This is a genomic window from Mycolicibacterium agri (genome assembly GCF_002553505.1).
In the GTDB taxonomy this organism is placed as follows: Bacteria; Actinomycetota; Actinomycetes; order Mycobacteriales; family Mycobacteriaceae; genus Mycobacterium; species Mycobacterium agri.
Genome location: NZ_PDCP01000001.1, coordinates 1 through 114,199 on the forward strand (window position 1 = coordinate 1; position 114,199 = coordinate 114,199).

Genomic DNA, 114,199 nt, shown 5'->3' on the forward strand with positions numbered 1-114,199 from the left:
ACAACCGCACCGGCGAGTCGGGCGGACGGGGCCAAAACAGACCGTCCTACCGGGGCCAAATCAACCTGTCACAGCCACGAGTATCTACGCCGCAACACCACCGAAGGCTGGATCATCGACGTCTCGCCCGAAGGGCAACGCCCCGAGGTGGCTACGCGTATTTTCCCGGGCGTCCAACAACCCCTGGCGATTGCCATCTTCACCCGAACCCCGCACTGTGACCCGCAGACCCCCGCCCAAATTCACTACACCGCCGTGCACGGTCACCGTGCAGAGAAGTGCAACGCCCTGGCCAAGCTGAACCTCCAAGACACACAGTGGCAGCCGGCGCGCACTACCTGGCAGGCCCCGTTCACGCCTGCGGCCCAGTCCCAGTGGGACGACTACCCCGCGTTGAATGATCTGCTGCCCTGGAGCAGCACCGGGATCACGGCTAACCGCAACTGGCCCAGTGCCCCTGTCGTCGCGGTCCTCAAAGAGCGCCTCAAACGGCTTGTCGCAGAGCCTGATAACACCCGCAAGGCCGTATTATTCAAGCAAACCGACACATCGTCATTGACCGCGCGCAAAGAGCCCTTCGCCGCTTCGGATACCGAACCGCACACCGACCGCGCGTTCAACAACGAAACAGCTAGCTATGTCAACACCGCACGTATTGTCCGATACGGCTACCGCTCATTCGATCGCCAATGGATAATCGCCGACCGACGACTGCTGGACCGCTCACGCCCGGAACTGTGGGCAGCACGGCTCCCCGGCCAGATGTTCGTAATCGAGCAACATTCCCAACCAGTCAGCGACGGGCCGGGCATCATGGTCTCGGCCCTCATCCCCGACGCCCACCACTTCAACAACCGAGGCGGCCGCGCACTACCGATGCTGCACCCCGGCGGCCGACCCAACGTCGCCAAAGGCCTCCTCGGAGCTCTCTCGACAATCAGTGGCCGCGAACTCACCGCCGAAGACCTGATCGCATACATCGCAGGCGTCACCGCCCATCCCGGATTCACCGAAAAGTTCACCGAAGAACTGGACACCCCTGGAATCCGTGTACCGATCACCACCGACCTCGAACTGCTCCAACAAGCCATCGACCTCGGCCGGCACGCGATCTGGCTACACACCTACGCCGAACGGTTCACCGATATCCACGGCAGCGACGTCCGATACCCCGCGGGTGACCCGCACCGCATCACAAACCTGACCGCAGTCAACACGATGCCGACCGCAATGACCTACGACCCCGGTACCGCCACCATCCACATCGGCGGAGGCTCATTCGGCCCCGTCCCGCAGGCAGTTTGGAGTTACACCGTCGGGGCCGAGAAGTCGTCAAATCTTGGTTCAACTATCGCAAGAGCAACCCGAGCGGCCGCCGCACCAGCCCTCTGGACGACATCAACGCAACGACCTGGCCGACGGAATGGAACGGCGAACTCATCGACCTGCTGTCGGTGCTCAGTCGCCTCGTAGAGCTGGAGCCCGCGCAGGCCGACTTGCTCAACGCCATACTCGCCAAACCTGTGGCGAGCTACACCGACCTCGCCTCCGCCGGAGTGACTTGGCCTGGCCCCCACGCCAATGACGTACAGCGCATCCCCAACTACGCAGAGGCGGATCAAGGCGATCAGAGCGAGGGCTTGGACGGACAGCTCGGCTTCACATTCGGCGGCACCTGAGGCCCTCGATGCCCCGAGGGGCCGCGCAACTGCCGTTCGGTGACTTCGCCCCGAACACATGCTCGCGAGACAGGACGCTTCGTCGGGAACTCCCCCTCGTCCGGGCCGAGCCGCAACTCAAGAGGCTCGTTGCTGTTGCAGAATCAGTGGCTTTTTCACATCTGCGCTCCTTAAACCGCTGGCGAAGCAGGGGGACGTTCCGGTCAGCGATGGCGGTTGTGTGGGGTTGGCAGCTCAGGTCCACCCGGCACGCCGCACGGGTAGCTGAGCGGCGACGACGCGAAATAGGCGCGCGCCATGACCGCCGGTAATCTGCTGTGGCCGACTTGTTCACTCGGCACTGATCTGGCGCGAATCGACACGTTCATTGACGACTGTCGAGCTCTTCCCACTCGGCGGTTTCGGCCCGGTACTCATCCATCGTCGTAGCATCGGCCGCGTTCATCGCTGATGCCATGGCCTGCAGGCGTTGTTGCCGGTCGTACTCGCCCATGATGGCGGCACGCTTGGGATGGCGTGGCGGAGGTACCTCTCTTTTTCGACGCCCTTCGGGCCGGAGGGGGTGAAGCTCGGCAACGGGTTTACCGTGCCGAGTGATGACGAGATGTTCTCCCGCTGCAATGCGAGAAAGAATCTCGTCCAGATTGATCCGGATGTCCAGCAAAGTGATCGAGTTCGACTTCACAAGTGACCGATGCTAACTGTTTTGGAATGGCGGCCCGAATGGCTCGGCGTCCAGCTACCGTTTTAAGCATGACGAATCAGATCAGCACTCGATGGGTGCACCGCCGATGCAATACCCAGGTCGGTGCATGGGTCCATCGGGCGTAGGGAGACTAACCATGACCGCCCAAGATCGTGGCAGCGCACGCCTGGCCAAACTATTGGCCGATCCGCAACGTGCAGCTCGCGTGGCTGCCATCCGCGAGCAGATGAACCAGCCCAGCGCCGATTCGCCCGGACTCCACGACCGGGCAACAGCACCACGCAGCATGACCGTCGACGATCTGCACCGCGCCGCCGACGCCGCCAATGACGTGAACAATTCCGAGGTTATGGACGCCGCGTGGCGGCGGCGCTCAATCTAACGCCCCGCGCTGATGCACTAACTAAATCGGCAGTGCCGCAAAGGCTGTCGATATACGACGTAGCAGTCACCGTTGATCGGCGGTCAGCTGTGAGAGTACGATGTTCCCGCCGTAAGTGCGGTGACGTTTCGTTCACGTTCGTGCTTGACGTTCGCTCGAGCAGAGGCAAGGGATCGCCGGAGTTTGGCGTTCTCTTCTTCTCCGGCGCGGAGCTTTTCATGCAGAGTCCGCATGAGACGACGCAGTTCGGCATTCTGCTCTGCCAGGTGGTTTCCCTGGGGATCGAACAGCTGGCCGATGAGATCACTGATCCGGTCATCGCGGTCCCGCAGGGTGTTTCGGAGGGATTTTGCGAGCGCCTCGGCGTTGATTGCGCGCTCCCGCCAGGAGGCGGTCGCAGCGCCGAGTTCCTCGGTTGCAGGTTCGGTGGGTGTATTTTGCGACGTGTCTCTGGCGAGGATGACGGCTTGCGTCAACAGTGGACGACGTTTGTCGTAGATGAAGGTTTTGCTCACCCCGGCGAGGTCGCAGACGTCTTCAACGGTGAATGGGACGCCCTTCTTGGTCAGTCGGGCCAATGCGTTTCGGACCCGCCGTTCACATTCGATACTGCGCTGAGTGCGGGATTCGATTGCTTCCACCGGTCGCCGACGCGGCTTTGCATCACTGCCCATCTTCTCCTGCTCCCTGTTCCACGGCTTGTATGTGGCTCGCTTCACCCGTGTGCAAGTCAGTTACTTGCCACCCCGTCGCGAAAATTGGATTGAAGTAGTCATGTAGTGGCGTTCGCAAGTCCAGCTTCTCGGCCTCCTCAAGAAGGCCGAGTTCGTTAAGTGCTTCGCGGAGGTTATTAAGGACGGATTCCCAAGGCTCCCACTGATTCAGGATGTAGTCGCGGGCGTCGCTGTTGGGTGCACCTTCGGCGAAATGGTAGGCCGCGTCGCGCTTGCGTTCCCAGTAGGTCAGGTCGGCTCCAGTTAGCACGAAGTGTTCGCACGGACCATCTGGTGCTGTAGTGCAGTGCTTAGCTTTAGGGCATTGGGATCCGCCTACGACGGGCCCGTAACGGCACAGTCCGTGCTCGACCGGTATTACCGTCAAGTCAATCCGATCAGCAGCCGCCCTGGGGTTGCATCCGTTAAGTTCTGCGGGTCGCAGCAAGATGGTTCCCGGTTTGTCCATACCTGGCCCGGCCGCCCAGACCTGCTGAAGGTGGCGCGTCATCGACTCGTTGTTGTAGCTGGCATAGTGCACCAGCGCTTCGGGCGAAAAATGTCCGAGCATCTGGCGAACCAGGGCCGGCGGCGCACCGTTGTTGAGCAACGAGGTCGCCAGGGTCGCCCGAGTTTGGTGGGTCTTGAGATTGCGCACTCCCAGCGATTTCAGCCAGAGACCCCATGAACGCCGGAACGCATCCTGTGAGAGTTCGAAGACCAGGTCCGGATTGCGCACCGAGCGAGGGAACAGTGGCATCGTCTGCTCCCAACCGTCTTCGACCCGCTGCCTTTCCCGCGGGCTGAGAGTGGACAATTTTCCGCCATATCGCCTACGCAACTTCGATCGGGTCTTCTCCTGTCGCGCGAGCAATCGTTCGTAAACCGGCAAGTGACAGGGGACGCCATGGTCGACAATTCGATTCTTGGTGATGTCGCGCCAAATATAGGGTTGAGCGTTTCCCACCAGACCAATACAGCCAAGCCGTAATCCGAGAGTCTCGCCGATTCGGCCGCCCTGGAAGGCCTGCACCAGCCAGATGTCGGCTAACCCCACGTCAGCGCGATCTGCCGCCTCGAGTCGGAGAATATTCGCCGGAGCAACAAGGGTCTGAAACTCACCGAAGGCCATCGGTCGAGGTCTGGGAGCGTTGGGTTGTCGTGAGATCATCGGCAATGCAAGGGTGAACGAGTCCAATTCCGGGCAGGTGCGGCGTCGATCACGGCTGTGCTGCAACAGGATCCGTATTGACTTCATGTAAACCATCCGGGTGAGCGTTGTCAGCACAGGCGCTTGCCGAAGAGGAGTATTGGTCAGTCGAGCTATAGGGATCTTCTCTCGAAACCATATGTCCCACACCTCTTTGAGCAAGCTCGCGTCGTCTGGGCCTAGCTTTTCTGGGTCTACACCCCCGTCGTCTCGATGTTGACGCAGAAACCCTGATAGGCAAACGGCTCCGCACATCCGCTGGTGGACCGTCGCTGCGGACGGCCGCTTACCCTCGGGCAGCAAGGCCATATCGCGGCAAAACTCCCAAGCTAGGTCGCGAAGCCAGCGCTGCGAGATTTCCGTCAAGACCCATGGCTTGCGTCGCGTACGGGTTTGTGTGTCCGGAAACGGCGCAGCGCCGACGACGACTGGATCGAACCAGCCCTCTTCCTTTGCGGATGTGTCTGTGGCAGTGAGGCTTCGAGCAGCGAACGCGAGCGCCGTAAGTCCCCGACGGACCAAAGCGTTCTGACAGGAGGTCAGGACCGTCTGCATCTGGTCGTTCTCAGCCAGTGATTGAATGTTATGGCGCGCCAAGGCATCGACACCGGCCCGAATTGTGGCGGGGGTTATTCTCACGCGGTGTTTTAACTGACAATGCCGGTGCAACGCGAAACGGATCTCTGCCTGCAGACGAGATGGCAGGGCGCTGAGACTAGCCTTCCCTCGGCTCTGCACGTCACCGAGCGAGTCTCGTAGTAATGACGAGGTTAGGTAATCGCTCCACGCGGCCAGATCTGCTGAGCCCCCCACGGTGCGTAACCAGTGTCGCCACTGACTGTGGTGGGATCGGCAGATGCGTCCACCATCGGGCGTGAGAAGAGCGCCATCGTGCGCGCAACCGGTCAACGAGCACCTCTGTAACGCCGATAACCGGCTGACGACGCCCCGGCGCCAGGCTATCTCGCTTCCTCCACGCTTTATTTCCTTCGCAAGCGAGTTTGCGTGCGCAGTGCACAGGCCGCGTCCGCTCGCCTCGCGACTGCAGTGTTCCACTGTGCACTCGGGGAACCGCTTAAGCGCGAAACCGATTCGTGACCGATCGATCGGTTCAGCGCTGGAAATGAAGTCTTCGACGTCGGCGGTGGGGTTGCTCAGCGAATATTGCTTGGCGTGCTTATCGCAGAGGTAGGTCGTGTGAGTTGGCGCAACTGCTCCTTCGCACTCGGAAACGCGACACGCCCACCCATAGGTCGGATGCTGCGGAGGGAATTGAATCGGTTCCATCACAAGCCAATCGGCGAACTGTTCGCTGACGATTTCGTACCGCCGTTCGAAACTCAACCCTGGTGATCGGCTTGCATCGACGACTGGGATGGCGGCGGTATCGAATTCAGCTATGGCGGTCACCATTCGTCCCTACTTTCCTTGAGATGCGCGTCGACTGGAGGACGTGCTGTCGCCTCCCAGGCCTGCTTGAGGAAGGTGATGGCGTGACGGTTGGCGGACTTGCCGTAGAGATCGGTCACCATTTCTGGACTAGCCCAACCAAATTCCTGTGCGACCATGTCAGCGTTGAAGTCCGAGGCGACGTAGAACGCGGCGGCCGCCTTATGCCGAAAACTGTGGGGCGTGACGCGAACATCAATCGCTGCCCGACCGCATGCGCGTCGCAGCATTTTGCGGATGCCAGCGGTAGTCAGTGCAGCGCCCACCGTTGTGCCCTGCGTATGGATCAGCACCTGCTCATGGGTCACCGCGTATTGGACCGGATGGTATTCATCAAGTAAGTAGGCATAGAAAGTGCTGACCATGTCCGGGCTCACGGCTCGGATAACCCCATCGACCACGTGGCCGTCTGCGCTGAGCCTCGCGCCCGACACAAATCTGGACTTGGCGCGAGCTCCGTTTGGGTTGTCGTCGCGCGATACAAGGTGCACGTGCGGATCAGCACGCTGACCGCATGGATGGTGGCGTTTCAGATGAAGGTCCGAGAAGCGGAGGCCGCATAACCCGCCCACCCGAAAACCGCCGTCGTGAAGCCAAGTCACGATCATGACGTCACGAGCTGTAAGCAGTACACCCGGCTCATACAGTGCTGCGACAACTTGGTCAGACAAATAGCGGGGTCGGCGGGCCGGCTTCCTCGGCGAAAGCGGATTAGCGGCGGTACGCCTACCGCGCACGGTTGCAGAAGTGGCTCCGAGACCCTCGATCAACGTCGGATGAACCGCCTGGGGTGATTTCGCGGCGACGCACAGGTAGTACGCCTTCACGATGGTCGCAACGTTGTTAGCTGCGGACGGGCCCAACGGCAGTTGATCCGCCCGCCGCCAGGCGATGCCGTATACGTCTTCTGCTGCACCTGTGAGGCCATTCATGTAGCGCAACAAGTCGTCAAGGGTAACGCGATCGGGGGTCTTGCCATTTGCTGCCGCCCAGTTGAGATGGTCAGCCAAACCGTAGGCGTAGGTTGCCTGGGTCCCCGGGCCGTAGCGCTTAAGCACATCCAGCGAACGACGGTGGACCTCAGAATTCGCGTCAACGATCCAATGAGACACCCGGCCACCAGGGTGGCGGATCTTCCGTACCGAAAACCGGGCGAACTCTCCCACCAAGACTCCTTCCGGAGCGGTGATTGATACGAACGCAGTCTTATCACGCGTTCGCGACATGCCCGGTGAGGCTCGCCAAGAACGTCGCGAACGCCGTGCAAGCCGGGCGGTAAGACCGGCCACGACGGCGGCGCCGGCACCGTGCACGCGAACAACCCCGCCGAGGTGCCTGCACGGCTGGAGGCGCTGGCGGTGCTCGGCGGCCTCGACCGCATGGCCCTGCACAGTCAGCTCGCCGCGGCGGTCCAGGTGCTGCTGCACGTGGCGCGCGACCACGGTGGCAAGCGACGGCTCAACGAGATCGCGGTGCTGCGGCCGAACGGCGACGGCCTCGTCGGGGTGTCGACCGCCTGGCATGCTGAAGCCGGAAAGGGCAGCGGCGCAGACGATCTCACCGCTCTACTGACCGTGCGGGGCGCGCTGTGACGGCCGCGGCGCTGGCCATGGCGGCGGCCATCCTGATCGCGCCGGGACCGTCGCGACTCCGGATGTGGCAGTCGCACAGGCATCACCGCCGGTTCCCGCTCAAGGCCGTCTCGGCCGTCGTCGCTGCCGCGACGGCGATGGTTCTGCCGCTGCCAATGGTGGTCGCGTCGGTGATTCTGGCCGCCACGTTGCTTCTGCGGTGGCGGACTCGGATGGTGCACCGGGCACGGACGCGCGAAGCGCGTGCGTTGCAGAGCGCACTGGACGTTCTGGTCGGTGAACTGCGCGCCGGTGCCCACCCGGTCGCCGCGTTCGATGTGGCGGCCCGGGAGGTCACGGGCCCCGTGTCGGCGAACATGGGCGCCGTCGCGGCCAGGGCGCGGCTAGGGGCCGACGTGGCCGCCGGACTGCGTCAGGTCGCGCGGTCGTCGCGCCTGCCGGGGCACTGGGAGCGGCTCGCGCTGTTCTGGCGGTTGGCGCAGCGGCACGGCCTGGCGATTGCCACTCTGATGCGTGCGGCTCAGCGTGACGTCGTTGAACGGCAACAGTTTTCGGACCGTGTTGATGCCGGCATGGCCGGTGCGCGGACGACGGCGGCAGTGCTGGCGGGCTTGCCGGTGCTGGGCATCGGGCTGGGGGAGCTCATCGGCGCGGATCCGGTCGGGTTTCTGACGTCGGGCGGGGCGGGCGGATGGCTGCTTGTCGTCGGCGTGACGCTGGCTTGCTGCGGCCTGCTGTGGTCGGATCGCATCACCGGGGGTGCGCTGACATGAGCTGGGCGGCGGTGTTGTTGGCGGCGGCCCTGCTGCTCGGTGGAAGACCGACGCGGGCACACGTGCGCGCGGCAGACGATACGAGGGCGAAGGATTCAGCGCCGCGGGACGCGGATGCGTTGGCCGTCGCGTCGACCTTCGACGTGTTTGCCGCTTGCCTCAACTCGGGGATGGCGGTGTCGACTGCGGCAGCCGCGGCTGCGTCGTCGGCACCTGCGGCGCTCGCCGGTGTGCTCACACGGGCCGCAGACATGCTGGCCCTTGGCGCGGATCCCGCTGCGGCCTGGACCAATCCCGCGCTGCCGCTCGACAGCCAGGGTGAGGCCCTGCTGCGGCTGGCACGTCGATCGGCGGCCTCGGGCTCGGCGCTGGCGCAAGGCGTTGCCGACCTCGCCGACCAGTCCCGCAGTCAGGCGGCCGCGGCGGCCGAGTCGCGTGCCCAGCGCGCCTCGGTGCTGATCGCCGGGCCGCTCGGGGTGTGCTACCTGCCCGCGTTCGTCTGTCTGGGCATCGTGCCGATCGTCGCCGGGCTGGCAGGTGACGTGCTGCGATCGGGGCTGTCATGAACGTGAAACTACGTCACGAGGAACCAGAGGAACCAATGGAAGGGAAAAGCGATGGCGGCGAGTATGATTCGCGAAGCGAAGGCGAGACTGACACTGTTGCTCGTCGACGACGAGGGCATGTCTACCGTCGAATACGCTATCGGCACGATTGCCGCGGCGGCGTTCGGCGCAATCCTGTACACCGTCGTCACCGGCGACTCCATTGTGACGGCGTTGACGAACATCATCAACCGGGCGCTCAACACCAACGTTTGATCGGCGAGCGCGGCGCCACCACCGTCGAAGCGGCGTTCGCGATCGCAGCACTGATGGTGGTGCTGCTGTTGTGCGTTGCAGGCCTGACCGCGCTGTCGATGCAGGTGCGCTGTATCGACGCCGCGCGGGAGGCGGCCCGGTTGGCGGCTCGCGGCGACGACGGCGACGCAATGCAGGCAGCCCATGACATCGCCCCGTTCGGCGCGCGCCTGCAGATGCAGGAGGAAGGCGATTATGTGGTGGCTGCGGTGTCGGCGCACTCGCTTCTGTTGCCGGGCATCACGATTCGAGCGGAAGCGGTGGCGGCTCGCGAGCCGGGTGCGCGATGACCGCGGCGCGGCCACGCTGATCGCCGTGGCGATGATGGCGGTCCTGGTCGCGGTGACCGTTGGGGGCGTCCACATCGCCTCGGCGGTGATCGCGCGGCACCGCGCGCAAGCCGCGGCCGACCTGGCGGCGTTGGCCGCTGCCGCTGCACTCCCGGCAGGCGCAGGGGCGGCCTGCGGGAAGGCGTCGCTGATCGCAACCAGGATGGGGGTTGAGGTGACCGGCTGCACCGCCGACGCGCTCGACGTGGTGGTGACCGTCAGCGCCGGTCCGGCAAAGGCCGCCGCGCGGGCCGGACCGGTCTAGTCGACTTTGCCCTTCTTTTTCTTCTTGTCCTTCTTGCTCTTTCGCGCCTTCTTGCCCGATACGTCGTCAGAACCGCCGTCTTCGTCGAGGTTCACGATCTGCAGTTCCTCGTCGGTGGGCCTTCGGAACGCGACCACGGCTGCGAACGTATCGGGTTCCAACTCAACGCGATTGATCGTCAGGTGCACGGGAACCCAGCCGCCATCGTTGGCGGGCAGCCGCAACACCCCGGTGGTGGCGCCGTTGGCGAACTCCAGCGTCATGCGCGCCATGTGCATGGCGTCGGCGGGATTGACCGATTCCCTGCCGGCCTCGCGGGCCCGCCAGTCGAAGAACGGGGCGGGGTCATCGAGCCACTTCAACAGCGTCCAGTTCACCGGATCGACCAGCGCCCGGTGCACTCCGGGGCGCGCGGGCCCATCGACGACGTCCGGCTCGAGGTGGTCGGCAGGCAGCGCCGGGCCCACCGGTTCGGCACGCCAGTTCATCGCGCGACAGATCAGGTGCTCGCTGCCGTCCTCCTGCGCCTCCATGTTCGCGCGGGCCACGAAGCCGACCGATATCGTCTCGCCCTTGTAGTCGGTGACGGTCCAGGTGTCGCACATCGTCATGCCGGGCTCGGCTTTGAGCGCCATCGCCAGCACCTTGGCCTCAGTCGGCTTGGCCTCCCGCATCGGCTGGTCTTCGGCAAGGGTGCGGTGAAGGGTGTCCGCCGTCGACGGGTCCCTGCCGCTGTTGTAGATGGACTCCTTGGTGTCGGTGGCCACCCCGGCCGTCAGGTCCCAGATCAGGGGCCCTGGAACGGACCGCTCCGGCGGTTCCATGCCGATCGGGCCGATCCAAACGTGCACGCCATGGAGCCGCCCATCGGACATCACGACGGGTTCGGTACGAATCACGCGGTCATTTTTCGGCGTGATGGTGCTCATGGCTTCACCGGACTGAACTGTTTCGGAAACCGCCGTTTGAATCGCCATCAAATCCGGACTTCGTCGCAAAAATACGCTGATCGGGATGAGATTCTTGGTTACGCGACCGTCGGCGACCACAACCGGTTCGCCACCTAACGTCTCCACGAGCAGCCAGTCGTGGCTCATTGCCTGAATTTTACCGGGCTGCGGTTTGCGGACACGCAACGCGAGGCGACGACGAAATTCGTCGTTTCATGGTATAGACCATGAATTTGGCGCCGCCGTAAATCGAACGCCAAGTTGCTCGAAGGGCTGCTACGAGGTACTTTACCTGTGCGCCTGGCGTTTTGAGACGACAACGAATTGCGTTGTATGTCGATTCGTCTCAAGTGTTTGGGCGTTCGGCGTGCCCGATCCGGCACCGTCGATTGCTGGTCCACGGGGGCGGCCGTCGCCGTGTTCCATTTTCTTCTTATTGCCAGGCCACCATCTCGCGAAGCACAAGCCGCAGCACGCGCACGGCGCCGGCCTTGTCCAACGGGTCGTTCCCGTTCCCGCATTTCGGAGACTGCACACACGACGGGCAGCCGTTCGGGCATTCGCAGGCCTCGATCGCGTCGGCCGTCGCGCCCCACCAGGTGGCCAACTGGTGATAGCCGCGGTCGGCGAAGCCGGCGCCACCCGGGTAACCGTCGTAGACGAAGATCGTCGGCAACCCGTCGACCGGTCCCACCGCGGTGGACAGTCCGCCGATGTCGCCGCGGTCACAGCTGGCCACCAGCGGCAGCAGTCCGATCGCCGCGTGCTCGGCGGCGTGCAGCGCCCCGGGGAACTGCAACGGATCGATCCCGTTGTCCTGCAGCGCTTCCGGCGTGATAGTGCACATGACCGCTTTGGTTTCCAAGTCGCGCGTCGGCATCTCGAGCTCGACGAAGTCGATGACCTCGCCGCTCAACTCGCGACGCAGATAGCCGATCACCGTATTGCTCACGCACACCGGAACCAAGCCAATGGTGATCGCGCCGAAAGTCTTTCGCTCACCCGGGCCGGTGACCGTGATGTCGGTGAGTTCCCGCGCGAACGTCGTGTAGCCCGGATCGTCGGCATGCACGAACGCGACACCGTTTTCGAAGTCGAGCGAGTCGACCACATACGACTCGCCCTGATGTAGATAGACCGCGCCGGGATGCACGGTCGCGGGCGCGCGGCCCGCATCAGCGCTGCCGAGCAGTCGGCCCGTTTCGGTTTCCAGGATTGCGATCTGACCGCCGGAGGACCCGCGAATGTCCACGGCCGGATGCGGATCGAGGCCTGGGCTGGGGAAGTAACCGCTGGGCCGTCGACGCAACAGGCCGTCGTCGACAAGGGCGTCGGCGACCTCTTCGGCATTCCATGCCCGCACCTCGGCGTCGGTCAACGGCAGTTCGGTTGCAGCACACAGCAATTGCGGCCCGAGAACGAACGGGTTAGTCGGATCGATGACCACCCGTTCGATCGGCTTGTCCAACAGCGCGGCCGGGTGATGCACCAGGTAGGTGTCCAACGGATCGTCGCGCGCGATCAGCACGATCAGCGCGCCCTGCCCGCGGCGGCCGGAGCGGCCCGCCTGCTGCCAGAACGACGTGACCGTGCCCGGAAAACCGGCCAGCACCACGGCATCCAGGCCTGCGATGTCGACGCCGAGTTCCAGCGCGTTGGTGCTCGCCAACCCGCGCAGGTCGCCTTCGGCCAGCGCGCGTTCGAGTTCGCGGCGGTCTTCGGCGAGATACCCGGCGCGATAGGAGGCGACCCGTTCCGTCAACTCCGGGGCGATCTCCTCCAGTCGGGAGCGCGCACTCAACGCGGTCAGTTCGGCGCCGCGGCGGGACCGGACGAACGTCAGCGTGCGCGCGCCCTCGGCGATCAGATCGGCCATCACCCTGGCCGCTTCCGCCCCGGCGGAACGGCGTACGGGTGCACCGTTTTCCCCGACCAGATCGGTGAGCAGTGCCGGCTCCCACAGCGCGACGGTGCGCGCGCCCTGCGGTGAGCCGTCATCGGTGACCTCGTGGACCGTCTGCCCGATCAATTCCGACGCTGTGGCCGCGGGCGACGCGGTCGTCGCGCTGGCGAAGATCACCGTCGGCATCGAGTGATCGGGCGAATAGCGGGTGCACAACCGCAGCAGGCGGCGCAACACCATCGCCACGTTGGATCCGAAAACGCCGCGATAGTAGTGGCATTCGTCGACGACGATGTAGCGCAGGTTGCGCAGGAACACTGCCCACCTGGCGTGGTTGCGCAGCAGCGACAGGTGAATCATGTCGGGGTTGGAGAAGATCCAGCGCGATCGCTCGCACGCGAAACGCCGCACCTCGCTGGGGCTGTCGCCGTCGTACGCGCTCGGCGCCACCGACGCCAACTTCTCGACGGCATCGGTGAGGGCCTGCGCGGCCCGCAACTGGTCGTGCCCAAGGGCCTTCGTCGGCGACAGATACAGCGCGCGGGCACGGGGATCGGTGGCGAACGCCGTCAAGATCGGCAGTTGGTAGGCCAGCGACTTGCCCGACGCGGTGCCGGTGCTGAGCACCACATGACGACCGTCGTGAGCCAGGTTGGCCGCCTCCACCTGGTGCGACCACGGCTCGGTGATGCCGCGATCATGGAACGCCCGCAGCACATCCGGGTCCGCCCAGTGCGGCCACGAGCGTGGCCGGGCACGCCGCGGCGGCAGATCGGCGACGTGCCGCACCGGCTTCTCGTCCGGGCTGGTGCCCTCGACCGCGCACGCGAGCAGCTCGCGGCCGAAATCCGACATTGTTGACCCTCCTGTAAGCGAATTGTTCCTCAAGTGATGTGGCAAGACTGTCGCGGAGGCCCCGAACATGATTGACTATGGGCGGTCGCAGCTTCTGTGTTCGTGTATATATGCACCCGCAGGATCGACGTTGCGATCGCGGTTCCTGCGAGGGTTGTAGGTCGGGTCAAGTTCCGACGACTCCACGAAGGTATGGCGGTCGGAACGGGCCCGGTACGCCGGAAGTCGGTGGACCGCACCCGGTAAGAAGAGAAGGAAAGATCGAAAGATGCCACAGGGAACTGTGAAGTGGTTCAACGCGGAGAAGGGCTTCGGGTTCATCGCGCCCGAGGACGGCTCCGCCGACGTGTTTGTCCACTACACGGAGATTCAGGGAACCGGCTTCCGGACTCTGGAAGAGAACCAGAAGGTTGAGTTCGAGGTCGGTCAGAGCCCCAAGGGCCCGCAGGCAACCGGCGTTCGGTCCATCTGAGAGAAATCGAACCTGAACGATCACCCCCCGCATAGTCCAACCAGACCGGCGGGGGGTTTTCGTTTCTCTGTGCCCTGCGTGCGGCGCTCCATACGCGCGCCGCACGACCCGGCCCAGATTTTCGGTAGAACTTCCGGCGCGGCGGTGGCCGCGACGGCCCCCCGAGCGCGGTCGACTGGCCTACTGTCGTTGGCGTGAGCCAGCTGTCGTTCTTCTCGGCAGAGTCGGTACCGCCCGCGGTCGCCGACCTCACGGGGCTGCTTGCCGGGCCGGGCCAGGTGGTGGTCGTCGGCGGCGGCGCACGGCTGTCGGTGGTGGTCGACGATCTGTGGCGGGCGGTCGCGCTGGCCGAGATGATCGTCGAGGCCGACCTGGAGCCCGAGATCGCCCGCACCGACGAGAACACGCCGCTGGTGCGCACCGCGGTGGATTCGCGGCTGCTCGGCATCGCCGCCGAGTGGACCAGGGGCGCGGTCAAGACGGTGCCGCCGCAGTGGCTGCCCGGCCCGCGCGAGCTGCGGGCCTGGACGCTGGCGGCAGGCACCCCGGAGGCGGATCGCTACCTGCTGGGGCTGGACCCGCACGCGCCTGACACATATTCGCCACTGGCCTCGGCGCTGATGCGTGTCGGGATCGCGCCGACCCTGATCGGCACCCGCGGCTCGCGTCCGGCGCTGCGGATCAGCGGCCGTCGACGCCTATCGCGCCTGGTAGAGAACGTCGGGGAACCTCCTGCGGACGTGGAAGCGTTCTCGCATTGGCCTCGGTTGTAGGACGTCGAAAGGGGCTTGACAGGGGAGGGGCCAGTTTGCGTCGGCACGTCCGGGGTGCGAAATTGTCAGGTGCTAACGGGCGACGGATAGTGGAAAACGCATAGATCTGGCACCGGACGGCAAATATAGAAGTGGAGCGTAGGCACAGTTGGCTGAAGACCGCGGCGGCGGCCGCAACGGTAGCGTGCGGCGACTCGTCATTGTCGAGTCGCCTACCAAGGCACGCAAAATTGCCAGTTACCTGGGCTCCGACTACATCGTGGAGTCGTCCCGCGGCCACATCCGCGACCTGCCGCGCAACGCCGCCGACGTGCCCGCCAAGTACAAGTCGGAGCCGTGGGCCCGCCTCGGCGTCGACGTCGACCACAACTTCGAGCCGCTCTACATCATCAGCCCGGAGAAGAAGAGCACCGTCAGGGAGCTGAAAGACAAGCTCAAGAACGTCGACGAGCTCTATCTCGCGACGGACGGCGACCGCGAGGGCGAGGCCATCGCCTGGCATCTGCTCGAGACGCTCAAGCCGCGCGTCCCGGTCAAGCGGATGGTGTTCCATGAGATCACCGAGCCGGCGATCCGCAACGCCGCCGAGCATCCGCGCGACCTGGACAACGATCTGGTCGACGCGCAGGAGACCCGCCGCATCCTGGACCGGCTGTACGGCTACGAGGTCAGCCCGGTGCTGTGGAAGAAGGTCGCGCCGAAGCTGTCGGCCGGCCGCGTGCAGTCGGTGGCGACCCGCATCATCGTCCAGCGCGAACGCGAGCGGATGGCGTTCCGCAGCGCCGCCTACTGGGACGTCACCGCCGAACTGGACGCCAGCGTCTCCGATCCGCAGGCCACGCCGCCGACCTTTGCGGCCAAGCTGAACATCGTCGACGGCAAGCGGGTGGCCACCGGCCGCGACTTCGACTCGCTGGGTGAGCTGAAGAAGCCCGACGAGGTGCTGGTGCTCGACGAGGCCAGCGCGGGCGCGTTGGCCTCGGGGCTGCGTGGTGTGCAGCTGCAGGTCACCTCGGTCGAGCAGAAGCCCTACACGCGGCGGCCGTATGCGCCGTTCATGACGTCGACGCTGCAGCAGGAGGCGGGCCGCAAGCTGCGGTTCTCCTCGGAGCGCACGATGAGCATCGCGCAGCGGCTCTACGAGAACGGCTACATCACTTATATGCGTACCGACTCCACCACGCTGTCGGAGTCGGCCATCAACGCCGCGCGCAACCAGGCCCGCCAGCTCTACGGCGAGGAGTACGTGCATCCGACGCCGCGGCAGTACACCCGCAAGGTGAAGAACGCGCAGGAGGCGCACGAGGCGATCCGGCCCGCCGGCGACGTGTTCGCCACGCCGGGGCAGCTGCACAGCGAGCTGGACACCGACGAGTTCCGGCTCTACGAGCTGATCTGGCAGCGCACCGTGGCCTCCCAGATGGCCGATGCGCGCGGCACGACGCTGTCGCTGCGCATCTCCGGGCAGTCCCGCGACGGGCAGCAGGTGGTGTTCAACGCCAGCGGCCGGACCATCACGTTCGCCGGCTTCCTGAAGGCCTACGTCGAGAGCATCGACGAGCTGGCCGGCGGCGAGTCCGACGACGCCGAGAGCCGGCTGCCGAACCTGACCGAGGGCCAGCGGGTGGACGCCAAGCAGCTGACGCCCGACGGGCACACCACCACGCCGCCCCCGCGCTACACCGAGGCGTCGTTGATCAAGGCGCTGGAGGATCTGGGCATCGGTCGCCCGTCGACGTACTCGTCGATCATCAAGACCATCCAGGACCGCGGCTATGTGCACAAGAAGGGCAGCGCCCTGGTGCCGTCGTGGGTGGCGTTCGCCGTCACCGGCCTGCTCGAGCAGCACTTCAGCCGGCTGGTCGACTACGGCTTCACCGCCGCGATGGAAGACGAGCTCGACGAGATCGCCGCGGGCAACGAGCAGCGCACCACGTGGCTCAACAACTTCTACTTCGGCGGCGATCACGGGGTGCCCGAGTCGATCGCGCGCTCGGGCGGGCTGAAGAAGCTTGTCGGTGTCAACCTCGAAGGCATAGACGCGCGAGAAGTCAACTCCATCAAGCTTTTTGACGACGAAGAAGGGCGCCCGATCTACGTCCGCGTCGGCAAGAACGGCCCGTATCTGGAGCGCATGATCATCGGCGAGGACGGCGAGCCCAAGCCGCAGCGCGCGAACTTGAACGACTCGCTGACCCCGGATGAGCTCACCCTCGAGCTGGCCGAAAAGCTTTTCGCCACACCGCAAGAGGGGCGCGTGCTGGGCGTCGACCCGCAGACCGGCCACGAGATCGTCGCCAAGGATGGCCGGTACGGCCCGTACGTGACCGAGGTCCTGCCCGAACCCGAGGATCCGGAAGACGGTGTGACGGCGAAGAAGGGCAAGAAGCCGACGGGTCCCAAGCCGCGCACCGCGTCGCTGCTGCGGTCGATGAGCTTGGACACCGTCACACTCGAGGACGCGTTGAAGCTGCTGTCGCTGCCGCGTGTCGTCGGCGTCGACCCCAACACCGGTGAGGAGATCACCGCGCAGAACGGCCGCTACGGGCCGTATCTGAAGCGCGGCAACGACTCTCGCTCGTTGGCCAGCGAAGAGCAACTGTTCGACATCACGCTCGAAGAGGCCTTGAAGATCTACGCCGAGCCGAAACGCCGTGCGGGACAACGGGCTGCGGCTCCTCCGCTGCGGGAGCTGGGTGAGGACCCGGCGACCGGCAAGAAGATGGTGATCAAGGACGGCCGGTTCGGCCCGTACGTCACCGACGGCGAGACCAACGCCAGCCTGCGCAAGGGTGACGACGTGCTGTCGATCACCGACGAGCGCGCCGCCGAGTTGCTCGCCGACCGCCGTGCGCGCGGCCCGGTCAAGCGCACCGCGAAGAAGACCGCCAAAAAGGCGGCGAAGAAGGCGCCCGCCAAGAAGGCCGCCAAGGGCAGCTAGCTGCGCGCCTCGGCGTCTTCGGCCTGACGATCCTTGGGCCCGGCTTGTGAGGGTTGCGAGGCCGCGCCGTCGGTCTGTGCTTTCGCAGCGACTTCTCTGTCTTCGTCGGGCTGCTGTTCAGCGGCCTCGTCGGTCTGCTGGTTGGGGTCGACGAGGTTCAGCGGACGGGCCAGCTGGGTCGGGGCCGTGCGGCCGCGCAGTTCGACGATCTCGCCGACGTCCCAGCACAGCGCCTCGGCGTCCAGCGCGCCGCTGACCGCGATGGCCGACGCGAGCACATGACCCTCCTCCAGCTTGGCCAGCTCCGTGAGGCGGGCCGCCTCGTTGACCGGGTCGCCGATCACGGTGTACTCGAAACGCGCCTGAGCGCCGATGTGCCCGGCGATCGCGCGGCCCGCGGACACCCCGATGCCGAACTCGATATCGGAGCCCAGCACGTTGAGCAGTTCGTCGTGCAGTTCCCGGGAGGCGGCCAGCGCAGCGCCGGACGCGTCCGGGTGTTCGATCGGCGCGCCGAAGATCGCCAGCGCCGCATCGCCCTGGAACTTGTTGACGAAGCCGCCGTGGCGGTTCACGGTGTCGACGACGACGCGGAAGAAATCGTTGAGCAGGTTGACGACCTCGGCGGCGGGCCGGGTGGAGGCCAGCTGCGTCGAGCCGACCAGATCGACGAACAGCACGGCGACGTCGCGCTCCTGGCCGCCCAGTTCGGTGCCGCGCTCCAGGGCGCGGCGGGCCACGTCTTCGCCCACGTAACGGCCGAAGAGGTCACGCAGCCGCTGCCGTTCGGCGAGGTCGCGCACCATGTCGTTGAAGCCGGCCTGCAGCAGCCCCAGTTCGCTGGCGTCGTAGATCTGCATGTGGGCGTTGTAATTGCCGCGCTGCACTTCGCCGAGCGCCCAACGCAATTGGCGCAGCGGGTCGGCGATGGCCATGGCCACCAACACCGTGCCGGCCAGGCCGACGACCAGTGCGGCGATGGCCATGATGAGGATCGGCGTCGTCAGCCGGTCGGGGGAGGCCGTGAGGATCTGGAACTTGCTGGCCACCAACGCCAAGATGATGGCCAGGACCGGAACCCCGGTGGACAGCACCCACGTCAGCACCTGGCGCAGGATGACGCCCGCGGCGCGGTAGTTCTCGGGTACGCCGCCGCGCAGGGCGGCGACCGCGACCGGCCGCAGCACCCGCTCGGACTGCAGGTAACCGATGATCGCCGTCGCGGTGGCGCCCAGCGCGGTGGCGACCGCGACGACGGGCGCCGAGTGGCTGGCCACGGGCCAGCTGGCGACGATGAAGACGATCGACCCCAGGAACCAGTTCGTGACGCTGATCAGCGTGCGATAGAAGGGCATTCTCAGCGCCCTGGTGCGCGCCAGTTCGGTGGCGGCGGGGTCGGTGTCGGTGAGCATGCTGTCGCGGCGCTGCCACCGCATCACCGGGATCAGCAGCCGCAGGCTGACATAGGCTCCGATGGTGAACGACAGGAACAGGTAGCCCAGGAAGATCGCCAGGTTGAACGCGGGCAGATCCTGCAGCTGGATGCGGTCTTCAGGCGGCAGGCCGAACCGCAGAAAGCCAAGGACGAACAGCGCGCCGATGATGTCGGCCTGCAGCATGCCCAGCGTGAACACCGGCCATGGGGTGCGCGCGACCCAGCGGACGAATGCCTTGATTCGTCCGATCGGTTCTGGCGCGGTGGTCACCTGTCAACCGTATCGGGCCGTGGAGACCAGAAAAGGTGGTCTGGGACGGACGTGTCGGTTCGCAGCACTACTGTTACCTGCGATGGCGGGTGTTTTTTCACGTCTGGTCGGCCAGGGCGCTGTGGAGGCCGAACTTGTGGCCGCGGCGCAGGCTGCGCGCCGTGATCCTGCTCACAGCGCCGACGCTACAGGCACCATGACTCATGCCTGGCTGATCACGGGGCCACCGGGGTCGGGCCGCTCGGTGGCGGCGCTGTGCTTCGCGGCCGCGCTGCAGTGCACGTCCGACGGGGTGCCCGGGTGCGGGGAGTGCCGGGCGTGCACGACGACGATGGCCGGCACCCACGCCGACGTGCGGCGGATCATCCCCGAGGGGCTGTCGATCGGCGTGGACGAGATGCGCACCATCGTGCAGATCGCGTCGCGGCGGCCGGGCACGGGGCGCTGGCAGATCGTCGTGATCGAGGACGCCGACCGGCTGACTGAAGGCGCCGCGAATGCGCTGCTCAAGGTGGTCGAGGAACCACCGGCCTCGACGGTGTTCCTGCTGTGCGCGCCGTCGGTGGACCCGGAGGACATCGCGATCACGCTGCGCTCGCGCTGCCGCCACGTGGCGTTGGTGACGCCGCCGGTGGAGGCCATCGCGCAGGTGCTGATCGAGCGGGACGGGATTCCCGCCGAGGACGCCACATGGGCGGCGTCGGTCAGCGGCGGGCATGTCGGGCGGGCCCGTCGGCTCGCCACCGACGAGGAGGCCCGCCGCAGGCGTGAGCGGGCGCTGGGGCTGGCGCGGGACGCCGCCACGCCGTCGCGGGCGTTCGCCGCCGCCGAGGAGCTGGTGGCGGCCGCCGAGGCCGAGGCGATGGCGCTGACCGTCGACCGCAACGAGGCCGAGACCGAGGAGCTGCGCACCGCGCTCGGTGCGGGCGGCACGGGCAAGGGCACCGCGGGCGCTCTGCGGGGTGCGACGGGCGCGATCAGAGACCTTGAACGCAGGCAAAAGTCACGCCAGACGCGGGCCTCGCGCGACGCGCTGGATCGCGCGCTGATCGACCTGGCGACGTACTTCCGCGACGCCCTGCTGGTGTCGGCGCACGCGGAGACGGTGCAGCCCAACCACCCCGACATGGCCGACAAGGTCGCGGCGATGGCGGCGGCGGTGCCGCCGGACCGCCTGCTGCGCTGCATCGAGGCCGTGCTGGAGTGCCGCGAGGCGCTGGCGGTCAACGTGAAGCCGAAGTTCGCCGTCGACGCGATGGTCGCCACCGTCGGGCGGGCGCTGCGGAACTGACTTGGGCGCTCGCCGGGGCCTGCCGTAGACTCGTGCCGCCCGGCTCGCTCCGGGCGTGCCACCTTAGCTCAGTCGGCAGAGCGATTCACTCGTAATGAATAGGTCGGGGGTTCGATTCCCCCAGGTGGCTCTCACTTGTCGATTCGCGCGGCACCCCCTTTTTCGCGCGGCACCCCCTTTTTCGCGCGGCACCCCCTTTTTTCGCGCGAGAGTGCGTGTCTGCGGGCGACACGCCGTGTGAATTGCGAAGTTTGCGCACCCTCGCGGCCCGCTGTGTTGCTACTCGCCGAGCGTCTCCTGGGCAATCCTGTTCGCCGTCGAGGCGGCCGGGAAGCCCGCATAGCCGCTGGAGTGGTAGATGACCTCGGCGATCTCGTCGTCGGTCAGCCCGTTGGTGCGGGCGATCCGGAAATGGATGGCCAGCTCGTCGGTGGCGCGCAGCGCGATGAGCATGCCCAGAGTGACGAGGCTGCGTCCCCACAGCCGGCCGAAGACGTTGTCGACGGCGATCTCGAACAGCTCGTCGGCGAAACCGCCCTTCGGAAGGGTTGCGTCGTCGCCCAGGACGCCGGGCATCAGCTGACGGAAGACGTTGGTTCCTGTTTCGCGCACATCAGTCATGCGCTCACTGTCGCATCAGACCGGGGCGAGGTAACCCACGGGCCCGGATGCGACGCAGATGGACAGCGCGGCGGTGTTGGCGCGCACGTTGATGGCGTCGCCGGCGCCGGGCAGACGCACGAAGACCCGGTTGAGGCCAGGGTGTACCGGCACCTTGATGTCCTTGCCCTCGCTGAGCGACAGTGTCATGGAGCCTTCGCTGTTGGCAAGGTAATTGATTTCGGCGGTCCAGTCCGACGGCAGCAGCGGCCCGTCGAGTGGCATGCGGGCCGGGAAGTCGGGCTGGACGAGGTATCCGCACTTCGGGTCGGGTCCGGGGACAATGGTGCGGACCCAGGTGACCTTGGCGTCGACGAGGTTGCCGCGATTGTCGAGCATGCGCAGTTCGGTTGTGCTGTCGGCGAATTCGGGCCGGTCACGCAGTAGTGCGAACATGTGGCTCGCCAGGTTTTCGGGTGCGGCCACCCGTTGAAGGACGAACGGGTCGACTTCTTGGTCAAGCATCGGAGCGCTGGAGGTCTGGTGGGCTTTGGCCAGCCCGGCTCGGGCGTTCTGCAGGTACGGTTGTGCGGGATTGTCTTGCCAGATCGTCGTGAAGGTCGCGGTGGAGTACAGACTGCTGACGACGAAAGCTGCTGTGGCGGTGACGATTATCGCGGTGCGCGTGGGCGAGGCGTCGAGCCAACGGGAGCGTTCGCGGTTCGGGGCGCAGAGACCCACGGCCGCGAGCAGCGTGAGCACGATGACGAGGTCGGGGAAGTAGCGAAGGGTCTGCGCGAGCTCCAACGCGGTGAATTTCGATGAGCGCAGAAGATAAATCGGGATCTGGCAGGCGATGGCGTAGCCGACGGCGGTGAGCCACAGCAGGCCGATGCGTTGCTTGCGGAGGAATGACACGGTCACGACGGCGGCGAGCGCCAGCCAGCCGAGCGCCATGGCGGTGGCCGGTGGTGTCGCCCAGGGCGACGCCGGGGCCCAGCGTTGCCAGTCCCACGGCCCGCCGGCGAGCCCGGGAATGATGCCGTGAGTGATGGAGCGGATCAAGAGGTCTCGAGTCATGGGGAGGTCGCGGCTCCACCGTTCCTGGTCGACGATGATGACGTAGAGAACGATCCAGGCGGCGGTGAGTGTGAGTGAGCTGATCCAGAGGTGTTGTCCGCGTTGCCAAACGGTGCGCAGAGCCTTCGCGTCACCTGTGACATGCGCGAGAAGCGCTGCGACGGTGAATGCGACGAAGGGGATGACGGCGGCCTTTTCGAAGAAGAGCAGGCCACCGAGAAAGACGAGGAATCCGGTGACGGCGTAGCGCTTTTGGCCGGTGCGCACCAGCAGGATCGCGTCTGCCGTGACCCATGCCATCGCGGTGAGCATCGGCAGCGAGTTCAACGCGGCTGCCCACCAGGCGAATCCGGGGATGCCGAGAGGAGTGAACAGCGCGAACATCAGCGGGATCAACAGGACGGGCCGCCACCCAAGGATGACGTGGAGGGCTCGTAGGAGCGCGAGTGAGGCGAGGAGCTGTAGAACCACCAGGCTGATGGCCGGCCCGACCCAGTTCAGCGGTGCCAGGTGGGCGATCACGCCCGCGACGAGAAAGGCGGCGGGCATGACGTGGCCGTCGTGGTCGTCGAACAGGTAGGCGGGGGAGAAGAGGCTCTGGGTGCCGGCGCGGCCGATGAGGATGAGGTCGTCCCAGTAGAAGTAGCCCTTGAAGGCCAGGATCGCCCGGAGGACGAGTTGGACCGCGATCAGGGCGATGGCGGTCGATGCAACCCAGTTGGTGCGGGTCAGCCGGACTGCCATACGTCCTTTCTGCTGGTCGGCGGGACCCTTCGAGGGTACGGGTCGGACGGGTTGGCCAGCGATCCTGGCGGTGCTGCCAGCCAATCGGGGCCGGTCACGCGTTCACAACAGCTGCTGCGATGCGATTCGGGATGCCTTTACGCTGGAACAATGACTGGAAGCTCGCCCTATCCGCCTGGTTATGGCGCTCCTCCGCCAGGAAGCGGCCCTCCCCAGGCCGGGCCCGGTTATGCCCCGCACCCGTCGGCTCCCCGCCCGAGCCCCTCTCCGCGGACAGGCCGAACCGGTCTCTTAGCGTCCGGCGTAGTGCTAGCCGTGCTGCTGGGAGTTGCCGCACTGGTGGTGTCGATCGTCGCGGTCACGCGGGAACCTGCGTTACCGCCTCAGCCTGCCGTTCCTCAAGCCGCTCCGCAGCAACTGTTCGTAGATGACGCCGACAAGGCGCTCTGCGAGGCAATTGGCCCGCTCATGAGAGAAGCTAGTGATCGCACCAACGCTTTTCTGCGGACAGGAACTCCCGATTCGCCGGAGCGCTTGAATGCGATCGCAGGGTTCAAAGCCGAAACAGCAGATTGGGCTAATCGCATCCAGAAAATTTTGAATGAGCATGCGGACCCCCCGCGCTACCTCACTCGTACGCTCCAGCGCTATATCGATGGGTTGTTGCTCTACAGCGAAAATATGTATAAGGAACGCGGGCCTGATCCTTTTGACACCACCACTTATGATTCTGCAATTGTCGCTTACGGCGGGCCCCTCGGAACTTGCTACAAGGTCGGCGTTCGGTGGTAGCAGTCGGAGGCGCTGGCGAGGTCAAACCGAATCGCAAGTTCTCGCACTTGATCCTCGATGGGCTGTGGCCCGAAACTTCCCCTAGCCCATGGGCGGGAGTAGCGAGTGCACAACAAACTTTCGCGCAGGCCTCTCGGACCGCGGCAGGACAGGTAAGTTCGTCCGCTGCTTCGATCCTCTCGAGTAATGACGGAGCGATGATCGAGTCCATGCACGCGACCTATCAGAGCGACAGCAAGGCCGTTGAGTCGCAGTCGGATCTGTTCGCTGAAATGGCTGGTGCGATCAACAAATGTGCTGACATCGTCGAAGAGGCTCGGCTGCAGCTGGATGCGATCGATCGTGAGGCGCACGGAGCGATTCAGGAACTCATCGACAGCCAGAAGGGCGGGGTGTTCGGCGGTTGGGCTGTGCTGTCCATGATTTGGGCGATTCTCTCGCAAGCTCGAGCGGCTGCGATGGCGGCGTCCTCAGCTGCAGCGGCAAATATCGCTTCGCAGGGTTTCAGGGTTGAGTCGGCGTCCGCACCGACACCGGCCAGCGTGTCCGGCTTACCTACTCAAGCAGAGCCGTATAGTCCGCGTCCTCAACCACAATTTTTTATGGCAGGCAACGAGACGATCCCGCAAGACGTTCCTCCACAACCTCCCCAGCGTCCGGTGCGGGTGGATGGTCACGACTCTGTAGTGAAACCCGAGCCAGGCGCAACTCCGGAGCCAGCTCGCCCAGATGTTGACTCGGATCCAGTTCGAGTTGATGACTCGGTCTCCCAGAGTGCCGACGGTCACGTGGGCTCCACGCTCCCCGGGCATGAAGCACCTGTCCGTGTCGAGGGCCATGACTCTCAGCCTGCATCAATTCTCCCAGCAGCATCACAACCCCAGACCGGTGGCGGCGCGGTTATCCCGCCGATGGCCCCCGTCTCCGGACTGTCTGGCGCAGGCGGCGGTGGCGGGATAAAGCCGCCGTCGATGCCCTCCATGCCGAGCACTCCAAGCATGCCCAGCACGCCGAGCATGCCCTCGACACCGACGCCGACGACGCCTGCCAGCCTGCCGACGCCCGCTACGGCGGCCAACGATCTGTCGCAGGGCTTCGCCAAGGGGCTCGCCGCCGGCGGGGCTCCGCTGCCGCCGTCTGTGCCGACGACGCCGCAAACGCCTATGACACCCCCAGCGGCCACGGAGATCGCCCCGGCGTCGCACCCCGCGTCGGCGCCGCCGCCCGCCGCGGCCGCCGGGCCCGTCGTCGGTCAATCGGCTTCGCCCCCTCCCGCGGCATCATCCGGCACTCCGGCACCGATGATCGCCGCCGCCCCGCCGCCGGGGAACCTCGCCGCTTTCGGCTCCGACCTGCCCAAAGGAACCCCGACGCCCCCGGCGCCCACCGTCTCCGCGAGCGGCTCGGGCGGTGCGGCATCGATGCCCGCAGCCGCCGCGTCCGCCGGCGTCTCGTCAACCGGTGTGCCGCCGAGCGTGCTCGCCACATCGGGCATCGCCGCCACCGGCACCGGCGCGGCGATGGTCAGCTCGGAAACCAAGGATCAACACCTCGACGACGCCGTCGAACTCGCCTATGAGCTGTTGCACGCGTCGCGGATGTATCCCGGCCTGCACTGGTGCGTCGGCATCTTCAAGCTCGCCACCGGTACCGAGACCGTCATCGTCAGCAATGACGGAGCCAGCTACATTCCCCCCGGCGTGTACGTACCTCGTTCTGCCCGTGTGCTTTTCGTCGATCCGGAGCTCAGCGCCGGCTTCCATGCCAAGTGGTTCGGCTGGGTCAACCCGACCGCGATCATGGTCGCCTATGCCGCGGAACGCGCCGTCCTCGACCCGAACGTCGAACTCTACGCCGTCGCCGCCACCACCGACCCCGGCGGTTCGTCCGTTCTGCCCGCCCGCCGCGCTGGGGTGCCGCACTACCAGGACTGCGACTCCACGCGGTCGCCGATCGACCCGGCCACGCCCGCGCCCGAACTCGACGACTCCCGCGTACACCGGCTCGCGGTGATGTCCCCACAGCGCTACGAGGAGCTCACCGACGCCAATCTTGCTGCAAACGAACGTGGTTCGACCGCATGGGAAGCCACCGCCGGTGCCGTCGCGACCGCTCTCGCGGGCGCGGAGATTCTTCATATCGAAGTCGCGCCCGTCATCCGCGAAATCCTCGGCGCGCTCGCTGCGGGCACCCCCGTGTCCGACGACCAGTGGTCGGCACTCGCCGAGGTGCGGCTCTACGGCAAGTCGCTGTTCATGCGGCCTGGCTTCATCGAGGTCGAGCCGTCCGGCGATCCGAACACCACCGTCCTGTATCGCGCCCATCACAACCTCGACCGGGCCGTGGAAGCACTTTCGCTTTGGCGTGGTGATAACCCCGACTATGCCGATATCGTCTATGCCACTGAGCAAGTCAGCAAGGAGGGCCAGCTATGGCCAGCAAGAACATCAAGCTGAACCCCGACGAGACGCTCGGTCACGTCAACAAGATCGCCGCGACGATGGCCGAAGCCGCCGTGCCCGGCCCGGTGCCGCCTCCGTCGCCTCCGGCCAGCCCGATCGATGTGGCACTCAACGCCGTGGCCGCGGCTGCTGCCGAGAAAGCCGCGGCATCGGCCGAAGCCATCGCCAGCCGCGGTACTCAGCACTACGCCGCGTCCGTCCAAGCCATCGAAGCCATGCGGGCGCAGGAAGAACAAAACGTCGAAACGATCACCGAGGTCCAGACCGGGGTCCCCGAAGCGGGTATTACCGAAGTCTGACTTGCACAGCGCTCATCGGTATGGTGTAGCCGATGCGCACACTGGTGACGGGGGCGGCCGGGTTCATCGGCTCCACCCTGGTTGATCGTCTTCTTGCAGACGGACACACCGTCATTGGTCTTGACGATCTCAGCTCGGGCAACAGCGCCAACCTCGGCGTCGCCGATCGAAGCTCGGACTTCGACTTCGTCAAGGCCGACATCGTGGATGCCGATCTGATCGGCCTGCTCACCGATGTTCGTCCCGAGGTGATCTTTCACCTCGCCGCACAGATATCCGTGAGCCGTTCCGTCGCAGACCCACAACTTGACGCGTCGGTGAACGTCGTCGGCACCGTCCGTCTCGCCGAGGCCGCGCGGCGCGCCGAGGTTCGCAAGATCGTGCACACCTCGTCGGGAGGATCGGTATACGGAACACCGCCGAGCTTCCCGACGAGTGAGGACGCGCCCAACAACCCAGCTTCGCCATACGCGGCGAGCAAGGTCGCCGGCGAGATCTATCTCAACACGTTCCGCAACCTGTACGGCCTCGACTGCTCACACATCGCACCCGCGAATGTGTATGGGCCACGCCAAGATCCGCACGGCGAGGCCGGCGTCGTCGCCATCTTCTCGCGCGCTCTGCTCGCGGGCAAGCCGACGAAGATCTTCGGTGACGGCACCGACACTCGCGATTACGTTTTCGTCGACGACGTCGTCGACGCGTTTGTTCGCGCCGCCGGTGACCAGGGCGGCGGGCTGCGGTTCAACATCGGCACCGGCGTGGAAACGTCGACGCGCCAACTGCATTCGGCAATTGCCGCCGCGGCCGGTAAGCCTGACGAGCCGGAGTTTCATCCGCCAAGGCTCGGAGACCTCCGCCGGTCCTGCCTCGACATCACCCGCGCCAAGACAGTGCTGGGCTGGACACCGAAGGTCGACTTGGAAGAGGGCATCGCCAGAACGGTCGCGTTCTTCCGCGAAGAACAAGAGATCTGACTATCGCGGGTTTACTTCATGCGGAAGCGCGGCATGCAAGCTTGGCGCCGCCAGCTCGCCGCCGCGTATCGGCTCATAAAGCTGAGGGGACTTGTCGAAGCCGTCCCAATAGATCCAGAGATGACCGCTCACGGGACAACGGAACGCAATGGTTGCCGCTAGGTACAATTCTTCGACATCAACCCGACCGCTGTAATTGTCAAAGTCGGTGTCGGAGAGCAACTTCCACTCATTCTCGTTCGGGACATCACCGCTGGTCCGTATCGTCGTACCACACGCACACGAATTTCGCCATAACGCACCCCAATTGCATTGAGATTGCTGGTTTCTACGGCTCTTCAGAAATCCAGACGCCAACCTCTCCGCCGGGCGTGCCGGCGACTGTCCATCCCTTGGGCGCAGTCATCATCCACGCCTCGTAATGGTCGTCGGGCAGACATGTGATGACGGCTCCGTTGTCAAACGCGATTGTCAGTACACCTGAATCGTCCACGACGGATTCGGTGATCACCCGGCCGATCAGTTGCTCGATTGCTACCAAGCGCTCGGGCGGATCCGTCTGCGGCGAAAGATCCGTGGTCTCGCCATCGAGCATCAAGGTGAAGGGGCTATCAAGTCGGAGGAAATAGCCGCCGGAAAGCGACATCGTGAGCCCGTATTCGATGTGCTGAGACTGAATGCTCCTGCCGCGTAAGCCTAGATCCATGACGGCCACCAATTGACGACGGCACAACGTGCAGCGGCATCGCGAGATACATGCGTTTGCGCGCGGCTGTTATCCACCGGTCGCTCCCGCCCGCTCGCCACTCACCAAGCGTAGAGCCGAACTGGCGACCGAAGTGAACGGTTTTCAGGCATCGAGCGTGCGCAAACTCCCGAATTCTTACGGCGTGTCGGCCGCAGACACGCACGGTCGCGATGCCGAAATACGGTAGCGATGCCGAAATACGGTCGCGATGCCGAAATACGGTCACGGTGCCGAAATCCGGGCGAGCGCCAGCAGATGCACCGCGATTCCTACCAGCGGGCCGCACAGCAGCGCAATCACTGTGCGCGTCTGCAAATCCAGGGGGAGCAGCAGCAGCAACGTCGCCGCCACCGTCGCGATCACCCAACCCGCCGAATAGGACCGATGCAGCGCGAAAGCCACCGTCGCCGCCCCCGTCAGCGTCAGCAGCGCGATCGCGATCGCCGCCGCCGTCAGCCAGGCCAGCAACCCGCCGCCGGCCCGGTACTCCTCACCGAACGCCACCCGCAGCAGCCACGGCCCGAAGATGTCGGCGAGCACCACCCCGAGCGCGCCCAAACCGGCCACCACCGCCGCCGGAGCCACCAACGACCGCAACCGGTCGGCGCGCTGGTCGACGAAATGCGCGATCAGATTGCCCTGCATCGCCGTCAGCGGCACCAGCAGCGGGGCGCGGGTCAGCGTCACCGCCAGAATCACCACGCCACCCGTCGCCCCCAGATCACCCGACGTCGCCTTCAACAGCACCGGGAACCCCATCACCAGAATCGCGCTTGCCCCTGCCGCGGCGATCGAATGCGCCGCGCCCCGCAGGAAAGTCACCGTTCCGCCCGGTGTCAGCAGCCGCGCCGCCGCCCGCGTGGCAGGCGAGGCGATCAACAGCAGCAGCCAGGCCACCGCGCCCGCGACCGTCGCCCACAGGTAGCCGACCAACCCCCAACTGACGACGAATGTGGCCGCCGCGACCACCACCCGGATCGCCGCATCCGTCACCATCAGCGCGCCGTACTGCGTCCATCGCCCGACGCCGGCCAGCATGCCCAGCAGCGTCGCGTGCAGACAGAACCCGGCCAACCCCACACTGAGGAGCACGACGCTCAACCATCGCGACGCGACGAACACATGCCCCGACCACAGCGGCGACGTTCCCGCGATCACCGCCGCCGCGCCGACGCCGACCAGCGCCGCCACCCTCATCGGATGCGTGCGCGGCCCCGACACCGCCTCCGTGTAACCGGCCGAGCGGACTTCGCGCGTCGCCTCCTGCAGCAGCCCGAACGCCGCACCGGTGACCAATCCGAACGCGCCCCAGAACACGCCGAAGACGGAGAAGCCTGCCGGTTCCAGGTCGCGCGCAGCCAGATACAACACCGCATACCCGCACAGCGCGGTGATGGCCGTTGCGACGCCGACCCGCGCGACGCTGCCGCGTGTGATCGGGCCGGTAGGGGTGCCCGCGTCGGTCACAATGCCGGCACGTCCTTGGAATACAGCCACCCGTCCCACAGCGAGCGCAGCGAGACATCCGCGTAGTTGGCCGCAAGACCGGTGAAATCGTCGGTGACCGCGGTGGCATGCCGATACCTAGCAGCCCAATCCTGCAGCAGAGTAAAGAAATTCGCGTCACCGATGCACCGGCGCAGCGCGTGCAACGTCAGCGCCCCGCGCTTGTACACCCGGTCGTCGAACATGTCGCGCGGGCCGGGGTCGGACAGCAGCAGATCCTGCGGCGACTTGGTCAACCGCGCATGGTAGTGACGGGCCCACTCGTCGGCGCTTCGGCCGCCGGACTCCTCCGACCACAACCACTCCGCGTAGCAGGCGAAGCCCTCGTGCAACCAGATGTCGCGCCAGCGCCGCGCCGTCACCGAATTGCCGAACCACTGATGGGCCAGTTCGTGGGCGATCAACCGTTCCGACGAGCCCGTACCGTCGCAGTGGTTGGCGCCGAAGATCGAAATACCTTGCGCCTCAAGCGGAATTTCCAGATCGTCGTCGGTGACGACGACGGTGTAGCCGGTCGGCAGCGGATACGGACCGAAGCGCTTGGCGAACACCTTCATCATCTCAGGCTGCCGACCGAAGTCATGATCGAAGTTGCGCTTCAGCCGCGCCGGCAGCGCCGCTTGCATCAGCACCGGCGACTTCTGCAGCCGGTATATCTCGTACATGCCGATCTGCAGGGTGATCAGATACGTCGACGTCGGCTCGGCCAGTTCGTACGTCCACGTCGTCATCGCCGCGCGGGTGCGACGGGATATCAACTCGCCGTTGGCGATCACCCGATACGGATTCTCGGTGCTGATCTGGATACGGAAGCTGGCCTTCGCGCTGGGATGGTCGTCGCAGGGGAACCAGGACGCGGCACCGTTGGGCTGACCTGCCACCAGCGCGCCTTCGGTCAGCTCCTCGAAACCGACGTCACCCCAATGTGATCGGATCGGACGCGGTGCCCCGCCGTATCGCACAGAAACCGTCATCGCCGCGCCGGCGGGCAACGGTGACGGCAGCGCGATGTGCAGCTTGTCGTGCGAGCAGCCGAACGATGCGGGCTTGCGGCCGTTCACGGTCACCTTCGAAACGCTCAGGGCGTCGGACAGGTCGAGCGTGAAGGTCCGCAGCTGCGCCAGCGTCACCGCCGTGATCGTCGCCGAACCCGCCAGCCGGTTGATCGCCACCTTGTACTCGAGGTCGAGCTCATAGCGCGACACCCGGTAGCCGAAGTTGCCGTTGTGCGGCAGATACGGGTCGATGACCGGAATCTTGCGGGCCGCCTTCTTGGTACGCGTCACGCCGCGACTTCCTCGGCCACCTTGTCGGCGGCCCCGCTGCGCTTCTTGCGAACGATGTTCCACGGCGCGATCGGATTGCCCTGCCACCGCGTCGACGGCGGCACCTTGTCGCCACGCATCACCAGCGACGCCGGGCCGACGGTGGCGCCCTCCCCGAGGCGTGCGGCGGGCAGCGCGACGCAGTGCGGTCCCAGAGTCGCGCCCTCCTCGAGCACGACGGTGTCGAGTCGCATCACCCGGTCATGGAACAGATGCGTCTGCACGACACAACCGCGGTTGACCGTCGCGCCTCTGGAAAGCGTCACCAGATCGGCCTCGGGCAGCCAGTACGACTCGCACCACACGCCGCGGCCGATCTTCGCGCCCAACGCACGCAGCCACAGGTTCATCACCGGGGTGCCGGTGGCGGCGCGCGCGAACCACGGCGCCGCGACCGTCTCCACGAATGCGTCAGACACCTCGTTGCGCCACACGAACGGCGACCACAGCGGATGCTCGACGGCACGGATGCGGCCTACCAGAACCCACTTCGCGATCACCGCGATCACACCGGCGACCGCGCCGGCCGCCAACAACACGACGCCGCTGGCGAGCGCGGCCCACAGATAGCCGAACGACAGCGTCAGCGCCTGCAGCGCCAACAGGACCCCGACACCGATCCCAAACGTCACGATCAGCGGCACCAGCCGGCACATCTCGACGAACGCACGCATGACCTTCAACCGCATCGGTGGATGGAAGGTCCGCAGCACATCGGCCGCGGTCGGTTTGCGGCGCAACCGAATCGGCGGACTGCCCAACCACGAGGACCCGGCTTTGGCCTTCTGCGGCGCGGCCGAGAGCACCGCGACGAGCCCGTCGTCGGGCACCTTGCGGCCCGGCTGTGTGATGCCCGAATTTCCCAGGAACGCCCGCTTGCCGATCTTCGCCTTCGCGACATGCAGCCAGCCGCCGCCGAGTTCGTAAGACGCCACCATGGTGTCGTCGGCCAGGAACGCGCTGTCCTCGATTTCGGTGAACTTCGGCGTCAGCAGGGCCGTGGAGATCTCGGTGCCGCGGCCGACCTTCGCGCCGAGCACCCGCAGCCACACCGGCGTGAGAAGGCTGGCATACAGCGGGAACAGGTAGTGCCGTGCGGCGTCCATCAGCCGTTCGATCGCCCACACCTGCCAGCCGACGCGACTGCGCACCGGGTGATAGCCCTCGCGCAGCCACAGCGACAGCACCCGCACCCCGAGCACCGTCAACACCGCATACACGACAACGGCGACCAGTGCGGCCACCGGTGTCCACAACAGCGCGGGCACGACCGCGTCGGCTAGTGACGCCGAATCCCGGATCCCCCAACCGATCACCGCCAGCCCGCACCCCAACGCCAGCAGCGGCAACGCGCTCAACAGCAGTGACGTCACCCCGTAGATCAACACCCACAGCGGCGCCCGGCCCGGGCGATCTTCCGGCCACGGATGGCGGGCTTTACCGGACTTCGCCGCCGGCGATCCCTTCCAGTACTGCCCCTTCTTGACCCGACCGATCACGCCCGATCCCGCTGCGACGTAGGCGTTCTTGCCGACCGTCGTACCGGGCAGCAGCGTGGTGCGCGCCCCGACGGTGGCGTCGTTGCCGATCGTGATCGTGCCGACGTAAAATTGATCGCCGTCGATCCAGTGCCCCGACAGATCCACCTCGGGCTCGATCGCGCAGCGATGCCCGAGGGTCAGCATGCCCGTGACCGGTGGCGTCGAGTGCAGGTCGACGCCCTTGCCGACCTTATTGCCCAGCGCGCGTGCGTAATACACCATCCACGGCGCACCTGCGAGGTTCTCCGCGCCGCTGGCGTCGGCTATTCGTTCGGCCAGCCAGACCCGCATGTGCACCGTGCCGCCGCGCGGATAGGTGCCCGGCTTGAGGAAGCCGATCAACATGCGCGCGCACAGCGCGGCGATGCCCATCCGCCCGATCGGTGTGACGAACAGCAGGAAGCCCGCCAGGATCCACCACCAGTTCAGCGACGCCAGCCACGGCACCGGGGTCAGCGCGGCGGCCACGTTGTTCAGCAACGCCAGCCACACCACCCACTGCACACCCCGCAACGTCGCCAGCGGCAGCGACATCGCGACCTGAAAAGTCTGCGCCGCCAACGGTATCGGCCGCACCGTGCGCTTTTGTACCTGCGGCGGCGGATCCATCTCGTCGAGGAAACCGGCCAGCGACCCCAGCCGCGGATGGTCGTAGAGGTCGGCGACCGTCACCTGCGGGTAGCGCTGCCGCAGCCCGGCGACCAACTGCGCCGCCGACAACGAGCCGCCGCCGAGCGCGAAGAAGTCGGCCTCCGGACCGTCCACCGGCGCGGCCAGCACGTCGCGCCACAAGTGCGCCAACCACCCCATCGTGCCGCCGAGATCCGGTGTGGTGTCGACGTTTTCGTCGTCGACGGGCCACGGCAGCGCGTCGCGGTCCACCTTGCCGGACGTTCGCGTCGGCAGCTCGTCGACGAGCACGAGCCGCGGCACCAGCGCCGCAGGCAACGATTCGGACAATCTCTTGCGCGCCGCCGACAGATCGAAGTCGGTGCCAGGGGCGCAGACGTAGCCCACCAACAGGGGGGTGCCGCTGGCGGTTCTGCGCACCGCCGCAGCGCCGCCGCTCACCCCGGGCAGGTTCACCAGGGCCGCGTCCACTTCGCCGAGTTCGATGCGGCGTCCGCCGACCTTCACCTGGTCGTCGGCGCGCCCGCAGAAGATGAGGCCTTCGTGTTCGAGGCGGACGAGATCCCCGCTGCGGTACGCGCGGTTCCAGCCCAGCGTTGGCATCGGCGCATACTTCTCGGCGTCCTTGCCCGGGTCCAGGTAGCGGGCCAGCCCGACGCCGCCGATCACCAGCTCACCGATTTCGCCTGCCTGCACCGGAACGCCGTCGCGATCGACGACGGCGAGGTCCCAGCCAGGCAGCGGCAGCCCGATGCTGACCGGGCCGGTGCCGTCGAGCCTGGCCGCGCAGGCGACGACGGTGGTTTCGGTGGGGCCGTAGGTGTTCCACACCTCGCGCCCGTCGACGGCCAGCCGCTCGGCGAGCTCCGGCGGGCACGCCTCACCGCCGAAGATCACCAGCCGCACCGATTCGAGTGCTTCGGCCGGCCACAGCGCGGCCAGCGTCGGCACCGTCGAAACCACCGTGATGTCCTTCGACACCAGCCACGGCCCGAGGTCCATTCCGCTGCGCACCAGCGACCGTGGCGCGGGCACCAGGCAGGCGCCGTTTCGCCAGGCCAGCCACATCTCCTCGCAGGACGCGTCGAACGCGACAGACAACCCAGCCAGCACCCGATCACCGGGCCGAATCGGATTGTCCTGCAAGAATATCCGCGCTTCGGCGTCGACGAAGGCAGCGGCGCTGCGGTGGGTGACCGCCACGCCCTTGGGGGTTCCGGTCGAACCCGAGGTGAAGATGATCCACGCGTCGTCGCGGCCCAGCGGCGACGTCGCCCGCCAGCCGCGCGACTCGCCGACGCCGCGGATCAGGCCCCGCTCGGTGATCACCCCGACGACGTTGGCCTCGCTAAACACCAGCGCGGCCCGCTCGTCGGGATCGTCGGCGTCCACCGGCACATAGGCGGCGCCGGTGGCGAGCGTGGACAGGATCGCCACATACAACGCATAGCTGCCCGACGGCATCCGGATGCCGATGCGGTCGCCGCGGCCGATGCCGCGCGCCGCCAGCCACGCGACGCTGTCTTCGATGTCGGCGATCAACTCGCTGTAGGTCAACTGCACCGAGCCGTCGTCGATCGCGGGGGCGTCGGGGTAGCGCGCCGCCGTGTCGTAGAGGATGTCGATCAGCGTGCGCGGCTCGGGGGCGTACGGCGACAGGACGTATTGTGCAGGTACTTCCGGCATCGCCACGCCTACAACGTACTCAGCGCCTGTGCAGCCCCGGAGATGCCAGGCAAACGGGTTTCGGCCACAGTTGGATTCTCGCTGAGCGCAATCATTGTGGGGGTATGCAGACGCCCCTAGCGTGTCGGGGTGACCAGTGTGCACGGTGAAGACCGAAAGCTCCGACTGTTCGTGGCCGACGCGTCGGGCGACAACTGGACCGAGTTGACGTCGGGCACCACGGCCGCGGTGCGGCTGGCGGCGCCCGATCTGCAGCAGGCGCGACGGGCGCGCCGCAGGCTGGGCGGCGACGCCGCGGTCATCCTGGACGTCACGGTGGCGATCGGCCCCGACTTCCGCTCGGCGCGCGACTTCCTTCCGGGCGACGACGGTGATTCGCTGCAGTATGCGGGCACCATCAACGGGTTGGCAGGCCTTGTCGCCGACATCTTCGTCGCCGAGGTGGCCGACGGCGTGACCTTCATTCCCGCATCGCCGGGGCTGGACGTGCGGAAACTGGCCGACGCGGCGCGCGACCGCATCGCGCAGCGGCTGCCGCTCGCGGCCTGATCAAACCTCGATCTCAGGCCTCGATCTCGCCGGCGATCTTGCGCTCGATGCTGGCCCGTGTCGACGCGGGCAGCACCAGGATCCCGTCGAGTTCGGCCTGGGCCTTGGCATAGGCGTGCTGGCGTTCCTGCGGGGTCGCGCCCTCGTCTTCGGCGAGCCGCAGCAGGCTCTGCGCCCGTGCGATGCGCTGCTGGTCGACGTCGGAGAAGTCGCTGCGACGCTTGCGGATGGCTTCGGTTTCGGCGATCTCGAAGGCGGTGACGTAGTCGTGCACCGCGTCGCGGTATTCCAGTTGCGCGTCACGGTCACCGACGAGGTCGTCGGCCGTGCCGGGCCGCAGCAGATCGGCCCGCCGCCGCGCCTTGTGGAACTCCATCGTCAGCGGGTGCCGCATGTCGGTCATCATCGGGAAGTCGAGCAGCTTGGCGATGTCGAGCTCGTAGTCCAGCCAGCGGGCGTCGGTCTGCTCGTGCTGGGCGAGCACCTTCCGCATCTCGCGCCGCTGCGATTCGGTATTGGTCTGGGAGCGCTGAGCCGCCTCGGCGACAGCGATCTTGGTCTGCTGCTTTATCCGATACCGCTCGAGTCTGCGCTCGGCCCGTCGCTCATTGGCCGCCACGACGGCCCGCACCGCGCCGCCGATCATCCCGCCGAGCGGAAAGATCAGCCACCAGAAATGGCCGGCGAAATCGAGCATCGGTGCCACATCGCCAGGATGCCACCGTCGGGTGTTCCCGCTGCTAACCGGCTACGAAACGGCTCTCAAACGGCTACGAAACGGCGGCGCGTCCGGGGCGTCACCAGTTGTCGTAGCCGCCTTCGGGTCCCAGCATCCGCTCCAGCCGCGTGCGGTTGATCCGGGCCAGTTTGTTGCGGACCACTTTGCGTTCGGTGTCGACGTCGTTGAGCATCCGGTCGCTCATCGTGGCGAGCACGTCCTGAGCGCTCAGACCGTTGACGAACATCACGAAGCCGAAACCGAAATGCTCGAGGTAGCGCTGGGACGCGGCACCGAGTTCGGCCATCACCTCCGCGCGCTCGTCCCAGATCGCGCACTGTTCGGCCGCTGACTTCTCACTGCCGGGCCGGCGGCCGACGTCGGGGTAGGCCTGCAGGATCGAGTCGATGGACTCCTCCGACAACGCGAACAACAAGTCGTCGGCCTGTTGGAAGAGGGCCTCGTGGCTGTCGTAGGGACGCCCACGGGCCAGGTCGGCGGCCAGCGGCACGCTGTAGCAGCACTCGTAGACGGCGTGAACGGCCCGGCGCAGCGGCATTGCGTTGAACACGTCCAGCCCCAAGCCTTGATGCATCAACACACCGTCATGATGCGAGCAGCAAAGCACACCGGCGTTACGGCGTGTTACAGCCAGGAAAACTCAAATAACTCGAGCAACCCGGGGAAGTTCAGTGGCCCTGGCTCTTGAACCGCTCGATGGACGCCTGCAGCTCGGCCTCGGCCTCCGCGCGGCCCACCCAGTCGGCGGCCTTGACGTACTTGCCCGGCTCGAGGTCCTTGTAGTGCACGAAGAAGTGCTTGATCGCGTCGAGCTCGGACTGCGGCACGTCGCCGACGTCCTGGATATGATCCCAGCGGTGGTCGCCGGCGGGCACGCACAGCACCTTGTCGTCGCCGCCGGCCTCGTCGGTCATCTTGAACATCGCGACGGGGCGCGCTTCGACGATGCAGCCCGGGAACACCGACTCCGGCAGCAACACCAACGCGTCCAGCGGGTCGCCGTCCTCGCCGAGGGTGTTTTCGATGAATCCGTAGTCGGTCGGATACGCCATCGCGGTGTAGAGATAGCGGTCCAGCTTGACTCGACCCGACTCGTGATCGACCTCGTATTTGTTGCGCGAGCCCTTCGGGATCTCGATGACTACGTCGAACTCCACCGCCACGGCTCCTCGTATGCTCTGTCGGAAAGTGACGTCTCACCGACGTCAAACGGGCGAAGCCACCCTAATCGAGCAGACGGCATCGTCGGCAGCCACCACCCAGGAGGCCAGAGGCCAGATGGACCGGATCCGCCGCGGCTGGGCGCTGACCAAGCAAAGTTGGTCTGTGCTGCAAAGCGACCGGTCGCTGGTGATCTTTCCGATCCTTTCGTCGATCTTCGCCACACTGGCCGCCGCGGCGATCTGGGCGCCGACCGTGGTGATCAACGGGCTGCTGACCGGCAGCGGCGTCGACGAAGGTGATCCGGCGTACTACATCGCCACTGCCGCAACGATTTACGTGACGACGTTCGTCGCGATCTTCTTCAACGTCGCGCTCTCGGCGTGCGCGGTGCGGTCGATGCGCGGGGAGGACACCTCGGTCGGCGACGGTGTCAGCGCCGCGACGCGTCGCTTCGGCGCGATCCTCGGTTGGACGCTGGTGTCGGGCAGCGTCGGCGTGGTTCTGCGGTTGATCGAGGAGCGGGCGCCTCTGCTGGGCCGGATCGCCGGATGGATGACCGGCGCCGCATGGGCCGTCGCATCGTTTTTCGTCATCCCGATCATCGCGCTCGAAGGCGACGGCCCGATCCGCTCGCTCAAACGGTCCACCGCCGTCGTCAAGGAGCGGTGGGGTGAGGGCGCCACCGGCGCCGTCACGATATCGGTGGTGGCCGTACTGCTCGGGATCGTCATCGCGGTCGCCGGGACCATCGGTGTGATCACGCTGATGACGCTCGAGGCGTGGCCGTTCGCCATCGGCCTGATCGTCGCCACCGTCGTCGCGGTCATCCTCGTCTCGGTCGTGTCGAGCGCGCTGTCGCAGATCTTCCGGGTCGCGGTCTACCAGTACGCCGCGACGGGGCAGGCGGCGGGCACGTTCGACGCAGAATTGCTGGAGCGCGCATTCGACGGGCGCGTCCGCCGCGGCTGACCTCGTACTTCCGCCCAGCGGATACCCTGCTTGGGCAGGCAGGAGTCAGGAGAAGTATGCGTCCCACCCAGTGGCGACGATCCACCCACGTACTGATGGGGGTGGTCGTTGTGCTGGTGGTCGCCGCCGTCGTCGCGGTCGCGGCGCTGCTCAACGGCGGCCGGTCCAGCGACGCCAGCGCGATCCCGCCCGCCCCGCCTGCCGCGACGGCCAACCCGGCGATCAAGCCGGTGTCGGACGACGCGGACAAACCGGTCCCGGACAAGCTGGCCGCCACGCTGGCGTTGACGCTGGCCGACCCCAACCTCGGCGCCTTCACCGGCAAGATCAGCGACGCGATGACTGGCGAACAGCTGTGGGCCCAAGGCGCCGATGTGCCGATGCAACCGGCATCGGTGACCAAGGTGTTGACGACGGCGGCCGCGCTGCACGCGCTCGACCGCGACGCGCGTCTCACGACCAAGGTGCTGGCGTCCGACCGGCAGCCCGGGCTGGTCGTGCTGAAGGGTGGCGGCGATCCGACGCTGTCGGCCGCACCGAAAGGCAAGGACAGCTGGTACCGCAACGCGGCCCGCATCAGCGACCTGGCCGACCAGGTGCGTCGCAGCGGCGTGAAGGTGACGGCGGTGCAGGTCGACGTCAGCGCCTACAGTGGGCCGACGATGGCCCCCGGCTGGGATCCGCTCGACATCGACGGCGGTGACATCGCGCCGATGGAAGCGGTGATGCTCGACGGCGGCCGCACCCAGCCGGTCAGCGTCGACTCCGCCCGATCCAAGACGCCCGCGTTGGACGCGGGCCGCGCGCTGGCCGCCGCGCTGCGCGTCGACCCGGCCACCGTCACCGTGTCCACGTCGCCGGTCGACGGCCAGGAGATCGCGTCGGTACAGTCGCCGCCGTTGATGGAGCGCCTGCGCGAGATGATGAACCAGTCCGACAACGTGATGGCCGAGTCCATCGGTCGGGAAGTGGCTGCCGCGCAAGGCAAACCGCAAAGCTTCGAGGGCTCTGTGCGGGCGGTGCTCGAAGAGTTGAACAACGCAGGCATCGACACCGCCGGGTCGCGGCTGATGGACTGCAGTGGCCTGTCGATTGACGACCGGCTCAGCGCCGAGACACTCGACGACATCGTCACCGCCGCCGCCGGGCCCGACCAGCCGAAGCTGCGGCCCCTGGTGGACCTGCTGCCCATCGCGGGCGGCAGCGGCACGCTGTCCAACCGGTTCCTCGACACCGAGCCCGAGCGTGAGTCGGCCGGCTGGTTGCGCGCCAAGACCGGATCGCTGACAGGCACCAACTCGCTCGTCGGGATCGTCACCGACGCCAGCGGCCGGGTGCTGACGTTTGCGCTGCTTTCCAACAACGCCGGCCCGACCGGCCGCACCGCCATCGATGCGTTCGCCGCGACACTGCGGTCATGTGGGTGCAGCGGATGAGCAGGTCAACCAAGGTCACCGTCGGTCGCGCCGTCGACTGGAACTTCGCCGCCACGATCGGCGCGAAGCTGGCCAAACCCGGCCCGGCGGCCACCGACTACACCCGCAACCAGGTGATCGAGCAGTTGGCGAGCGCGTCGGTGCGCGCCGAGATACCGGTGCGGGAGGTGACCGGGCTGAACGAGGGCGCCGACGTGTCGCAGGCCCGCATCGTCGACCGGCCCGAATGGATCAGGGCGGCATCGCAATCCATGAAGGTGATGACCGGCGGGACCAACGGCGAGCGGCCCAACTTCATCATGGGCCGCGTCACCGGCGCGCAGACGGGTGCGGTGCTGGCGTTCATCTCCTCGGGCATACTCGGCCAGTACGATCCCTTCGGCGACAACGGCGGCGAGCTTCTTCTGGTGTATCCCAACGTGATTGCCGTCGAACGCCAGCTGCGAGTGGTGCCTGCCGACTTCCGGTTGTGGGTGTGCCTGCACGAGGTGACCCACCGGGTGCAGTTCCGCGCCAACCCGTGGCTGGCCGAGCACATGTCGAACGCGCTCGCGGTGCTGACAGAGGAAACCGGGGAAGATGTCACCGAAATGGTCGGCAGGCTGGCCAGCTTCGTCCGTGACCGCCGCGATGGCGTTGCGTCAGAACCGAATTCGACCGGTGTGCTGGGCGTGTTGCGGGCCGTACAGTCCGAGCCGCAGCGGCGCGCGCTGGACCAGTTGCTGGTGCTTGGCACGCTGCTGGAGGGCCACGCCGACCATGTGATGGACGCCGTCGGGCCCGCCGTGGTGCCGTCGGTGGGCACCATTCGGCGCCGCTTCGACGACCGGCGCAAGCGCAAGCAGCCGCCGCTGCAACGCCTGTTGCGGGCGCTGCTCGGCATCGACGCGAAGATGAGCCAGTACACGCGGGGCAAGGCGTTCGTCGACCACGTCGTACGACAGGTCGGCATGGCGCGGTTCAACACGATCTGGTCCGGACCCGAGACACTTCCTCTGCCAGACGAAATCGAGGACCCGCAGCGATGGATCGACAGGGTGCTGTAGCCGCGCTGCGCAGCGCGGTCGAGGAGTTCGGCCGCCGCTATCTCGACGCCGACGACTGGTGGTGCGTGGCGCTGTCGGGCGGACCGGACTCGCTGGCGCTGACCGCCGTCGCCGCCGAACTCAAGCCGACCACGGCACTGATCGTCGACCACCGGCTGCAGCCCGACTCCGACCGTGTCGCGACGACCGCGCGGCAGCAAGCCATCGAGCTGGGATGTGTTGACGCGCAGGTACTTTGCGTCAACGTCGGAACCCAGGGCGGTCCGGAGGCGGCGGCGCGCAGCGCACGCTATCGCGCGCTCGATGAGGCCCGCGACGGCGCCGCGGTCCTGCTCGGCCACACCCTCGACGACCAGGCCGAGACGGTGCTGCTCGGCCTGGGCCGCGGCTCGGGGGCACGGTCGATCGCGGGCATGCGGCCCTACGATCCGCCATGGTGTCGCCCGCTGTTGGGCGTCCGCCGCGCGGTCACTCACGCGGCGTGCGCAGAACTGGGCGTCGCACCCTGGCACGACCCGCACAACGCCGACCCGCGCTACACCCGCACCCGGCTGCGCACGGAGGTGCTGCCGCTTTTGGAGGACGTGCTCGGCGGCGGGGTGGCCGAAGCGCTGGCCCGCACCGCGACCGCGCTGCGTGAGGACAACGACACGCTCGACGAGTTGGCGGGCAAGGCGCTGGCGGAGGCTTCCGCGGGCGACGGGCTGGATACCGGCCGGCTGGCGGCGCTGCCCGCGGCGGTGCGGCGCCGGGTGATCCGCGGCTGGCTGCTGGCAGGCGGCGCAGCCAATCTGACCGACAAGCAGATCCGCGGCGTCGACGCGTTGGTCACCGACTGGCGGGGCCAGGGTGGTGTCGCGGTGGGCTCACCGCTGACAGAGGAGCGGCTGTTCGCGGGGCGTCGCGACGGCGTGCTGAGGTTGTATCGAGAACCGGTTCACAGAAGTTAGGGGCACACCTACGTTGGTCGAGCGCGGGAACACATGGCACGCTGTGGAGGTGGCATCCGAGGAGGTGTATCCGGGCGACATCAAATCGGTGTTGCTCTCCGAAGAGCAGATCCAGACCCGGATCGCGGAGCTGGGCGCTCAGGTGGGTGTCGACTACAAGGACGCCATCGAGGCGAGCAACCAGGATCTGTTGCTGGTGACCGTGCTCAAGGGCGCGGTGTTCTTCGTGACCGATCTGGCCCGCGCGATCCCGTTGCCGACCCAGCTGGAGTTCATGGCGGTCAGCTCGTACGGCTCGTCGACGTCGTCGTCGGGTGTGGTGCGCATCCTCAAGGACCTCGACCGCGACATCAACGACCGCGACGTTCTCATCGTCGAGGACATCGTCGACTCCGGGCTGACCCTGTCCTGGCTGCTGCGCAACCTCGCGACGCGGCACCCGCGCTCGCTGCGGGTGTGCACGCTGATGCGCAAACCCGACGCGGTCCGCGACGACGTCGACATCACCTACATCGGTTTCGACATCCCCAATGAGTTCGTCGTCGGCTACGGCCTCGACTACGCCGAGCGCTACCGCGACCTGCCCTACATCGGCACGCTCGACCCGAAGGTCTACCAAGAGTTCTGATGCGCGCTCCCCATGGCGCCCACCTGACGCCCAAACCAACGTATGGGCGTAGAAGTGCGAGAAGAATCCGCCATTTCGTCGGTCTCGGCGCAGGATGGCGCAGGATGAGGACATGACACGGACGGCTCTGCGCATCTGCCCGCTGTGCGAGGCCACCTGCGGCCTCACCCTGACCATCGACGACGGCCGAGTCACCGGCGCCCGCGGCGACCGCGACGACGTGTTCAGCGCCGGCTTCATCTGCCCGAAGGGCGCGAGCTTCGCCGAACTCGACAACGACCCCGACCGGTTGGCGCAGCCGCTGATCCGCCGCGACGGCGTGCTGGTCGAGACGACGTGGCGCGAGGCGTTCGATGTCGTCGCCGACCGGCTCGGCGCGGTCATCGGCACGCACGGCGGCGGGTCGGTAGGCGTGTACCTGGGCAACCCGAACGCCCACACCGTCGCGGGCAGCCTGTACCCGCCGCTGATCATCCGCGGGCTCGGCACCCGTCAGGTGTTCTCCGCGAGCACCCTGGACCAGATGCCCAAGCACGTCGCGCTCGGCTATATGTTCGGCAGCCCGGTCGCTTTCACCGTGCCCGACCTCGACCGCACCGACTATCTGGTGATCATCGGCGCGAATCCGCTTGTCTCCAACGGCAGTTTGGCCACCGCCGCCGATTTTCCCGGCAAGCTGCGCGCGCTGCGCGACCGCGGCGGCAAGCTCGTCGTGATCGACCCGGCCCGCACCCGCACCGCCGAACTGGCCGACCGCCATCTCGCCCCACGGCCCGGCACCGATGCGGCGCTGCTCTTCGCCGTCGTGGCCGTGCTGTTCGAAGAAGGCCTTGTCGCAACGGATCTCGGCGGTCTGGCCGAGCACGTCAACGGCGTCGACGACGTCCGCCGTCTCGCCGCGGACTTCCCGCCGGAGAGCGTCAGCGCGTACTGCGGAGTGCCGGCCGACGAGATCCGCGCACTCGCACGTGAGCTGGCGTCGGCGCCGACGGCGGCCGTGTACGGCAGAATCGGCACGTGCACAGTGGAATTCGGCACGCTCACCAGCTGGCTCGTCGACGTCATCAACGTGCTGACCGGCAATCTCGACCGGCCCGGCGGCGCGATGTTCCCGCTCGGGGCGACGGCGCCGGCACCACGCCCGCCCAAGCCCGGCAGCGGCTTCCGGACCGGACGGTGGCACAGCCGGGTGTCCGGCCATCCCGAAGTGTTGTCCGAAATGCCTTCCGCCGCACTGGCGGAAGAGATCGACACATCCGGCGACGGCCAGATCAAGGCAATGATCACGATCGCGGGCAACCCGGTGCTGTCCGCACCCGACGGCGACCGACTCGACCGCGCCCTCGACAGCCTCGAGTTCATGCTCTGCGTCGACCCGTACCTCAACGAGACCACCCGGCACGCCGACGTCATCCTGCCGCCGCCATCGCCATCGCGCAGCCCGCATTACGATTTCGCGCTGAACAACCTCGCGGTGCGCAACAACGTGCGCTACTCGCCGCCGGTGCTGCCGCTCGACGGTAGGCTCGACGAGGCCGAGATCCTGTCTCGAATCGCGTTGATTCTCTACGGTGTCGGCGTCGACGGCGACCCGGCGCTCGTCGACGAGCAGGTCATCGCGACGACACTGGCCAAGGAGACCGGCGACAAGGACTCACCGGTGGCGGGGCGGCCGGTCGACGAACTGACCGCGATGCTGCCGGAAGGCCCGGGTTACGAACGGCGACTGGACATGATGCTGCGGCTCGGCCCGTACGGCGACGCCTTCGGCGCTCGGCCCGACGGCTTGACACTGGCGCGGGTCAAGGCCGCACCGCACGGCATCGACCTCGGCCCGCTGCAGCCCAGGCTGCGCGAAGTGCTCCGAACGCCAAGCGGCAGAGTCGAACTCGCGCCCGAACCACTGCGGGCCGATGTGGCGAGACTAAACGCCGCGCTGGGCCGCGACGTGGACGGGTTCGTCCTGATCGGCCGTCGCCATCTGCGTTCGAACAACAGCTGGATGCACAACGTGCCGGCGCTGGCCCGCGGATCCAACCGATGCACGCTGCAGATGCATCCCGATGACGTCGCCGAACTCGGGCTTGCCGACACCGCCAAGGTCAAGGGGCCCGGCGGTGAAGTGCTGGCCCCGGTCGAACCGTCGCCGGGGATGCGCCGCGGCGTGGTGTCGCTGCCGCACGGTTGGGGTCATGACCGGACAGGCAGCCGTCAACAAGTCGCATCCGGGCAGCCAGGGGTCAACGTCAACCAACTCAACGACGGCCACAGCCTGGACCCGCTGTCGGGCACAGCCGTGCTCAACGGAATCCCGGTCGACATCGCGCCCGCCGACTGAGCCGCAGCCCGGTGGCGCCAAAGCCGTTGTGTGGCAATCTAGCTCAATCGCGCCGAGACCCGCCGGGCGACGTCCAGCAGCAGCGGGGCAATCCGCTCCGCGCGGGCTGTGGTGAGCCGGGATCGCGGTCCGCACACGCTGATCGCCGCGATGACCACGCCGCGGACGCCGAAGACCGGCGCGGCCACGGCGCCGGCGTCGGGATTGCGTTCACCGCTGGAGGTCACGTAGCCGCGCTCACGCGCATGCTCGAGGTCCTCGTTCAACGTCCTGATCGCCTCCTCGTCGAGGCCGTAGAGCTCCGACTCCAGCGCGATCGCACGATCGCGGAACTCCGGTTCGGCGTAGGCGAGCAGGATCTTCCCGCTCGCGCCGGCGTGCCACGGCCGAAACACGCCGAGCTCCACCGTCATTCGGACATGCTGCGGGCTTTCGAACTGCGCCACATGCACCCGTCCGCCGGCGACTGGTCGGGACAGCAGGGTCGTTTCCTGCGTTCGGTCGCGCAGTTCGCGCAGCAGCGGCGCCGCCTCGCGCTCCAGCTTCGACAGGCTCAGCGCCTTTGCGCCCATGGCGACCGCCGCCGGACCGAGCAGGTAACTGGTCGTGCCGGGGGCCTGCTCCACCAGGTTCCTGGAAGCCAGCGACCGCAGCACACGGTGGGCCACCGACTTGCTCATGCCCAATTCGGTGGCCAACTCCGTGACCCCGAGCGGTTCCGTCGCGTCCATCAACAGCAAAAGGACGTCGGCAACCCGGTCGGCGGCCTCCGTTCCACCAGCTGTTCCGCTTAGAGGAACAGTGTTGTGCAATGACACCAGCTCAATCCTCACTGTTGAGATAGGACCTTAACGCCCGCGCGCGGGTGTCACTAGCGTACCGACGTGTTGGGCATCACAGTGTGCATTCCGCTCAACGGAACAACTTTTCCCTGCGCTTAGGAGATCTTTGATGCTGCAATCGGCCAGGGTTCTCGACCTGACCTGGGTGTTGGGCGGGCCGTTCGGAGGCCAGCTCCTCGCTCAGCTCGGTGCTGAGGTGATCAAGGTCGAGCCGGCCGGCGGTGATCCCGCGAGGGAGATTCCGCCGCATTACGTGGGCGATCTGTCGTCGTTCTTCCTCTCAGTGAACCGGGGGAAGAAATCCGTCGCGCTCGACCTGAAATCCGAGGCCGGACTCACCGCCTTCTACGACCTGGTCCGCCAGTCCGACGCGGTGCTCTACGGGTTCGCCCCCGATGTCCCGCGACGGCTCGGCATCGATTACGAGCGGCTCCGCGAAATCAACCCGGCGATCGTCGTTGGTGAGCTCATCGGAATCCACGACGACGCCCCCTATCAGCGAGCGCCGGCCTACGACCTGGTGGTGCAGGCGCTCAGCGGAGTGATGACCATTACCGGAGCCCCGGACGGTGAACCCGCCAGGGTCGGCTATCAGATCGCCGACCTGGCCGGCGGACTCTACCTGGCGCTGGGCGTGGCCGGGGCGTTGTATTCGGCCGCCAAGACCGGACGCGGTGAAAAGGTCCAGGTCTCACTGCTCGACGCACAGTTGGGGCTGTTGACCTGGCAGGCGCAGAACTACTTCATCTCCGGTGACGAACCCCGCGCACTGGGCTCCCGCAGCCCGAACATCGCACCGAGTGAGGCATTTCGCTGCCGCGACGGTCGCTACCTCGCGGTGTCCCCGACAGGAACGAGCTATTGGCGGGCGTTCTGTTGCGCCATCGGTTCGCCGGAACTGGCCGACGACCCCCGGTTCGCCGACCGGTACAGCCGGCTGACGAACGTCGAACAGCTCGCCGAGATTCTCCGCCCGATCTTCTTGACCCGCGACGCCGCGGACTGGGCGAAACACTTTTTCGACCTGCGGATCCCAGCCGCTCAGGTGCTCACCGTCCCCGAGGCGCTCGACCAGGAGTCCGCACAACTGCGCGCCATGGTCGAACTGGCCGAGGACCCTGTGTCCGGAGAGCGGGTGCGCCTTCTCGGCAACCCGGTCAAGTACGCCGACGCGCAAGAACTGCGTTATCCACCGCGACACGGCGCCGACACCGCCGACGCGTTGGCGGACTTGTGCGGCTATTCCGCTGAACACATCGACGCCGTCCGTGCCGACTCGACAAGGTCCGACTCAAGTGCCGACTCGACAAGGGCCGACTCGGGGGCCGATTCGACCAGGGCTGACTCGACAGCCGATTCAACACAACGAGAGGGAACAGCATGACCAGGCCAACTGACGTCAAGCCCCGCGAAGGTGATCGCCCGGGAACCCGGTGGGACGAGTTCGAGGTCGGCGCGGAACTGCCGTCGTTCGACTTCACGATCAGCCCCGAGATCGTCGCGGAATATCACCGGGCCATCGAGCAGGAGCCGGCCGGCTATTCGCTCGACGGCAGGAAGGTCGCCATTCCGTCGGTGCTGTCGGTCTACCTGATGGCGGTGCTGTACCGCAGGTACCCACCAGCCCAAGGCGGGATCATGGCGGGCAACAAGTTCCGCTACTACGGGCCGATCAGCGCCGAAACCGATACGAAAATCGTTGCCTCCGGCGAAATCGTGGAGAAGTTTGAAAAACGCGGTCGGCGCTACGTTCGCTATGCGGCCCGTTTCGCCCACTCCGACGGGAGCTTGATCGCCGAGGCGGAGAACATCAGCACGTTTCCCAATTGAGACGAAAGGACTTGGTACGCAATGCAAATGAACACGATTAAGAAGGACTATCATCTCACCCAGGAGATGATCGACCGCTACGGCGAGATCAACGGGGACAACGACATCATCCACTACGACGTCGAGTACGCCCGCGATCGCGGATTCAAGGCGCCCATCGCCCACGGCCTGATGGTCCAGGGTTACGCGAGCGCGCTCGGTGCCGAGAAGTATGGGGCGGAATGGTTCACCCGCGGCGAGATCGAGGTCAAGTTCGTCGGACCGCTCTACCCGGACGAGACCATCACTGTCGAGATCGACGACGAGGGCCGGCTCAACGTCGCGGCCGGCGAGCGCACCTGCATCGTCGGGACCGCTCGGCTTCGTGATGCGGGGTGACCGACCGTTCGAGACCCGCATCGCCGACCACGATGCGGACGGCGTCACGATCCGCGGGCTGTCCCTGACCGATGACCTGATCGGCAAGGCGACTTACTCGGACCTGGTCACGTTGGGCACGCTCGGCGGGCTGCCCGACGTGAACCGGCGCACGGTTCCGTATCGCGGGCACGATCAGGAGGCGACGCCATGACACTGAACCGCAGAGCGTTCCTCTCACTTTCGGCAGTCACCCTTGCTTCGAGCGCGTGCGGGGTGATGATGGGCGGCACGAGAAACATGCAGCCCGCCAAACGCGAAGGCCCACTGTCGGATTCGGACTTCGAGTCCCTTGTGAAGGAAGCCAGAGCGGAAGGCAGCGTCACGCTCTACTGCGTGCCTGGCGAGGAGACCATGCGTGCGTGGGTGCGGGACTTCGAGGAGAAGTACGACATTCAGGTCGACATCTACCGGGCCACCGTGAGCGACATTTACCGCCGGTTCGGCGAGGAGAGCAACGCCGGCCGGCACCTCGCCGACGTGGTGTCGATGAGTGTGCCCTCCTACATCCAGGACTCCGTGGACCAGGGGTGGGCCGTTCAGTACCGCACCCGCACTTACGACGATCTGGACCCGAAACTGATCGCCGCCGAGGCAGGCTATCCGATGTACGCGGTGATCACCGCCATCGCCTGGAACGAGACGGCCGTCGGCCCCGCGCTACAGGAACGACTTATTCAGGGCGATTACACGGCGCTGGAGGACGCGGAGCTGACCGGTCGAGTCGGGATCGTCGGGCCGACGGCCGGTGGCACGCAGCTCGGCACGCATATAGCGATCGTCGACGACCCGCATCTGGGGTGGGATTACCTGGACAAGCTGAAGTCCTCGGGTGCCGCAGTCTTCGAGAGCGCGGTCCCGTTCGTCGCGAACGATCTGTCCGCCGGCGAGTACGCCGCAGGCATCGGAGTCCCCGATTCCGTTGCCATTCCGCGGATCTACGAGGGAGCGCCGGTCCGGATCGGTTACCCCGATCCGGCGCCCTCGTCGATGCACCAGTTTTTCGTCAGCGCCAACGCACCGCACGCCGCCGCGGGACGGCTGTTGCTGGAATGGGGCACGACGCTGGAGGCGCAGACCTCGCTCGCGGAGATCTCCGGCGGGCTCGTCGGCCACCGCCACTGGCGGGACCAGCGTCCCATCCGCGCAGAGGCCTGGTATCGCCCGCCGGCCAACGGCATCGACATCGCATGGCAAGACAAGCTCAGTCGAGACGACAGCGACACGTTCATCCAGGAATGGCTGGATCGGATCGGCTGAAACAGCAGCACACGCGCTGGTGAGCGGAGGAGAGCAGCGTGAACATGACAGTGCAGTCAAAAGCGGCTATCTCGGCGGGGTCATCGGCGGTCGACGCGGTCGCGCTGCAGGCCCAGGACGTGACGATCCGATACAGAGACGTGACGGCGGTCGACCGACTGTCCCTGACCGTCAACCGTGGTGAGTTCGTGGCGCTGCTCGGCCCGTCGGGGTGCGGCAAGACCACGTTCCTGCGCGCCATCGCCGGGCTCAACCCGTTGTCCGCGGGGAGCATCGCGATCGACGGGCGGCCGATGGCAGGCCACCGATTGCACGTGCCGCCGGAGCGGCGGCCGCTGAACATGGTCTTCCAGTCCTACGCCATCTGGCCGCACCTGACCGTGCGGGAGAACGTCGGCTACGGCGTACGCGGCCAAGGGATCCGCGGTCGTGAACTGGCCGACCGCGTCGAGGAAACCCTTGCGGCTGTTGGCCTGCTGCACTACGCCGACCGGTACGGCACCGAGCTGTCCGGCGGCCAGCAGCAACGGGTCGCGGTCGCGCGAGCGCTGGCGACCCGGCCGTTCTTGATGCTGTACGACGAGCCGCTCTCCAACCTCGACGCCGGACTCCGCGAACAGGTCCGTGAGCAGATCGTCGACCTGCACCACCGGTTCGACACGACGACGATCTACGTCACGCACGATCAGGCGGAGGCTCTGTCGATGGCCGACCGCGTGGTGCTGATGAACGCCGGGCGCATCGAACAGGAAGCCGAACCCAGGACGCTCTACCACCAGCCGTCCTCGGAGTTCGCGGCCCGCTTCGTCGGTCCGATCAACGCGATGCCTGCGACCGTGGCCGACGTCGGCGAGGGCTTCACGAACGTCGCGCTACTCGACCAGCCGGGGCGGACCCTGCGGTTGGGCGGCTCGGAGCGGCGGCCGCGCACCACCGGCGCGACCGGGCAGGCCGTCATCCGGCCCGAGTACTTCGAGCTGACCAGGCTTGGTGACACTTCGGGCGACGAGGCGGCCGAGGAGCGCAACGTCTTCGTCGGCGAGGTCACCCGCGCCGCCTTCGTCGGCTCCCGCATCCAGTGCGTCGTCGCCACCGGGGCCATGGACCTCGCGGTGGAAGTCAGTGGCGTCCGAGATATCAAGCGGGGCGACACCGTCTCGCTGCGCGTCGACCCCAGCAAGGTCATTTGGCTCGACGAGCCCGGCGGAGAGCAGTGATGACATCGACGATGTCGCCGTGGCGGATCCGGTCGGCACTGCTGGCGGTCGCGCTAGGACTCTTCGTCGGCGGACCGATCCTGGCCCTCTTCTACGGCGCGGTGCGCCCCTCGTCAATAGCCGCACCGCCGCTGGAGTTCTCCTTCGAGGCGCTCGCCGAGGTCTATCTGTCGAGCGAGGTTTGGCGTTCCCTGGTCGGCACGATGGTCATCGCGCTAGCGGTCGCACTGATCGCGACGCTGGTCGGCGGTATGTTCGCGTGGCTCACCGCGCGCACCGACGTGCCGGGCAAGGGCGTGATCGAACTGCTGGTGCTGGCCCCGCTGTTCACGTCCCCGTTCGTTGCGGCGATCGCCTGGTACGCGTTGGCGGCCCCGCGTTCCGGCCTGATCAACATTGCGCTGGCGAAGGTCTTCGGCGCGAACATGCCGGTCATCAACGTCACGTCCGCAATCGGAATCGTGTGGGTGCTCGCGCTGGTGTCGATGCCGTACGCGTACGTCTTCATCTCGAGTTCGTTGCGCAACATGGACCCCGCGCTGGAGGCCGCATCCTATGTGAACGGTGTCGGCACGCTGCGCACCATTCGCAGGGTGACGCTGCCGCTCGCCACCCCCGCGATCGGCTCGTCAATCATGTTCATCACGATCTTCGCCGCCGGAATCTTCTCCGTCCCAGGTGTTCTCGGCCGCCAGCTCGGCTTCGACCCGCTGCCGGTGCTGATTTACCGCGCCGTCACGCAATTCCACGCCGACTTCGCCAAGGCCGCCGCGCTCGCGTCGCTGCTGTTTCTGCTCAGCGCCGTGATGCTCTATGCCTACCGGCGGCTGACCCGCCTGGAACAACGGTTTGTCACGGTGTCCGGCAAGGGTTTTCAGCCGCGGCTACTGCCACTCGGTCGGCTGAAGCCGTGGGTCGTCGGCGGTGTCGCGGCTTACGCGGTGGTCTGCGTCGTGCTTCCCGTGTTCGCGCTCGTGATCGCCGCGCTGTCGCCGTTCGCCTCGCGGGACTTCACCAGCCTCGACCTGAGCACTGCCGACTTCGTCGCCGTCCTGACCGACCCCGCCGTGCACGCCGCCGCGCGAAACACCGTCATCGCGGTCGTCGGCGCGGCACTCGCCTGCGTGGTGATCTCCTTGATCAGCGTGTTCATCGCCCGCATCAGGGGGCGCGGCGCCACCTCGTCGCTGCTGGACTACGTGAACACCTTCCCGCTGGCGGTACCGGGAATCGTGCTCGCCGCCGGGCTGGTCTGGGTCTACATAGGAACGCCGATCTACGCGACGCTGGCGCTGATGATCATCGCGTACGTGATCTCACACCTGCCGCACTCCTACCGGTTGATCCACAACGGCGCGCTGCAGGTGTCACGCGAGTTGGAGGAGGCCTCGGCGGTGAACGGGTATGGCCGCGCCGCCACTGCGCTGCGGATCACGACGCCACTGCTGATGCCGTCGGTCTACGCGTCCGTCGTCTTGGTGACGATCTTCGTGATCCGCGAGGTCAACTCGGTGATTCTGCTCTATACCCCCGGCACCAGGGTGCTGTCGGTGCTCACCTGGGACTACATCGCCGACGGCAACCTCTCGCGGGCAGCGAGCCTCGGCCTGATCCAGTCCGTGTTCCTGATTGCCGTGCTGGTGGTCGCGCGACTTGCGTTCCGGCTCAACCTCACCAGCGCCTACAAGTGAGGCGATACGGCGAACCCGAAGCAGCAGCGGGGAACTCGCTTTCGTCGCAGGTCCGCTACACCAACTCCCAAACCACGGTCACCTCGAAGCTGACGCTCTGCTGACCCGGCTCCAGCGGCACCGCTTCCATCGCCGCGCGCGGCAACGGCGTCGGCGGATGCGGTGTGGTGCCCGTGGTCTCGGATATCGAAATCACCTCGCCGAGGGTCAATCCCGCCAGCTGTGCGTACTGCTCGGCGCGGTCCTTGGCGTCGTCGAACGCTCGGGTGCGCGCGTCCTTCACAAGCTGCGAATCGTCATCGATCGTGTAGCTGACCGAGTTGATGCGGGTGGCGTCGCCGCCGGTGGTGCCGATCAGGGCCAGCGTCTGCGATGCGGTGTCCAGGCGGCGGATCTTCACCGCGATGGAATTGTTGGCGCGGTAGCCGATCGGTGCGGGGTTGTCGCCGCCGCCGAACTGCGGTTGCAGCGTCACGTTCGTGGTGCTGATGTCGTTCTTGTCGATGCCCGAGCCCACCAGCGCGTCGATGACGGCCTGCTGCCGCCCGCTGGCCTGATTCATCGCCGACGTCGCGTCGGGCGCGGTGAACTCGATGGAGGCGTTGACGGTCAGCGTGTCCGGTCGGCCCTGCACCTCGCCGTTCCCGACGACGGTGACCTGGCGGGTGTCGGAGTTGGCCGTCGGGACGACCGACGGGCCCGACCGCGACGTCGCGTCGCATCCCGACACCAGCGCGACGACGATCCCCACCGCGGCGAGGACGATCGATCGGGTCGCAAGGTTCGCTCTCGCTGCGATCGGCATGCCTGGCAGCCTAGAACACCGCCGGCTCAGACCATGCCGAGGTGTTCCAGGTCGGAGCTGTACTTGCCGATCAGCGACTCGGTGATGTGCGGAATGTCCCCGTCGAGGCCGATCCCGGCGTCGCGCACCGCGGCGTGGAACACCTCGGCTGGCGCGAGGCCGCCCCGGATCGGGCGCTCGGGCTTGCGGTACGCGTCGAGCAGCGGAAGCACGCTGCGGCGGCGCTGCTCCTCCGGCAGCGCGGTCAGCGCGGTCTCGAACCGTTGCAGCCAGTCGTCGTAGTCGTCGATCCGGGCGATGTCGCGCCCTGCGGCGATGAGCCAGTCGACGAATGTGTCCAGCGAGACGCCGTCGTCGTGCGGGTTGTTGACGTCGAACGACCGGAAGCCGTCCGTCGAGGTCGCGGACAGCTTGACGATCGCTTCGGCGACGAAGTCCACGGGCAGCCCGTCGTAGTGTGCCCGCTGCGGCCGTCCGTCGGCGTCCCTCTCGTAGAACGACCCCGGCGCGAGCCCGGTGAGGATCAGGCTCTGCAGAAGTCGGGTGAAGGAGTCGGGCACGTTGAGTTGCCCGGTGTAGCGCGTGTGCGCCAGGATCTGGTCCGCGCGGAACACCGCCACCGGCAACCCGCACAGATCGTGCGCTTCCCGCAAGAGCACCTCGCCTGCCCACTTGCTGTTGGCGTAGCCATTGGCATACGAGCTGTCGACCGGACGCAACGGGCTGACCTCGCGGATGTCGCCGTCTTCGACGAAGTCCTGCGCGGCTACCGACATCGCGACCGCAACGGTGGACAGGTAGGTGACGGGTTTGATCTGCGCCGTGATCGCCAGCCGGATTATCTCGGCGGTGCCGACGACGTTCGGGCCGAAAAACTCGCTGTAGGGCAGCACGTGGTTGACCAGCGCGGCGGGGTGGATGATCTGATCGACGTTGTTGGCCAACCGATCCCACGTCGCCCGGTCCAGACCGAGGTTCTGCTCACCGATGTCGCCTGCGATGACCTCGAGGTGGTTTTCGGCGAGACCGTGGAACCGCTTGAGCAGCAACGGGTCTCCACTGTCGAACGCTGCCTCCAGGCGGGCGCGGGCGGCGGCCTCGTCACGTCCGCGGACCAGGGTGATGACCGTGCCGCCGGTCTGCGCGGCGCGCTGCAGCAGTTCCAGCGCGAGGAATCGGCCCAGCCAACCGTTGGCGCCGGTCAGCAGGACGGTCTTGGGTTCGCCGGTGACATAGGCGATCGACGGTGCTGTGGCCAGGGTTTCTGCGTCGATGAACTTGTCCAGCGTCAGGTCGCTGGCCCGCGCCGACGTGGCGTTTTCGCCGTGCACGCTAGCGAAAGTCGGCCGCTTCGAACCGGATTCACGCTCACTCTGGATGAACGTGGCGATCTGCCGCAGGTCGCTGGTCGGGCCGACGATCGATCCCACCGGCACGTCGACGCCGAAGATGTCGCGCAGCAGGTTGCCGAACGTCAACGCCGACAGCGAGTCGCCGCCCAGATCGGTGAAATGGTCGTCGGGACTGACCGCGATGTCGATCATGCCCAGTACGGCCTGCGCGGCATCGACGACGGTCTCGAGTACGGGACGGTTCGCCGCGTCGTGTCGCAGCGCGTGCAACTCGTCCACCCTGGCCGCCGCGAGCTCGGTGTACAGCTGCTCGAGCCGCTCGCCGTAGCGCTCTTTCAACCTGGGGCGCAGGTTCTTTCCGACTCCGGACAGCAGCCCGTTGGCGGCGGTGAACGGCTCGGTTTCGATGAAAAAATGCGTGGGCACCTCATAGCTCTGCAGCTGCGCGACGCGGGCTGTCTCACGCAACGAGTCGGCCAGCGCGGCCCTCAGCGCCCCGGTGTTGGCGCCGAACCGGTCAAGGGCTTCATGGGTCGGCACGATGACCGCGAGCAGGTTGGACCGCTCGCTGTTGCCGTAGACGTAGATCTGCCGGACCAGGGGCGCTCCGGCGAAGATGGCCTCGACATTCGACACCGCGACGAACTCGCCCTGCGACAACTTGAGCACGTTTTTGGTTCGGTCGACGTAAACCAGTGTGTCCGGTTCGATTTCGGCCATCACATCGCCGGTGCGGTAGTAGCCGTCCTCGTCGAACACCTCGGCGTTGACGTCGGGCCGCTTGTAGTAGCCGGGCATGACCATCGTGGTCTTCACGCGTAATTCGCCGCGCGGGTAGGGCTTGTCGGTGTGGAAGTAGCCGAGTTCGGGCACGTCGACGAGCTTGTAGTCGATGACCGGGGGTCGCGAGATCACGCCGTCGGCCATGACGCCGCCGACCTCGGTGGTGCCGTAGGCGTCGGTGATGTGCACCTGCAGAACGGAGTCGATGAACCTCTTCATCTCCGCGGCCAGGGGCGCGGTGCTGACGAATCCGCCGAGCACCCGCCCGCCGAGGACGTGCTCGCGCAACTCCGCGGCGGCGCTGGCTTCGGCTTTCGCCTCGGTGGCGCCCTCGGCGAGGATCCGGTCGACGGAGCTGCGGTAGCGCTGGAAGAGCATGTCGATCACGCGCGGCACCAATGCCATGTCGGTGGGCCGCACCAGCGCCCAGTCCTCGAACAGGGTCGAAAGGTCGGACTCCGCAACGAAATAGCTCGTGCCACCGGCCTTGAAGGCCGACGCGATCGGCAGCCGCCCACCCACATGGTTCAGCGGCATGAAGTTGACGTTGAACACCGCGTGACCGGTCCGCGGGATGAACTCCGAGGTGAAGAGCATCTTGACGGTTCGCTCGGTGAGCATCGCGCCCTTCGGCGTGCCGGTGCTGCCGGAGGTGTACAAGATCATCGCGAGCCGGTCGTCGCTTCCGGCGGTGAAGGGCGGTTCGGTCGGCTGGCCGGTGCCCTGTTCGACGACGCGGTCGAGGGTGTCGACGACGACGGGCTTGCCCGCGTCGCGGAACCGGATGCGGGCGCGTTCGATCGCGTCGCGATGGTCGTCGACATCGGGGTCGAAGTCGAAGACCAACAGATGCCGGAGTGACTTGCTGGGCAGCGCCGATTCGACCCCCAGTTCGAGGTACTCGGCGCTGACCGCGATGACCTTCGGGGCGGTTTCGTCGATGATGGGCCGCAGCTGGGAGACCGGCGCGTTGTGCTGGAGTGGCACCGAGACCAGGCCGAGATAGGCGCATGCGAGGTCGACGGTGAAGTAGTCGGGGCTGGCGAACCCGATGGTGGCGACGAAGTCGCCGGGGTTGACAGGGGCGTGAGCGTCGTTGCGCAGTGCGGTGGCCACCGCGGCGACACGCTCCCACAGCTCGCGGTAGCTGACCGTTTCGAAGTGGGGCAGCAACCGTGCCGAGGTCCGGCCGGTCTGCGGGTCGGTGACGAGTTCTCGGGCGCGCTGGCCGAGGGCGGGGCGATCGGCATACCCCTCGACGAGCGTCTGGAGCGCCTCCGTCAGGCGAAGTCCGGGCTGGCTCGCCGCTTCGAGGACGGCGGGATCCGGTCGCGCCGCCGCGAACTGCGGATCGTTTGCATAGAGGCCGGCGATTCGGTCTTCGATATTCACGGGCCACCCCTTTCACAAGATCATGCACAAGGGAGCGCCGGACACTGTGGCCCAATTCCGCTGCGCCCCTGTGAGGCTGGGCACACAGCGGAATGACAGCAACTCTCAGGGAGTTACCAGGACTTTGTAGTGCGACTCGGGGCGACTCGGGGTTGGCGATCTGCGAGAAGTCGGCGGCCACAATGTGTTCGACGCCGCGGCGGCAGAGCGGCGACTATTGCCAGACCGATTGGGCCGGTTCGGCGACGTCGTCGCGCACCACCATCCGCCCGTCGTGTAACAGCGCCGCGCACACTATTGCCGCACTTTCTCGAGGAATGCCAACAGGATTCGGTTCACCTCGTCGGGGCGCTCCTGCTGAATCCAGTGCCCGGCGCCATCGATCCACTCTTCGGTGTAGGGGCCGACAACGACCTCGCGGGCGTTCGCGGGATTCATCGTGGGAGCGATCGGGTCGGCCGTGCCGCCGACGAACAAGGCCGGCACTTTCGTGGTGGCGCCGGCGAGCTGCGGCGTGGTCTCCCAGTTGCGGTCGTAGTTGCGATACCAGTTGAGCGCACCGGTGAACCCGGTCCGGCGGAACTCGGCGACGTAGTACTCGAACTCGTCGGGGCTGATCCAGTCCGGCAGTGTCGCGCGTCCTACGGACAGCCCCGCGAACATTCCGCTCATGGTGGCGCGGACGTCGGCGGCCAGCTCCGCGTCGGCGACGCCGGGCTCCTGGAAGCGCAGCATGTAGAAGTCCTCGCCGAACTTCTCCCGCCAGCGTTGCGTGGGTCGCGAGCGGGCGCGCGGGATCGGCGGCACCGACAGGCCCGCCGCGGCGCGCACGCGCGTCGGGTGCAGCAGCGCGGCGTGCCAGACGACCATGGCGCCCCAGTCGTGGCCGATGAACACGGCCTGCTCGGTGCCCGCGTGGCCCGCGTGATCGAGAAGGGCGACGAGGTCGCCGGTCAACGCGTGGATGTCGTAGGCCTCCACGGGCTCGGGCCTGCTGGAGCCGCCATAGCCGCGCTGGTCGGGCGCGATGACGTGGAAGCCCGCCGCGGCGAGCACGGGCATCTGGTGTCGCCACGAGTAGGCCAACTCCGGGAAGCCGTGGGCCAGCACGACGACGGGCGCCCCGCGATCGCCTGCCTCGAACACACGCAGCTCGACCCCGTTGACGTCGACCATCCGCGCCGAGCTGAGCACGGCTTCACCCAAGCAGAGGGTGTTCGCACTGTCGATCGTGCGGATTCCTACGCCGCGGCGCCGCGTCGCGTACGACACCGCACAATCGACAACTCAGCCCTGGGAATCCTGCGGGCGAACCGGGCGAAACGGCGGCGAGCCCCTGCGAAGCCCGCGAGTGTATGGGCTACGGATCCCGAAGGGTCGAAACGCCTCCAGCGGCCATACGTTGGTGGCCGGTCGGCGGTTTGGTCGACGCGATACGGTTTGGTCGACGCCGTGGGACGAGGCTAAATCGCCCTGCGGGAGGCGCCCTGCAGCAATTTTTCCTCGGGTAGCGAACGGCCGCGGAGAACCGTCGGGAACCGCCGAACGTTGGTCTAGCGGTAGCCTTGACTATTCCAGCTGCACGTATGGAAGGACTGGCCCACCTGGGCCGAACGCTTTGATGAACCGAAAAAACGTTATCCGCACGCTCACCGTCATCGCGGTGGTGCTGTTGCTGGGCTGGTCGTTCTTCTACTTCAGCGACAACACCCGCGGCTACAAGCCCGTCGACACCTCGGTGGCGATGGCGCAGATCAGCGCCGACAACGTCAAGAGCGCTCAGATCGACGACCGCGAACAGCAGGTGCGCCTGGAGCTCAAGAGCGGCAACGACGCGACCGAGGACAGCGACAAGATCATCACGAAGTACCCCACCGGGTACGCCGTCGACCTGTTCAATGCGCTGACCGCCAAGAACGCCAAGGTCAACACCATCGTCAACCAGGGCAACATCCTTGGTTCGCTGCTCATCTACCTGCTGCCGCTGCTTCTGCTCGTCGGCCTGTTCGTGATGTTCTCCCGCATGCAGACCGGCGGCCGGATGGGCTTCGGGTTCGGCAAGGCGCGCGCCAAACAGCTGTCCAAGGACATGCCGAAGACCACGTTCGCCGACGTGGCCGGCGTCGACGAAGCCGTCGAAGAGCTCTACGAGATCAAGGACTTCCTGCAGAACCCCAGCCGGTACCAGGCGCTGGGCGCCAAGATCCCCAAGGGCGTGCTGCTCTACGGCCCGCCCGGCACCGGCAAGACGCTGCTGGCCCGCGCCGTGGCCGGCGAGGCCGGCGTGCCGTTCTTCACGATCTCCGGCTCCGACTTCGTCGAGATGTTCGTCGGCGTCGGCGCCTCGCGTGTGCGCGACCTGTTCGAACAGGCCAAGCAGAACGCGCCGTGCATCATCTTCGTCGACGAGATCGACGCCGTCGGCCGCCAGCGCGGCGCCGGCCTGGGCGGCGGCCACGACGAGCGCGAGCAGACCCTCAACCAGCTGCTCGTCGAGATGGACGGCTTCGGTGACCGCCAGGGCGTCATCCTGATCGCGGCCACCAACCGTCCCGACATCCTCGACCCCGCCCTGCTGCGGCCGGGCCGCTTCGACCGGCAGATCCCGGTGTCCAACCCCGACCTGGCCGGCCGGCGCGCCGTGCTGCGGGTGCACGCACAGGGCAAGCCGATCGCGCCCGACGCCGACCTCGACGGGCTGGCCAAGCGCACCGTCGGCATGTCCGGCGCCGATCTGGCCAACGTCATCAACGAGGCCGCGCTGCTGACCGCCCGCGAGAACGGCACCGTCATCACCAGCGCCGCGCTGGAGGAGGCGGTCGACCGCGTCGTCGGCGGTCCGCGGCGCAAGAGCCGCATCATCAGCGAGCAGGAGAAGAAGATCACCGCCTACCACGAAGGCGGTCACACGCTCGCGGCCTGGGCGATGCCCGACATCGAGCCGATCTACAAGGTGACGATCCTGGCCCGCGGGCGCACCGGCGGCCACGCCGTCGCGGTGCCCGAGGACGACAAGGGTCTGATGACCCGCTCGGAGATGATCGCCCGGCTGGTGTTCGCCATGGGCGGTCGCGCCGCCGAGGAACTGGTGTTCCGCGAGCCGACGACCGGCGCGGTGTCCGACATCGAGCAGGCCACCAAGATCGCCCGCGCGATGGTCACCGAATACGGCATGAGCTCGAAGCTTGGCGCGGTGCGCTACGGCACCGAGCACGGCGACCCCTTCCTCGGCCGCACGATGGGCACGCAGGCCGACTACAGCCACGAGGTCGCCCGCGACATTGACGACGAGGTGCGCAAGCTCATCGAGGCCGCCCACACCGAGGCGTGGGAGATCCTCACCGAGTACCGCGACGTGCTCGACGAACTGGCCGGTCAGCTGCTGGAGAAGGAGACGCTGCACCGCGCCGAGCTCGAGGCGATCTTCTCCGATGTGAAGAAGCGGCCGCGGCTGACCATGTTCGACGACTTCGGTGGCCGCATCCCGTCGGACAAGCCGCCGATCAAGACGCCCGGCGAGCTGGCGATGGAGCGCGGCGAACCGTGGCCCAAGCCGGTGCCAGAGCCCGCGTTCAAGGCGGCCATCGCCCAGGCGTCCAAGGCCGCCGAGGCGGCTCGGCCCAACGGCTCGAATGGCGCGGGCCCCAACGGAGTTCCGCACGGGGGCCAGCAGGGCGGCCCGACGCAGCCCGACTACGGCGCGCCCGCGGGCTGGCATGCGCCTGGCTGGCCGCCGCGGCCGCAGCAGAGCCCTTACCAACCGCCGGGACAACAGCAGTGGTACCCGCCCCAACCGCCACCCGGGTGGCAACAGCCCTATCCGCCGTATCAGCCCTATCCCTACCCCGGTCCGCAACAGCCGCCGCAGGGCGGACAGTCGGGCGCTTCGCCGTCGCCCGACAACAACGAGGACGCGGGGCGGGAGTCGAATCGGCCCAACCCGCCGGCTCACGGCTGATACCCCATCGGAGGCTTCAATGACGCGGCCGCACAACAACTCTGCGACCTTCACGACCCCTGTGTTCGACCAGCCGCGCGCCGAAGCGGCGATCCGCGAACTGCTCATCGCCGTCGGTGAGGATCCCGACCGGCACGGTCTGGAGGAGACCCCGGCCAGGGTGGCGCGCGCGTACCGGGAGATGTTCGCCGGGCTCTACACCAACCCGGACACGGTGCTGAACACCACGTTCGACGAGCAACACGACGAATTGGTGTTGGTCAAGGAGATTCCGCTCTACTCCACCTGCGAACACCATCTGGTGGCGTTCCACGGCGTCGCCCATGTCGGCTACATCCCCGGCCAGGACGGCCGGGTCACCGGGCTGTCCAAGATTGCGCGGCTGGTCGACCTGTACGCCAAACGGCCGCAGGTGCAGGAGCGGCTCACTGCCCAGATCGCCGACGCGATGACGCGCAAGCTCGAACCGCGCGGCGTCATCGTGGTTGTCGAGTGCGAGCACCTGTGCATGTCGATGCGCGGCGTCCGCAAGCCCGGCGCCGTCACCACCACCTCGGCGGTGCGCGGACAGTTCAAGACCGACAAGGCATCGCGTTCCGAGGCACTGGAACTGATTCTGCGGAAGTGAGCCCTACACGCGTGCGGGTCATGGGGGTCGTAAACGTCACCGACGACTCCTTCTCCGACGGAGGGCTTTTCCTCGACCGCGGCCGGGCCGTCGAACACGGCTTGGCGCTGGCGGCCGACGGGGCGGCGATCATCGACGTCGGCGGCGAGTCGACGCGTCCTGGCGCCACCCGCATCGAACCCCGCATCGAGGCGGGCCGCGTGCTACCCGTCATCAAAGAGCTTGCCGGACAAGGTCTTACCGTCAGTATCGACACAATGCACGCCGAGGTCGCCGCCGCCGCGCTGGAGAACGGCGCGAAGATCGTCAACGACGTCTCCGGCGGGCGCGCCGATCCCAACATGGCCGGTGTGGTGGCCGACGCCAAGGTGCCGTGGATTCTGATGCACTGGCGATCGGTGAGTGCCGAACGGCCGCACGAGGTTCCGCCGTACGGCAACGTGGTGGCCGAGGTACGCGCCGAACTGCTCGCCGCCGTCGACGCCGCTGTGGCGGCCGGTGTCGACGCGGACAACGTGATCATCGACCCCGGACTGGGATTCGCCAAGACCGGCCAGCACAATTGGGCGCTGCTGCGCGCCTTGCCCGAATTCGTCGGTACCGGAATTCCCGTGCTGGTCGGGGCGTCGCGCAAACGATTCCTCGGAACGCTGTTGGCGGACAACGACGGTCAGCCCCGTCCGCCCGACGGGCGCGAGACCGCGACCGCGGTGATCTCGGCCCTTGCCGCCATGAACGGCGTGTGGGGAGTGCGGGTGCACGATGTGCGGGCATCGGTGGACGCGTTGAAGGTGGTGCAGGCCTGGACGGAGCCCGGTGACGATGACTGATCGAATCGAGTTGCGCGGGTTGACGGTTCGCGGCAACCACGGAGTGTACGACCATGAGCGCCGCGACGGCCAGGACTTCGTCGTCGACATCACGGTGTGGCTCGACCTCGCCGCGGCGGCAGCCAGCGACGACCTGGCCGACACACTGGACTACGGCGGGCTGGCCAAACGCGCCGCCGACATCATCGCCGGGCCGCCCAAGAATCTGATCGAAACGGTGGCCGGTGAAATCGCCGACGACGTGATGTCCGACGGCCGCGTGCACGCCGTCGAGGTGGTGCTGCACAAGCCGCGGGCCCCGATTCCGCTGGAGTTCGGCGATGTCGCGGTGGTCGCCCGCCGCTCTCGACGCGACGGGAAGAGTTCGACGTGAGCCGCGTCGTCCTGTCGATCGGCTCCAACCTCGGCGACCGGTTGGCCCGGCTGCAGTCGGTCGTCGACGGGCTCGACGGTGCGCTGCGCGCGGTGTCACCGGTGTATGAGACCGATGCGTGGGGCGGCGTCGCACAGGGGCCGTTCCTCAACGCGGTGCTGGTCGCCGACGATCCCGCACTCGACGGGCACGGCTGGCTGCGGCGTGCGCACGATTTCGAGCGGGCCGCCGAGCGGGTTCGCGAACAGCATTGGGGCCCAAGGACACTCGACGTCGACCTGATCACCTGCCATGACGGCGGGTCCGAGGTGATCCTGCACGACGAGGACCTGACGCTGCCGCACCCCTACGCGCATCTGCGCGCGTTCGTGATGGTGCCGTGGCTGGACGTCGACCCCGACGCCGCGCTTACCGTGGCGGGTGAGCGGCAGGCCGTGTCGAAGCTGCTGGCCGAACTCGACCCCGCCGAACGCGACGGAGTCCGACGCACGGACCTGGTGCTTGCCTGATGGGCCCCACCCGCAAGCGTGACCTGACGGCCGCGGCGCTGATCGCCGCCGCCATCGGCTACGTGTTGGTCACCGTGCTCTATCGGTGGTTCCCGCCCATCACGGTGTGGACGGGGTTGTCGCTTCTGGCGGTGGCGATCGCCGAGGGCGGCTGGGCCTTCTATGTGCGGGCCAAGATCAACGACGGCGAGATCGGCCTCGGCGGGGGACGGCTTCATCCGTTGGCCGTGGCGCGGTCAGTGATGATTGCCAAAGCGTCGGCCTGGGTGGGCGCACTCGTGCTGGGCTGGTGGGTCGGCGTGCTGGTCTATCTTTTGCCGCGCCGCAGCACGCTGCGCGTCGCGAACGAGGACACCGCAGGCGCCATCGTGGCCGCGGTGAGCGCGCTGGCGCTGGTGGTTGCGGCGCTGTGGTTGCAGCATTGCTGCAAGTCGCCCGAGGAACCCCCGGAGAACGGCGAAGCCGCCCCCGAATAGCCCGCCGGACGATAGCCGGACACGAATCGCCGCAATGCACGACACGCGGAGTGACCTGTGGCGGGTACAGTCGGCCCATGACCGTTTCGACCCGTGGTGCCCGGCCGCGGCGTGGCGGTCGCAGGCCTGGTTGGGCGCTGTTAACGGTGTTGCTGGTGCTGGCCATATTGGCGAGTTCGGCATTGGTGTTCACCAACCGTGTGGAGTTGCTCAAGCTTGCTGTCATCCTCGCGTTGTGGGCGGCCGTGGTGGCTGCGTTCGTGTCGGTCATCTACCGGCGCCAGAGCGATATCGACCAGGCCAAGGTCCGGGACCTCAAGCTCGTCTACGACCTGCAGCTGGACCGCGAGATCTCGGCTCGGCGCGAATACGAGCTGACGGTCGAGACGGAGTTGCGCCGTGAGCTGTCCACCGAGATCCGCGCGCAGGCCGCCGACGAGGTGGCCGCGCTGCGCGCCGAACTCGCGGCGCTGCGGGCCAGTCTCGAGTACCTGTTCGACGCCGACCTGAGCCACCGGCCCGCGATCGAGACCGAGCACGGCCCGGTGCGTCCCGGTCGCGTCGCCAGCAGCAGGCTCGACGCCGACGAGGACGCCGACACCCGTACCGAGGAAAACCCGATCATCGACGTCCCCGCCGAACCCTCACCGCCCGAGGACGAATGGGCGGGTACGCCGCTGTTCGGCGGTGCCCATCGCAGGGCGTCGGAAGCCGAGATGACGCCGGAGGAGCGGCTGGCCCGGGCGGCCGAGAGGCGCACCGCCGAACATCGCGCCGCCGAGGAACGGGCCGCCGCGGAGCAGCGCGCCGCCGAGCAGCGGGCCGCCGAGCAGCGCGCCGCCGAGGAGCAGCGTCGCGCCGAAGAGGAACGTCGCCTCGCCGAGGAACGCGCCGCGGCCGAGCGGGCCGCCGAAGAGGAGCGCCGCGCCGAAGAGGAGCGTCGCGCCGCCGAGGAACGCGCGATCGCCGAGCAGAGGGCGGCCGCGCAGCGGGCCGCAGACGAGGAAGCCGCACGGCAGGCCGCAGCGGCAGCGCAGTGGCAACCGGCGCCCGCCGAAGGCAAGTTCATCCCCGCGGGCATGCCGGGCAGCAACTGGGTTGCCCCGGCCACGCAGAACGGCGCCACCGACGAGTACGTCGGCAGGCGGCGCGCGCCCGAACCGGCGATGTCGACTCCGCCGCCCGAGCAGAGCCGTGGAAAACACTCCGCCCCGGCCGACGCCACCGATCCCGGCCGCCCGTCCACGCCGCCGACGCTGGCATCCCCCCCGACGGCGACACCGCCCGACGTGGGCGGCCAACCCGAGGACGCCGGTGGGCGACGCCAAGGCGCCCCGCGACACCGCAGCGCTGACGAGTCGGACAGCGGGACCGGCGGATATTCGGTCGCCGAGTTGCTGGCCCGCCTCGAAATGGGCTCCACCGGCGGAGGCGGCCGTCGTCGGCGCCGAGAAGAGTGAGTTAATCTCGTAGCGACCGTCCGGTACCCGCCAGGCAGGACTGGAACGAACTCGAATTCTTGTGAGGCCTCTGCAATGGAGCAGTCCGCTACGCCCGCGTGGGGTGCCCAGGACGGCCCGATGCGTCCGGCGCGGCTCTCGGTCGGGATCATCTCCGCCGGCCGGGTAGGCACCGCGCTCGGCGTTGCGTTGGAGCGAGCCGACCACGTCGTCGTGGCGTGCAGCGCCATCTCACACGCCTCGCGCCAGCGCGCCGCACGCCGACTGCCCGACACCACCGTGTTGCCCGCGCAAGAGGTCGCGGGCCGCGCCGAGCTGCTGCTGCTCGCCGTGCCCGACACCGAACTGCCCAGCGTGGTGTCGGGGTTGGCCGCCACGCAGTCGGTGCGTTCGGGCACCATCGTGGTGCACACCTCCGGCGCCAACGGCGTCGCGGTGCTTGCCCCGCTGACCGAGCAGGGCTGCATCCCGTTGGCGATCCATCCGGCCATGACGTTCACCGGCGCCGACGAGGACATCGAGCGGCTTCCCGGCACCTGCTTCGGCATCACCGCCGCCGACGACATCGGCTACGCGATCGCCCAGGCGCTGGTGCTCGAGATCGGCGGCGAACCGTTCCGGGTCCGCGAGGACGCCCGCATGCTGTATCACTCGGCGCTCGCGCATGCCAGCAATCACGTCGTCACCGTGGTGCTCGACGCGGTCGAGGCGCTGCGCGCCGCGCTGTGGGGGCAAGAGCTTCTCGGCCAGGAAATGGTCAACGACGAGCCGGGCGGCATCGCCGAGCGGGTGATCGCCCCGTTGGCGCGGGCGTCGTTGGAGAACGCGTTGCAGCGCGGGCAGTCCGCGTTGACCGGACCCGTCGCGCGCGGCGACGCAGACGCCGTCGCCAGGCATCTTGCCGCGCTGGCCGAGGTGGATCCTCAACTGGCGCAGGCGTATCGAGCCAATTCACTGCGGACCGCCCAGCGCGCACACGCGCCAGGCGAAGTTTTCACCGTGCTTGAGGAGGCGGGATGACGGCGACACGCAGGCCGCCGAAGTTCGCATCGGGCGAACTCAATGTCTACACCTCCCCGCGTGACGTGTCCGACGTGACACGCGCGCTGCGGCAGACCGGCCGGCGCGTCATGCTCGTGCCGACGATGGGCGCGCTGCACGACGGCCATATGGCGTTGGTGCGCGCAGCCAAGCGTGTGCAGGGCGCGGTCGTCGTGGTGTCGATCTTCGTCAACCCCTTGCAGTTCGGTACCAACGAGGACCTGCACAAGTACCCGCAAACGCTCGACGAGGACCTCGCCCAACTGCGCGCCGAAGGCGTCGAGATCGCGTTCGCACCGACCGCGGCGGAGATGTACCCGGAGGGACCGCGAACGTCGGTGCAGCCCGGCCCGCTGGGCGCCGAGCTCGAAGGTGCCGCGCGGCCAACGCATTTCGCCGGCGTGCTGACGGTGGTGCTCAAACTGCTGCACATCGTGCATCCGGACCGGGCGTTCTTCGGCGAGAAGGACTACCAGCAACTCGTGCTGGTCCGTCAGATGGTTGCCGACCTCAACATGGACGTCGCGATCGTCGGCGTGCCGATCGTGCGGGAAGCCGACGGGTTGGCGATGTCGTCGCGCAACCGCTATCTCAACGAGGTCGAACGCGAGCATGCGGGCGCGCTGTCGGCGGCGCTGCTGGCCGGAATGTACGCCGCGGGTGAGGGAACCGCGGCCGCGTTGGACGCGGCCCGTGCTGTGTTGGAGGAGGTGTCGGCCATCGACGTCGACTACCTGGAGGTGCGCGACCCCGCGCTGGGGCCCGCGCCCGAACTGGGCCCCGCGCGCATGCTGGTCGCGGCACGACTCGGCGACACGCGACTACTGGACAACATCGCCATCGACATCGGGGTGCCGTCAGGTCCAGGTCCGCATGTCGAGTACGACGAGCACGAATTGCCCTGGAGGAACTGATGTTACGGACGATGATGAAGTCGAAGATTCACCGTGCCAGGGTGACGCAGGCGGATCTGCACTACGTGGGGTCCGTCACCATCGACGCCGACCTGATGGACGCCGCCGACCTGATCGAGGGCGAACAGGTCACAATCGTCGACATCGACAACGGCGCGCGGCTGGTCACCTACGCCATCACCGGCGAACGTGGCAGCGGCGTGATCGGAATCAACGGCGCGGCAGCGCATCTGGTACATCCGGGCGACCTCGTCATCCTGATCGCCTACGCGACGATGGACGACGCCGAGGCGCGCCGGTATCAGCCGCGCATCGTGTTCGTCGACGCCGACAACAAGCCCGTCGACCTCGGCCACGACCCCGCCCACGTCCCTGCGGACGCGGCCGAACTGCTCTCGCCGCGGTGAGCCCATGCTGCTAGCAATCGACGTCCGCAACACCCACACCGTGGTGGGGCTGATCTCCGGATCCGGCGATCACGCAAAAGTGGCTCAGCACTGGCGAATCCGCACCGAGACCGAGGTGACGTCGGACGAGCTGGCGTTGACCATCGACGGGCTGATCGGCGACGACTCCGAGCGGCTCACCGGTGCGACCGGGCTGTCCACCGTGCCCTCGGTGCTGCACGAGGTGCGGGAGATGCTCGACCAATACTGGCCGAAGGTGCCGCACGTGTTGATCGAGCCTGGCATCCGCACCGGCATCCCGCTACTGGTCGACAATCCCAAAGAGGTGGGTGCGGACCGGATCGTCAACTGCCTTGCGGCGTATCACAAATACGGCACCGCGGCGATCGTCATCGACTTCGGGTCGTCCATCTGCGTCGACGTGGTGTCGGCCAAGGGGGAGTTCCTCGGCGGCGCGATCGCGCCCGGCGTGCAGGTGTCGTCGGATGCTGCGGCGGCGCGGTCCGCTGCGTTGCGGCGCGTCGAGCTGACCCGTCCGCGGTCGGTCATCGGCAAGAACACCGTCGAGTGCATGCAGTCGGGCGCGGTTTTCGGTTTCGCCGGGCTGGTCGACGGGCTGGTGTCGCGGATCCGCGAGGACATCGACGGGTTCGGCGGCAACGATGTTGCGGTGGTCGCGACCGGCCACACCGCCCCGCTGCTGCTGCCCGACCTGCACACCGTGGCTGACTACGACCGGCACCTGACGCTCGACGGGCTGCGGCTGGTGTTCGAACGCAACCGCGACAGCCAGCGCGGCCGACTCAAGCAGGCCCGCTGACCTAGAAGAAGGTGCGGATGAGGTCGACGACGCGGTCGTCGGCGTCGAGCACCGGGATCATCTGCCACTTGTCGAACGTCGTGCACGGATGCGAGATGCCGAACCGCAGAAACGCGCCGACGCCGACGCCGGCGCGGTCGGCGGGGCCGAGGCGCAGATACGCGTGCTGGTCGTTGAGCTTGACGACGGCGCTGTCGCGCAGCCCGAGCGCGACGGGCATGTCCTGGTCGAAGGACACGTCGCGGCGGCCCATCGTCAGCAGCGCCAACTCCGGCTCCGGCCGCGACATCACCTGCGCCCACACCTCGAACGCCGGCCGCAACCCGCCGCGCAGCGGCGACGTCCGCGCGTACAGGCCGTGGTCGTGGGTGAGATAGCAGCCGCTGCGGATGATCGTGCGCACCCGTCTGCCCGCCACCGAGCCGACCGCGAGCACGTCGGCAACGGCGTCGAAGTAGGTGCTGCCGCCCGCGGTCAGCACGACGGTGTCGGTCTCGAACAATTCCGCCAACCGCGAAACGGCCGAGCGCATCTGCGACAAATAGGCCGTGACGTGACCCACCGCCTCCGCCGAAACGTCATGGCCGAGCGCCGCCTCATAGCCTGCAACGCCGACCAGCCGCAACAAGGGGGATCGCGCCGCGGCCTTCGCCACCTCGTCGACCGAGGCTGTATCCCGGCAACCGGTGCGCCCGCCGGGCATGCCGACCTCCACGCAGACGTCGACGGGTCGGCCCGCGCCCGCCGCGGCCAGGCCTGCGGCCATCTGCTCGACCCCGGCAACCGAATCGACCCAGCACAGCACCGAAACGTCGGGATCGGCGTTCATCGTCGTCGCGACATAGCCCAGCGCCGCGATGTCGACCAGTTCGTTGGCCAGGATGAAGTCGCGCACCCCGAAGGCGCGGTAGGTGCGCATCTGGCTGACCGTGGCGACCGTGACAGCGCAGGCGCCGAATTCGAATTGGCGCGCCAACAGCTGCGGCGACATATGTGTCTTGCCGTGCGGGGCGATATCGACGCCGCGCGAACGGCACCACTGCGCAAACGTCGCCAGGTTGTGGTCGAGCGCGTCGGCGCGCAGCACGCACACCGGGCCGAGCGGGCCGTCGTCGGCGATCTGCGGCGACGAGGCACACACTTGAGCGGCGGTGCGGCCGGCCCACGAGTCGGGAAGGCCTTTGAACCGCCGATCCAGTGGCTCGTCGGCAAGGGCGGCGACCCTGGCTGCGTCGATCGGCCCTGTCATGCGTTCATTTAAGCTGGCACGACGTGACCCCACCCCAGCAGCCCGCCGCCGACAAGCCCGACCTCCCCGAACAGTTTCGGATCCGTCAGGCCAAGCGCGAGCGGCTGCTCGCCGAGGGTCGCGACCCCTATCCGGTAGAAGTTCCGCGCACCCACACCCTGGCCGAGATCCGCGCCGCCTACCCCGACCTGCCCGTCGACACGGCGACCGGCGACATCGTCGGGGTCGCGGGCCGGGTGGTGTTTGCTCGCAACTCCGGCAAGCTGTGCTTCGCGACGCTGCAGGAAGGCGACGGCACCCAGCTTCAGGCCATGATCAACCTGGCCAAGGTCGGCCAGGAATCCCTCGATCAATGGAAGTCCGACGTCGACCTGGGCGACATCGTCTTCGTCCACGGCGAGGTGATCAGCTCCCGCCGAGGCGAGCTGTCTGTGCTTGCCGATTCCTGGCAAATAATCTCCAAGGCGCTCAGACCGCTGCCCGTCGCGCATAAGGAGATGAGCGAGGAGGCGCGGGTCCGGCAGCGCTACGTCGATCTGATCGTGCGTCCGGAGGCCAGAAGGATCGCCCGGCAGCGGGTCGCGGCCGTCCGCGCGGTGCGTAACGCGCTGGAGCGGCGCGGCTTTCTCGAAGTCGAGACGCCGATGCTGCAGACGCTGCCCGGCGGCGCGGCCGCGCGTCCCTTTGTGACGCATTCCAACGCGCTCGACACCGATCTTTACCTGCGGATCGCGCCGGAACTGTTCCTGAAGCGGTGCTTGGTCGGCGGTTTGGAGAAGGTTTTCGAACTGAATCGGGTGTTTCGTAACGAAGGTGCCGATTCCACGCATTCACCGGAATTCGCGATGCTGGAAACTTATGAGGCCTACGGCACGTATGACGATTCTGCGAAGATGATCCGCCAGATAATTCAGGAAGTCGCTGACGAGGCCGTGGGCACCAGAAACGTGCCATTGCCGGATGGCTCGACCTACGATCTCGACGGTGAATGGGAGTCGATTCAGATGTACCCATCACTGTCTGAGGCTCTCGGTGAAGAAGTGACACCGGATACCCCGGTTCAACGATTGCTTGAGTTCGCTGACCGGCTAGGTATCGAGATACCCCGCGACCGCGGCTACGGGCACGGGAAATTGGTCGAAGAACTCTGGGAGCACACCGTCGGCGACAAGCTCTGGGCGCCGACGTTCGTCCGCGATTTCCCGGTGGAAACCACGCCGCTTACCCGTGCTCACCGCAGCATTCCCGGCGTGACCGAGAAATGGGACCTGTATGTGCGCGGTTTCGAACTCGCGACCGGATATTCCGAACTGGCCGATCCGGTGATTCAGCGGGAAAGGTTCGAAGCACAAGCGCGTGCAGCGGCCGCAGGCGACGACGAGGCAATGCTGCTCGACGAAGATTTTCTCGCCGCGCTCGAGTATGGGATGCCCCCGTCCACCGGCACTGGAATGGGCATCGATCGGATGTTGATGGCTCTCACCGGCCTCTCAATTCGGGAGACGGTTTTGTTCCCCATTGTTCGCCGCCAGAGCAACTAACCGGCTCTTCTCACATTCTTGTTGAATGGCCTGCGCCCTTATGGCACATTGGGTGCCAGGTTTTTCTACAGGTAACTGGGCGCTATGTGCCAGTCGGAAGGGTCAGTGAGCTAAATGGCTAAGAAAGTAACCGTCACCTTGGTCGATGATTTCGACGGTGAAGGTGCCGCCGACGAAACGGTCGAATTCGGACTCGATGGAGTCAGCTACGAGATAGACCTTTCCGCCAAGAATGCCGCCAAGCTGCGCGCCGATATGAAGCAGTGGGTCGACGCAGGACGACGCGTTGGCGGCCGCAGGCGCGGTCGGTCGGCCGGCTCCGGTCGTGGCCGTGCGGCGATCGACCGTGAGCAGAGCGCAGCGATCCGGGAATGGGCCCGCCGCAATGGGCACAACGTGTCGACTCGCGGCAGAATCCCCGCCGATGTCATCGACGCGTTCCACGCCGCTACATAGTCGGCGAATTCTGGCAACGCGAGCTGCGATTGCCAAAACGTCAGCTCGGTGTTTTTCTCCCGATCGAGCTTTCGCTAGTGGCGAACCGTCAGCAGCCACAGCTGGGAAACGAATTGCTCGGCCTGGGCGTTGGTCACTAACAAGCCCGGGTACACGGCATATGCCCGTGGTTCGAGCATTCGGATCACTTCTTGGCGAAGGACCGCCAAGCAGGGCACCCGGGACGGCCGACCATTAGAGTGGACGGCAGGTACGGCGTGCGGTCGCCGCGCTTCGTGCCGACCTATTTATGGAGAGCAGGTAACCACCGATGTTTGAGAGATTTACCGACCGCGCCCGCAGGGTCGTCGTCCTGGCTCAAGAAGAAGCCCGGATGCTCAACCACAACTACATCGGCACCGAGCACATCCTCCTGGGACTTATTCACGAGGGCGAAGGCGTAGCAGCCAAGTCGCTGGAGTCGCTGGGCATCTCGCTGGAAGGCGTGCGCAGCCAGGTCGAGGAGATCATCGGCCAGGGCCAGCAGGCGCCGTCCGGCCACATCCCCTTCACTCCGCGCGCCAAGAAGGTTCTCGAGCTGAGCCTTCGCGAGGCGCTGCAGCTGGGCCACAACTACATCGGCACTGAGCACATCCTGCTCGGCCTCATCCGTGAGGGCGAAGGGGTGGCCGCACAGGTGCTGGTGAAGTTGGGCGCCGAGCTGACCCGGGTGCGTCAGCAGGTCATCCAGCTGCTGAGTGGCTACCAGGGCAAGGAGACCGCGGAAGCCGGTACCGGCGGCCGCGGCGGCGAAGCAGGCAACCCGTCGACGTCGCTCGTGCTGGACCAGTTCGGTCGCAACCTGACCGCGGCGGCGATGGAGGGCAAGCTCGATCCCGTCATCGGCCGCGAGAAGGAGATCGAGCGGGTGATGCAGGTGCTGAGCCGGCGCACAAAGAACAACCCGGTGCTGATCGGCGAGCCCGGCGTCGGCAAGACCGCCGTTGTCGAAGGCTTGGCGCAGGCCATCGTGCACGGCGAGGTGCCGGAGACGCTGAAGGACAAGCAGCTCTACACGCTTGACCTCGGCTCACTGGTGGCAGGCAGCCGCTACCGCGGTGACTTCGAAGAGCGTCTGAAGAAGGTGCTCAAGGAGATCAACACCCGCGGCGACATCATCCTGTTCATCGACGAGCTGCACACGCTGGTCGGTGCGGGTGCCGCCGAGGGCGCCATCGACGCGGCTTCGATCCTGAAGCCGAAGCTGGCCCGCGGCGAGCTGCAGACCATCGGCGCCACCACGCTCGACGAGTACCGCAAGTACATCGAGAAGGACGCCGCACTGGAGCGCCGCTTCCAGCCGGTGCAGGTGGGTGAGCCGACCGTCGAGCACACCATCGAGATCCTGAAGGGTCTGCGCGACCGCTACGAGGCGCACCACCGCGTCTCGATCACCGACAGCGCGATGGTGGCCGCGGCGACGCTGGCCGACCGCTACATCAACGACCGGTTCCTGCCGGACAAGGCGATCGACCTGATCGACGAGGCCGGCGCCCGGATGCGGATCCGGCGGATGACCGCGCCGCCAGACCTGCGCGAGTTCGACGAGAAGATCGCCGACGCGCGCCGGGAGAAGGAGTCCGCGATCGACGCGCAGGACTTCGAGAAGGCCGCGGCGCTGCGTGACCGCGAGAAGCAACTCGTCGCACAGCGCACCGAGCGTGAAAAGCAGTGGCGCTCAGGTGATCTCGACGTCGTCGCAGAGGTCGACGACGAGCAGATCGCCGAGGTGCTCGGCAACTGGACCGGTATCCCCGTGTTCAAGCTGACCGAGGCCGAGACCACGCGTCTGCTGCGCATGGAAGAGGAGCTGCACAAGCGGATCATCGGCCAGGAAGACGCCGTCAAGGCCGTCTCCAAGGCGATCCGTCGTACCCGTGCCGGGCTGAAGGACCCCAAGCGTCCCTCGGGCTCGTTCATCTTCGCCGGCCCGTCCGGTGTCGGTAAGACCGAGCTGTCCAAGGCGCTGGCCAACTTCCTGTTCGGCGACGACGACGCGCTCATCCAGATCGACATGGGCGAGTTCCACGACCGCTTCACCGCCTCGCGGCTGTTCGGTGCCCCTCCGGGCTACGTCGGCTACGAGGAGGGCGGCCAGCTCACCGAGAAGGTGCGGCGCAAGCCGTTCAGCGTGGTGCTGTTCGACGAGATCGAGAAGGCGCACCAGGAGATCTACAACAGCCTGTTGCAGGTCCTCGAGGACGGCCGCCTGACCGACGGCCAGGGTCGCACCGTCGACTTCAAGAACACCGTGCTGATCTTCACGTCCAACCTGGGCACCGCCGACATCTCGAAGGCTGTCGGCCTCGGCTTCAGCCAGGGCGGCGGGGAGAACAACTACGAGCGGATGAAGCAGAAGGTCAACGACGAGCTCAAGAAGCACTTCCGCCCGGAGTTCTTGAACCGCATCGACGACATCATCGTCTTCCACCAGCTGACTCGCGACGAGATCATCCGGATGGTGGACCTGATGGTCGGCCGTGTCGAGAACCAGCTGAAGAGCAAGGACATGGCTCTGCAGTTGACCGACAAGGCCAAGGCCCTGCTCGCCAAGCGCGGGTTCGACCCGGTGCTGGGTGCGCGGCCGCTGCGTCGCACCATCCAGCGCGAGATCGAGGACCAGCTGTCGGAGAAGATCCTCTTCGAGGAGATCGGACCCGGCCAGCTCGTCACGGTCGACGTCGAGAACTGGGACGGCGAAGGCTCCGGCGAGGACGCGGTGTTCACGTTCACCGGGACCAAGAAGCCGGCCAAGCCGGTCGAGGAAGCCGATCTGGCCAATGCCGGTGCCGCAGGCACCGCCAGTGCCGCGACGGCCACCCCGGAGTAACGGCCCTAGAGCGAAGGCCCCCGAAACGATGTTTCGGGGGCTTTTGCTATGCGGGGGTCCTCGCGGCGGTGCCGGTTGTCTAGGATGAGCGATGTAATCCGGCGGGCGGAGGAATCTGGTGCAACTCCAGAACGGTCGCGCCACTGTGAGAGTCAGACCCGATGGCCGCCGTCGACCCTTGGACTGGGACGCGAAATCCCGGAAAGGAATCTCTCGATGACTTCTCCTGAGGCCACTTCTGCTAAGGCCCGCAAGAGCGCCGCTCCCGCAGTCGACATCTCCGCCGTCAAGGCCGCGGTGTGGTTGTCGGCGACCGCCTTCCTGGCGCTGCTGGTGCTCTACTTCGTCGGCCTCGACCAGGGGGCGACGTCGGTGTTCGGCAGCAACACCTACGTGCACGAGTTCATGCACGACGCACGCCATCTGCTCGGCTTCCCCTGCCACTGATCGCGGGCTGAGAAGTGGAAAAGCAAATAATCGGGCGCGGGCTTCTCGCCGGCGCCGTCGCCGGCGTCGCAGCGTTCGTCTTCGCCCGCACATTCGTCGAACCGGTGATCGACAAGGCCATCGGCTACGAGGAAGCCAGCGCGGGCGGCCACGACCATGGCGTCGAACTGTTCAGCCGTGGCGTGCAGGCCAACATCGGCATGGGGTTCGGCGTGCTGGGCTTCTCGGTCGCGATGGGCGCGTTGTTCGCCGTGGTGTACTGCGTGGCCTACGGCCGCGTCGGCACCATCTCGCCGCGCCTGTTGGCCCTGCTGGTGGCGGGTGGAATGTTCCTGTCGCTGTATGTCATTCCGTTCCTGAAGTACCCGCCGAGCCCGCCCGCGGTCAGCCTCGACGAGACGATCCGGCAGCGCACCCTGCTGTATCTGCTACTGGTGGTGCTCTCGGCCGTGTTGCTCGCCGCCGCGGTATGGCTTGGCCGCACGCTGGCGGAGCGGTACGGGGCATGGAGCGCGACGCTGATGGCGGCCGCCGGCTATGTCGTGGCCGTCGCGGTGCTGATGCTGGCGCTGCCGACCATCGACGAGACACCCGCCGACTTCCCCGCCGATGTCCTCTACGAGTTCCGGTTGTACTCGCTGGGCACGCAGGTCGTGATGTGGGCGATCATCGCCGTGGTGTTCGGGTCGACGGTGCAGCGGCTGCTCGGCGAGGCCTCGGCGCGGGAGTCCTACATACCGGCATGAATTCGTGAGGCGAGCGGAGCCGAACAGTGAGCGAAGTCGTCCGGCTGACACTTGTGTCGCACGCCATGACCGACGCGATGTCGGCCGGACGATTCCCCACCGACGAGCCGCTCAACGCGGTGGGCCACCGCCAGGCCGACGCCTCGATTGATCTCGGCGTCACCGACGAGGTGTTCTGCGGCCCGGAGAAGCGCACCAGGCAGACCGCCGAACTCTTTGGCCTGCAAGCCGATATCGATCAGCGGCTGGCCGATCTGGACTGCGGCCGGTGGCGCGGCGGCGTGCTGGGCGGGGTGCGGCCTGCCGAGCTCGCGGTCTGGTTGACCGACCCGACGCTGGCGCCGCACGGCGGCGAGTCCGTCGTCGAGTTGATCGACCGGGTCGCCGGCTGGATGGAGACGCTGACCGGCCGCCGCAGCAGGCTGGTTGCCATCACCCATCCCGCCGTCATCCGCGCCGCGATCCTTGTGGCGCTCGACGCGCCCGCGAAGTCGTTCTGGCGCATCGACATTGCGCCGGTCAGCCGGACGGTGATGCACTTCCGCGGGCACGCATGGACGCTGCGCTCAACGGCGTAGCGGTGCTGCGCTGGGGATCAGCGCGAAGGTCTGGTGCGCGATCGACAGCAGCCATCCTGCCGCGGTCTGGCTGCGGAACTTCGGCCAGTTCAACTGGAAGCTGACCACCCAAGGCTGCCCGGTGTGGTCGACGGCGTACCAGCTGAAAGTCAGGTCCCCAGGCAGGTTTCCGCCCTTGGCGCCGATGTAGGGCCACTGGTCGCGGTCCAGGTCGATACCCGGGATGGCCGACAGGATCTGCTTGACCGGGGCGGCCGCACCGACCGCCGACCTCTGCAGCGCGGCGTGCACCCGGCAGATGTCTTCCGCCGAGCCGTACCATTCGGCGCCGAAGTCCGATGCGGGCGTGTGCGTGCGCTGCGGATCCGGTTCGTACGGACGGGAATTCGTCTGCTTCAACAGCCGCGCCCGATCCTCGCGCGATGCGTTCTTCCACTGCTCGCGCAGGTCCGGCTTGCCCCAGCCGACCGAGAACAGTTCGTGCGTGGTGGGAAACGGCGTCATGCTGGCCGGATCGTGGTGTCCGGCCTCGGCCAGCGCGCGCTCGACGGCGCCGGGACCCAGCCGCTTGATCAGCAGATCGGTGGCCATGTTGTCGCTGGCCGAGATCATCTGCTGCGCGGCGTTACGCACCGATACCGTCGCTCCGTCGGGAACGTCCTCCAGGCCCGCCGCGCCGACCGCCTTGCCCTCCTTGGTGACGGTCAGCTGATCGTCCCACGAGACGGTGCCCGCCTTGACCGCATCCGAAACGGCAAGCAGCACATACAGTTTGAAGATCGACGCCAACGGAAGCGACAGGTCGGTGTTGGTGCCTGCCACCAACTCGCAGTTGCCGTCATTGACCTTGGACACCTGATAGGAGTACTTGGCGCCGGTCTTGGAGATCTCGGCGTCGATGTCCTTGAACGACTTGATGACGGGCTCGTCCAACGACAACTCGAACCGGTCGACCAGCCCGGCGTCGTTGGTGCGAAGCTCGATCGTCTGGGCGACGGCGTAGGACGTCAGCACGTGCAGGGTGGCGTGCCCGGCGCCGATCTCGACCCCCGTCAGCGTGAACGGACGATCCCACCAGATCTTGTCCATCGTGACGCCGACGTCTTCCATCTTCTCCGGCACGGCCAGGGTGCGGATACCGTTCGGACCGATGGGCCAGTCCGAGTTCAGCATGTCCATGACCTGCTTGGCCCGCAGACCCTGCGGCGTGTTGGTGTCGATGTGAACGGCCTGCGCGGCCTCGGCGGGTCCCGCCGGTCCGGCGTCTGCGCAGCCGCAAGCCAGGGCAATGACCAATGTCATGACGACCCCCATCGAGGCCGCCCACTGTCGAGCCCTGCCTGCGTCAGGCCTTGGCGTCAGTCCCCGCAACGTCCAGCACAACCTCGAATTCCAGCAGCGTCGCGCCGGTGGCGACGGGATTGGCGCGCTGGCCGGCGTGCGCCTCGATGGCCGGGCCGGTCGCCCAAGCCTGGAACGCCTCCTCGGACTCCCATTGCGTCACCACGAAGTAGCGATTTTCACCCTTCACCGGCCGGAGCAGCTGAAAGCCGAGGAATCCGGGCTGGTTGTCCACGGCATGGGCACGGTGCGCGAACCGCTTCTCCAGTTCCGGTCCGGCGTCCGGCGGAACCTCGATTGCGTTGATCTTCACCACGGGCATGCGGCCAAGGCTACCGGCTGCGCAAAGACACGCAGATCCACCTATGGTTTCCAGTTATGACAGGGGGCGAACAGCAACCAAGCGCCACGGCGGACGCGAAGGACGGCGACGAGCGGCGCGGTGTCGGCCGCCTGGACGCCTTCTTCGAACTGTCGGCGCGCGGATCGACCTGGGCCGCCGAGATCCGCGGCGGGCTGGTCACCTTCATCGCGATGGCCTACATCATCGTGCTGAACCCGATCATCCTGTCCGGCTCCGCCGACGTGTCGGGCAACCGGCTGGACTTCGCGCAGGTGTCGGCGGTGACATCGCTTGCCGCGGGGCTCATGACGATCGTCTTCGGCGTCATCGCACGGCTGCCGTTCGCGTTCGCCGCGGGCCTCGGCATCAACTCGTTCCTCGCGACGACGGTGGTCGGGTCGCTCACCTGGCCCGAGGCCATGGGTTTGGTCGTCATCGACGGCTTGATCATCGTGGTGCTGGCCGCCACCGGATTGCGCCGTCTTGTGTTCGACGCGGTCCCGATGGAGCTCAAACTTGCGATCACCGCAGGCATCGGGCTGTTCATCCTGTTCATCGGTCTGGTCGATGCCGGGTTCATCGGCTCGACCGGCGTCGCGTCGCCGCCCGTCGGGTTGGGATCGGGCGGAACCGGGTCGATCGCCGCCGTGCCGACCGTCATCTTCGTGATCACACTGCTTGCCACCGGCATCCTCGTCGTGCGCAAGGTGCGCGGCGGCATCCTGATCGGCCTCGTCGCGGGCACCGTGCTCGCGATGATCGTCGAGGCGATATGGCATCTCGGGTCGGCCACCGAGACGCCGGGCGGCTGGAGCCTTTCGGTGCCGACGCTGGCCGGCTCGCCGTTCTCGCTGCCCGACCTTTCGCTGGTCGGTGCGTTCAGCTTCGACAGCTTCGGCCGCATCGGCGTGCTGGCCGCCGTCATGCTCGTCTTCACCCTGGTGTTCGCGAACTTCTTCGACGCGATGGGCACTTTCACCGGACTGTCGCGGGAAGCAGGCCTGTCCGACGAGCAGGGCAACTTCCCGCGGCTGCGCTCGGCGTTGATCGTGGAGGGCGCGGGCGCCGCGGTCGGCGGTTCGGCGTCGGCGTCGTCGAACACGGTGTTCATCGAATCGGCGGCCGGCATCGAGGAGGGCGCCCGCACCGGCGCGGCGAACCTGGTGACCGGCGTGCTGTTTCTGGCCGCGATGTTCGTCACCCCGCTGGCGTCGGTGGTGCCGACCGAAGTGGCCGCCGCCGCCCTGGTGATCGTCGGCGTGATGATGGTCTCGCAGCTGCGCCACATCGACCTGTCCGAGTTCTCGGTGGGCCTGCCGGTCGTGCTGACCGTCGCGACGATGCCGCTGAGCTACTCGATCGCCAACGGCATCGGCGTCGGCTTCATCTCCTGGGTGGTGGTGCGTTCGGCGACGGGCAAGTGGCGCGAGGTCAGTCCGTTGTTGTGGATCGTCGCTGCGGGCTTCCTCGTCTACTTCGCGCGCGGTTGGGTCGAATCGCTGATCGGGATGTGACGGTGAGCGGTGCTCTGCTGACGCCACGCGGTGGTGCAGGCACGCCAATCGTGTTGCTGCACGGGCTGATGGGCCGCGGCAGCACCTGGTCGCGGCAGCTGCCGTGGCTGGTGCGGCACGGCGAGGTGTACACCTACGACGCGCTGTGGCACCGCGGCCGCGACGTCGCCGATCCGCATCCGATATGCACCGAGCGGTTCGTCGCCGATCTCGGCGAGGCGGTGGAGACGCTGGGGCGGCCCGCGACGCTGATCGGCCATTCGATGGGCGCGCTGCACGCGTGGTGCCTTGCGGCATCGCAACCCGAATTGGTCGGCGCGCTGGTGATCGGGGACATGGCGCCGGACTTCCGCGGCCGCACGACCGGACCGTGGGAGCCGTGGCTGCATGCGCTGCCGGTCGAATTCACTTCAGAGAAACAGGTTTACGACGAATTCGGGCCCGTGGCCGGGCGCTACTTCCTCAAGGCGTTCGACCGCACCGAGACGGGATGGCGACTGCACGGGCACACCGAGATCTGGATCGAGATCGCCGCCGAATGGGGCACCCGCGACTACTGGTCGCAGTGGCACGAGGTACGCGTGCCCGCAATGCTCATCGAAGCCGAAAACACCGTCACGCCGCAGGGTCAGATGCTCAAGATGCACGAAACCGGCTACCGGAGCGCCCATTTGAAGGTGCCCGGAGCCGGCCATCTCGTGCACGACGAAGCTCCGCAGATGTATCGAGACGCTGTCGAGACGTTCCTAACGACGTTCGCCCCGAGCGCCTGAATCGGGCCAGAACGGCTGCTTCTCGAAGCGGGTCCGGATCGCGTCGACGTCGTGGGCGACCCGGAAGCCGTCGCGGTCGTCCTCGAACAATCTGCCGACCATCGGAGCGGACCACCGGAACTGGTCGAACCGGACGCGCAGCGAGTCAGAACGGTGCGCCGCCCAGCTGAGCGATGCGGCCACCGCGAACGGAGCCACCAGGATCAGGAAAGTCAGTGCAGTAGTCATGGCAGTAATCATTCGCGGGGAAAGATACCGCCAACAGTGGCAGGAGCGACATCATACGATAAGATACTGCCATGCCAATTGAGAAAGTGTCAGCGCTGGTGCTCGACCGCTTGGCCGTCTTCGAGTTCGGGGTGATCTGCGAGGTCTTCGGAATCGACCGCTCCGCCGACGGCGTGCCCAACTTCGATTTCAAGGTCTGCGGCCCGGAACCCGGCATGCCGCTGCGCACCTCCGTCGGTGCCACCCTGATCCCCGACCACGGCCTCGACGATCTCGTGGGCGCCGACCTCGTCGCGATCCCGGCCATCGGCGGATCGGACTACCTGCCTGAGGCGCTGAAGGCGGTACGGGCCGCCGCCGAAGCCGGAGCGATCATCCTGACCGTCTGCTCCGGCGCGTTCGTCGCGGGGGAGGCGGGCCTGCTGGACGGGCGCCCCTGCACGACGCACTGGATGCACGCCGACGAGTTGGCGCGGCGCTTCCCGACGGCGCGGGTGGACCGCAACGTGTTGTTCGTCGACGACGGCAACCTGATCACCAGCGCGGGCACCGCCGCGGGCATCGACGCCTGCCTGCACCTGGTGCGTCGTGAACTCGGCAGCGAGATCACCAACAAGATCGCGCGCAGGATGGTGGTCCCGCCGCAGCGCGACGGCGGCCAGCGCCAGTACATCGACCAGCCGATCCCGGTCCGGTGTTCGGAAGGCTTTGCGCCGCACCTGGATTGGATCCTGGCGAACCTGGACAAGCCGCACACGGTGGCCAGCCTCGCGCGGCGGGCCAGCATGTCGGCGCGCACGTTCGCGCGGCGTTTCGTCGAGGAGACCGGCACGACGCCCATGCAGTGGGTCACCGATCAACGAGTGCTCTACGCGCGCCGCCTGTTGGAGGAGACCGATCTCGACATCGACCGGATCGCCGAGCGCTCGGGCTTCGGCACCGCGACGCTGCTGCGGCACCACTTCCGCCGGATCATCGGGGTGACGCCGTCGGACTACCGGCGCAGCTTCGCCTGCAGCATGGATCCGGGCTGCGCCAAGACCGCCTGACTTTCCTTCCGCGAGCAGACGCTCGTGCCCGCAAAACCCCAGGACAACCCGGACTTTAGCGTCTGCTCGCGGGATTAGGCGCCGTCCCCTTCGCCGGCCAGGGCGAAGCGGCCGTCGGCGGTCTGCTCGACCAACCCGTCGACGAGCAGCGAATCCAGCGCCCGGTCTCGCTGCGCCGTGTCGATCAGCCAGGCGACGTCGAGCTGAGCGCGCGTGACCGGAGAGTCGCTGGCGCGCAACACATCCAGCAGCCGGCCGCGCACCTGGCGATCGGTGCCCGCATATTTCTGAACCCGCCGCGCGGGCGTCGTCGCAGCCGGATATCCGGCCGCGCGCCAGGCGCACACGCTCAGCGGGCAGGTTCCGCAGCGGGGCGCCCGTGCGGTGCACACGGTGGCACCCAATTCCATCAGCGCGACCGAAAACCGCGGCGCGTCACCGTTGTTCGGCAACAGGGCGGCGACGTCTTCGAGATCGCGCGGCGACGGCGATGCGGCGGCGTCGGCCCTGCCGTGCACAGCCCTTGCCACCACGCGCCGGACGTTGGTGTCCACCACCGGCACCCGCTGCCGATAGGCGAAGCACGCGATCGCGCGCGCGGTGTATGCGCCGACGCCGGGCAGCGTCAGCAGGGTCTCGACGTCGGAGGGCACCACGTCGCCGTGCTCGGTCGCGATCACGACGGCGCACTCGTGTAACCGCTTGGCGCGCCGCGGGTAGCCGAGCTTGCCCCACGCGCGCAGCACGTCGGCGGCGCTGGCCGCGGCGGTGGCGGACGGGGTGGGCCAGCGTGCCACCCAGTCCAGCCACACGGGCTCTACCCGCGCTACGGGCGTCTGCTGCAGCATGAACTCGCTGACCAGCACCTGCCACGGCGTGACGCCAGGGCGCCGCCACGGCAGGTCGCGTTGTGATCGGTCATACCAGTCGAGCAGTTCGCTGCTGTTGATCGACAAGCTGGCAGTCATCCTGTTCGGCGTCGCTCCGTCAGGCACAATGGCGGCCATGCCCAACACCAATCCCGTGACCGCTTGGAAGGCACTCAAGGAGGGTAACGAGCGCTTCGTCGCGGGTAAGCCTCTGCATCCCAGCCAGAGCATCCAACACCGCTCCGCGCTGGCCGAGGGCCAGAAGCCGACCGCGGTGCTGTTCGGCTGCGCCGACAGCAGGGTGGCCGCCGAGATCATCTTCGACCAGGGCCTCGGCGACATGTTCGTGGTGCGCACGGCGGGCCACGTCATCGACAGCGCGGTGCTCGGGTCGATCGAGTACGCCGTCGAGGTGCTCAACGTCCCGCTGATCGTGGTGTTGGGCCACGACAGCTGCGGTGCGGTCACCGCAGCGCTCTCTGCGCTCGACGGCGGGGCTGTGCCCACCGGCTACGTCCGCGACGTCGTCGAACGGGTCACGCCGTCGATCCTGCTCGGCCGCCGCGACGGGCTGCACCGGGTCGACGAGTTCGAGGCAAGGCACGTCTCGGAGACGGTCGCCCAGTTGCGCGCCCGCTCGACCGCGGTCGCCGAACGCCTCGACGCGGGCGCGGTCGCGATCGCCGGTGTCACCTATCGGCTGGCCGACGGCAGGGCCGAACTGCGCGACCATCTGGGCGACATCGGCGAAGCCTGAGTCCGACACGCCGAGTCACCTCGGCCGATTGTGCCTGACCTGGCTTTACCGTGATGCTGTGCTGGATCTAGAGCCGCAAGGCCCATTGCCCCCGCAGATCTACTGGCGGCGTAGGGCGCTTGCGTTGGGCATCGCGGTGCTCGTCATCGGGGTCATCGCCGCAACCGTGGTGATGGTCGTCATGAAGTCGTCCGGCGCCGAGACGAAGAACGCCGAGGAAGCCCCCGCACCCACCCCTGCCGCGACGCCGACCCCGCTGCCCGGCGAGAACCCCGAGGTCAAGACGCCCATCATGCCGCCGGCCGCCAACGCCCCCGCGCCGACGCCGACGCCGACCGCCGCCGTCACACCGCCGCCGGTGCTGCAGGAGGGCGACGACTGCCCCGACTCCACGCTGGCCGTCAAGGGCATCACCAGCCAGCCCGACTACGTGGTCGGCGACCAGCCGAAGTTCACCATGGTCGTCACCAACATCGGCCTGGTGGCCTGCAAGCGCGACGTGGGCGCCGCCGTCCTCGCGGCCTACGTCTACAGCCTGGACAACACCCGGTTGTGGTCCAACCTGGACTGCGCGCCGTCCAACGAGACACTGGTCAAGACGTTCAACCCCGGCGAGCAGGTGACCACCGAGGTGACCTGGACCGGTATGGGCTCGGCGCCGGGATGCCCGCTGCCGCGCCAGCCGATCGGGCCCGGCACCTACAACCTGATGGTGCAGCTGGGCAATCTGCGCTCCGCGCCGGTGCCGTTCATCCTGTCCGAGCCCGCACAGCAGGGCGAGAACCCCGCGCCCCCCGAGGGCACACCGCACGTGACGGATTCGCCCGCGACGCCGGGCTGAGCGGTAAGCGGTTAAGCCAGCCGGTCGGCGATCGTCGACTCCGCCAGCGCCGACAATCCCTCGCGGATGTGGCGCGCCCACATCGAGCCGATGCCCTCCACCGACTGCAGATCGCTCGCGCTGGCCGCCAGCAGCCCCTGCAGCGAGCCGAACGAGCGCACCAGCAGATCGACGTGGGCGAACTGCAGACGCGGGATGCCGGCCATGGCGCGGTAGCCGCGTGAACTCATCGCCGAGTCCTGCGCCTCCGCGGTGGACGGATAGCCGAAAACCCTTGCCAGCGTTGTGAAGTCGAGCAGCTCGTTGTCCGAGAGGCTGTCCAGCTCCTCTAGTGTGGCGCGCACCTGCGCCGTCGACGGCGGGTCGGGGTTGGCGTGATAGTCGCGCACGATCAGCTCGCGCGCGGTGTCGTTGTCGCCGACCAACTCCTCGAGTTGAAGCTTGAGCTGACGGCCGTCGGTGCCGAGTTCGACGACGTCGGAATCGATTTCGAGGCTGATTCGGCGCACCATCTCCAGGCGTTGCACCACCGTCATCACGTCGCGCAGGGTGACGAAGTCCTCGATCTCGGCGGTCGACAGCTGCCTGCTCACCTCGTCCAGCCGGGACTTGTACCGCTCCAGCGTGGCGATGGTCTGGTTGGCCCGCGACAGGATGGTCGCCGAGTCGGGCACCACGTGCCGCTCGCCGGCCACATACACCGTCACGATGCTCATCGAATGGCTAACGGAGATAACGGGATAGCCGGTCTGGATCGCGGTGCGCTCGGCCGAGCGGTGCCGGGTGCCTGACTCGTCGGTCGGTATCGACGGGTCGGGCACCAGCTGCACGTTGGCGCGCAGGATTCGGGTGCCGTCGCTGGACAGCACCACGGCGCCGTCCATCTTGGACAGCTCCCGCAGCCGCGTCGGCGCGTAGCGGATGTCGAGCACGAAGCCGCCGTCGCAGATGGCCTCGACGCTGTCGTCGTAGCCGAGCACGATCAGCGCGCCCGTGCGGCCGCGCAGGATGCGTTCCAGGCCGTCGCGCAGCGCGGTGCCCGGTGCCAGCCTGCCGATGGTCTCGCGCAGCGTCGGGCGGGCCAGCTGCACCACGTTGCGACGGCTGGACTTCACCGCCATGGCCCCTCCTCGAAGCGGCCCCGCTTACCCGCTGTTGTTGCTGACATCCCGCAGCACCCTCATCGCCGCGGTGATGTTGTCGGCCGCTATCGCCCGTAAGCCTATCGGCACGGTTTGGACGCCGGGCGGAACTATCGCGCATGTGAATCCGAGCCGGGCCGCCTCGGCAAGGCGCCGCTCCATGCCGCTGACCCGTCGAAGGTCGCCGGCCAGGCCCACTTCACCGATCGCGACGACCGTCGTCGGCAGGGGTAGATCGACGTAGGCCGACGCGATGGCCAGCGCGACGGCCAGATCCGACGACGGGTCGGTCAACCGCATCCCGCCGACGGTGGACAGATAGATGTCGCACGGGCCGACCCGCAGATGGGCCCGCTTCTCCAGCACCGCGGCGATCATCGCCGCGCGGGACGAGTCGATGCCGCTGACCGCCCGCCGCGGCGTGCCCGTCGGCGCCGCGATAAGCGCCTGCACTTCACCGATGAGCGGACGCTTGCCGTCGAGTGTCACGGTGACAGCGGTGCCGGAAACCGGTGCGGGACGCTGATCCAGAAATAGCCCGGACGGGTCGGCGACGCATTCGATTCCGTTGTCGTGCAACATGAAACAGCCGACCTCGTCGGCGGCGCCGAACCGGTTCTTGACGCCGCGCACCATCCGCAGCGACGACGTCTTGTCGCCTTCGAAATGCAGCACGACGTCGACGAGGTGTTCCAGCGAGCGCGGCCCGGCGATGGCGCCGTCCTTGGTCACATGGCCGACCAGGATGATGGCCACGCCGGTGGTCTTCGCCGTCATCGTCAACGCCGTCGTCACCGCGCGCACCTGGGTGACACCGCCCGTGACGCCGTCGGCCTCCGTCGTCGACATGGTCTGCACCGAGTCGACCACCACAAGCGTCGGCCGCACCTCGTCGATGTGGCCCAGCGCGGTCTGCAGATCCGACTCCGCCGCCAAGAAGACGTCGTCGTGAGCGCAGCCGGTGCGCTCGGCGCGCATCCGGATCTGGCCCGCAGACTCCTCGCCGGACAGGTACAGCGCACGTCGGCCCGACTCCGCCCACCGACTGGCCACCTCGAGCAGCAGCGTCGACTTGCCCACCCCCGGATCGCCGGCGAGCAGGGTCACCGAGCCCGGCACGATGCCCCCGCCGAGCACGCGGTCGAGTTCACTGACGCCGGTGGGGAAGTGCTTGGTGGTGCTGGGATCGATCGAACTGAGCGGCACGGCCGGGGTCGTCGGAGCGACGGTTCTGCGGGCCGCGACGCCGTTGACGGTGGCCAGCACGGCGACTTCGTCAACGGTGCCCCAGGTGCCGCAATCCGGGCAGCGGCCAACCCATTTCGCGGTGACGTGATGGCACTCCGAGCAGCGGTATTGCGAGCGTGCCTTGGCCACGCAGTGACGGTATCTGCCGCTACCGACAGATCCGGTCAGATCCGTTAGTGATGGCCGCCCGTGTCGCCGCCGGATCCGCCACTGGAGCCGCGCTCGCGCCCCTCGCTCGCCGAAATCGGCACGGCGACGGTGACCTCGCCGGCCTTCTCGAACGTGAACGTGAAGTTGTACGTCAGGCCGTTGGTGACCGGCTTGCTCAGGTCGACGGTCGCCTTGGCGGCGGTGGCCCGTTCGGCCTGCTCGAGCGCGGAGATTGTGCTCTCCTCGCGGCTGACCTCAAGTACGTCCATGGGCTGCAGCGTGAGATCACCGGTCAGCCTGACGGTTCCGACGTCGGACGTGACCCGCACCAGCTTGTCCGCCACGTCGGGCGAATCGTTGGTCGCGACGAACACCAGAGGTACCTCGGTGCCCGGCTCCAGGAAGTCGCTGTCCTGGTCGGCCCTCATGTGCACATTGCGCAGCGCGACGGTGTCGCTGACGTTGGCCGCGGCCCCGTTGACCGCCGCCTGTTGGGTCGCGGTCTGGGAGATCTGCCCGGCCCCGCAACCGGCCAAGGCCGTCGCGGCGGCCACACCGCACGCGGCGACGGCCGCGGTGATGAGGGACCTACGCGGTTTGAAGCGTTTCACCTTCACATGCCTCCTGCTCGGCCGGTGCGCCAATGGCGTTTCCGGTGCCGGGGACCTCTTCGACTATGCACAGTAGTAGGTGGCGGTTTGCGGCGGTAGCCGAGGTGTCCGACCACACTTGCCGGGTTTGCCGCACACCGTCGCAAGGCACGTGAAAGGGGTCGGACAGGGGTCGCTGAGACGGCGTCGCCTTGCACGGATTCGCCGCGGTGTCAAGCCCCTCTCTCCACCTGCGGTGCCCCTGACCTGCACCGTTGTGCAACACGTGTCCGAGCTCCGTGTTAGGATGGGTTTATCGAAAGGGGCTCGAATCAGATGATTTTCAAGGTCGGAGACACCGTTGTCTATCCACACCACGGTGCTGCGTTGATCGAGGCGATCGAAACCCGGACCATCAAAGGCGAGCAAAAAGAGTATCTCGTCTTGAAGGTCGCCCAGGGAGACCTCACAGTCCGAGTCCCGGCGGAAAATGCCGAGTATGTCGGCGTGCGCGACGTGGTCGGACAGGAGGGCCTCGACAAGGTGTTCCAGGTGCTGCGCGCCCCCCATACCGAGGAGCCGACCAACTGGTCGCGCCGTTACAAGGCTAACCTCGAGAAGCTGGCTTCCGGCGACGTGAACAAGGTGGCCGAGGTCGTTCGCGACCTGTGGCGCCGCGATCAGGAGCGCGGCCTGTCCGCGGGCGAGAAGCGCATGCTGGCGAAGGCCCGGCAGATCCTGGTCGGCGAGCTGGCGCTCGCGGAGAACACTGACGACGCGAAGGCCGAGACCATTCTCGACGAGGTTCTGGCCGCCGCTTCCTGACGGATGAGCACGGTCGCCGTTGTACCGGCCGCAGGGTCCGGCGAACGGTTAGCCGCAGGCGCGCCGAAAGCCTTCGTCAATTTGGGCGGTCGTCCGATGCTGGAGCATGCCCTCGACGGGCTGCGCAACTCCGGTGTCGTCGACTCCATCGTCGTCGCCGTCCCGCCCAACCGCACCGATCAGGCCAAGCTGGTGTTCGGCGGTGACGCCGTCATCGTCGCGGGCGGAGCCGACCGCGCCGAGTCGGTCCGGTTGGCGCTGGCGGCTGTCGACGACGCCGAGTTCGTGCTCGTGCACGACGCCGCCAGGGCGCTCACACCGCCGTCATTGATCGCGCGGGTGGTGGCCGCGCTTCGATCGGGGCACGACGCGGTGATACCCGGGCTGCCCGTCAGCGACACCATCAAGGCCGTCGACGCCAACGGCGTCGTGCTCGGCACCCCGGAACGGGCCGGCCTGCGGGCGGTGCAGACGCCGCAGGGCTTCCGCACCGACCTGCTGCGCCGCGCCTACGAGCGGGCCGCGGCGGGCGGGTTCACCGACGACGCCTCGGTGGTGGAGATGACGGGTGCGCCGGTGCAAGTCGTCGACGGCGACCCGCTGGCCTTCAAGATCACCACGCCGAACGATCTGCTGCTGGCCGAGACCCTGCTGGAGCGCGGCGCGTGAGCACACCGAGGGTCGGCCTCGGCACCGATGTGCACCCGATCGAGGCGGGCAGGCCGTGCTGGCTGCTGGGGCTGAGGTTCGAAGGCGTCGACGGCTGCGCCGGTCACTCCGACGGCGACGTCGCCGCCCACGCGCTGTGCGACGCCCTGCTCAGTGCTGCGGGGCTGGGCGACATCGGCGAGGTGTTCGGCACCGACGACCCGCGCTGGGCGGGGGTGAGCGGCGCGGACATGCTCGGCCACGTGCACGGCCTGCTCCGCGCGGAGGGCTTCCGCGTGGGCAATGCCGCCGTCCAGGTGATCGGTAACAGGCCCAAGGTGGGGCCGCGGCGGGCCGAGGCGCAGCGGCTGCTCTCGTCGCTGCTGGGGGCCCCTGTGTCGGTTTCGGCCACCACCACCGACGGGCTCGGATTGACCGGCCGCGGCGAGGGATTGGCCGCCATCGCGACCGCTTTGCTCGTGGTCGCGGAATAGGCCGGTAAGCTGGCCCGTCGTGACATTGCGGCTATACGACACGATGACCGGCGAAGTCCGTGACTTCGTACCGGTGCGTGCTGGCCACGTGTCGATCTACCTGTGCGGGGCCACCGTGCAGGGCCTGCCGCACATCGGCCACGTCCGCAGCGGGGTGGCGTTCGACGTGCTGCGCCGCTGGCTGATGGCCAAGGGCTACGACGTCACGTTCATCCGCAACGTGACCGACATCGACGACAAGATCTTGAACAAGGCGGCCGACGCGGGCCGGCCGTGGTGGGAGTGGGCCGCCACCTACGAGCGTGAGTTTTCGGCCGCCTACGACGCGCTGGGGGTGCTTCCGCCGTCGGCGGAGCCGCGCGCCACCGGCCACATCACCCAGATGGTCGAACTGATCGAGCGGCTGATCGAGCGTGGGCACGCCTACACGGGCGAGGGCGACGTGTACTTCGACGTGAAAAGCCTGCTGCCCGAACCCGGTTACGGCAAGCTCTCCGGCCACAAGATCGACGACGTCCACCAGGGTGAGGGCGTCGCGAAGGGAAAGCGCGACCAGCGCGACTTCACGCTGTGGAAGGGCGCCAAGCCCGGCGAACCGTCCTGGCCGACACCGTGGGGCCGGGGACGGCCCGGCTGGCACACGGAATGCGTGGCGATGTGCGAGACCTACCTCGGTCCCGAGTTCGACATCCACGCAGGCGGAATGGATCTGATCTTCCCGCACCACGAGAACGAGATCGCGCAGGCCGAGGGTGCAGGCGACCGGTTCGCCCGGTACTGGCTGCACAACGGCTGGGTCACCATGGGCGGCGAGAAGATGAGCAAGTCGCTGGGCAACGTGCTGGCGATTCCTGCTGTGCTGCAACGGGTTCGGCCCGCCGAGCTGCGCTACTACCTGGGCAGCGCGCACTACCGGTCGATGCTGGAGTTCTCCGAGACGGCGCTGCAGGACGCCGCGAAGGCCTACAGCGGGATCGAAGACTTCCTGCATAGGGTGCGCAACCGCGTCGGCGCCGTCGCAATCGGCAAGTGGACCGAGACGTTCGCCAACGCCCTCGACGACGACCTGTCCGTGCCGATGGCGCTGGCCGAGGTGCACGCCGCCCGCGCCGAAGGCAACCGCGCGCTGGAGGCAGGCGACCACGAGACCGCGATGGCGCGGGCCTCCTCGATCCGGGCCATGATGGGCATCCTCGGCTGCGACCCGCTCGACGACCGGTGGGACTCGCGCGATGAGGCACGGGCCGCGCTCGCCGCGGTCGAGGTGCTGGTGCAGGCCGAGCTTCAACGCAGGGAAGAGGCCCGCCTGCGCAAGGACTGGGCGGAGGCCGACGCCATTCGCGACCGCCTGAAGAAGGCGGGCATCGAGGTCACCGACACCGCCGACGGGCCGCAGTGGACGCTGCTGGACGGGTATTCCAAGTAATGGCCGGCAACTCTCGACGCCGGGGCGCGGTGCGCAAACCCGGCACCAAGAAGGGGCCGAAGGTCGGCTCGGGCGGAGTCCGTCGGCGCGGGCTCGAGGGCCGCGGCGCCACGCCGCCCGCGCACATGCGGCCCAACCATCCGGCCGCCAAGCGCGCGGCCAAGGCGCAGCAGCGCCGCCAGCAGCAGCGGCGCACCGACGACAACGAGATCGTGCTCGGCCGCAACCCGGTGCTGGAGTGCCTGCGCGCCGGCGTGCCCGCGACCGCCCTGTACGTCGTGTTGGGGGCCGAAGCAGACGAGCGGCTGACCGAATCCGTGCGCCGCGCCGCCGACGCGGGAATCTCGATCCTCGAGGTGCCGCGCAGCGATCTGGACCGGATCAGCGCCAACGGCTTGCACCAGGGCATCGCGCTGCAGGTGCCGCCGTACGAGCACGCCCACCCCGACGACCTGCTGGCGGCCGCGACGACCGACGTCAGGCCCGCGCTGCTGGTGGCGCTGGACAACATCTCAGATCCGCGCAACCTCGGCGCGATCGTGCGGTCGGTGGCCGGGTTCGGCGGCCACGGCGTGCTGATCCCGCAGCGCCGGTCGGCGTCGGTCACCGCGGTGGCGTGGCGGACCAGCGCGGGCGCGGCGGCCCGGCTGCCGGTGGCGCGGGCCACGAATCTGAATCGGACACTGAAGAATTGGCGCGACGCCGGTCTGCAGGTGGTCGGTCTCGACGCCAACAGCGACTTCACCATCGACCAGCTCGACGGCACCGATCCGACGGTGGTGGTCGTCGGTTCGGAGGGCAAGGGCCTGTCGCGGCTGGTTCGGGAGAACTGCGACGCGATCGTGTCCATCCCGATGGCGGGCCCGACGGAGTCGCTGAACGCCTCGGTGGCCGCCGGTGTGGTGCTCGCCGAAATCGCCCGCCAGCGCAGGGGTTAGCGGCCGAACAGCGCCAGCCCCAGCCACAGCCCTAGCACGCCCGCGAGCAGCGTCAGCGGCGTCGTCACCAGGCCGACCCGGCTGAACTCGCGGAACCCCGCCGGAATGTCCTGGCGAACCACGCTGCGCCACAACAGGTTTGCCAGCGAGCCCACGTAGGTGAGGTTTGGTCCGACGTTGACCCCGATCAGCATCGCCATCACGGCGGGCGGCCCGGACGTCGCCAGCAGCGGCAGCAGCACCAGCACGGCGGGCAGATTGTTGACGACATTGCTCAGCACCGCGGCCACCGCGGCGATGCCGAGCAGGGCGAGAAGCGTTGTGCCGTCCGGCAACAGGGCACGCATGACGGAATCGAGGCCGTGCAGCATCACTCCGTCGACGACCACTCCGAGACATAGCACGAAGATCAGGAACGGCACGTCGGCAGCCGCGGCGATGTCCGCGATCGACGTGTCCCGCCGCGCCAGCGCCCGCACACCGAGAACGACGGCGCCGGCCAGCGCGGCCCACGCCGGCGACAAGCCGAGCGCGGACACCACGGCGAACCCGGCCAACGTCAGCGCCAGCACCGCGAGCACGAACACCGGCACTCTCGTCGTATCCGCGGACGGCTCCGGATGCGGCCTGGCGGCCAGCTCGCGCCTGAAAAGCCAGCGCAGCAGCAGGAATTCGACCGCGACGGCGGCCAACCAGGCCGGCGCCATGACCGCGGTGAAATGCAGAAACGACAGTCCAACGGCGGTGAACGCCAGCAGATTGGTCAGGTTTGACACCGGCAGCAGCAGCGACGCGGTGTTGGCCAGGTGCGCGGTCGCATAGGCGTGCGGCCGGGCCGGTACCCACAGTGCGCGCGCGGTGGCCAGCACCACGGGGGTCAGAAGCACGACCGTCGCGTCCAGGCTCAGCACCGCGGTCGTCACCGCGCCGATGACGAAGACCTTCGCCAACAGCTGTCGAGTGTCCCCGTTGGCCGACTTCGCCATGGCCGCACCTGCCGCACGGAACAAACCCTCGTCGTCGCACAGTTGCGCCAGCACCAGCACCGCGGCGAGGAACCCCACCACGGGCAGCAAGCGCTGCACGTCGTCGACGGCGGCGTGCAACGGCACCACATCGGAGGCCACCAGCAGGACGGCCGCCGGTATCGCGGCGACGGCCTCGGGCCAGCCCCGCGGCTTGATCATCGCAAATGCCAGCACGACGACAAGCGCCGCCAGCGCGAGGATCAGTTCCACGGGTCGGCACGCTGCCACAGCGTCGGCAGATGCAGCGCCACACCGTCCTCGGCGGCCAGCGCGCCGAGTACCCGCATCGAGACATCGAGATCGTCTGCGGCATAAGGCAGAGCACGCAGCGGCTTGCTCAGCGGCCGGAAGAAGTCGTCCCAGTGGGTGAGCACGACGCGGCGCGCGCCGACGGTGCGCACCGTCTCGGTCCAGTAGTCGACGAGGTAGCGCTGCGGCTGCACGCCGAGCTGCCCGACACCCAGATACACCACCTCGGCGCGGTGCCCGGCCAGCGCGCCGGCCACGAAGCCTGCGCTGCCGACGATCAGCAGCCGCCGATCCGACGGGCGGTGGCGCACCAGCGTCGACCACGCCTCGCCGCACTTGTAGGCCGACGCCTTCACCGGCGGCGTCACGGGCGCGGTGATCGCGCCGGGGAACCGGTCCGGCGGGCAGTGTCCTGTCTCGATGAGCGTGACGTCGTAGGCGCCGAGCGTGACGGATTCGCCTGTGGCCGCGACGGTCACGCGGTCCTGGAGCAGTCCGCCGCCGATGCCGACGTGCGCGGCCGAGCGGCCGCCGACGATCCTGGCGCCGGTACGCTGCGCGACGACGGCCGAGTCCATCGCATGGTCGTAGTGGGTGTGCACGGGCAGCACCGCTTCCACTTGATCCGTGCGGTGCACGCCCAGCCGGGCCAGGCCGTCGTCGATGCGTTCCGCCGATGGCGCGATGCGGCCCAGTCCGACGGCGGCCAGGGGTGGCCGCGAGAAGAAGCCGTCGGTCATCAGCGCAGAGACGCCGTCGTCGACGAGCATCGTGGTGACGCCCGCCCAGGTCACCGTCAGCGGCGCATCATCGACCGCCGAGGGCACGTCGAAGCGGGCGGCGTAGTTAGCGAGGTCGGGCCGCCCCGGCTTGAGGCGCATCAGGCGAACGGCGCCAGCAGAACGCCCTCCGTGAGCAGGCGCTCACGAACGGCGGTGGCGATCTGTACGGCGTCCCGCGAATCACCATGTACGCAAATCGATTCCACCGTGATCGGGATGGTCGACCCGTCGACGGCGACGACGCGTCCGGACTGCACCATCATCGCCACCCGCTCGGCGATCTCGTCGGGGTCGTGCAGCACGGCGTTGCGTTCCCGACGGGACACCAGCTGGCCGTCGGGCCGGTACGAGCGGTCCGCGAACGCCTCGGGCACCGTGCGCAGCCCGAGCCGCTCCGCCTCAGTGAAGAACACCGATCCGGACAGGCCGAGCACCGCAAGGCCGGGGTCGACGGCGTGCACGGCCTCGGCGACGGCGCGGGCCTGGTCGCGGTTGTTGACCACCGCGTTGTACAGCGCGCCATGCGGTTTGACATAGACGACGGATGAGCCCGCGGCGTGCGCAAGCGACTGCAGCGCGCCGATCTGGTAGATGACGTCGGCGGTCAACTCCGCCGGTGTGACGTCGATGAAGCGTCGGCCGAAGCCGGCCAGGTCGCGGTATCCGACCTGCGCGCCGATCCGCACGCCCTGCTTGACGGCCTGCTCGCAGCTGTGCCGCAGGGTGACCGGGTCACCGGCGTGGAAACCACACGCGACGTTCGCGCTGGTGACCAGGGTGAGCATCGCGTCGTCGTCACCCATCTGCCAAGCCCCGAAGCTTTCACCCAGGTCGGCGTTGAGATCGACGGACACCATACCGCCAGCCTAATGGCACTGTGGTGGTGTGGACCGACGCAGCGACGTGCTGATCAGCGCGACAGAACTGGCCGAACTGCTCGAAGCCGGAGAACCGGTGACGATCCTGGATGTCAGATGGCAGTTGGCCGAACCCGACGGGCGCGCGGCCTACGAACGCGGCCACATCCCCGGCGCGGTGTACGTGTCGCTGGAGGACGAGCTCAGCGACCACACCCTCGCCGGACGCGGACGCCATCCGCTGCCGTCGGGCCGGGCGCTTCAGGCTGCCGCCCGCCGGTGGGGGATCCGTCAGGGCGGGCGCGTCGTCGCCTACGACGACTGGAATCGCGCGGCCTCGGCACGCGCATGGTGGGTGCTGACCGCCGCGGGCATTCCTGACGTCCGAATCCTGGACGGCGGCTGGGCGGCGTGGCGCGGCGATGTCGAAACGGGCACGGCGGCAACGCAACCCGGCGAGGTTGTGCTCGCCCACGACGACCTCTACGCGGGTGCGTTGCCGACCGTGACGGCCGCGCAGCTGGCCGATGTGACCCTGCTGGACGCGCGGGCGCCCGAACGGTATCGAGGCGCCGTGGAGCCGGTCGACCCGGTCGCGGGCCACATACCCGGCGCCCGCAACCTGCCCAGCACCACCGTGCTCGGCGAGGACGGAACGTTTCTGCCCGGCGCCGACCTCGCGCGGCTGCTCGACGGCGCCGGCGAAAACGTCGGCGTCTACTGCGGATCGGGCGTCACCGCCGCGGTGGTGATCGCCGCGCTCGCCGCGGCCGGGCGCGATGCGGCGCTGTATCCGGGCTCGTGGTCGGAGTGGTGCTCGCAGCCGGGTCGGCCGGTGGCCCGCGGCGACTCCTAATCCTTCCGCGCGAAACGGAATCTACGCAGCAAACGCGCGAGGAGGACCCTGCGTCGATTCCGTCTCGCGACGGATTAAGACAGCAGGTGTGCCAGCAGCTGGGCCGGAGCGTCTTCCTGCACCAGGTGCCCCGCGTCGGCGATCCAGTGCAGCGTGGCGTGCGGGATCTGCTGCGACAGCCAGATGCCGTGTTCGGGCGGCAAAATCCTGTCCTCGCGGCCCCACAGCACCTTCACCGGCACGTCGATGCCGGCCAGTTCGGTGTCGTAGTCGGCGGTGTCGTCCTCCGACAATTGGCGGTACTGCCGGTAGTAGGCGTCCTGACCGTCGCGGCCGCGCCACGGCTCGAGGAATGCCTCCAGCACCTCCGGCCGCAAGCCCCGCTGCGAGGCGTTGCGGAAGTGGCTGGCCGCGATCGCGGTGAACGCATACTCCGGAAGTCGCTCGAACACCTCGGAATTCGACCGGATCAGGCTGAAAAGACCGCCCTCCCAATGCCCGCCGCTGACGGCGTCGAGCAATGTCAGGTCGCGGTAGGTGCTGCCTTCGCGCAGCAGTGCCCGCAACACGATCGCGCCGCCGATGTCATGGGCGACCACGCTGGGCGCGTGCAGTCCCCAGTGCTCGAGGAGGCGGGCGAACCTGCGGCCCTGCGCGGCCAGCGTGAGATCCTGGCCGTCGCGTTTGTCGGACTGTCCGTAGCCGAGGTGATCGAATACGAACACCGGACGGCGCAGTGCCAGCGCGGGCGCGATGTCGCGCCACAGAAACGACGAGAACGCCGTGCCGTGCACCAGCACAACCGGGTCAGCACCGGCGCCGAAGCGGCCCCAGCGGATCACTCCCTCGTCGGTCTCGAACTCCTCGGGCAAGGTCCAATTCACGAATTGCTCCTCTCGGCGGGACGGGGTTTCGATGAAGGGGTACCCGCATCAGGCCGAAATTCGACCTCGCTTGCCAACCGCCCAGCACACCAAAAAGATCGCGAACGAGATTGTGGTGACGAAAACCGACACCGGCACACCCGGCGCGAGTGATGCCACGATGCCGCCGACCGCGGATATCTCGGCGAACACCACCGACGCGACGATTGTCGTTGTGGGAGAGGAGAATACGCGAGCAGCCGCAGCGGCCGGTGTGATCAACAGCGACATCACCAAGAGCGCGCCGACGATCTGCACGCCTTGCGCGGCGACCACGCCGACCAGTGCGGCGAACACGATACCCATCGCGCGCACCGGCACGCCGCGCGCCGCCGCCACCTCCGGGTCGACGGTGCTGAACAGCAGCGGGCGATAGCAGATCGCCAGCACGACGAGCACGACCGCGGTGACGACCGTCAGCAGCGCCAACCCGGAATAGCCAACGCCGACGATCTGACCCGTCAGCAACGCGAAACTCGTGCCGGTGCGGCCGGGGTAGAGGTGAATGAACAACACCGCCAAACCTAGCCCGAACGCCAGCACCACACCGATCGCGGAGTCGCGTTCACGGGCGCGCTGCCCGAGAATGCCGAACAGCACGGCCGCCAGCGCGCTGCCCACCAGGGCGCCGAGGCCGACGTTGAACCCGGTAAGCAACGCGAAAGCTGCTCCGGTCAACGATAATTCGGCAGAACCGTGCACCGCGAACGACATCTGCCGCATCACGATGAACGGCCCGATCAAGCCGGCGACGAGGGCCAGCAGAACCGCGGCCAGCAGCGCCTGCTGCACGAAGTCGCGGCGCAGCAGATCGGCGGTGACGTCGAACGCGAACAGCGCCGACCACAGCTCGCTCAGGCGGTCACTCATGCTCGTGTCCGCTCGTGTGGCCGGAATGATCGGTGTGCTCACCCACGACGACGTAGCGGTCGTGCACCTTCACCACCTCGATGTCGGCGCGGTAGAGCTCCGACAGCGTCTCCGACGTCATCACCTCCTCGACCGTGCCCATCCGGAACCGGCCATTCACCAGATAGAGCACCCGATCCACATACGGCAGAACGGGATTGACCTCGTGGGTGACGAACAGCACCGCGGTGTTGGCGTCGCGCCGCCGGTTGTCGATCAACGCCGACACCAGCCGCGCATTGGCCGGGTCGAGGTTGAGCAGCGGCTCGTCGCACAGCAGCAGTGCCGGATCGCTGACCAGGGCCTGGGCGATGCGCACCCGCTGCAGCTCGCCGCCTGACATCACGCCGACGGGCACAGCGGCCAACCGCTCGGCGTTCACCTGCCGCAGCGCGGCGTCGATCGCATCGCGTCGCCGTGCCCGGTCGGCCGGTCGAAGGCTCGCCAAACCCCACCGGTGTCCGTCGACGCCGAGGCCGACCATGTCGCGGCCACGCAGGCTCAGACCGGGGTCGACCGCGCGATGCTGCGGCACGTAGCCGATCGCGTGGCTGCCCTTGGTCACCGGCTTGCCCGCGACCGTCACCGTGCCTGCGGACAGCGGCATCGCGCCCAGCAGCACCTTCAGCAGCGAGGTCTTGCCCGTCCCGTTCGGGCCGAGCACCGCGATGAACTCGCCAGCGCGCACCGTCAGGTCGAGGTGGTTCCACAACACGCGGTCGCCGAACGACAGGCAGCCGCCCTTCAGGTCGACGACGTCGGCAGAATCCACCACGCCACTATCGATTCGACTGCGGGGCTTTGTCGAATTGGGCGGCGAGCTCGTCGGTGGTGTTGCGTTGCCACGTCAGGTAGTCCACGCCCTGCGGCAACGTCTCGGTGACCGTGACCACCGGCAGCGACGCGCGCTGCGCCGCCTCCCTGATCTGGTCGGTGACGGCGGTTTCGGTCTGCGAGTTGAACAGCAGCACCGACACCTGATGGTTGTCGATGAGATCGAGCATCGCCGCGACGTCGGCGGGCGCCGGGTCGTCGCCTTCCTCCACGGCGCTGGCGAATCCGGGCGGGGTGCGGTCGGTGAGGCCGGCGTTGCGCAGCAGGTAGTACGCGACCGGTTCGGTGGCGACGACCGCGCCTCCCGGGTGCGCCTCTCCGATGGCCCGTTGCGACGCGGCGATCTCGTCGGCCTGCTTGCCGAAGTCCGTTGCGTTGGCGTGGTATTCGTCCGCATGCGCGGAGTCCAGGGCGGCGAGCCGCTTGGCGATCTCCTCGGCGACGGCCTTGGCGACCGTGACGTCGTAGAAGACGTGTTCGTTGGCCTTCTGGTCGGTGCCGTGCAGCGAATAGGCGTCGACGGCGTCGATGTCGGGGTGCTCGGCCAGCACGTCGTCCACCCAGTGGTCGTAACCGCCGCCGTTGTAGACCAGCAGGGACGCATCTGAGATGGCGGCCACGTCGGCCGGGCTCGCTTCAAACGAGTGCGGGTCGGCGGATGCACCTGATGCGATCGACTTGACCGTCGCATGCTCGCCCGCAACGGACTCGGCGACACTGCCCCACACATCGGTGGTCGCCACGACGGTGACGCCGCCGTCGTCGTGCGCCGAGCCTGCGCTGCTGCAGCCGGCGGCGGCGAATGCGGCCATGACGATCCCGATCAGCAACCTGCGCACCGGCCGACCTCCTAGTTGCTCCTAATACAAATGAAAACCGTTTCCAATAACTCTAACGTACCGTGTGCCACCTGCGCCACGGGAGCGGATTTGGTGGGCTAACGTCACGACCATGTCTCCCAGGAGTCCCACGCCGAGGCGTCGGGCCACCCTGGCCTCGCTGGCTGCCGAGCTCAAGGTCTCGCGCACCACGATCTCCAATGCCTACAACCGGCCCGACCAGCTGTCGGCCGACCTGCGCGAGCGGGTGCTGGCCACCGCCAAGCGGATGGGATATCCGGGGCCCGACCCGGTCGCGCGGTCGTTGCGGACCCGCAAGGCCGGCGCCGTCGGGCTGGTGATGACCGAGCCGCTGAACTACTCGTTCAGTGATCCGGCGGCGCTCGACTTCGTGGCGGGGCTGGCCGAGTCCTGCGAGGACGCCGGGCAGGGCCTGCTGCTCGTCGCCGTGGGACCCAACCGCAAGGTGAGCGACGGAGCGGCCGCGGTGCTGTCGGCGGGCGTCGACGGCTTCGTGGTGTACTCCGCATCCGACGACGACCCGTATCTGCAGGTGGTGTTGCAGCGGCACCTGCCGGTGGTGGTGGTCGACCAGCCGCAGAACATCTCGGGGACGTCGCGGGTCTGCATCGACGACCGCGCGGCCATGGCCGAACTCGCGCGCTATGTCGTCGAGCTCGGCCACCGCGAGATCGGCCTGCTCACGATGCGGCTCGGCCGCGACCGCCCACACGGCACCGGCAAGCCCGTGGTGGCCAGCGCCGAGCGTCTCGAGACCCCGCTGTTTCACGTGCAACGCGAGCGCCTGCACGGCGTCTACGACGCGATGACCGAAGCGGGCCTGGCTCCGCAGTCGCTGACGGTTGTGGAAAGCTATGAGCATCAACCGACTTCGGGTGGCCTGGCGGCCGAGGTGGCGCTTGCGGCCAACCCGCGGCTGACCGCGCTGATGTGCACGGCCGACGTGCTTGCGCTTTCGGCGATGGACTGGTTGCGGGCGCATGGGATCTACGTGCCGGGTCAGATGACGGTCACCGGTTTCGACGGCGTGCCCGAGGCGCTGCGCCGGGGTTTGACGACGGTGCGACAGCCGAGCCTGGAAAAGGGAAGGCGCGCAGGCCATCTGCTGCACAGCCCGCCGCGATCGGGCCTGCCGGTGCTCGACGTGCTGCCCACCGAATTGGTCCGCGGCCGTACCTCCGGCCCGCCGGTGTGAGTCAGTCGCCGAGCAATTGAGCGCAGCGCAGCAGCCCGAGATGGCTGTAGGCCTGCGGATGGTTACCGAGTGCGCGCTCGGCGACCGGATCGTATTCCTCCGACAGCAGGCCCGTCGGCCCCGCGGCGGTGACGAGGCGATCGAACAGCGCCTCGGCTTGCGACCGCTGGCCGGTCAGCAGGTAGGCCTCGACCAGCCACGCGGCGCACAGGTGAAAGCCGCCCTCGGTGCCCGGCAGTCCGTCGTCGCTGCGGTACCGGTAAACTGTTGCTCCGCTGCGCAATTCCGCTTCCGTCGCGATCACGGTCGCGAGGAACCGCGGGTCGGACGGGTCGATGAGACCGGACAGCCCGATGTGCAGGGTGGCCGCGTCCAGGTCGGTGCCGTCGTAGGCGGCGGTGTAGGACTGCACCTCATCGTTCCAGCCGCGCTCCTGCACCTGCTGCGAGATGACGTCACGCAGCGTGGCCCATCCCGGCGGCGCGTCGCGGCCGAACTCGGCGGCCAGCTTCAGCGCCCGGTCCACGGTCAGCCAGCACATCACCTTCGAGTAGACGTGGTGGCGCGGCGCGCCGCGGATCTCCCAGATGCCGTGATCCGGTTCGGCCCAGCGGCTTTCGACGGCGTACACCATCTCGCTGACCAGATTCCAGTCGGCGTCGGTGAGCGGGTCGGGGCGTCCCTCGGCGACCCGCTTGTGCACCAGGTCGTAGATCAGCTGCACGACGGGACCGAAGACGTCGAGTTGCACCTGCACGTTGGCGGCGTTGCCGACCCGCACCGGCCGCGACCCTGCGTAGCCGGGCAGTGAGTCGATGACGGCCTCCGGCCCCAGCATCGCGCCCGACAGTGCATACAGCGGATGCAGCCGTTCGGGACCGTGCATGGTCTCGATCACCCGGTGCAGCCAGTTCAGATATCCCTCGGCCTCTGCGGTCGAGCCCAGCGACACCAGCGCCGAGGCGGTCATCGCGGCGTCGCGGATCCAGCAGTAGCGGTAATCCCAGTTGCGGACGCCGCCGATCTCCTCGGGCAGCGACGTGGTGGCCGCGGCCATGATGGCACCGGTGTCGGCGTGCACGAGCCCCTTCAGCGTCAGCGCAGAGCGTTTCATCAGCGGCTGATGCAGTTTGGGCAGCGTCAGCGTCTCCGCCCAGTCGCGCCAATAGCTTTCGGCGCTCTGCCGACGGGAATCCTCGTCGACGGGGCTCTCCGACAAATCCTCGGTGCCGCAGCGCAGTTCGAGCACCACGGGACCCGCCGACGGGTCGATCACCGCGCGGGCGGTCTCGTGGATGCCGTCGGGAAAGATCTCCCATTGCACGCCTGGCGCGCGCAGCACCATCGGCTCGTTGGTGGCGAACACCCGAAGACCGCCCTCGTCGGCGCGCAGATGCACAGGTGCTTGCGCGAACTCGGGCCGCGGCGCGAAGGTCACCACCGCCTTGGCCTGACCGCTGATCACCCGGATCAGATCGGTGCGGCCCGCACCGACGTCGTGCGACAGATAGTCGGTGACAAGCAAACTGGCCCAACGGGTTTCGACGGTCATGGTGCCGTCCACGTAGCGCTGGCTCAGCGGCAGCGCCGCCCGGTGCGGGCCGATCTCGAAGTGCCCGGCGTTGGCGTCGCCGAGCAGCCGGGAGAACACCGCCGCCGAATCGGCCTGCGGATGACACATCCACACCACGTCGGCTTCGGGGGTGAGCAGGGCGACGGTGCGGCCGTTGGACAGCATCGTCAATCGCTCGATGGGCGTGGAGTGGCCGCCGAGCAACCAGGTGCGGCGGCGTTCCAGCAGGAAGTTCAGCGCGGTCGCGACGTCCTCGGGTGAGTCGATCCGATAGTCGGCCAGCGTGTCGCCCGGCCCGACCTTGACGCCGACGTCGGGCCCGTGCAACCGGTAGAACGCCTTCTCGTCGGTCACGTCGTCGCCGAAAAAGACGGCGGCAGAGGCGCCCTGCTGATGGCGCAGGATGTCGAGGGCCTGGCCCTTGTCGGTCTGGATGACGGCGAACTCGATCACGGCCTTGCCCTCGGTGATCTGGGCGTCCCACTGTTGGGCCGCCGCCCGCGCCTTCTTCAGCGCCTCGTCGGCGTCGGCGGGATCGGCGTTGCGCACATGCAGCGCGATGCTGGCCGGCTTGATCTCGATCGCCACCCCCGGGTACTCGGCCGCGATCGCGGCGAGGGTGTCTTTGATCTTGCTCAGCAACGCTTTTGCCTCGCCGTCGATGGCGTGCACGAAGCCGGTGTCGAATTCCGAGCCGTGGCTGCCGACCAGGTGCACCTCGGCGGGCATCCGTGACAGCGCGGCGAGATCGCGCAGCGCCCGACCGGAGATCAGCGCGGCGGCCGTCGACGGCAGCGCCGCCAATTCGCGCAGCGCAGCGGCGGATTCGGTGAGCGGACGCGCGTCGTCGGGGTTGGCCACGATCGGCGCCATCGTGCCGTCGTAGTCGCAGGCGACGAGGAGTCGCGGAACACGCGCGACCGTCGAGAGGGCGCGCTTGAGCTCGTCCGGTAACTCCTGTGTCACCAGCTAGATCTTAGGGTGCTCTCCGTCGCCGATCAGCAATCGAACCGCCAGGTCGAGTCGCTTGCTGACGTCGGTCGCCGACGCCCTGCGGGTGAGCCACGCCAACAGGTTCGACAGCCACACATCTGAGATGACCCTGGCGATGTGGTACTGGTCCTCGGTCGGCTCGCCGTCGCTCATCGCGCGCGCGAACATCGAATCCATCAGCTTGCCGACGTGATCGACCTCGCCCGCGGCAGAGGCGTCGGCGAACACGAACGCGCGCGTCATCGCCTCGGTCAGCAGCGGATTGCGCTGCATGGCCCGGTTCAGCTTGCCGACCATCATGCTCAGCCGCTGGTAGGGCGTGCCGCCGGTCAACGTCGAGCGGTCGGTCTTGGCGTCGATGCGCTCGAACTCGCGACCCAGCGCCGACACCAGCAGGTGCACCTTCGACGGGAAGTAGCGATACAGGGTGCCGACGGCGACGTCGGCGCGTTCGGCGACCGCGCGCATCTGCACGGCCTCATAGCCGCCCTTGGACGCGATGGCCAGGGTGGCGTCCAGGATGCGCTTGCGGCGCTCCCGCTGAGCCTCGGAGCCGAGCTCGGACTCGGCGAGCACGGAGACCGGCATCACGTTGGGCGGCCGCGTCTCCGCCCCCGAGGACGGATTGGGTTGTGCTGACACGGGCGCCTCAGTCATCGGTGCCGACTGCTCCTTCTTCATGCGGTCTCTGTAGAAACGATACGCATGCCGATCACTATTTCCTCACTTCAGTACCGGTTCGGCACCGAGCTGCGCTGCTGCGATGGCGTTCGACTTGACGCTCGAACACTGGCACTATTAGAACACGTTCTAGTGGGAAGCACGGCCTTCTCGCAACGAAGCTAGGAGCCCTCAACATGTCGCAGGCGTCAGCGACCGTCACCGACGAGCAGTTTGCCGCACGCGAACTGGTCCGTAGCTGGGCGGCCAGCGCCCACGCTCCCGCTGCGGCCAGGCGCATTGAGCAGGGCGATCCGACGGCATGGCGCGAACCGTACGCGGGGCTGGCGCAACTGGGCCTGTTCGGCGTGGCGTTGCCGGAGGACGCGGGCGGGGCCGGCGGCACGGTGGACGACCTGTGCGCGATGGTCGACGAGGCGGCCGCCGCGATTGTGCCGGGACCGGTCGCCACCACAGCGTTGGCCACGCTCGTCGTGCCGAGTTTGCACGCCGACTTGCTGGAGGCGCTGGCGAGCGGGCAGCGCACCGCGGGATTGGCGCTGAGCGCGGACCTCGAATACGCCGACGGGCGCGTGTCGGGCAGCGCCGAATACGTGCTGGGCGCCGACCCCGAAGGCGTGCTGCTGCTGCCCGCGGGAGATGACTTCGTGCTTGTCGACGCCACCGGGGCGGGCGTCACCGTCGAGGCGCTGACGCCGACCGACTTCTCGCGTCCGCTGGCGCGGGTGGTGCTGGCCGACGCCTCGGCCGAGGTGCTGCCGGTGTCGGGACGACGCGTCACCGACCTCGCCGCGACGGTGCTGGCCGCCGAGGCCGCCGGGGTGGCGAGGTGGACGCTGCAGACGGCCACCGAGTACGCGAAGGTTCGCGAGCAGTTCGGCAAGCCGATCGGCAGCTTTCAGGCCATCAAGCACATGTGCGCCGAGATGCTGTTGCGCTCCGAACAGGTTTCGGTGGCCGCCGTCGATGCCGCCCGCGCCGCCGGGGGTTCCGACGACGCGCAGCTGTCCGTCGCCGCCGCTGTGGCCGCCGCTGCGGGCATCGACCTCGCCAGGCAGAACGCCAAGGACTGCATCCAGGTGCTCGGCGGCATCGGCATCACCTGGGAGCACGACGCGCACCTGTATCTGCGCCGGGCATACGGGATTTCGCAGTTCCTCGGCGGTCCGTCGAGGTGGCTGCGACGCGTCGCCGAGCTGACCAAGCAGGGCATCCGCCGCGAGCTGCACATCGATCTGGCGTCGGTCGAGCATTTGGCGCCCGAGATCGCCGCTGCCATCGCCGATGTCGCCGCCCAGCCCGTCGAGAAGCGGCAGAAGGCGCTCGCCGAGGCGGGTCTACAGGCGCCGCACTGGCCGCGGCCCTACGGCCGCGACGCGTCACCGGCCGAGCAGCTGTTGATCGACCGCGAACTGGCCGCCGCGGGCGTCGAGCGACCGGATCTGGTGATCGGCTGGTGGGCGGCGCCGACCATCCTCGAGCACGGCAGCCCCGCGCAGATCGAACGGTTCGTGCCGCCGACGCTGAGCGGCGAGCTGTTCTGGTGCCAGCTGTTCAGCGAGCCGGGCGCAGGCTCCGACCTGGCGTCGCTGCGAACGAAAGCCGTTCGAGCCGAGTCGGGTTGGAAGCTGACCGGCCAGAAGGTGTGGACGTCGGCGGCGCACAAGGCGCAGTGGGGAGTGTGCCTGGCGCGCACCGACCCCGACGCGCCGAAGCACAAGGGGATCACGTACTTCCTCGTCGACATGTCCTCGCCGGGCATCGACATCAGGCCGCTGCGTGAGATCACCGGCGACGACCTGTTCAACGAGGTGTTCCTCGACGAGGTGTTCGTGCCCGACGAGATGGTCGTCGGCGAGGTGAACGACGGTTGGCGGCTGGCCCGCACGACGCTGGCCAACGAGCGCGTCGCGATGGCGCACGGCACCGCGCTCGGCAATCCGATGGAGGAAGTGCTGCGCACGGTGACGACGCTCGAACTGGACCCGGCGGATCAGGATCGGTTGGGCCGGTTGATCGTTGCCGCGCAGGTCGGCTCGCTGCTCGACCAGCGCATCGCCGAACTCGCCGTCGGCGGCGCGGACCCCGGCCCGCAGTCCAGCGCCCGCAAGCTGATCGGCGTGCGGTACCGCCAGGCGCTGTCGGAGTTCCGGATGGAGCTGTCCGACGGCGCGGGCATCGTCGACAACCAGCCGGTGCACGACTTTCTCAACACGCGCTGCCTGACCATCGCGGGCGGCACGGAGCAGATCCTGCTCTCGATGGCCGGCGAACGGCTGCTCGGCCTGCCGCGGTGACCGTCAGCTGAACGTGGTCTGCGCGCAGGCCGTCGGCGTCGTCAGGTTCACCCCGCCGTAGACCACCTGGATCTGGGAGCACGCATAGAAGTTCGACTTCGTGTCGGGGCGCCCGTAGGTCCAGTCGGTGGGCACCGAGTCGCCGTCGGCCTTGAACCGCTCGATCGGCCCACCGCCGAAGTAGGTGATCGAGATCTCGACGTTGTTGAGCGCCCGGTACATCTTCGAGAGCACGTTCTCGTGGTTGGCGCCCTTGGTCTCGCGCGGGTTACCCGCCGGCGCGCTGTAGGACGCCTCCTGCCAGGTGTCGCGGCTGGAACTGCGCAACGTGATGGTCTGGCGGGCCCAGGTGTCGCCGGGAAATCCGATCGGGCCGTCCGGCGTCAGCAGGTTGGCGGTGGTGTCGAAGAAGCACCTGTTCTCCGCCGCCACGCAGTTGGCGTTGACGTGCATCTCGATCGAGGTGGCCGGGTCGACGGGGATCGAGGTGGTGGCCGAGTTCGCCGCGGCCGAAGCGTGCGCAGGCGCAATCAGCGCCGCGATCGTCAGTGCCCCCGCACTTGCTGCTGCAAGCCGTTTCATCGCCAAGAACCTATCCCGTCGCTATTCGTCGTAGGTGACTTCGACGGAATCCGACCGCGGCCGGGCCTGGCAGCCGAGGATCAGCCCCTCGTCGAGGTCCTGCTGCTCGAGCACGTCGTTGTTCTCCATCTCGACCTCGCCGCTCTTCTTCAGCACCGCGCACGCGCCGCAGTGGCCCTCGCGGCACGAGAACGGCGCATCGAGGCCCTTGTCCAGCAGCACGTCGAGCAGCTTGGCGTTGCGCGGCCAGCGCACTTCGTGCGTTTCGCCGTCGAGTGTGACGATCGCGGTGGCGGGACCCTCGTCGCTGTCGTCCTCGTCGATCACGACTGCAGCGAACGGGTCGGACTCCAACGACTTGAACACCTCGATGTGGATGCGCTCGGCCGGCGTACCGGCGTTGCGCATCGCCTCTTCGGCGGCCGCCATGAACGGCGCGGGCCCGCAGATGTAGGCGTCGTGGCCGGCGTAGGGCGCCGCGAGCGCGGACAGCGCAGCCGCGGTCGGAAGCCCCTGCACCGACTCCAGCCAGTGCACCACCGTCAGCCGGTCCGGATATTTGGCGGCCAGTTCGCGCAGCGCGCCGCCGAAGATGACGGACTTCTCGTCGCGGTTGGCATAGATCAGCACCACCCGGCCGTTGCCCTCGGCCAGCGCCGACTTGCAGATCGACATCATCGGTGTGATGCCGCTGCCGGCGGCCAGCAGCAGGAAGTCGGTGTCCAGCGTCTTGGGCACGAAGGTGCCCGACGGGGCCAGCACGTGGATGCGCATGCCGGGATGGGCGTTGTCGCACAGCCAGTGCGAGGCGTAGCCGCCGTCGGTGCGCTTGACGGTGACGGTCATCGGGTCGCCGGTGAACGGCGAACTGCACAACGAATAGCAGCGGGCCACCGAACCGGTGCGGTCGCTCGGCACGCGGAGGGTGAGGAACTGCCCGGGCGAGTAGCGCAGCCGCTCGGCCGGGATCTCGGGGTCGTTCGGCCCGTCGGGCACCGCGAACACGAGCGACCGCGCGTCGTCGGTCTCCTCGACGACGTCGGCCACCAGCAGTTCCAGCACGTGGCTGCCGAGCGGCTCGTCGGTCACGCGGCGTCCTTTCTCTCGCGGGCCGTTCGCGTTCTGAACGGTCGGAATTAGAACAGGTTACAGAAATGCATGTGTGCAGGTCCAGCCGCCGCAGCAATAGGCTGCTCGACACAAATCGTAACGTGTTCTAATCTTTGTCTAGCGATCCGCTCTTCGTGCGAGGGCTCATCGCCGGGTCCGTTCTCTCGGGAGGCAAATCAGTGACGTCCATTGAACAGCGTGACGTGCAGTCGGTCCTAGACGGCATCGATGACTTGTTGCCGCTGATCGCCAAGCGCGCACAGGCGACGGAAGACCTGCGACGCCTGCCCGACGAGACGGTGGCCGAACTCGACGAGGTCGGCTTCTTCAAGCTGCTGCAGCCTGAGCAGTGGGGCGGCATGCAGTGCGACCCGGCGCTGTTCTATGAAGCCGTTCGCCGCCTCGCCTCGGCGTGCGGATCGACCGGTTGGGTCGCCTCGATCATCGGCGTGCACAACTGGCACCTGGCCCTGTTCGACCAGAAGGCGCAGGAAGAGGTGTGGGCTGACGACCCGACGGTGCGGGTCTCCTCGTCGTACGCGCCGATGGGTGCAGGCCAGGTGGTCGACGGTGGCTATCTGGTGAACGGCTCGTGGAACTGGTCGTCGGGCTGTGACCATGCGTCGTGGACGTTCGTCGGCGGGCCGGTCATCAAGGACGGCAAGCCCGTCGACTTCGGCAGCTTTCTGATTCCGCGCAGCGAGTACCGCATCGACGACGTGTGGCACGTGGTCGGCCTGCGCGGCACCGGCAGCAACACGCTGGTGGTCAAGGACGTGTTCGTGCCCCGGCACCGGTTCCTGTCCTACAAGTCGATGAACGACCGCACCGCGGGCGGGCTGAAGACCAACACCGCGCCGGTGTACAAGATGCCGTGGGGCACAGTGCATCCCACGACAATCACGGCGCCGATCGTCGGCATGGCCTACGGCGCCTACGAGGCGCACGTCGAGCACCAGGGCAAGCGGGTGCGCGCGGCGTTCGCAGGGGAGAAGGCCAAGGACGACCCGTTCGCGAAGGTGCGCATCGCCGAGGCCGCCAGCGACATCGACGCCGCATGGCGGCAGCTGATCGGCAACGTCGGCGAGGAGTACGCGCTGCTCAAGGAGGGCAAGGAGATTCCGTTCGAACTGCGCGCCCGCGCCCGCCGCGACCAGGTGCGCGCCACCGGACGCGCCATCGCCTCCATCGACAGGTTGTTCGAGGCGTCGGGCGCGACCGCGCTGAACAACGACGCTCCGGTGCAACGGTTCTGGCGCGATGCGCACGCCGGCCGCGTGCACGCGGCCAACGACCCGGAGCGGGCCTACCTGATTTTCGGAAACAACGAGTTCGGGCTGCCGCCCCAGGACACGATGGTCTGATGACGTCATTCGCCGCAGAAGCCGCACAACAGCAAGAGATCACGTTCGAGTCGACGTCGCGCTACGCCCAAGTCCGCGAGGACATGCGGCTGCACTATCACGAGGCGGGCGTCGGTCACGAGCAGACGGTGGTGCTGCTGCACGGCGGTGGTCCCGGCGCGTCGAGCTGGTCGAACTTCGGGCGCAACATCGCGGTGCTGGCCAAGCACTTCCATGTGATCGCCGTCGACCAGCCGGGCTACGGCCACTCCGACAAGCACACCGAACACGAGCAGTACAACCGCTACAGCGCAACGGCGGTGCGCAACCTGTTCGACCATCTGAACATCGAACGCGCTGCGCTGGTTGGCAATTCGCTGGGCGGCGGCACCGCGGTGCGGTTCGCGCTCGACAACCCAGACCGGGCGGGTCGGCTGGTGCTGATGGGGCCCGGTGGTCTTTCGGTCAACCTGTTCGCGCCGGACCCGACGGAGGGCGTCAAGCTGCTCGGCAAGTTCACCGCCGAGCCCACGCGCGAGAACATGGAGAAGTTCCTGCGCATCATGGTCTACGACCAGAAGCTGGTCACGCCCGAGCTGATCGACGAGCGGTTCGCGATCGCCAGCCAGCCGGACTCGCTGGCCGCGGCGAGGGCGATGGGAAAGTCGTTCGCGGGCCCCGACTTCGAGCTCGGCATGATGTGGCGCGAGGTGTACAAGCTGCGTCAGCGGGTGCTGCTGATCTGGGGCCGCGAGGACCGCGTCAACCCACTCGACGGCGCGCTGGTCGCCCTCAAGCAGATCCCGCGGGTGCAGTTGCACGTCTTCGGGCAGTGCGGACACTGGGCTCAGCTGGAGAAGTTCGACGAGTTCAACAAGCTCACCATTGATTTCTTGTCAGACGGTTCGAGGAAGGGTGGGTCATGAGCATCAAATCTCTGGGCTACCTGCGCATCGGGGCCACCGACGTCGCCGCGTGGCGGGAGTACGGCCTCAAGGTGCTCGGCATGGTCGAAGGCTCCGGCGCCACCGAGGGCGCGCTCTATCTGCGGATGGACGAGTTCCCTGCCCGCCTCGTCATCATCCCCGGCGAGAAGGACCGGCTGCTCCAATCCGGTTGGGAGACGGCCAATGCCGCCGAGCTTCAGGACATCCGCAACCGTCTCGACGTCGAGGGCACCCCGTACAAGGAGGCCAGCGCCGCCGAACTCGCCGAGCGCCGCGTCGACGAGATGATCACGTTCGACGACCCGTCGGGAAACACGCTCGAGGTGTTCCACGGTGTGGCGCTCGAACATCGTCGCGTGGTGAGCCCGTACGGGCACAAGTTCGTCACCGAGGAGCAGGGCCTCGGCCACGTGGTGCTGACCACCCGTGACGACGCCGAGTCGCTGCACTTCTACCGCGACGTGTTGGGCTTCCATCTGCGCGACTCGATGCGGCTGCCACCGCAACTGGTCGGTCGACCCGCCGACGGCCCGCCGGCCTGGCTGCGATTCTTCGGTGTCAATCCCCGCCACCACAGCCTGGCCTTCATGCCGGGCGAGACACCAAGCGGCATCGTGCATTTGATGGTCGAGGTGGAGAACTCCGACGACGTCGGGCTGTGCCTTGACCGCGCGCTGCGGCGCAAGGTGCCGATGTCGGCGACGCTGGGGCGGCATGTCAACGACAAGATGCTGTCGTTCTACATGAAGACCCCGGGCGGCTTTGACATCGAATTCGGTTGTGAGGGACTGAAAGTCGAGGACGACAAGTGGGTCGCGCGGGAGAGCACCGCGGTCAGCCTGTGGGGCCACGACTTCAGCGTGGGCTTCAAGTAACGGTGTCGGCGCAGCGGCCAGCGAGCTCGATCGACCCGCGCACATTCCGCAATGTGCTCGGGCAGTTCTGCACCGGCATCACGGTGATCACGACGATGCACGACGGTGTGCCCGTCGGCTTTGCGTGCCAGTCGTTCGCGGCGCTGTCGCTCGAACCGCCGTTGGTGTTGTTCTGCCCGACGAAGGTGTCGCGCTCATGGAAGGCCATCGAGGCGTCCGGCAAGTTCTGCGTCAACGTGCTGCATGAGAATCAGCAGGACGTCTCGGCGAAGTTCGGCTCCAAGGCACCCGACAAGTTCGCCGGAATCGACTGGAGCGTATCGGAATTGGGCTCACCGGCGATCAAGGGCACGCTGGCGCACATCGACTGCACGGTGCATTCGGTGCACGACGGCGGCGATCACCTCGTCGTGTTCGGCGCGGTTCATTCGCTGACCGATGTGCCGCACAAGAAGCCGCGGCCGCTGCTGTTCTACCGCGGGCAGTACACCGGCATCGAACCGGACAAGACCAGGCCTGCGCATTGGCGCGACGACCTCGAGGCCTTCCTCACCGCGACCACCGACGACACCTGGCTCTAGCAGCGCTCGTCGATGAACGCGATGATCGCGTCGGTTACCTCGCGATGCATGGTGTCGTTGAGGATGTCGTGACCGCCGCCGGGGAACTCCTTGATCTGAAGCGCCTCGATCTGCTCGGCGTATGCCCGCACCGCCCCGATCTGCGCGATCGGATCGACAACGCCGTGGACGGCAAGCGTCGGCACCGTCAGCTTCGGCAAATCGTGGCCGAACCGGTCCCAGGCGGTGTCGAGCGCGCGGGCAAGCGGCGCACTGTCGGCGTCGGTGAACGCCAACGGGTCGTTCTCGAGCAGGTCCAGATAGAAGGGGTCGTTGGACAGCCAGTGCGGGTCGAGGTCGAATGAGCTGTCGGTGTCCAGTAGCTCCGGTATCGGAATCAGCGGGGCGCCGGAGATGACCCCGGCGCGGTAACGGTCGGGCTGATCGAGCAGCCGGGCGAGAGTCACCACCGCCCCGAACGAGTGGCCCTGGGCGATCAGCGGCAGCCCGGGACGCTGCGCCTCGGCGATCTCGGTCAAGGTCTCGGCAAGCCGAGAGCTGTCGTCGATGGAGCCGAAGTCTCCCCGCACGCCGGGGCTCAGTCCGTGCCCGAACTGGTCCACGGCCCACAGATCGATGCCCGCGGCGTTCAAAGCGAAGCCGTACCGGTGGTAGACGCCGGTGTGTTCACCGAACCCGTGCAGAAAGACGACGACGGCGCGCGGCTCGGGCGCCGGCCAATGACGGTAGTAGGCACGGCCTTTCGGGTGCTCAAGGAACGGCATACCGTGAGTTTAGCTGTGATCTGGACCTCACGCTGCGAGTTAGTGAGACCTAACCCGCACGTCGCAGCCATTTGAACCGGCCGATTTCTGCCAACCGCCGATCAATTTCTGCCATCGGAATTAATCCTCTGACCTCGTGGTTTAGAGGGTCAGACCGGTTAGAAATCCCACAAGGACCGGCACCACGGAGTCCGAACCCAAAAGGCTCGAACACCAACAAGAGGAAAGAAGAAGGCACCAAAATGAAGAAGTTCGGGTTTGCTACAGTCATCGCCAGCGGTTTGGCTGCCGCGGTGTTCGGCTTCGCTGCTCCGGCACAGGCGGTCGCTCCCGCGGCCCCATCGGACGTGACGATCGCCAAGGGCGTCGATCACCTCGACTGGCTGAACGACATCCAGCAGCGGGCCAACGCGCCGCGAGTCGACAACTCGGTTCGCAGCCACCCGTAACCACACAGACCGAAAAGAGGGCGCCCCGGACGGGGTGCCCTCTTTTGTTGGTCACCGGGGCGGTTATCGCGCGCCCAGCAGGACTTCGCGCTGGTCGTTCATCCGGCCCCGGATCGCCTTGACCACCGCGGCGACTTCGGGTCGCCGCAACGTCTCCGGCCGCGCGACGAGCCAATAGCTCAATTGAACCGCGACCGTTTCTGGTAACACCCTGATCAGGTCGTAGTGCCGGTCGGCCATGAAACAGGGCAACAAGCCAATGCCCGCGGCGGCGCGGGTGGCTTCGACGTGGACGAAAACGTTTGTCGAGGTCACCGATTCACGCATCGGGGGAGCGAAGCTCGGCGCCAGGTCGAGGTCGTCGACCTGCAGCATGGAGTCGATGAAATAGACCAGGGGGAACCGCGCGAGGTCCTCGATGCTCTGCGGGCGGCCGTGTTCGGCGAGATATTCGCGGGCGCCGTACAGCCCGAGGCAGTAGTCGCCGAGCCGGATCGCTTCGGCTCGATGCACCTGCGGTTCGCCGACGACGACCTCGATGTCCACTCCGGATCGGCGTTGGCTGGCGCGTCGGGTGGTCGCGACGATCTCGACCGCCACCTTGGGATGGCGCCGCTGGACCTCGGCGGCGGCAGGGGCTGCGATGTAGGCGCTGAAGCCGTCGGTCGCCGACATCCGCACCACCCCTTCGAGTCCGCGCGCTCCCGTCTCGTCAACGCCGAGTGAGCGCACCGCGGCTTCAACGGTTTCGGCCGCGGCGAGGGCTTCGCGGCCGAGGTCGGTCAGTTCCCAGCCGCCTGCGCCGCGGATGAGGACGCGACCGCCCAGCGACTGTTCGAGTGCGGCGATGCGCCGCGAAATCGTGGTGTGGTTGAGGCCCAATTCCTCGGCGGCAGTGGTGTAGCGTCCGGACCGCCCGACGGCCAGCAAAACGAGGAGGTCGTCGGGACTGGGACGGCGACCCGCCGGCAACGTCATATCTGCATTTTTGCAGACAGATGCTGCGGTTTTGGCCATTGCGGGTGGGGGTAGGTGCATGAATACTCAACAGGTCTGTGGTTGGCGTCACACCAGGGGGGTTTCAGATGACCGTTGCCGGGCCGGTACCGACCGGGCTCAAGCGCGTTGTGGTCGCCTCGATGGCAGGCACCGTCGTCGAGTGGTACGAGTTCTTCCTCTACGGCACCGCCGCCACGCTGGTCTTCAACAAGGTGTTCTTCCCCGCGGACGACAGCGCTTACGGCGCCATCTTCGCCGCATTCCTCACGTACGCGGTCGGGTTCATCGCCCGGCCCCTCGGCGGTGTGGTGTTCGGCCACTTCGGCGACAAGTACGGACGAAAGAAGCTGCTGCAGTTCGCGATTCTGCTTGTCGGAGTCGTGACGTTCCTGATGGGGTGCCTGCCGACCTACCAACAGATCGGTGTGTGGGCGCCGGTGCTGCTGGTGATCCTGCGGTTCCTGCAGGGCTTCGCGGTCGGTGGCGAATGGGGTGGTGCGGTACTGCTCGTCGCCGAGCACAGCCCCATCCGGGAACGAGGCTTCTGGGCCAGTTGGCCGCAGGCGGCGGTGCCGCTCGGCAACATGCTCGCCACCGTCGTGCTGTGGGTGCTCACCGCGGTGCTGCCCGATGACGACTTTCTCTCATGGGGCTGGCGGATCGCGTTCTGGCTGTCGGCGGTCGTCGTGCTGATCGGCTACTACATTCGCACCAAGGTCAGCGACGCGCCGATCTTCGTGACGGTGCAGCAGGAGGTCGAACGCGTCAAGGCCGTGTCGTACGGCGTGGTTGAGGTGCTGAAGCGTTACCCGCGTGGAGTTTTCACGGCCATGGGGCTGCGGTTCGCCGAGAACATCATGTACTACCTCGTCGTCATCGTTTCCATCACATATCTGAAGGTGCAGGTCGGTGTCGACACCAACGCGATCCTGCGGTACATGCTCGTGGCGCATCTCGTGCACTTCATCGTCATCCCTCTGATCGGCAGGTTGGCCGACCGAATCGGCCGCAGGCCGGTGTATTTCGCCGGCACCGTGCTCGCTGCCACGTGGGGATTCTTCGCGTTCCCGATGATGAACACCGCCAACTATCTGCTCATCATCGCCGCGATCGTCGTCGGCCTGATCATTCACGCCCTGATGTACTCGCCGCAGCCGGCGATCATGGCGGAGATGTTCCCCACCCGGATGCGGTATTCCGGTGTGTCGCTCGGCTATCAGGTGACTTCGATTGTCGCGGGCTCGGCGGCACCAGCGATTGCCGTGAAACTGTTGGAGATCTACAACTCCTGGGTGCCGATCGCGATCTACCTCGCCATCGCCGCGGCGATCACGCTGATCGCGGTCTTCTACATGCGGGAGACCAAGGGCCTGGATCTGGAGACCGT

The 114,199-nt window shown here is 67.4% G+C and carries 107 protein-coding genes, 1 tRNA gene and 2 pseudogenes (1 of these 110 cut by a window edge); 68 read left to right on the forward strand and 42 right to left on the reverse strand.

Annotation, left to right across the window (positions count from 1 at the left end):
- Positions 1-1,473, forward strand: a 1,473-nt coding sequence (locus tag CQY20_RS34725) for a type ISP restriction/modification enzyme (RefSeq protein WP_337424778.1), incomplete at its 5' end; no start/stop codon positions are given.
- Complete coding sequence (locus CQY20_RS00010) at positions 1,455-1,679, forward strand: hypothetical protein (protein WP_234816023.1); 225 nt, start codon at positions 1,455-1,457, stop codon at positions 1,677-1,679. The genes CQY20_RS34725 and CQY20_RS00010, both read left to right, overlap by 19 nt.
- 364 nt (positions 1,680-2,043) lie before the next feature.
- Here CQY20_RS00010 and CQY20_RS00015 read toward each other — a convergent pair whose 3' ends face one another.
- A complete protein-coding gene (locus CQY20_RS00015) occupies positions 2,044-2,364 on the reverse strand; it encodes a type II toxin-antitoxin system Phd/YefM family antitoxin (RefSeq protein ID WP_097937606.1) in 321 nt (106 codons plus the stop codon).
- A 157-nt stretch (positions 2,365-2,521) separates the two neighbouring features.
- Here CQY20_RS00015 and CQY20_RS00020 point away from each other — a divergent pair, with 157 nt between their 5' ends.
- Entirely contained in the window at positions 2,522-2,767 is a 246-nt protein-coding gene (locus CQY20_RS00020) for a hypothetical protein (protein ID WP_234816024.1), read from the forward strand.
- An 83-nt stretch (positions 2,768-2,850) separates the two neighbouring features.
- Here CQY20_RS00020 and CQY20_RS00025 read toward each other — a convergent pair whose 3' ends face one another.
- The 3 genes from CQY20_RS00025 to CQY20_RS00035 are packed head-to-tail and all read right to left on the reverse strand — an operon-like array spanning position 2,851 to position 7,305.
- The gene (locus CQY20_RS00025) at positions 2,851-3,441 is read right to left on the reverse strand and encodes an MreC domain-containing protein (protein WP_097937607.1); all 591 of its coding nucleotides are present in this window, start codon (positions 3,439-3,441) and stop codon (positions 2,851-2,853) included.
- A complete protein-coding gene (locus CQY20_RS00030; protein ID WP_109789711.1) occupies positions 3,431-6,103 on the reverse strand; it encodes a tyrosine-type recombinase/integrase in 2,673 nt (890 codons plus the stop codon). Before CQY20_RS00030 ends, CQY20_RS00025 begins: the two co-directional genes overlap by 11 nt.
- Positions 6,097-7,305 (reverse strand): tyrosine-type recombinase/integrase, encoded by a 1,209-nt coding sequence (locus CQY20_RS00035; RefSeq protein ID WP_097937608.1) that lies wholly within the window; start codon positions 7,303-7,305, stop codon positions 6,097-6,099. Before CQY20_RS00035 ends, CQY20_RS00030 begins: the two co-directional genes overlap by 7 nt.
- 114 nt (positions 7,306-7,419) lie before the next feature.
- Between CQY20_RS00035 and CQY20_RS00040 the strand changes: the two are divergent.
- The 6 genes and pseudogenes from CQY20_RS00040 to CQY20_RS00065 all read left to right on the forward strand — a co-directional run.
- Positions 7,420-7,731 (forward strand): annotated as a pseudogene (locus tag CQY20_RS00040) (TadA family conjugal transfer-associated ATPase); the annotation flags it as partial.
- Positions 7,732-7,748: 17 nt separating this feature from the next.
- The gene (locus CQY20_RS00045) at positions 7,749-8,504 is read left to right on the forward strand and encodes a type II secretion system F family protein (protein WP_234816044.1); all 756 of its coding nucleotides are present in this window, start codon (positions 7,749-7,751) and stop codon (positions 8,502-8,504) included.
- Entirely contained in the window at positions 8,501-9,070 is a 570-nt protein-coding gene (locus tag CQY20_RS00050; RefSeq protein ID WP_097937610.1) for a type II secretion system F family protein, read from the forward strand. Before CQY20_RS00045 ends, CQY20_RS00050 begins: the two co-directional genes overlap by 4 nt.
- A 51-nt stretch (positions 9,071-9,121) precedes the next feature.
- Positions 9,122-9,325, forward strand: a complete 204-nt coding sequence (locus tag CQY20_RS00055) for a DUF4244 domain-containing protein (protein ID WP_097937611.1) — start codon at positions 9,122-9,124, stop codon at positions 9,323-9,325.
- A gap of 53 nt (positions 9,326-9,378) precedes the next feature.
- Positions 9,379-9,654 (forward strand): TadE family type IV pilus minor pilin, encoded by a 276-nt coding sequence (locus CQY20_RS00060; protein WP_097937777.1) that lies wholly within the window; start codon positions 9,379-9,381, stop codon positions 9,652-9,654.
- Complete coding sequence (locus CQY20_RS00065; protein WP_097937612.1) at positions 9,560-9,958, forward strand: Rv3654c family TadE-like protein; 399 nt, start codon at positions 9,560-9,562, stop codon at positions 9,956-9,958. Before CQY20_RS00060 ends, CQY20_RS00065 begins: the two co-directional genes overlap by 95 nt.
- On the opposite strand, the gene CQY20_RS00070 is transcribed toward CQY20_RS00065, so the two are convergent.
- Both CQY20_RS00070 and CQY20_RS00075 read right to left on the reverse strand, forming a co-directional pair.
- Positions 9,955-11,055 carry a PAS domain-containing protein gene (locus CQY20_RS00070; protein ID WP_097937613.1) on the reverse strand — a complete coding sequence of 367 codons (1,101 nt, stop codon included), beginning with the start codon at positions 11,053-11,055 and terminating at the stop codon, positions 9,955-9,957. The two genes, CQY20_RS00065 and CQY20_RS00070, sit on opposite strands and share 4 nt — an antisense overlap.
- Positions 11,056-11,341: 286 nt before the next feature.
- A complete protein-coding gene (locus tag CQY20_RS00075; protein WP_097937614.1) occupies positions 11,342-13,666 on the reverse strand; it encodes a DNA 3'-5' helicase SftH in 2,325 nt (774 codons plus the stop codon).
- A 268-nt stretch (positions 13,667-13,934) separates the two neighbouring features.
- Between CQY20_RS00075 and cspA the strand changes: the two genes are divergently transcribed.
- The 3 genes from cspA (at position 13,935) to topA (ending at position 17,852) form a co-directional block, all read left to right on the forward strand.
- The gene (cspA, locus tag CQY20_RS00080; RefSeq protein WP_097937615.1) at positions 13,935-14,138 is read left to right on the forward strand and encodes a cold shock protein CspA; all 204 of its coding nucleotides are present in this window, start codon (positions 13,935-13,937) and stop codon (positions 14,136-14,138) included.
- 194 nt (positions 14,139-14,332) lie between these two features.
- Positions 14,333-14,911, forward strand: a complete 579-nt coding sequence (locus CQY20_RS00085; protein WP_097937616.1) for a hypothetical protein — start codon at positions 14,333-14,335, stop codon at positions 14,909-14,911.
- Between the two features lie 148 nt (positions 14,912-15,059).
- Positions 15,060-17,852: a type I DNA topoisomerase gene (topA, locus tag CQY20_RS00090; protein ID WP_097937617.1), complete on the forward strand. Its 2,793-nt coding sequence runs from the start codon at positions 15,060-15,062 to the stop codon at positions 17,850-17,852.
- Here topA and CQY20_RS00095 read toward each other — a convergent pair.
- On the reverse strand, positions 17,849-19,558 hold the full coding sequence (locus CQY20_RS00095) for an adenylate/guanylate cyclase domain-containing protein (protein ID WP_234816026.1): 1,710 nt from the start codon (positions 19,556-19,558) through the stop codon (positions 17,849-17,851). The genes topA and CQY20_RS00095 overlap by 4 nt on opposite strands.
- 82 nt (positions 19,559-19,640) lie before the next feature.
- Between CQY20_RS00095 and CQY20_RS00100 the strand changes: the two genes are divergently transcribed.
- Positions 19,641-20,849, forward strand: a complete 1,209-nt coding sequence (locus CQY20_RS00100) for a DNA polymerase III subunit delta' (protein WP_097937618.1) — start codon at positions 19,641-19,643, stop codon at positions 20,847-20,849.
- Positions 20,850-20,906: 57 nt separating this feature from the next.
- Positions 20,907-20,979: transfer RNA gene (locus tag CQY20_RS00105), tRNA-Thr, on the forward strand.
- A 149-nt stretch (positions 20,980-21,128) separates the two neighbouring features.
- Here the strand turns inward: CQY20_RS00105 and CQY20_RS00110 are convergent.
- Positions 21,129-21,470, reverse strand: coding sequence for a carboxymuconolactone decarboxylase family protein (locus CQY20_RS00110; protein WP_097937619.1), 342 nt, complete (start codon positions 21,468-21,470; stop codon positions 21,129-21,131).
- Between the two features lie 15 nt (positions 21,471-21,485).
- On the reverse strand, positions 21,486-23,273 hold the full coding sequence (locus CQY20_RS00115) for a hypothetical protein (RefSeq protein ID WP_097937620.1): 1,788 nt from the start codon (positions 23,271-23,273) through the stop codon (positions 21,486-21,488).
- A gap of 306 nt (positions 23,274-23,579) precedes the next feature.
- On the opposite strand from CQY20_RS00115, the gene CQY20_RS00120 reads away from it, so the two are divergent.
- Positions 23,580-24,065 (forward strand): hypothetical protein, encoded by a 486-nt coding sequence (locus CQY20_RS00120; RefSeq protein WP_097937621.1) that lies wholly within the window; start codon positions 23,580-23,582, stop codon positions 24,063-24,065.
- 844 nt (positions 24,066-24,909) lie between these two features.
- On the opposite strand, the gene CQY20_RS34730 is transcribed toward CQY20_RS00120, so the two are convergent.
- Positions 24,910-25,143, reverse strand: a complete 234-nt coding sequence (locus tag CQY20_RS34730) for a hypothetical protein (RefSeq protein WP_165789231.1) — start codon at positions 25,141-25,143, stop codon at positions 24,910-24,912.
- An 85-nt stretch (positions 25,144-25,228) separates the two neighbouring features.
- On the opposite strand from CQY20_RS34730, the gene CQY20_RS00135 reads away from it, so the two are divergent.
- The 3 genes from CQY20_RS00135 to CQY20_RS00145 are packed head-to-tail and all read left to right on the forward strand — an operon-like array spanning position 25,229 to position 27,803.
- Positions 25,229-26,521, forward strand: coding sequence for an EspK C-terminal domain-containing protein (locus CQY20_RS00135; protein ID WP_165789232.1), 1,293 nt, complete (start codon positions 25,229-25,231; stop codon positions 26,519-26,521).
- Complete coding sequence (locus CQY20_RS00140; RefSeq protein ID WP_097937624.1) at positions 26,497-26,826, forward strand: hypothetical protein; 330 nt, start codon at positions 26,497-26,499, stop codon at positions 26,824-26,826. The genes CQY20_RS00135 and CQY20_RS00140 overlap by 25 nt, the downstream gene beginning before the upstream one ends.
- Before the next feature lie 32 nt (positions 26,827-26,858).
- Positions 26,859-27,803 (forward strand): NAD-dependent epimerase/dehydratase family protein, encoded by a 945-nt coding sequence (locus CQY20_RS00145; RefSeq protein ID WP_097937625.1) that lies wholly within the window; start codon positions 26,859-26,861, stop codon positions 27,801-27,803.
- A gap of 328 nt (positions 27,804-28,131) precedes the next feature.
- Here the strand turns inward: CQY20_RS00145 and CQY20_RS00150 are convergent, their stop codons facing one another.
- The 4 genes from CQY20_RS00150 to CQY20_RS00165 all read right to left on the reverse strand — a co-directional run bounded on the left by CQY20_RS00150 (position 28,132) and on the right by CQY20_RS00165 (position 35,239).
- Positions 28,132-28,509, reverse strand: a complete 378-nt coding sequence (locus CQY20_RS00150; RefSeq protein WP_234816045.1) for a DUF6188 family protein — start codon at positions 28,507-28,509, stop codon at positions 28,132-28,134.
- 264 nt (positions 28,510-28,773) lie between these two features.
- Positions 28,774-30,018, reverse strand: coding sequence for a hypothetical protein (locus CQY20_RS00155; protein ID WP_097937627.1), 1,245 nt, complete (start codon positions 30,016-30,018; stop codon positions 28,774-28,776).
- Entirely contained in the window at positions 30,015-31,343 is a 1,329-nt protein-coding gene (locus CQY20_RS00160; protein WP_097937628.1) for a M1 family metallopeptidase, read from the reverse strand. The genes CQY20_RS00155 and CQY20_RS00160 overlap by 4 nt, the downstream gene beginning before the upstream one ends.
- Complete coding sequence (locus CQY20_RS00165) at positions 31,340-35,239, reverse strand: Pls/PosA family non-ribosomal peptide synthetase (protein ID WP_097937778.1); 3,900 nt, start codon at positions 35,237-35,239, stop codon at positions 31,340-31,342. The genes CQY20_RS00160 and CQY20_RS00165 overlap by 4 nt, the downstream gene beginning before the upstream one ends.
- 129 nt (positions 35,240-35,368) lie before the next feature.
- Between CQY20_RS00165 and CQY20_RS00170 the strand changes: the two genes are divergently transcribed.
- Positions 35,369-35,788 (forward strand): hypothetical protein, encoded by a 420-nt coding sequence (locus CQY20_RS00170; RefSeq protein WP_234816027.1) that lies wholly within the window; start codon positions 35,369-35,371, stop codon positions 35,786-35,788.
- A gap of 13 nt (positions 35,789-35,801) precedes the next feature.
- Here CQY20_RS00170 and CQY20_RS00175 read toward each other — a convergent pair whose 3' ends face one another.
- The 3 genes from CQY20_RS00175 to CQY20_RS00185 form a co-directional block, all read right to left on the reverse strand.
- Complete coding sequence (locus tag CQY20_RS00175) at positions 35,802-36,485, reverse strand: hypothetical protein (RefSeq protein WP_097937780.1); 684 nt, start codon at positions 36,483-36,485, stop codon at positions 35,802-35,804.
- Between the two features lie 100 nt (positions 36,486-36,585).
- Positions 36,586-37,107: a 2-oxo-4-hydroxy-4-carboxy-5-ureidoimidazoline decarboxylase gene (locus CQY20_RS00180; protein ID WP_174814720.1), complete on the reverse strand. Its 522-nt coding sequence runs from the start codon at positions 37,105-37,107 to the stop codon at positions 36,586-36,588.
- 88 nt (positions 37,108-37,195) lie between these two features.
- The gene (locus tag CQY20_RS00185; protein WP_097937782.1) at positions 37,196-37,684 is read right to left on the reverse strand and encodes an inorganic diphosphatase; all 489 of its coding nucleotides are present in this window, start codon (positions 37,682-37,684) and stop codon (positions 37,196-37,198) included.
- 121 nt (positions 37,685-37,805) lie between these two features.
- Between CQY20_RS00185 and CQY20_RS00190 the strand changes: the two genes are divergently transcribed.
- From CQY20_RS00190 to CQY20_RS00215, 6 genes are all read left to right on the forward strand, one after another.
- Positions 37,806-38,660 carry a DUF6159 family protein gene (locus CQY20_RS00190; protein WP_097937629.1) on the forward strand — a complete coding sequence of 285 codons (855 nt, stop codon included), beginning with the start codon at positions 37,806-37,808 and terminating at the stop codon, positions 38,658-38,660.
- 56 nt (positions 38,661-38,716) lie between these two features.
- Positions 38,717-40,096, forward strand: a complete 1,380-nt coding sequence (dacB, locus tag CQY20_RS00195) for a D-alanyl-D-alanine carboxypeptidase/D-alanyl-D-alanine endopeptidase (protein ID WP_097937630.1) — start codon at positions 38,717-38,719, stop codon at positions 40,094-40,096.
- Positions 40,093-41,142, forward strand: coding sequence for an Rv3626c family coenzyme F420 biosynthesis-associated protein (locus CQY20_RS00200; RefSeq protein WP_097937783.1), 1,050 nt, complete (start codon positions 40,093-40,095; stop codon positions 41,140-41,142). The genes dacB and CQY20_RS00200 overlap by 4 nt, the downstream gene beginning before the upstream one ends.
- Entirely contained in the window at positions 41,121-42,092 is a 972-nt protein-coding gene (gene tilS, locus CQY20_RS00205) for a tRNA lysidine(34) synthetase TilS (protein WP_097937631.1), read from the forward strand. Before CQY20_RS00200 ends, tilS begins: the two co-directional genes overlap by 22 nt.
- A gap of 43 nt (positions 42,093-42,135) precedes the next feature.
- A complete protein-coding gene (gene hpt, locus CQY20_RS00210) occupies positions 42,136-42,720 on the forward strand; it encodes a hypoxanthine phosphoribosyltransferase (RefSeq protein ID WP_174814719.1) in 585 nt (194 codons plus the stop codon).
- A gap of 112 nt (positions 42,721-42,832) precedes the next feature.
- Positions 42,833-45,058: a molybdopterin-dependent oxidoreductase gene (locus CQY20_RS00215; protein WP_097937784.1), complete on the forward strand. Its 2,226-nt coding sequence runs from the start codon at positions 42,833-42,835 to the stop codon at positions 45,056-45,058.
- Between the two features lie 38 nt (positions 45,059-45,096).
- On the opposite strand, the gene CQY20_RS00220 is transcribed toward CQY20_RS00215, so the two are convergent.
- Positions 45,097-45,891: an IclR family transcriptional regulator gene (locus CQY20_RS00220; RefSeq protein ID WP_337424779.1), complete on the reverse strand. Its 795-nt coding sequence runs from the start codon at positions 45,889-45,891 to the stop codon at positions 45,097-45,099.
- 118 nt (positions 45,892-46,009) lie between these two features.
- Between CQY20_RS00220 and CQY20_RS00225 the strand changes: the two genes are divergently transcribed.
- Genes CQY20_RS00225 through CQY20_RS00255 form a run of 7 tightly spaced genes read left to right on the forward strand, consistent with a single transcriptional unit; the run spans position 46,010 to position 52,315 of the window.
- Positions 46,010-47,284, forward strand: a complete 1,275-nt coding sequence (locus CQY20_RS00225; protein WP_234816029.1) for a CaiB/BaiF CoA transferase family protein — start codon at positions 46,010-46,012, stop codon at positions 47,282-47,284.
- On the forward strand, positions 47,281-47,730 hold the full coding sequence (locus CQY20_RS00230; protein WP_097937634.1) for a hypothetical protein: 450 nt from the start codon (positions 47,281-47,283) through the stop codon (positions 47,728-47,730). Before CQY20_RS00225 ends, CQY20_RS00230 begins: the two co-directional genes overlap by 4 nt.
- Positions 47,731-47,757: 27 nt before the next feature.
- Positions 47,758-48,108: a MaoC family dehydratase gene (locus tag CQY20_RS00235; protein WP_163701251.1), complete on the forward strand. Its 351-nt coding sequence runs from the start codon at positions 47,758-47,760 to the stop codon at positions 48,106-48,108.
- Positions 48,098-48,301 carry a hypothetical protein gene (locus tag CQY20_RS00240; protein WP_097937636.1) on the forward strand — a complete coding sequence of 68 codons (204 nt, stop codon included), beginning with the start codon at positions 48,098-48,100 and terminating at the stop codon, positions 48,299-48,301. Before CQY20_RS00235 ends, CQY20_RS00240 begins: the two co-directional genes overlap by 11 nt.
- Positions 48,298-49,407: an ABC transporter substrate-binding protein gene (locus CQY20_RS00245; protein WP_097937637.1), complete on the forward strand. Its 1,110-nt coding sequence runs from the start codon at positions 48,298-48,300 to the stop codon at positions 49,405-49,407. Before CQY20_RS00240 ends, CQY20_RS00245 begins: the two co-directional genes overlap by 4 nt.
- Positions 49,408-49,451: 44 nt before the next feature.
- Complete coding sequence (locus tag CQY20_RS00250; protein ID WP_097937638.1) at positions 49,452-50,624, forward strand: ABC transporter ATP-binding protein; 1,173 nt, start codon at positions 49,452-49,454, stop codon at positions 50,622-50,624.
- Positions 50,624-52,315: an ABC transporter permease gene (locus tag CQY20_RS00255; protein WP_097937639.1), complete on the forward strand. Its 1,692-nt coding sequence runs from the start codon at positions 50,624-50,626 to the stop codon at positions 52,313-52,315. The genes CQY20_RS00250 and CQY20_RS00255 overlap by 1 nt, the downstream gene beginning before the upstream one ends.
- Positions 52,316-52,370: 55 nt before the next feature.
- Here CQY20_RS00255 and CQY20_RS00260 read toward each other — a convergent pair whose 3' ends face one another.
- The 3 genes from CQY20_RS00260 to CQY20_RS00270 form a co-directional block, all read right to left on the reverse strand.
- The gene (locus CQY20_RS00260) at positions 52,371-53,120 is read right to left on the reverse strand and encodes an SIMPL domain-containing protein (protein ID WP_097937640.1); all 750 of its coding nucleotides are present in this window, start codon (positions 53,118-53,120) and stop codon (positions 52,371-52,373) included.
- A 26-nt stretch (positions 53,121-53,146) separates the two neighbouring features.
- Positions 53,147-56,647: a carboxylic acid reductase gene (car, locus tag CQY20_RS00265; protein ID WP_097937641.1), complete on the reverse strand. Its 3,501-nt coding sequence runs from the start codon at positions 56,645-56,647 to the stop codon at positions 53,147-53,149.
- A 294-nt stretch (positions 56,648-56,941) separates the two neighbouring features.
- The gene (locus CQY20_RS00270) at positions 56,942-57,823 is read right to left on the reverse strand and encodes an alpha/beta fold hydrolase (protein WP_097937785.1); all 882 of its coding nucleotides are present in this window, start codon (positions 57,821-57,823) and stop codon (positions 56,942-56,944) included.
- Positions 57,824-58,268: 445 nt separating this feature from the next.
- Here CQY20_RS00270 and ftsH point away from each other — a divergent pair, with 445 nt between their 5' ends.
- The 11 genes and pseudogenes from ftsH to CQY20_RS00325 all read left to right on the forward strand — a co-directional run bounded on the left by ftsH (position 58,269) and on the right by CQY20_RS00325 (position 68,063).
- Positions 58,269-60,605 (forward strand): ATP-dependent zinc metalloprotease FtsH, encoded by a 2,337-nt coding sequence (gene ftsH / locus CQY20_RS00275; protein ID WP_097937642.1) that lies wholly within the window; start codon positions 58,269-58,271, stop codon positions 60,603-60,605.
- Between the two features lie 19 nt (positions 60,606-60,624).
- Complete coding sequence (gene folE / locus CQY20_RS00280) at positions 60,625-61,233, forward strand: GTP cyclohydrolase I FolE (protein WP_097937643.1); 609 nt, start codon at positions 60,625-60,627, stop codon at positions 61,231-61,233.
- Positions 61,230-62,063, forward strand: coding sequence for a dihydropteroate synthase (gene folP, locus CQY20_RS00285; protein ID WP_097937644.1), 834 nt, complete (start codon positions 61,230-61,232; stop codon positions 62,061-62,063). The genes folE and folP overlap by 4 nt, the downstream gene beginning before the upstream one ends.
- Positions 62,056-62,436, forward strand: coding sequence for a dihydroneopterin aldolase (gene folB, locus CQY20_RS00290; RefSeq protein ID WP_097937645.1), 381 nt, complete (start codon positions 62,056-62,058; stop codon positions 62,434-62,436). Before folP ends, folB begins: the two co-directional genes overlap by 8 nt.
- Positions 62,433-62,945, forward strand: coding sequence for a 2-amino-4-hydroxy-6-hydroxymethyldihydropteridine diphosphokinase (folK, locus tag CQY20_RS00295; RefSeq protein ID WP_097937646.1), 513 nt, complete (start codon positions 62,433-62,435; stop codon positions 62,943-62,945). The genes folB and folK overlap by 4 nt, the downstream gene beginning before the upstream one ends.
- A complete protein-coding gene (locus tag CQY20_RS00300; RefSeq protein ID WP_097937647.1) occupies positions 62,945-63,421 on the forward strand; it encodes a DUF3180 domain-containing protein in 477 nt (158 codons plus the stop codon). The genes folK and CQY20_RS00300 overlap by 1 nt, the downstream gene beginning before the upstream one ends.
- 77 nt (positions 63,422-63,498) lie before the next feature.
- Positions 63,499-64,881 (forward strand): annotated as a pseudogene (locus CQY20_RS00305) (DUF6779 domain-containing protein).
- A 75-nt stretch (positions 64,882-64,956) separates the two neighbouring features.
- Complete coding sequence (locus tag CQY20_RS00310; protein ID WP_097937648.1) at positions 64,957-65,901, forward strand: Rossmann-like and DUF2520 domain-containing protein; 945 nt, start codon at positions 64,957-64,959, stop codon at positions 65,899-65,901.
- Positions 65,898-66,836, forward strand: coding sequence for a pantoate--beta-alanine ligase (gene panC, locus CQY20_RS00315; protein WP_097937649.1), 939 nt, complete (start codon positions 65,898-65,900; stop codon positions 66,834-66,836). The genes CQY20_RS00310 and panC overlap by 4 nt, the downstream gene beginning before the upstream one ends.
- Positions 66,836-67,243 carry an aspartate 1-decarboxylase gene (gene panD, locus CQY20_RS00320; protein WP_097937650.1) on the forward strand — a complete coding sequence of 136 codons (408 nt, stop codon included), beginning with the start codon at positions 66,836-66,838 and terminating at the stop codon, positions 67,241-67,243. Before panC ends, panD begins: the two co-directional genes overlap by 1 nt.
- Before the next feature lie 4 nt (positions 67,244-67,247).
- Positions 67,248-68,063 carry a type III pantothenate kinase gene (locus tag CQY20_RS00325; protein WP_097937651.1) on the forward strand — a complete coding sequence of 272 codons (816 nt, stop codon included), beginning with the start codon at positions 67,248-67,250 and terminating at the stop codon, positions 68,061-68,063.
- 1 nt (position 68,064) lies between these two features.
- On the opposite strand, the gene CQY20_RS00330 is transcribed toward CQY20_RS00325, so the two are convergent.
- Positions 68,065-69,312 (reverse strand): alanine racemase, encoded by a 1,248-nt coding sequence (locus tag CQY20_RS00330; protein WP_097937652.1) that lies wholly within the window; start codon positions 69,310-69,312, stop codon positions 68,065-68,067.
- Between the two features lie 23 nt (positions 69,313-69,335).
- Here CQY20_RS00330 and lysS point away from each other — a divergent pair, with 23 nt between their 5' ends.
- The 6 genes from lysS (at position 69,336) to CQY20_RS00360 (ending at position 75,949) form a co-directional block, all read left to right on the forward strand.
- Positions 69,336-70,853: a lysine--tRNA ligase gene (gene lysS, locus CQY20_RS00335; RefSeq protein WP_097937653.1), complete on the forward strand. Its 1,518-nt coding sequence runs from the start codon at positions 69,336-69,338 to the stop codon at positions 70,851-70,853.
- 114 nt (positions 70,854-70,967) lie between these two features.
- A complete protein-coding gene (gene lsr2 / locus CQY20_RS00340; protein WP_097937654.1) occupies positions 70,968-71,309 on the forward strand; it encodes a histone-like nucleoid-structuring protein Lsr2 in 342 nt (113 codons plus the stop codon).
- Positions 71,310-71,619: 310 nt separating this feature from the next.
- A complete protein-coding gene (gene clpC1 / locus CQY20_RS00345; protein ID WP_097937655.1) occupies positions 71,620-74,178 on the forward strand; it encodes an ATP-dependent protease ATP-binding subunit ClpC in 2,559 nt (852 codons plus the stop codon).
- Positions 74,179-74,394: 216 nt separating this feature from the next.
- Entirely contained in the window at positions 74,395-74,625 is a 231-nt protein-coding gene (locus tag CQY20_RS00350) for a CbtB domain-containing protein (RefSeq protein ID WP_097937656.1), read from the forward strand.
- A 14-nt stretch (positions 74,626-74,639) separates the two neighbouring features.
- Entirely contained in the window at positions 74,640-75,371 is a 732-nt protein-coding gene (locus CQY20_RS00355; protein WP_097937657.1) for a CbtA family protein, read from the forward strand.
- 26 nt (positions 75,372-75,397) lie between these two features.
- Entirely contained in the window at positions 75,398-75,949 is a 552-nt protein-coding gene (locus CQY20_RS00360) for a histidine phosphatase family protein (RefSeq protein ID WP_097937658.1), read from the forward strand.
- On the opposite strand, the gene CQY20_RS00365 is transcribed toward CQY20_RS00360, so the two are convergent.
- Both CQY20_RS00365 and mhuD read right to left on the reverse strand, forming a co-directional pair.
- Positions 75,938-77,332: a serine hydrolase gene (locus CQY20_RS00365; protein ID WP_371871070.1), complete on the reverse strand. Its 1,395-nt coding sequence runs from the start codon at positions 77,330-77,332 to the stop codon at positions 75,938-75,940. The genes CQY20_RS00360 and CQY20_RS00365 overlap by 12 nt on opposite strands.
- Positions 77,295-77,612: a mycobilin-forming heme oxygenase MhuD gene (mhuD, locus tag CQY20_RS00370; RefSeq protein WP_097937659.1), complete on the reverse strand. Its 318-nt coding sequence runs from the start codon at positions 77,610-77,612 to the stop codon at positions 77,295-77,297. The genes CQY20_RS00365 and mhuD overlap by 38 nt, the downstream gene beginning before the upstream one ends.
- Before the next feature lie 56 nt (positions 77,613-77,668).
- Between mhuD and CQY20_RS00375 the strand changes: the two genes are divergently transcribed.
- Complete coding sequence (locus CQY20_RS00375) at positions 77,669-79,147, forward strand: NCS2 family permease (RefSeq protein WP_097937660.1); 1,479 nt, start codon at positions 77,669-77,671, stop codon at positions 79,145-79,147.
- Positions 79,148-79,149: 2 nt separating this feature from the next.
- Entirely contained in the window at positions 79,150-79,920 is a 771-nt protein-coding gene (locus CQY20_RS00380) for an alpha/beta fold hydrolase (RefSeq protein WP_097937787.1), read from the forward strand.
- Here the strand turns inward: CQY20_RS00380 and CQY20_RS00385 are convergent.
- On the reverse strand, positions 79,894-80,148 hold the full coding sequence (locus CQY20_RS00385; RefSeq protein ID WP_097937661.1) for a hypothetical protein: 255 nt from the start codon (positions 80,146-80,148) through the stop codon (positions 79,894-79,896). The genes CQY20_RS00380 and CQY20_RS00385 overlap by 27 nt on opposite strands.
- Before the next feature lie 71 nt (positions 80,149-80,219).
- On the opposite strand from CQY20_RS00385, the gene CQY20_RS00390 reads away from it, so the two are divergent.
- Positions 80,220-81,197, forward strand: a complete 978-nt coding sequence (locus tag CQY20_RS00390; RefSeq protein WP_097937662.1) for a helix-turn-helix domain-containing protein — start codon at positions 80,220-80,222, stop codon at positions 81,195-81,197.
- A gap of 74 nt (positions 81,198-81,271) precedes the next feature.
- On the opposite strand, the gene CQY20_RS00395 is transcribed toward CQY20_RS00390, so the two are convergent.
- The gene (locus tag CQY20_RS00395; RefSeq protein WP_272938787.1) at positions 81,272-82,165 is read right to left on the reverse strand and encodes an iron-sulfur binding domain-containing protein; all 894 of its coding nucleotides are present in this window, start codon (positions 82,163-82,165) and stop codon (positions 81,272-81,274) included.
- A 37-nt stretch (positions 82,166-82,202) separates the two neighbouring features.
- Between CQY20_RS00395 and CQY20_RS00400 the strand changes: the two genes are divergently transcribed.
- The gene (locus tag CQY20_RS00400) at positions 82,203-82,823 is read left to right on the forward strand and encodes a carbonic anhydrase (RefSeq protein WP_097937788.1); all 621 of its coding nucleotides are present in this window, start codon (positions 82,203-82,205) and stop codon (positions 82,821-82,823) included.
- Positions 82,824-82,881: 58 nt separating this feature from the next.
- Positions 82,882-83,664, forward strand: coding sequence for a hypothetical protein (locus CQY20_RS00405; RefSeq protein ID WP_163701248.1), 783 nt, complete (start codon positions 82,882-82,884; stop codon positions 83,662-83,664).
- A gap of 11 nt (positions 83,665-83,675) precedes the next feature.
- Here CQY20_RS00405 and disA read toward each other — a convergent pair whose 3' ends face one another.
- Genes disA through CQY20_RS00420 form a run of 3 tightly spaced genes read right to left on the reverse strand, consistent with a single transcriptional unit; the run spans position 83,676 to position 86,815 of the window.
- Positions 83,676-84,785: a DNA integrity scanning diadenylate cyclase DisA gene (disA, locus tag CQY20_RS00410; RefSeq protein ID WP_097937664.1), complete on the reverse strand. Its 1,110-nt coding sequence runs from the start codon at positions 84,783-84,785 to the stop codon at positions 83,676-83,678.
- A gap of 24 nt (positions 84,786-84,809) precedes the next feature.
- Positions 84,810-86,183, reverse strand: a complete 1,374-nt coding sequence (gene radA, locus CQY20_RS00415; protein WP_097937665.1) for a DNA repair protein RadA — start codon at positions 86,181-86,183, stop codon at positions 84,810-84,812.
- A gap of 44 nt (positions 86,184-86,227) precedes the next feature.
- Positions 86,228-86,815 (reverse strand): copper chaperone PCu(A)C domain-containing protein, encoded by a 588-nt coding sequence (locus CQY20_RS00420; RefSeq protein WP_097937790.1) that lies wholly within the window; start codon positions 86,813-86,815, stop codon positions 86,228-86,230.
- 315 nt (positions 86,816-87,130) lie between these two features.
- On the opposite strand from CQY20_RS00420, the gene carD reads away from it, so the two are divergent.
- The 5 genes from carD to rlmB are packed head-to-tail and all read left to right on the forward strand — an operon-like array spanning position 87,131 to position 91,125.
- A complete protein-coding gene (gene carD, locus CQY20_RS00425) occupies positions 87,131-87,619 on the forward strand; it encodes an RNA polymerase-binding transcription factor CarD (protein WP_003921720.1) in 489 nt (162 codons plus the stop codon).
- A 3-nt stretch (positions 87,620-87,622) separates the two neighbouring features.
- Positions 87,623-88,288: a 2-C-methyl-D-erythritol 4-phosphate cytidylyltransferase gene (gene ispD / locus CQY20_RS00430; protein ID WP_097937666.1), complete on the forward strand. Its 666-nt coding sequence runs from the start codon at positions 87,623-87,625 to the stop codon at positions 88,286-88,288.
- The gene (gene ispF / locus CQY20_RS00435) at positions 88,285-88,761 is read left to right on the forward strand and encodes a 2-C-methyl-D-erythritol 2,4-cyclodiphosphate synthase (protein ID WP_097937667.1); all 477 of its coding nucleotides are present in this window, start codon (positions 88,285-88,287) and stop codon (positions 88,759-88,761) included. Before ispD ends, ispF begins: the two co-directional genes overlap by 4 nt.
- A gap of 19 nt (positions 88,762-88,780) precedes the next feature.
- Positions 88,781-90,187: a cysteine--tRNA ligase gene (gene cysS / locus CQY20_RS00440; RefSeq protein WP_371871069.1), complete on the forward strand. Its 1,407-nt coding sequence runs from the start codon at positions 88,781-88,783 to the stop codon at positions 90,185-90,187.
- On the forward strand, positions 90,187-91,125 hold the full coding sequence (rlmB, locus tag CQY20_RS00445) for a 23S rRNA (guanosine(2251)-2'-O)-methyltransferase RlmB (RefSeq protein WP_097937668.1): 939 nt from the start codon (positions 90,187-90,189) through the stop codon (positions 91,123-91,125). The genes cysS and rlmB overlap by 1 nt, the downstream gene beginning before the upstream one ends.
- Here the strand turns inward: rlmB and CQY20_RS00450 are convergent.
- The 3 genes from CQY20_RS00450 to CQY20_RS00460 are packed head-to-tail and all read right to left on the reverse strand — an operon-like array spanning position 91,122 to position 94,041.
- A complete protein-coding gene (locus tag CQY20_RS00450; protein ID WP_097937669.1) occupies positions 91,122-92,363 on the reverse strand; it encodes an SLC13 family permease in 1,242 nt (413 codons plus the stop codon). The two genes, rlmB and CQY20_RS00450, sit on opposite strands and share 4 nt — an antisense overlap.
- Positions 92,354-93,283 carry an MBL fold metallo-hydrolase gene (locus CQY20_RS00455; RefSeq protein WP_097937670.1) on the reverse strand — a complete coding sequence of 310 codons (930 nt, stop codon included), beginning with the start codon at positions 93,281-93,283 and terminating at the stop codon, positions 92,354-92,356. Before CQY20_RS00455 ends, CQY20_RS00450 begins: the two co-directional genes overlap by 10 nt.
- Positions 93,283-94,041, reverse strand: coding sequence for a LamB/YcsF family protein (locus tag CQY20_RS00460; RefSeq protein WP_097937671.1), 759 nt, complete (start codon positions 94,039-94,041; stop codon positions 93,283-93,285). The genes CQY20_RS00455 and CQY20_RS00460 overlap by 1 nt, the downstream gene beginning before the upstream one ends.
- A 28-nt stretch (positions 94,042-94,069) precedes the next feature.
- Between CQY20_RS00460 and CQY20_RS00465 the strand changes: the two genes are divergently transcribed.
- Positions 94,070-94,897 carry a sulfurtransferase gene (locus tag CQY20_RS00465; protein WP_097937672.1) on the forward strand — a complete coding sequence of 276 codons (828 nt, stop codon included), beginning with the start codon at positions 94,070-94,072 and terminating at the stop codon, positions 94,895-94,897.
- A gap of 74 nt (positions 94,898-94,971) precedes the next feature.
- Here CQY20_RS00465 and CQY20_RS00470 read toward each other — a convergent pair whose 3' ends face one another.
- From CQY20_RS00470 to CQY20_RS00485, 4 genes are read right to left on the reverse strand one after another with little or no spacing between them, the layout of a single operon-like run.
- Positions 94,972-95,781 (reverse strand): alpha/beta fold hydrolase, encoded by an 810-nt coding sequence (locus CQY20_RS00470; RefSeq protein ID WP_097937673.1) that lies wholly within the window; start codon positions 95,779-95,781, stop codon positions 94,972-94,974.
- Between the two features lie 48 nt (positions 95,782-95,829).
- Entirely contained in the window at positions 95,830-96,690 is an 861-nt protein-coding gene (locus CQY20_RS00475; RefSeq protein ID WP_097937674.1) for a metal ABC transporter permease, read from the reverse strand.
- Entirely contained in the window at positions 96,683-97,516 is an 834-nt protein-coding gene (locus CQY20_RS00480) for a metal ABC transporter ATP-binding protein (protein ID WP_097937675.1), read from the reverse strand. Before CQY20_RS00480 ends, CQY20_RS00475 begins: the two co-directional genes overlap by 8 nt.
- Positions 97,509-98,375 (reverse strand): metal ABC transporter solute-binding protein, Zn/Mn family, encoded by an 867-nt coding sequence (locus tag CQY20_RS00485; RefSeq protein WP_097937792.1) that lies wholly within the window; start codon positions 98,373-98,375, stop codon positions 97,509-97,511. Before CQY20_RS00485 ends, CQY20_RS00480 begins: the two co-directional genes overlap by 8 nt.
- Before the next feature lie 139 nt (positions 98,376-98,514).
- On the opposite strand from CQY20_RS00485, the gene CQY20_RS00490 reads away from it, so the two are divergent.
- A complete protein-coding gene (locus tag CQY20_RS00490; protein WP_097937676.1) occupies positions 98,515-99,618 on the forward strand; it encodes an Rv3575c family transcriptional regulator in 1,104 nt (367 codons plus the stop codon).
- 1 nt (position 99,619) lies between these two features.
- Here CQY20_RS00490 and otsB read toward each other — a convergent pair whose 3' ends face one another.
- Positions 99,620-102,160: a trehalose-phosphatase gene (gene otsB / locus CQY20_RS00495; RefSeq protein WP_097937677.1), complete on the reverse strand. Its 2,541-nt coding sequence runs from the start codon at positions 102,158-102,160 to the stop codon at positions 99,620-99,622.
- Entirely contained in the window at positions 102,161-102,841 is a 681-nt protein-coding gene (gene kstR, locus CQY20_RS00500; protein ID WP_097937793.1) for a cholesterol catabolism transcriptional regulator KstR, read from the reverse strand.
- A gap of 200 nt (positions 102,842-103,041) precedes the next feature.
- On the opposite strand from kstR, the gene CQY20_RS00505 reads away from it, so the two are divergent.
- Positions 103,042-105,162 carry an acyl-CoA dehydrogenase family protein gene (locus CQY20_RS00505; protein ID WP_097937678.1) on the forward strand — a complete coding sequence of 707 codons (2,121 nt, stop codon included), beginning with the start codon at positions 103,042-103,044 and terminating at the stop codon, positions 105,160-105,162.
- A gap of 3 nt (positions 105,163-105,165) precedes the next feature.
- Here the strand turns inward: CQY20_RS00505 and CQY20_RS00510 are convergent, their stop codons facing one another.
- Positions 105,166-105,744, reverse strand: coding sequence for a hypothetical protein (locus CQY20_RS00510; protein ID WP_097937679.1), 579 nt, complete (start codon positions 105,742-105,744; stop codon positions 105,166-105,168).
- A gap of 21 nt (positions 105,745-105,765) precedes the next feature.
- The gene (locus CQY20_RS00515; RefSeq protein ID WP_097937680.1) at positions 105,766-106,833 is read right to left on the reverse strand and encodes a ferredoxin--NADP reductase; all 1,068 of its coding nucleotides are present in this window, start codon (positions 106,831-106,833) and stop codon (positions 105,766-105,768) included.
- 200 nt (positions 106,834-107,033) lie between these two features.
- Between CQY20_RS00515 and hsaA the strand changes: the two genes are divergently transcribed.
- From hsaA to hsaB, 4 genes are read left to right on the forward strand one after another with little or no spacing between them, the layout of a single operon-like run.
- The gene (gene hsaA, locus CQY20_RS00520; RefSeq protein ID WP_097937681.1) at positions 107,034-108,218 is read left to right on the forward strand and encodes a 3-hydroxy-9,10-secoandrosta-1,3,5(10)-triene-9,17-dione monooxygenase oxygenase subunit; all 1,185 of its coding nucleotides are present in this window, start codon (positions 107,034-107,036) and stop codon (positions 108,216-108,218) included.
- Positions 108,218-109,123, forward strand: a complete 906-nt coding sequence (gene hsaD, locus CQY20_RS00525; RefSeq protein WP_097937682.1) for a 4,5:9,10-diseco-3-hydroxy-5,9,17-trioxoandrosta-1(10),2-diene-4-oate hydrolase — start codon at positions 108,218-108,220, stop codon at positions 109,121-109,123. The genes hsaA and hsaD overlap by 1 nt, the downstream gene beginning before the upstream one ends.
- On the forward strand, positions 109,120-110,019 hold the full coding sequence (gene hsaC / locus CQY20_RS00530) for an iron-dependent extradiol dioxygenase HsaC (protein ID WP_097937683.1): 900 nt from the start codon (positions 109,120-109,122) through the stop codon (positions 110,017-110,019). Before hsaD ends, hsaC begins: the two co-directional genes overlap by 4 nt.
- Positions 110,020-110,021: 2 nt before the next feature.
- Positions 110,022-110,600 carry a 3-hydroxy-9,10-secoandrosta-1,3,5(10)-triene-9,17-dione monooxygenase reductase subunit gene (gene hsaB, locus CQY20_RS00535; protein ID WP_097937684.1) on the forward strand — a complete coding sequence of 193 codons (579 nt, stop codon included), beginning with the start codon at positions 110,022-110,024 and terminating at the stop codon, positions 110,598-110,600.
- Here hsaB and CQY20_RS00540 read toward each other — a convergent pair.
- The gene (locus tag CQY20_RS00540) at positions 110,597-111,364 is read right to left on the reverse strand and encodes an alpha/beta fold hydrolase (protein ID WP_097937685.1); all 768 of its coding nucleotides are present in this window, start codon (positions 111,362-111,364) and stop codon (positions 110,597-110,599) included. The genes hsaB and CQY20_RS00540 overlap by 4 nt on opposite strands.
- Positions 111,365-111,606: 242 nt before the next feature.
- On the opposite strand from CQY20_RS00540, the gene CQY20_RS00545 reads away from it, so the two are divergent.
- Positions 111,607-111,813 carry a hypothetical protein gene (locus CQY20_RS00545; protein ID WP_097937686.1) on the forward strand — a complete coding sequence of 69 codons (207 nt, stop codon included), beginning with the start codon at positions 111,607-111,609 and terminating at the stop codon, positions 111,811-111,813.
- 63 nt (positions 111,814-111,876) lie between these two features.
- Here CQY20_RS00545 and CQY20_RS00550 read toward each other — a convergent pair whose 3' ends face one another.
- Positions 111,877-112,791 carry a LysR family transcriptional regulator gene (locus CQY20_RS00550; protein ID WP_234816032.1) on the reverse strand — a complete coding sequence of 305 codons (915 nt, stop codon included), beginning with the start codon at positions 112,789-112,791 and terminating at the stop codon, positions 111,877-111,879.
- A gap of 107 nt (positions 112,792-112,898) precedes the next feature.
- Between CQY20_RS00550 and CQY20_RS00555 the strand changes: the two genes are divergently transcribed.
- Positions 112,899-114,199, forward strand: the 5' portion of a protein-coding gene (locus CQY20_RS00555) for an MFS transporter (RefSeq protein ID WP_097937688.1). It continues 46 nt past the right edge of the window; only the first 1,301 of its 1,347 coding nucleotides appear in the window; the start codon lies at positions 112,899-112,901; its stop codon lies off the right edge, out of view.

Bases quoted from the DNA above. Each gene is read 5' to 3' on its own strand.
- CQY20_RS00020 (WP_234816024.1), top strand. From the start codon at position 2,522: ATGACCGCCCAAGATCGTGGCAGCGCACGCCTGGCCAAACTATTGGCC.
- CQY20_RS00025 (WP_097937607.1), bottom strand. From the start codon at position 3,441: ATGGGCAGTGATGCAAAGCCGCGTCGGCGACCGGTGGAAGCAATCGAA.
- CQY20_RS00030 (WP_109789711.1), bottom strand. From the start codon at position 6,103: ATGGTGACCGCCATAGCTGAATTCGATACCGCCGCCATCCCAGTCGTC.
- CQY20_RS00045 (WP_234816044.1), top strand. From the start codon at position 7,749: ATGGCGGCGGCCATCCTGATCGCGCCGGGACCGTCGCGACTCCGGATG.
- CQY20_RS00050 (WP_097937610.1), top strand. From the start codon at position 8,501: ATGAGCTGGGCGGCGGTGTTGTTGGCGGCGGCCCTGCTGCTCGGTGGA.
- CQY20_RS00055 (WP_097937611.1), top strand. From the start codon at position 9,122: ATGGCGGCGAGTATGATTCGCGAAGCGAAGGCGAGACTGACACTGTTG.
- CQY20_RS00060 (WP_097937777.1), top strand. From the start codon at position 9,379: ATGGTGGTGCTGCTGTTGTGCGTTGCAGGCCTGACCGCGCTGTCGATG.
- CQY20_RS00065 (WP_097937612.1), top strand. From the start codon at position 9,560: ATGTGGTGGCTGCGGTGTCGGCGCACTCGCTTCTGTTGCCGGGCATCA.
- CQY20_RS00070 (WP_097937613.1), bottom strand. From the start codon at position 11,055: ATGAGCCACGACTGGCTGCTCGTGGAGACGTTAGGTGGCGAACCGGTT.
- CQY20_RS00075 (WP_097937614.1), bottom strand. From the start codon at position 13,666: ATGTCGGATTTCGGCCGCGAGCTGCTCGCGTGCGCGGTCGAGGGCACC.
- cspA (WP_097937615.1), top strand. From the start codon at position 13,935: ATGCCACAGGGAACTGTGAAGTGGTTCAACGCGGAGAAGGGCTTCGGG.
- CQY20_RS00100 (WP_097937618.1), top strand. From the start codon at position 19,641: ATGGCGGGTGTTTTTTCACGTCTGGTCGGCCAGGGCGCTGTGGAGGCC.
- CQY20_RS00110 (WP_097937619.1), bottom strand. From the start codon at position 21,470: ATGACTGATGTGCGCGAAACAGGAACCAACGTCTTCCGTCAGCTGATG.
- CQY20_RS00115 (WP_097937620.1), bottom strand. From the start codon at position 23,273: ATGGCAGTCCGGCTGACCCGCACCAACTGGGTTGCATCGACCGCCATC.
- CQY20_RS00135 (WP_165789232.1), top strand. From the start codon at position 25,229: ATGACACCCCCAGCGGCCACGGAGATCGCCCCGGCGTCGCACCCCGCG.
- CQY20_RS00140 (WP_097937624.1), top strand. From the start codon at position 26,497: ATGGCCAGCAAGAACATCAAGCTGAACCCCGACGAGACGCTCGGTCAC.
- CQY20_RS00145 (WP_097937625.1), top strand. From the start codon at position 26,859: ATGCGCACACTGGTGACGGGGGCGGCCGGGTTCATCGGCTCCACCCTG.
- CQY20_RS00150 (WP_234816045.1), bottom strand. From the start codon at position 28,509: ATGGATCTAGGCTTACGCGGCAGGAGCATTCAGTCTCAGCACATCGAA.
- CQY20_RS00165 (WP_097937778.1), bottom strand. From the start codon at position 35,239: ATGCCGGAAGTACCTGCACAATACGTCCTGTCGCCGTACGCCCCCGAG.
- CQY20_RS00175 (WP_097937780.1), bottom strand. From the start codon at position 36,485: ATGCTCGATTTCGCCGGCCATTTCTGGTGGCTGATCTTTCCGCTCGGC.
- CQY20_RS00190 (WP_097937629.1), top strand. From the start codon at position 37,806: ATGGACCGGATCCGCCGCGGCTGGGCGCTGACCAAGCAAAGTTGGTCT.
- dacB (WP_097937630.1), top strand. From the start codon at position 38,717: ATGCGTCCCACCCAGTGGCGACGATCCACCCACGTACTGATGGGGGTG.
- CQY20_RS00200 (WP_097937783.1), top strand. From the start codon at position 40,093: ATGAGCAGGTCAACCAAGGTCACCGTCGGTCGCGCCGTCGACTGGAAC.
- tilS (WP_097937631.1), top strand. From the start codon at position 41,121: ATGGATCGACAGGGTGCTGTAGCCGCGCTGCGCAGCGCGGTCGAGGAG.
- CQY20_RS00215 (WP_097937784.1), top strand. From the start codon at position 42,833: ATGACACGGACGGCTCTGCGCATCTGCCCGCTGTGCGAGGCCACCTGC.
- CQY20_RS00225 (WP_234816029.1), top strand. From the start codon at position 46,010: ATGCTGCAATCGGCCAGGGTTCTCGACCTGACCTGGGTGTTGGGCGGG.
- CQY20_RS00230 (WP_097937634.1), top strand. From the start codon at position 47,281: ATGACCAGGCCAACTGACGTCAAGCCCCGCGAAGGTGATCGCCCGGGA.
- CQY20_RS00235 (WP_163701251.1), top strand. From the start codon at position 47,758: ATGAACACGATTAAGAAGGACTATCATCTCACCCAGGAGATGATCGAC.
- CQY20_RS00240 (WP_097937636.1), top strand. From the start codon at position 48,098: ATGCGGGGTGACCGACCGTTCGAGACCCGCATCGCCGACCACGATGCG.
- CQY20_RS00245 (WP_097937637.1), top strand. From the start codon at position 48,298: ATGACACTGAACCGCAGAGCGTTCCTCTCACTTTCGGCAGTCACCCTT.
- CQY20_RS00250 (WP_097937638.1), top strand. From the start codon at position 49,452: ATGACAGTGCAGTCAAAAGCGGCTATCTCGGCGGGGTCATCGGCGGTC.
- CQY20_RS00255 (WP_097937639.1), top strand. From the start codon at position 50,624: ATGACATCGACGATGTCGCCGTGGCGGATCCGGTCGGCACTGCTGGCG.
- CQY20_RS00260 (WP_097937640.1), bottom strand. From the start codon at position 53,120: ATGCCGATCGCAGCGAGAGCGAACCTTGCGACCCGATCGATCGTCCTC.
- CQY20_RS00270 (WP_097937785.1), bottom strand. From the start codon at position 57,823: ATGGTCGACGTCAACGGGGTCGAGCTGCGTGTGTTCGAGGCAGGCGAT.
- ftsH (WP_097937642.1), top strand. From the start codon at position 58,269: ATGAACCGAAAAAACGTTATCCGCACGCTCACCGTCATCGCGGTGGTG.
- folE (WP_097937643.1), top strand. From the start codon at position 60,625: ATGACGCGGCCGCACAACAACTCTGCGACCTTCACGACCCCTGTGTTC.
- folB (WP_097937645.1), top strand. From the start codon at position 62,056: ATGACTGATCGAATCGAGTTGCGCGGGTTGACGGTTCGCGGCAACCAC.
- CQY20_RS00300 (WP_097937647.1), top strand. From the start codon at position 62,945: ATGGGCCCCACCCGCAAGCGTGACCTGACGGCCGCGGCGCTGATCGCC.
- CQY20_RS00310 (WP_097937648.1), top strand. From the start codon at position 64,957: ATGGAGCAGTCCGCTACGCCCGCGTGGGGTGCCCAGGACGGCCCGATG.
- panC (WP_097937649.1), top strand. From the start codon at position 65,898: ATGACGGCGACACGCAGGCCGCCGAAGTTCGCATCGGGCGAACTCAAT.
- panD (WP_097937650.1), top strand. From the start codon at position 66,836: ATGTTACGGACGATGATGAAGTCGAAGATTCACCGTGCCAGGGTGACG.
- CQY20_RS00325 (WP_097937651.1), top strand. From the start codon at position 67,248: ATGCTGCTAGCAATCGACGTCCGCAACACCCACACCGTGGTGGGGCTG.
- CQY20_RS00330 (WP_097937652.1), bottom strand. From the start codon at position 69,312: ATGACAGGGCCGATCGACGCAGCCAGGGTCGCCGCCCTTGCCGACGAG.
- lsr2 (WP_097937654.1), top strand. From the start codon at position 70,968: ATGGCTAAGAAAGTAACCGTCACCTTGGTCGATGATTTCGACGGTGAA.
- clpC1 (WP_097937655.1), top strand. From the start codon at position 71,620: ATGTTTGAGAGATTTACCGACCGCGCCCGCAGGGTCGTCGTCCTGGCT.
- CQY20_RS00350 (WP_097937656.1), top strand. From the start codon at position 74,395: ATGACTTCTCCTGAGGCCACTTCTGCTAAGGCCCGCAAGAGCGCCGCT.
- mhuD (WP_097937659.1), bottom strand. From the start codon at position 77,612: ATGCCCGTGGTGAAGATCAACGCAATCGAGGTTCCGCCGGACGCCGGA.
- CQY20_RS00375 (WP_097937660.1), top strand. From the start codon at position 77,669: ATGACAGGGGGCGAACAGCAACCAAGCGCCACGGCGGACGCGAAGGAC.
- CQY20_RS00385 (WP_097937661.1), bottom strand. From the start codon at position 80,148: ATGACTACTGCACTGACTTTCCTGATCCTGGTGGCTCCGTTCGCGGTG.
- CQY20_RS00390 (WP_097937662.1), top strand. From the start codon at position 80,220: ATGCCAATTGAGAAAGTGTCAGCGCTGGTGCTCGACCGCTTGGCCGTC.
- CQY20_RS00395 (WP_272938787.1), bottom strand. From the start codon at position 82,165: ATGACTGCCAGCTTGTCGATCAACAGCAGCGAACTGCTCGACTGGTAT.
- CQY20_RS00400 (WP_097937788.1), top strand. From the start codon at position 82,203: ATGCCCAACACCAATCCCGTGACCGCTTGGAAGGCACTCAAGGAGGGT.
- disA (WP_097937664.1), bottom strand. From the start codon at position 84,785: ATGGCGGTGAAGTCCAGCCGTCGCAACGTGGTGCAGCTGGCCCGCCCG.
- carD (WP_003921720.1), top strand. From the start codon at position 87,131: ATGATTTTCAAGGTCGGAGACACCGTTGTCTATCCACACCACGGTGCT.
- ispD (WP_097937666.1), top strand. From the start codon at position 87,623: ATGAGCACGGTCGCCGTTGTACCGGCCGCAGGGTCCGGCGAACGGTTA.
- rlmB (WP_097937668.1), top strand. From the start codon at position 90,187: ATGGCCGGCAACTCTCGACGCCGGGGCGCGGTGCGCAAACCCGGCACC.
- CQY20_RS00455 (WP_097937670.1), bottom strand. From the start codon at position 93,283: ATGCGCCTCAAGCCGGGGCGGCCCGACCTCGCTAACTACGCCGCCCGC.
- CQY20_RS00460 (WP_097937671.1), bottom strand. From the start codon at position 94,041: ATGGTGTCCGTCGATCTCAACGCCGACCTGGGTGAAAGCTTCGGGGCT.
- CQY20_RS00475 (WP_097937674.1), bottom strand. From the start codon at position 96,690: ATGAGTGACCGCCTGAGCGAGCTGTGGTCGGCGCTGTTCGCGTTCGAC.
- CQY20_RS00485 (WP_097937792.1), bottom strand. From the start codon at position 98,375: ATGGCCGCATTCGCCGCCGCCGGCTGCAGCAGCGCAGGCTCGGCGCAC.
- CQY20_RS00490 (WP_097937676.1), top strand. From the start codon at position 98,515: ATGTCTCCCAGGAGTCCCACGCCGAGGCGTCGGGCCACCCTGGCCTCG.
- kstR (WP_097937793.1), bottom strand. From the start codon at position 102,841: ATGACTGAGGCGCCCGTGTCAGCACAACCCAATCCGTCCTCGGGGGCG.
- CQY20_RS00505 (WP_097937678.1), top strand. From the start codon at position 103,042: ATGTCGCAGGCGTCAGCGACCGTCACCGACGAGCAGTTTGCCGCACGC.
- CQY20_RS00510 (WP_097937679.1), bottom strand. From the start codon at position 105,744: ATGAAACGGCTTGCAGCAGCAAGTGCGGGGGCACTGACGATCGCGGCG.
- hsaD (WP_097937682.1), top strand. From the start codon at position 108,218: ATGACGTCATTCGCCGCAGAAGCCGCACAACAGCAAGAGATCACGTTC.
- hsaC (WP_097937683.1), top strand. From the start codon at position 109,120: ATGAGCATCAAATCTCTGGGCTACCTGCGCATCGGGGCCACCGACGTC.
- CQY20_RS00540 (WP_097937685.1), bottom strand. From the start codon at position 111,364: ATGCCGTTCCTTGAGCACCCGAAAGGCCGTGCCTACTACCGTCATTGG.
- CQY20_RS00545 (WP_097937686.1), top strand. From the start codon at position 111,607: ATGAAGAAGTTCGGGTTTGCTACAGTCATCGCCAGCGGTTTGGCTGCC.
- CQY20_RS00550 (WP_234816032.1), bottom strand. From the start codon at position 112,791: ATGACGTTGCCGGCGGGTCGCCGTCCCAGTCCCGACGACCTCCTCGTT.